Source organism: Streptomyces sp. HUAS MS02, from assembly GCF_055702265.1.
On sequence record NZ_CM146747.1, the window covers coordinates 1 to 112507 of the forward strand.

Here is a 112507-nt window from a genome sequence, read left to right on the forward strand (position 1 = left end):
GCCCGGTCCCGCACCCCTCGCAGCCCGGCGCGAGCCTACGCGGACCGACAGCCTCCGCAGACGCCCCACTCACGCACAAGCCGCCCGCAACCCCTGCCCCGCCCGCGCGGCAGCAACCACAAAACACGACACCGGAAGACACCCGAGGAACGGGACAGCCCGGCCACCGGCCCCAGCAGCACGCAGCCCACCATGCGGCCGTCCCGGTGGCACGGGGAACCCGCCCCGGCGCTCGCACAGCCGATGTTGAAGGCGGCATTGGACTTCTACGGCAGCCTGACTTCGGCCTTGCGCACCGACCCCAGCAGCAGCGTCAGCATGTCCTCGAACGCGTTGCGCAGCTCGATGACGTTCTCATAGAGCACGGCACCGGCCACCATCGGCCAGCGGCCCCGCTCCAACCGGTTCAGGAAGTCCTTGAGCAGCTTCATGTCGATGTCACCGGCGTACCGGGGCTTCGGCTCCACCCGGGCAAGCAGCTTCCTCCAGCGACGCCCTCCTGCCACAACGACCGGCTCAGCTCCCTGAACCAGCCCTCCTGGCTGCGCAGTGAGTACACGCCGCAGCCCACCAGGATCTGGTAGAGGATTTTGGCGCGCAGCGGACAGACCCTCCTGACGGATGTCAGGGTGGCCGCTCGCGCTCTGTGCGGACGGTCGGTTCCCGGCCCGCGGGCTCACCCCGACAGCAGACCGACCAGTGCACCGCCCGAGTTCGTGCGTCGCGCGACCACGTGCTGTCCTCGGCGTTCCCGGGTGAGGAGGCCGGCCGCCTCCAGCTGACCGCAGTGGTAGGTCACGGTCGCCGGCGTGCAGTTGAGCGTGGACGCCAGCGACCCCATGGTGCACGGGCGGACCAGCTCGCGCAGGATCCCCGCCCGCAGGGGGCCCACCACCAGCTTGAGCCGATCCGTTCCGAAGGTGGCGTCCTGGCCGGTCCACAGCGAGTTCAGGCCGGGCGCGGGATAGCCGAACCACACGGCGTCGGAGCGGTCGAAGCTGAAGACCGAGGCACCGTTGCCCGACACGATGGGTACCAGCACCACGCGGCGGGCGCCCCGCTCGAACTTCTCGGGGTGCGGATCGGGCACGTACAACGTCTGCCCGGAAAAGCGAATCTTGGGTCCGAGTCCACTCATGACGAGGGGCAGGGCGTTGCTGACGGCCGCCACTCCCACCCGTTCCATCTCCCGGTCCAGCAGGGCGCCGGCCCGTGACCAGACCGGCCCGAAGGCTTCCCACACGGCGCTGAGAATGGTCGCGTAGGCGTGGATGAAGGCTTTCGGCCGGTCGACGACCGACTGCCACTGCCGTGGGACCGTCCCCCCGAAGTCCGTCTCCAGCTCGCCCAGCAGCAGATGCGGCGGGACCTCCGCCAGACGGTCGAGCTGGACCGAGAGATCGGTCTCCCACAGCGGGGCCGTGGGGGTGAGGCAGTCCGGGACCATCGAGTATTCAGGGGCGAACAGCGGCCGTAGCACTCGCTCGGCCCCCTCGGGCACCGCGGAACGTATCGCGCGCCGCCAGGTCGGGTGCAGGCCCTGGGAACGGCCCCCCAGCGCATCCGCGACGAGCGACATCAGGGTCACACCGGGCTGCGCCACGACGGACACCGGCACCGTCTCCAGGGGTCCCAGACACAACTCGGAGAATCGGGCCATGAACACTCCCCCGTCGACGTACTGACATCTCTTGAGACGAACGGGTTTTGGTAAAAGTTTCGAACAGCCTGGGCAAAGGTGCCGACGAGGACACGTTTTGAAGCTGCTCGAAATGCTGGGTCACGGCACCGCCTGTGAACAGACTGTGTCCGACCACGGGGGACGGTGGCGGCTGACCGACCGCGCCCATCGCTGTGCCTCCGCGCAGAAGACACACGAGAAACGGGGGGGCGGATCGGCCGCGCAGCCGATCCGACCGTGCCCTGCCAGATACGCGGACCGTACATGCCGCTCTTCGCCCCACCCTTCGACTTGAGGAACTGACGTGACGTTGAACAACCACCGACGTCTGGCCGCCGGTGCCACCCTGATCGCCGCACTCGCCGCCGGTGTCGTCCCCGTCACCGCCGCGCACGCCGCCCCTGCCGTCCCGGCCGCCACCGAGGTGACCACACCCGCACCCGACATGGAGGGCGTGGTCGCCGCGCTGGACGCCGCGATGGCCGAAGGCGCACCGGGGGCGATGGCCCGGTTCACCGGCCCCGAGGGCGTCCGGGCCCGGACCGTGGGGGTGCGCGACCGGGAGTCCGGCGTCCCCATGGACGTCCGCGCACGTTTCCGCATCGGAAGCGTCAGCAAGACCTTCTCCAGCGTGGTGCTGCTCCAACTCGTCCAGGAGGGGCGGCTGGAGCTCGACGCCCCGGTGAACCGTCATCTTCCCGGCCTGCTGCCCGACGACCGGATCACGGTGCGCCACCTCCTCACCCACCGCAGCGGGCTCGCGGACTACACCAACGCGATGTTCGAGCAGACCGTGCCCGGCTTCGAGGCCGTACGCAACCGGGTGTTCAGCTACCAGGAACTCGTCGACCTTTCGCTCAGCGAGCCCCGCACCACCGAGCCCGGCGTCTCCTACCGGTACTCCAACACCAACTTCGTGGTGGCCGGCATGCTCATCGAGCAGATCACCGGCAAGCCGGTCGCCAAGGAGTACCAGCGACGCATCATCAAGCCGCTGGGGCTGCGCAACACCTCGTACGTGCACCCCGACGTCCGTATCGCGGGCCTGCACGTGAACGGCTATCTGCACCCCGACGAAGCCGGCGCGCCGCTGGTGGACTCCACCGAGCAGACGGTCTCCTGGGCACAGTCGGCCGGAGCGGTCATCTCCAGCCCGGCGGACCTGAACACCTTCGTCACCGCGCTGATGAGGGGAAGGCTGCTGTCGCCGCAGATGCTGAAGGCGATGACCACCGTCACGCCGACCGACACCACCAACACCCGCTTCTACGGCCTCGGTCTGCGCCGCTACGACCTGTCCTGCGGTACGCAGGTCTACGGGCACACCGGCACCGTGCAGGGCTACTACACCTACGCCTTCGCGACCGGCGACGGCAAGCGCAGCCTTTCCGCGATGGCCAACACCTCGAACAAGGGGTCCGCCAACACCGCGCTCGGCGGCACCCTCGAAGCCGCGTTCTGCGGCAAGAAGCCGACCACGAAGGCTTCGTCGCACACGCGGCCCGAGCTGTCCGTCCTCCCGGCCGAATCGGACCTGCCCGAACGCCGCTGACGCTCCTGGACGATGACCCCGTCCCCCCAGCTCCCGCACTGAGTAGGTGCTTTCCTTCCTGGCGCTTGGGGTGACTGTGCTCTGGCCGTTGAGGCCACCGTGCGATCGGCGAGACCGGTGGGCGACACGGAATACTCCCTGGAGACCCACCAGGCGCGGGTGCGCTCCCGCATGAGCCGCAACTCCCCTACAAGCCAGACCTCTGTTTCACACATCTGAATCAGTGACCGCCTCGAGCGGTACCGCATACCGACAATCAGGAGGAGAAAGTGCGTAAAGCCGTACTCGACCTGTTCGTGGTATTGGCAGCGGCGCTCGCCGTAACACCCCTCGCCGACGCTGACCAGACCGACACCGTCGCCTGCTGCGGCGGCACGCCCGGCTTCCCGTAAAGGGCACCCGTTCGCAATGAGTGCTGCATGAGGGCTCGTCAGTTCACTGGCGGGCCCTTCGCTCCTGGTCCGGACAGGCGGTCAGACGGCAGCCCCGCCCCGCACGATGCGGGCTGCTCGTCTTCAGCGATGTGCTCCGCGACCGCCGACGTACAAGCGGGCCGGGCTGTCATCTGACAGTCGGCGCGAGTGCTCGTAGTCGGCCTGCTGTTACTCACTTTCGGGTGACGGCCCGAACCCCGGCAGGGTGGCGCACCGTGGCGGAGAGACACCGTGCCTCAACCCCTGCAAGACCTCCCCCGACCTGTGGGTACGTCAACACGGCTAAATGCGGCATAAGCGGGCGTTGCATCCGGGAGTCATGGAAATATGATCAGCAGGTAACAGAGGTCATGTTCTGCCTGTGAGTGCGCGGTGGTGTGGACAAGGTGTGTGTGCGGCCGGCCGGTCGCCGACGCACATCACACCGGATCCCGGGGCCTGCACTGGCTGTCAGGGGAGGGTGTCTGCACCCTGAGGGGGACTTATGTCCACTTCCGCTTCTGTCACCGCTCGCAGTCTCGTCGCCGCCGCGCTCGCCGCCAGCGCGGTGGTCTCCATGGTCACGCTGCCGGCGTCGGCCGCCGACCACTCCGCCCTGAGCGGTCGAGGTTGACGATCTCGGACGTCCAGTAACTCCCCCGGCCACGACGACCGTTCCAACCGTTCCCTGAACCGGGAATGGGTGGAGATCACCAACATCGCCCGCCGCAGCGTCAATCTCGACGGCTGGACCCTGAAGGACGAGGACGGCCACACCTACACCTTCGAGGACTACCGCCTGGAGGGCCGCGCCACCGTCCGTATCCACGCCGGACGCGGACGCGACACCGACAGCGACCTGTACCAGGACAGCCGCCGCTACGTCGGGGACAACCGCTCCGACACCGCCACCCTCAGCAACGACCGCCGCCGCTACATCGACAGCGACTCCTGGGGCCACCACCACGGCGGCGGCCACCACAACAACGGCGGCGGCCGCCACTGACCCGACACCGCACGCACACCCCACCACCGACAGGGACGCGCCCGACCACCCACGGCCGGGCGCGTCCCTGTCGGTGCCGCCGAGATGGCCCTCCTTGTCATGTGTCGCTGGGGAAGGCTGGGGCCCGCCTCGGACTGCCCGGGCGTTGCCATCAGGTCCGCCGGGCTGAGTCATGCCGCCGTTGCCGGGTCCGTGCAGGTGCTGTACGTCCTGCGGGTGACGGAGTCGTCGTTCTCCCACTCGCCGGTGACGGCCGGACCGCCCTCGGTGGACCGCAGGATCGCCCGGTACAGCGTCACCGCCCAGCCTCGTCGTCCCCGGCAGCCGCGCCGGTCTCCCCGGCGAACGGGCTTGGCGAGTGCGCCATGGCGTCCGGCAGCAGGGTGGGGGCGATCTCCGCCAGGTCGGAGCGGGTGGCGGCGACGTCGCGCAGCAGTTTGGGGAAGGTGACCCGGTCCAGTCCGCGTCCGGTACGGGAAAGCAGCAGCGGCCCGTGCTCGGGGCCGGAGTGCGGGGTGCGGGGTGCGCACGGGTAGGTACTCGTCGAGCGCCCACACCACGGGCCGGGGCACGGGCGTCAGTGTGGCGACGGCGGAGGAGCTGTTGTTCTTCGCCGGCAGGCACCTGGCGGGGCCCGCCTCGTTGTCGCGCTGGAGGTGGACTCGCGGGTGGACGTCCTCGCGGATGAGCGCACGGCCCCATGAGCCGTACTCGGGTGTGCCGGCGCTCTGCCGTACCCGGTTGACGGCCGACTCTCAATCGTGGCGGTCTGTCGTCCGGTCACTGCTCTTTGAGAGGGATCGAAATGCTGGTCCATGCGCTCGGGGGTGCGTGAGTATCGAGGTGCTGGATGCGGGTTTCGCTGTTGGAGGGCGGTGTGTGACGGCGGTTCAGGAGCGGCCGCAGTTGGCCCTTGCCTGAAGTCCCGGGAAACAAGGGGCGCGTGGAAGTGCCGCGGGGCGGACAGCAGAGATCGCACGGCACATGTAACTGAACTAGGAGAAGATCGCCATGCAGCGCACGACTTCACGTTTGATGACGAAACTCACGACCGCAGCGGCGGCAGCGATCGTAGTGGCGGTTGGCGCGGCCGCTCCCGCTGCCGCAGCGGCCCACTCGGCGGAGCAGCCCGCCCGGACTGCGAGCGTTCAGGCCCAGACCGTCACCACCTGGATCAACGGCAATGTGCGGATCGGGCCTTCGACGGGTTACCGCATCGCCTACACCGTCGCCGCGAACCAGAACCTGAGCGCCGAGTGCTGGCTGGTAGGCGGCTTTGTCAACGCCAACGGCATCTACCACGACAAGTGGGTGCTCCTGTCCGACGGCAACTACATCTGGGGCGGCCTACTCAAGGGCAATGAGGTGGGCAACGTCTCCACGCCCTGCTTCTGACACACGCAAGGGTGCCGCGGCAGACCCTCGGGGCATCAAGCCTGTAGCGGGTTGGTTGGCTCACAGCCCGGTGGGTAGCAGGGCTTGGGCGAGTTCCGGGGTCGGGCGGTTGGTCGGGCCGTGACCGGTTGGGGTGCATAGCAGAGCAGGCACGGGCTTCGTGATCATTGGGGTGTCGAAGCTCAACGATCATGAGGTGGCCCGTGCCTGCCGCTGCATCTTCTCTCATCCCGCCGGTGCTGGTGAAGCTGGGTCCGCTGGATGCCAGTCAAGTCGCTGGCCTGCGGCCCTTTCTGGAGCGGGTGCCCGACCCGCGGGCGAGGCGGGGCCGTTGGTACTCGCTGACCGCGATCCTCCTCGCCATGATCAAGCGGAATCAGTCGACCGCCCACCGGCAGCTCGCCGCCCTGCCTTGGCCGGGCATCGCCGTCCAGCACACCGCTTCCTCTGCCGGACACGGCCGCCGGGAGTCCCGCTCGATCAAGACCTGCGGCATCGCCGACGAACTCGGCGGGATCGCCTTCCCCCACGGCCGCCTCGCCCTCCGCGTCCACCGACGCCGCAAACAGACCGGCGAGCACGAAAGCCGCTAGACCATCTACGCCGTCACCAGCCTCGACGCCCACCAGACCACCCCGGCCGGACTCGCCGCCGCCGTCCGCGGCCACTGGGCCGTCGAGGCCCTGCACCACGTGAGAGACGTGACCTACGCCGAGGACGCCTCCACCCTCCACACCGGCACCGCACCCCGCGCCATGGCGACCTTCCGCAACCTCGCCATCGGCCTGCTCGAAACCCTCGGAGCCGTCAACATCGCCAAGACCACCCGCGCAATCCGCGACCAGCCCGAACGAGCCCTCCCACTCCTGGGCATCACCAACAACCCGGACGCTCAGGGAACTTGATCAAGCCCTGTCTGCCCACCGGCCTACTCAGCCGGCGGAACTCGAACGAAGCCCTCGGCCCAATGGTCCTCATCGAGCTCGAAGGCGTCGAAGTGGAAGCATTCCGGTTCATCACGGAAGCCTGGCAGCAGTCGAGCCTGACGCATACGCTCTTCAACCCGTTCGAGGGTTGAGTAGATACCGAGCAGCTTTACGTCGTCGCCGTCCTCCTCGTCGCAGAACACGCCGCTCTCATCGACGTGCACTGTCGAGCCGTCGTCGCCGGCTTCGTTCTGGTGGCCGACATGCCACAGCGGATACACGATCACGGACGCGAAGCTATCAGCACACGAGTTCGTGGGGCCTGCGACGTTCGGCGCCCCTCACCTCCTGGGACCTCGCGAACACAAACCGGGCGTCACACGACTGGCGAGGCGACCACACCACCGCGGCAAACATCCTCGACTACGCCCTGACCCGCGCCCAAAACCCCGCCGCCCGCTCTCTGCTCCAGCTACGCCTCGCCCGCACCCTCGCCGCACAGGGCGACCGGAGCGAGCGGCGAGCCGTGCTGCGCGCCCTTGCCGCGGCGGAGAAACACCTGGGCGACGCCGGCACCGATCGGCCCGCCTGGTGCGCCTGAGTATCCGAAGCCGATCTCGCCGTGGACTCCGGCCAGGCCCTCCTGGACCTCGGCGACACCGGCCAGGCTCACCGGCTGATCACTGAAGGCGAAGGCCTGCTGCCCACGGCCCGGGACAAGACCCGCGGGGTGTTCCTCGCCTACCGTGCCGCGAGCTACCTCGACCTGAAGGAACCCGAGCCCGCCGCGGCCGCCGCCACCCAGTCACTGCCCCTGGCCCGTCGCATCGGAGCACCCCGCTGCGTGCAGCTAGTCGACGACCTCCTCCCCCGCTTCCAGCACTACCAGGACGCCCAGGGCGTTCCAGAACTCCTCCAACTCGCTGCCGCATAGCAGGAAGGGCGACGGGTGGTGAGAAGTTGAGTCAGAACCGGTGATCTGTGACGTTCCGTAATAGATGAGCTGTAGTGGCATTCCATGGGGTGATCCGCGGCCGCCTGGCTCTGGTCCCAGTCGACACCCCGATTGCCTCAACCCACAACTCCACATGCCCTACGGGCGCGTTCGGTAATGGCGACGGGACTGACTTCACCCCATGAAGCCCCAGCGCGTTCGCGCCTGAAAGGCCCCAACAGAAGTTGTTGATCATGAAACTACTGACGTCGACCAACAGGTCACTCGCGACGGCGGTCCACGTAAGATCACCACTCGAGGGGTGGTGGCATGGCCATGAGGAACTACCGGTGGTGCGTGGCGTTCGCAGCGGCACTGCTGGCCGGCTGCGGCGGTGGCGCGGAGAGCGACAGCTGGAACGGCAAGGCGGTGGCGCTCACGAAGGAACAGGTACGGGAGACGTTGCCGGATGGCGGGGCCATGAAGCGCTGGAAGGAGTCGGCTCGGCCCACGACCGTTGAGATGGACAAGCTCAACTACCGTTCGGAGGCCTGCCCCATCAAGGGCAACGCGGGCTGCGAGAACTCCCGCTTCTTCGGCGCCTCGACTTTCCGGCGCAACGACAACGCCGCCACTGTCACCTTTCTGATCATCGCCTACGACAGCGAACAGGCCGCCCGTAAGGCGTACGACGTGCTCTGGGACGGCTACTACGGCAAGAAGGCGGGACAGCGGGCCAAGACGTTCAGCCTCGGCCCGATCGGAGACGAGCGCGACGCCCGGTTCGGTTCCTCCGGCCACTTCGGTGAGCCCGGCGCCGTGACCCAGACCCGGGTCGGCACGACGCTGCTGTGGACGCTGGCGGGTTCCATGGACAAAGACACGGATGGCGTCAACGAGGACAGTGTCCGGGACCTGGCCACGGTGCTCGCCAAGCGGGCCCGACAGGCCCAGAACGGGGACGCGCCTTCCGCCGCGCTCGAGGGCTGACCGGGGCGGCCACGCCGGGACTCGCCCCGCTGCTGGAGAGCAGAGGAGCTAATCACCCGAACTTGGTCCCGCTGCACGAGCTCTTGAGCGGGTTCCGATCGGACCCGATCGTGGTGACCTTCCGCGTGGCTGAGTTGCTGGGGCCGTGGTCGGCCCTTGCACGCTCTTCGCTACCATCCGTGCGCATGACAATGCGGGGGTGGCGACTGGGTGTCGTGGCGGTGCTGGCGGCGCTCTGTGCTTCCGGTCCAGGACAGCCGGAGGTCATCCGTACGGCGTCGGACCTCGGCCCCCTGCCGGCCGACCGCTACGACTACACGCCGCAGGACTACCAGCGATCGCAGCAAGCATCAGCGTTGCTGGTCCGGCAGTGCATGGCAGAGCACGGCCACCCGGACTTCCCGCTCGACCCCCGCTACCCCAGCGATCCCATCGTCGCCACCGCGGTCAGCACCGACTACGGTGCCCTGGATCTCGCCGCCGCACGCCGCTGGGGCTACGGCTGGGACCCGGCAAAGTCCCGGGCTGTGAGACCGAAGGGCCGCCGGATGACTAACGCCGAGTATGCGGACTTCCCCGCCTGCAACGCGGAGTCGAGCCGGCGGCTGATGCGCGGCATCGACGTCAAGCGGGACTGGCTCTACGCAAGTACACGGGCGATCGAGATCGACGAGGCCGTCAAGCGCGACCCGCGCCTCCGTGCGGCGTGGGATGAGTGGTCCCACTGTGTAGCAGAACAGGGATTCACGCGCTATCCCGACCCCGTGGCGGCATACACGGACACCGCCTGGCAGCGGGGCAGCGACGGCAACACCCGGCATACGCTGCGGGAGCGGGCCACCGCCGCTGCGGACGTCACCTGCAAGCGCCGCCACCATACGGCCGAGCTCTGGCATGCTGTCCGGGCGCGGAGCAGGCCGTGGACATCTCCAGGCACCGTGACCGCTACGCCGCCGGGCTGCAGGCGCTGCGGACATACCGGGACACCATCGCCGAGGTGCTGCGGAAACTCGGCTAGTAGCATTTCGTTACGTTGAGTGATCACAGCTGGTCGTGGGCAGCTTCTTGGAGTGAGGTTGGGAGAGGTGGAACGGCTCCGTGGTGAGTGAGGGGCGGAGTTCGGTGCCGATGTGTTCGGGTCGCTGCCGCAGCGGGATCAGCGGCGGTAGGGCGAGTGTTAGCTGCGGGGCGTGATGCTCGACGGCCGGCGCAAGTCGATCCAGCCGATGGCCGAGCGTCTGCCGGACGGGAACATGCAGGCCCTGCCGCAGTTCGTGAACCGTGGGATCCACTGCCGGTCCGACAGCGGGTCGCCGAGCGACTGTCCCAGGTGATCACACCTGAGGTGCGAGGGATTGACGCCGTGTCGTTCCCCAAGTGCGGCAGGGCCTCGGTCGGGGTGGCTCGCCAGTGCTGCGGAGCGGTCGGGGAACGGGTGAACTGTCAGGTCGCGGTCAGTGTGCATGCCGCCACCGACACCGCCTCGTGCCCGTTGAACTGGGAGTTGTATCTGCCGCGCGAGTGGACGGAGGAGCTGGCCCGATGCCATAGGGCGGGAGTCTCCGGCGACGTGGTGCACCAGGAGAAGTGGCGTCTCCCGCTCGACCTGCTCGAAGTCGCCCACCGGCGGGCTGGGCCCGCCGGCCCTTCCCCGTTCCGCACCCCGCGCGAGCTGTCTCAGTGCTCGTGGTCGACGCCGGTGCGGAGGGATTCGCCGAAGTGACCAGGAGGCAGGGCGGCAAAGGCGCGATGACCTCACGGTTCGCGGTGCTGACAGTGCGGCCCGCAGGCAAGCAGTCGCTGGCCGCAGCTCAGGAGGCGGACGGCGGCCGCAACCGATGGGACGGCGCCCTGCCCACCCGAACACTCCTGGTCGAGTGGCCGGACGTCCACGACGCTCCGACGGACTACTGGATATCGAACCTGCCCGCCGCCGCCCCGGTTGCTGACCTGGTGCGGTGGGCCAAGATGCGCTGGCGGATCGAGCACGATTACCGCGAGCTCAAACATGGCGTGGGACTGGACCACTTCGAGGGCCGCACCTGGCGCGGCTGGCACCACCACGTCACGCTCGTCACTGCCGCCCAAGCATTCCTCACCCTCCGGCGGCTCGATCCAAAACCCCGGATGCCGGCCTGACTCTCTACCAGGTCCTCGACACGCTCCAGGACCTGTTGAGGTGCTGGACCGGCGCCTGCACCACCTGCGGCCGCCCCTCACCACACGCAGAAACAGACCCAGAGCCTAACGAAGCACTACTAGTCAGCACGAAGCCCGCCCCATGCGCCATCGGCACACAGCACCCGAGCCAGCGTTCCCCGTCTCCAGGAGCCTGGGGTTCAGGAGGCGTGGGAGCCCAGGAGCACGCCGGCCAGCGTCCCGACGAGCAGGAACGGGCCGAACGGGATCCTGCTCGTACGGTCGGCCCGGCCCGCGAGCATCAGATGTAGTTGAGGAGTTCGGCCGTGACGCGCTCCGAGTCGCTCGGGTCGCTGGCGAGCAGCTGGTCGGCGGCGCGGGCGACGTCGACGGCAGGGGTGGACAGGTCTTCCGGGGCGAGGGCGTTGCCGCGGTCGACGTCCAGGACCAAGAGGTGGCGCACCGGGTTGCGGGACTGGATGGTGATGGTGTCCTCGCGCGGCGAGTCCGCATCGGCGATGACGAAGCCGGGGTGGTTGAGAATCGCCGCAGCGATGGCCTCGCGGTGAGCCGCGTGCGATGCCGCGCTCGACCGGGGCCCGCGCCCTCGACAGCGCGCGGTTGACGGTCTGTTGGGTGAGCGTCAGTTCGCCTCCCGCAGGCCGTCTGGCCGGTGTGGTCACCCACGCGTCGGCACCGGTGTAGGCGCGATCGGCGAGGATCGGCACTCCTTGGCGCTCGCAGATCCTGATGATCCGGTGGGCGTGGGCCGCGGTGAGGTCGTGGCAGCGCCCCGGCAGGGCCGGAGACAGCCACAGCACCTCGCCGTGGAGGTCGGTGACCACCTGCACGTTCACCCCGTGCCGACGGTGCTTGGCCGAGTAGTCGGCCCGGCCGTCACCGAGGCGGTCGCACTCGGCCAGGGCGCCGTCCAGCCGAACTGCAGGACCGGCTCACACGCGATGCGCGAACGGCTCCCCGAGATCGAGCGGATCACCGACCGCACCGTCACCAGGAAGGCCGAGATCGCCGAACGTCAGGCCACGGAACACCGTAGCGAGGCGCGCAAGCAAGCCACGGCGGCGGACAAGTTGCAGGAGGAAAAGGCGCTGCGCTCGCGCATGGCGACCAAGTCCCCCACCCAGCACGCTCGCGAGGCACAGCCGCGCCATGTACATCAAGCAGGCCCGCAGGGGACCGCCGAGCAGAGTCGTGAGAACGCCGGGCAGCGGGTAGCGAACGAGTCCCGGTACCAGCCGCTGGCCCCGGGACGCTTCGGTCCTCGGCAAGGATGCTGAACCACCCCGTGCCAGCGTCCCGCTGACACTCCCTTCGGTGCCCCCGGACCGCCCGGTCCGGGGGCACTCCCCTGTGCGCGGCCGCGACCAGGTGCACCGCGACGTCGACCGCCAGGCGGTGGACGACTCCTGTCGGCGATCACGTCCTGGACTCCGCGACCCTGCCCGTCGCCATCGGCCACGGAATGATCGTCTGGCTCCAGGACAGCGGCGAACTCCTGGAGAAGCCCTGGGAAGCCAGCAAGTACATGTACAAGGCCGTCACGGGTGAGAAGCTCCTTCGGCGATGGCCTCGTCATCGCCCGCGACAGCAGGGACGCCCGCCGCGTCAGCCACATCCTCGCCCGCGAGACCGCGCTTCTCAAACAGATCAACCCCATCGACGCCTTCCTCGAAGATGAAGACGACAACGACATGTTCGGCTACGAGGAGTACAAATGATCCCTCACCAACGCGCACCCGCCCCTGCCCGGACCCGGCCGGCACACTCCGGCCGCCCCAGGACAGCGCACATGAACAACCTCACCCTCGTCCCCGACCTCCAGGGTGACGCACCGCAGACCAGCCCCGGTTGGCGCTCCAGCGTGATCCCGCCCAAAGACGTCCGGGCCCGCTGGTACACCAGCATCAAGTCCGTCCGCCGCCCGGCAGGAACCCTTACGCTGCCCGCGATAGCCACCACCGCCCCCCTGCACTGCACCCATGTGCTCCACGACAGCGACACCGTCGTGGCACTCGGCCTGACCGCCCTCACCGTCGGATACGATGCCGTCATCGCCGTCTGCCGTACCTGTCACAAGACCAGTCCCGGTGGCCAGCGAACCGTCCAGCAGGACTCCCCCGACCGTCGCACAGCGGCCTGAACTGGCCCGCACCAAACCGGGTGCTCCGACCAGGTCGGGGCACCCTTTCCTATGCCGCAACCCGCTTCGTATCCGTCGTAATCAAGACGGAAGTGCGGGCCAGCCCCGGGAGGGGAACGAGTTGCGTCCCGCCAGGGCCTGTTGATGGTCTACGTGAATTCGGTCGGGAGCACGGCACCAGTGGCGTAGGGTGGTCCTACCGACGCGGGGTGGAGCAGCTCGGTAGCTCGCTGGGCTCATAACCCAGAGGTCGCAGGTTCAAATCCTGTCCCCGCTACCAACACGACAGCCCTCTCAACTACCAGGTCGAGGGGGCTGTTTACTGTATGGGACTCGGGCACTGCACGCGAGAGTGACACCGTGCCCGCTCGCAGCGGAGTGCGCAAAATCAGGCAACCTTCTCATGAAGCCCCCGGTTCGCAATCCAGCCCACGTTCTGCCAGCACGTGTGAGCTTGTCGGCTACCGGACTGACTCCGTGGGATTCTCGCCGTACTGCGCTTGCTCGATGCGCTTGACGACCATCTTCGTAAGCGAGATCAGCGCGTCCGGCTCGACGGAAGCCTCCGTCGCCCACGTGTACTGGATCTTGGCGACGACGGCCCCCTTCCGCACGTTGATCCCTCGACCAGCCGGCACTGTGCTGCCGTCGGGCTCTTCGATCTCGAAGCCGTCGATCTCGTCTCCTGGAGGGTTCTTGCCGACCTCGTCGACGGTCCCCTCTCCCTTGAATGCAGCTGCTGCCGTCTTCACATCGGGGAAGGAGATCATCTGTACAGCGAGCTCTCGATCTTCCATGTCCGTGAATGCGGACAGTCCGATGGAAACGGCCTTGGCGCACCAGTCGCTTGGCCACTGTTCGGACAGGCAGATCTCGGTATCGGAGGCCTCACACGCCTTGCGCATACGCGGCTGCGCCACGTCCGGATAGACGCTGAACTGATCTGGCAAAGCCGCCTCCAGTGCATTCCTGTCCAAAATGGACGCGCTGGCTGACGCGCTCGGTGATACAGACTCCGGAGCCTTCGCGGCGCCTTCCGAGGCATCTGACGCGCCGCAGGCAGAACTCAAGCCAACGGCAACGGCCAGCGCGAGAACCCCTGCTGCAGCTGGCACGCGGTTCGACTGACGACTGGTCATCTTCGCGTCTTCCCCTGCCTGACGGTGAGTGTGATCACTTCACAATATGGCACGCACTCACTGTGAACTGACCGTGCTCTGCGACCAGTTCGTCCCACGCAGCGGTGGTGGAGCTGGAGGCCCGAGCAGCCCTTTCCCGCAGCGCTGACCCCTTTCGCCAGCGACCCGGAGGCGACCGAGTCGGCCGGGGAGTCCACCGAGGACACCTTCCCGGAGGGGCCTCAGCCCAGTCGGTGACGAGGACATCGCGGACCACTCACTCGCCGCCGCCCCCCGCAGGCTCGCGAAGTGCTGCTCGCACAGGCATGGATCGAGATCCTAGAACGCCGTCTCCGTCTCACCCACCGCGGCCGGGTCGAGATCTGCCCCTCCGGCTGCGCCCCGTCCTCAGGACCGGGCGGACGAACATGTGCCGTGAGCAGGGCAGCACCATCACGAACGCCCAGACGCGGTGCCGTTTGCCGGTACGGGGGTTGGTCCACTGGCCCAAGAAGCCGTAGTCGATCTGGGCCTCCTCGCCCGGCTCGATCTCATCGCGCATGACGGTGACCTGCGCATGGCTCACCTCGTCGGGCAGCGTGGCATGCACCCAGCGGCGGAACGAGGAGATCGACACCTTCAGTTTGTGCTCGTCCCGCAGTCGCTGGTGGATCGTGGAGACCGTCACCGTCGAATCTCGCACCCCGATAGTAGCTACCGAGGCTTTTGCCCGTTTTAGGTGGTGCCGGATGGTGATCCCTGTGGTGAGCGGCTGAAGCCGGGTGCCCGACCCGGGTGACCCCTGTCCAACATCCGGAGTCAAGGCCCTCTCCGTCAGCCTCCTCCCATCAGCCTGAGATCGCCCGCAGGATCGGCTGGCCGAGTGCGCCGAGCCAGCCCGCGAGCGCTCCAAGCGGCCCGATCAAACTCGTGCCGGCCGTGGCCAGCGCACCCGCCGAGGACAGCAGCCGGGTGATGCGGCCGAGTCGGCCCGCCACCGCCTTTCGGTCTGGCTCCGGCCGGGCGACCTCCTCGTCCAGCGAGTCCAGCTCGGCCCGCACCTCGGGCTCGATGGCCGGCGGCAGTGCCGTCTGCTCGATGGACGCCCGTAGTTCGCGGACCAGGCCGCGTACCTCCTGTCCGCCCGCCGTGAAGACGGCCGACTGGCCATCGTGAACGGTCTGGTTCCCGGCGACGTTGTTGACCACGCCGCCCTGCTGGTTGCCGATGTTGAAGGCCATGGCTCCCCATCTCCTCACCGCTGCCGCCAGAACGCCTGCCGCTCGGCATCCTCGAAACGGCGGCGTCGGGACGTCGCCACGACGTGCAGAACAATCCCGATGACCATCAGGACCGTCCCGACAGCCGCCATCGCGAACCCGACCGCCCCTACCGGCACCCCGGCCACCTTCGGCCCGAGCAGTTCCGGGGAAGAGTCGAAGTTCGAACTCCCCGACGAGATGTCGTCGTCGGCGCCGGAAATGAATCGAATGATCACCCAGCCGTAGATCCCGGCCCCGACCAGGAAGAGCAGGAAGCCGAGCAGGATCAGGTGTCGTGCCCTGGTACGGGTCGCGGCGATCTCCTTGAAGAAGCTCTCGCGTTGCGCCTGCTGAACGTAGTTGTACTGGTCCCCGGCGATGTTGCTCAGCCGGTCGGCCTGCTGTCCTCCGATGTCGAACCGCCGCTCGCCGCCGGGCGGCGTACGGTGGGCCTCGCGCGGTGCCGGGCGGCCCGGCGGGCCGGGGGGTGGCGGCCCTGCGGTGGGAGCGCCGTGAGGCGTGGGCCCGGGCGCATGGGCGGGGCCCCATCCCGGCATGGTGTCCTCGGTACCGCCCGGGGTGCCGCTGACTCCCGGCTTCGGGGTCTGAACGGTCCGGTCGGCGGAGCGCCGCTCTTCGTAATGCACCTCCAGGGGCCCGAAATCCAGCACGTCGCCCGAGTGCAGCACCTGCTGCCCGAGCACCGGGTGCCCGTTCACCATGGTGCCGTTGGTGGAGGCGAGATCCTCGACCGTGGTCCGGCCCGAGGCCCGCCACACCACCGCGTGCCGTCGGCTGACACCCGGATCGCCCACCTGGATCTGGCAGTCGGAGTCCCGCCCGACCAGCATCGGCTGGTTGTCGATGACGAAGACCCGGCCGCGCATCCGGTCCGGTCGGTCGACCACGAGTTGCGGCAAGCTGCGCCCTCGCTGAGGCTGGTCCATGGCACGACCTCCTGCCGTGGCGAAGCACCCGGCGGCGGACGAAATGATTTGGCCGCCTGTACCGGTGATCCTCTCCTTCCAGTAAAGGCCGGTCGGCCCCGTCCTGCCACAGAAACCGGACGGCCGGATCTCGGCATCACGTTCGGCCGCCGTCCCCTCGGCCCGCAGCCCTCCGGGTTGTCTCCGCGAGGGCGTGCAGGGGCAGACTGTCTGGTGCGGTCATCGTGCTGATCTCCTTCGAGACTTCGACACTCGCGGAGACCAGCCCGTCGGGGTCGCCGCGGCAAGTCCGGATCTGCTGCGGGCGATGGTCAAGACGTTCGCCGACGCGCTCATGTCCGCCGAGGCCGACGCCTTCTGCAATGCCGAATACGGGCAGGTCAGCGACGCACGCATCAACCACCGCCTACCTGCTCGGCGTCAGCACCCGTCGGGTGGAGAACATCGCCGAGTCCGTCCGCGAGGGCGGCTGCATCATCAACATCCACGCGCTGATCGCGGTCGGCGTCAACGCTGACGGGCACCGTGAAATCCTCGGACTCGACTTCGCCACCGCCGAGGACGGCACTGGCTGGCTCGCCTTCCTGCGCTCCCTGATTGCCTGCGGCATGTCCGGTGTCCAGCTGGTCATCTCCGACTCACACACCGGCCTGGTGAACGCGCTCGGCGCGACCTTGCCGGACGCCTCGTGGCAGAGATGCCGCACCCACTACGCCCGAAATTTACTGAGCCAGGTCCCCAAGTCCGCCCAGCCCTGGGTCGCGACCCTGCTGAGGACGGTCTTCGAACAACCCGACACCGACGCGGTCCACGCCCAGATGACGCACGTGATGGACGCCCTGGAGGCCAAGTTCCCCAAGGCCGCAGCCCACTTGGACGCGGCCAGGGCGGACTTGTTGGCTTTCACCGCTTTCCCCCGCGAGATCCGGCGGCAGATTGGTCGAACAACCCGCAGCAACGGCTGAACAAGGAGATCCGTCGCCGCACCGACGTCGTCGGGATCTTCCCCGACCGCACCGCCGTGATCCGCCTGGGCGGCGCCGTCCTGGCCGAGCAGAACGACGAACGGACCGAAGTCCGCCACTACATGGGCCGCGAACTTCTCGCCATGGCCCGTCTCCACCCGATCGATGGAGAAAGCGACGATCTCACCCTGCCGAGTGAACTCACTGCATAGCCTGAAATTGGATCACCGAGTGGCCGTCAATACACCACTCCCGCGGACGTGACTCCGGGTCTCCCCGGTCGGGCAGCAGACGGAGTCGTCGGGCTTCGCATAGTGCACGCTCGCCGTCACTGGGGTGACGCGCGCTGTTTCTCCTGACTCCCCTGCAGCAGAGCTGAGAACCGCGAGCGGCCCGCCGTACCAGCGTTCCTGGTACGGCGGGCCGTTCCCTGTTCGGGTGGCCGGCCCTGGGTCGGCCTCACCCAAGGAGAACCCGGAAGGGGTTCAGACCCCGTCAGTGGGGGTCATCCGGTGGCGAGGGTGGTCCACTTCTGGTTGGAGCCGCCGTTGCAGTCCCACAGCACGAGCTGTGTGCCGTTCGTCGCGGAGGCGCCCGGAACGTCGAGGCAGCGGCCGGAGGCGGGGTTGCGGTAGCCGCCGTTGTGGGGCTGCCAAACCTGGTTGGCGCCGCCGTGGCAGGCCCAGATCTGCACCTTGGTGCCGTTGGCGGTGCTCCCGCCGGCGGCGTCGAGGCATTTGCCCATGGAGCGCAGGGTGCCGTCGGTGTAGGCGGACCAGTACTGGTTGGCACTGTCGCCGCAGCTCCACGTCTGGACAGCGGTCCCGTCGGCGGTGCCGGCACCGTTGACGTCCATGCACTTGCCGGCGATGCCGGACTGCACGCGTGCGGGGGCAGGGGCGGGGTTCCTCAGCCACCCTGCGCTGTCTGCAGCCTGCACGCCGCGGTGGAAGGCATCGGCCATCTTCTGGTAGCCCGCGTCGTTGGGATGCAGCGCATCGGCCAGGTCGGCCGTGGTCAGGCCGCTCATGTCGACGTAGGCGACGCGCTTGCCTGCGGACTGTGCGTCCCTCACGATCTGCGGGATCGCCTGGTTGTACGCGCCCCGGTACTGCTCCTCCGAGCCGCTGGTGGACACGACCAGGGAGGCCACCAGGACGGTCGCGTCGGGGGCGGCGACGGTGATCTGGTCGACCAGCGACCTCAGCCGGGCGGTGGCGGTGGAGACCTGGTAGCTCTCGTTGAGGTCGTTGGTGCCGATGTGCAGCGTCACGACGTTGGGCCGGTAGCGGGTCAGCGAGGCGTCGGTGAGTGCGGCGACCTGGTGGATCTTGTATCCGGAGTGGCCTTCGTTGTCGGGGTCGGACATCGGGCCGCTCCGTCCCGTGCCTACGAAGTCCAGCGGATGTCCGTCCGCCGCAAGCCTGTTCCACAACGGCTCGCGGTAGCCGTTGCCGGTGCTGCTGCCCACGCCCCAGGTGATCGAGTCACCCAACGGCATGACCCGCAAAGGGGTGTCGGAGGCGGCGGAGGCAGGGGCCACACCCGCCGCCGTCATCCCGAGCACGGCGGCGACAAGCGTGACCAGGGGAAAGATCCAGGGCTTTCTCATACAGGCGTCCTCTTCTGCGAGTGATGGTGAATCAGCGGGTGGGGGGATCGCCGTTGGTGCCAGCCACTCGGCACCTGTTCTGCCACCGATCCGGGCCGGACGACTCCGCCCTCACTGAGCGTCCCGGCGGCTCACACCGCGAGGATCGGCCAGTCCTGGTTGGAGCCGCCGGTGGAGGGCCACTGGGTGACCTTGGCACCGTCCGCGGGGGGGCATCCTTGACGTCGGCGCACCAGCCGTTGCGGACGTCGACGAACTGGTAGTAGCCATTGATCGAAGGCACCAGCCTCCACGACTGGTTGTCGCCACCGTCGTCGGTTCTCTGGTTGAGTCCGTCGCCCTGGCCGGAACCGCCCGGGCTCTACTGGTTCGCTCCACGGCCACTGGATGACCGCACCGCCGTCGGCGGTCGAGGCGCCATTGACGTCCATCACCTTGCCGCTCTCGCGGGTTCACCAGCCGGACGGTCCCGACGTCCGCGCTGAAGGGACGGTCGTAGCTGACTGTCCTCCGTGAGCAGCGTGCCCGAGCGCGGGGGCGAAGCGGCTGCGGCAACCGTCATAGCGGCCACGCCCGGGCAGCACGACGCGGCGACTGATCGGTCGGCCAACGTTCCTCCCCTGACTCTTCCCAGAACAACACGGACGGTGTGAGCTTCTGGTTCGGAGCAACGTGTGGAGGGCCGTCGCGGTGGTGGACCGCATACCAAGGCATACGCGGGTGCATCGGATGCATGAGGGGCTTTACAAGTGGGTGCGTGACAGCGGGTGAGGCGACGCGCCTGGCCGGTGGCATGATCCGGCTGTGGCGATCATGGTCAATCGGGCGGTACTGGCGCATCGATTGTTCACGGGGATCTCTCGACGTCATCTCGCCCGCAGAGGACCCGAGTACCGTCCCGGTCACCGTGGGCCTTGCAGGCCGCAGCCCACCACGCGTCGTGGACGGGAGCGAACTTCCCTGCGACTTTGGCCTGTTCGAGGGCGGTCGCCCCGGGCAGGGCGCCGGGCTTGCGCACCAGGGCTTCCAGGTAGTGGTCCAGAACCAGCCGTTCTCCGCCTTTGGCGATCAGCCGTTCGTGCCGGGCGATCTCCGTGCTGCCGTCGTAGACGACCAGATCGTTGGCGTGCAGCACGGCCCGCAGAGCAATGCTCATGACTTGTGGATCGGCCTCGGGTTGGACGCGAAGGGCGTACCTTCCCGAGTGATCGATTTCTGGTCATCGGGTAGGCCGACGTTGCACCGTCGGCCGGGAAGGCACGCCCGTGCTGAGCGAAGTGAATGCCGATGGAACAACGGAAACCGGCTTCCTGATCGATGACATCGTCCGTGAGGGCGCGCGGCGCACGCTCGCCGCCGCCCTGGAGGCCGAAGTCAACGCCTACATAGCCGAGTTGGCCGACCAGCGTGATGAGACCGGGCGTCGCCTGGTCGTGCCGTAATAGCTGTCACCAGCCGAGGAAGGTCACGACCGCGGCCGGGGTGATCGAGGTGAAGGCCCCGCGCATGAACGACAAGCGCGTCGATGAGGCCACGGGCGAGCGCAAGCGGTTCTCTTCGGCGATTCTGCCGCCCTGGTGCCGCAAGTCCCCGAAGATCACCGAGGTGTTGCCACTGCTCTGTCTCCACGGCCTGTCTTCCGGCGACTTCGTGCCCGCGCTGGAGCAGTTCCTCGGCTCGGCGGCCGGGCTGTCGCCAGCGACGGTCACCCGGCTCACCCAACAGTGGCAGCAAGATCACGCCGCTCGGCGAGCGTGATCTGTCCGCCAGCGACTACGTCTACGTGTGGGCCGACGGCATCCACCTGCGCATACGCCTGCGGGAGGCGAAGTCGTGCGTGCTGGTGCTGATGGGCGTGCGCGCGGACGGCACGAAAGAGCTGATCGCCATGAGCGACGGCTACCGTGAATCAGCCGAATCCTGGGCCGACCTGCTGCGCGACTGTCAGCGGCGCGGGATGCGGGCTCCGGAGCTCGCAGTTGGCGACGGGGCACTCGGCTTGTGGAAGGCCCTGGCCGAGGTGTTCCCCGAGACCCGGCACCAGAGGTGCTGGGTTCACAAGATCGCCAAAGTTGCGAACGCCCTGCCGAAATCCGCGCAGCCCGGCGCGAAGAAGGCCCTCCAAGACATCTACAACGCCGAAGACCGCGACCACGCGCTCAAAGCCGTCGCGGCGTTCGAGAAGATCTACGGCGCGAAGTTCCCCAAGGTCGTCAAGAAGATCACCGACGACGTGGACGAAATGCTGGCATTCTATGATTTCCCCGCCGAGCACTGGATCCACTTGCGCACCACGAATCCGATCGAGTCGCCCTTCGCCACCGTCCGCCTGCGCACCAAGGTCACCAAAGGCGCCGGCAGCGCGGCGGCCGCACTGGCGATGGTCTTCAAGCTCGTCGAGTCCGCCCAGGTCCGCTGGCGCGCGGTGAATGCACCCCACCTCGTCGCCCTCGTCCGCGCCGGAGCCCGCTTCGAACGCGGCCGGCTCGTTGAACGGCCACAGACGACCGCGGCATGAATAGGGTGGCGGACCTGCCTCGAAGTTCGAGATCATCCGCTCATGCCGGATGACGCGCCAGGACAGGACCTTCCGTTCGGCTTCAGGTTCCGGCCGTATCGCGGCGACGAAGACCACGGCCCCATGGCCGCAGTGCGGCTGGGGTGTGCCGAACGGGACCGGGTCGATGCCCATTCGGTTGTGGAAGGGCTCCCGACAGCGGCCGAGATCGCCGAAGCCTCTGCCAAGCTGGAGGAGCCGTCCAAGAACCAGATCCTGGTGGTGCGCGACGGGAGCGTCGTCGGCTACTCGACGATCCGGTGGTGGCAAGAGCGGGACGATACGTGGCTGTACCTGCACCGCGGCTACCTCTTGCCCGAGCATCGCCGCCAGGGCATCGGCTCAGCCATGCTGAGCTGGGCTGAAGAGCGGATCCGCCAGCTCGTCAAACAGCATGGAACGGCGCGAACGGCAGTGATCGGCGCGAATGCCATGGCCTCCGAGGAGGACGCCACGGGGCTGCTGCTCGCAGCCGGCTACCGACGCGTCTTCCGCCTCGTCGAGCTGGAGCTGGGCGATCTGCAGCAGTTGCCCGAGCGGGGCAGCGAGCTGCCGGCAGGGATACGGACGGGGCCGATCGGAACAAGCCACTACCGTGCAGCCTGGAGGACGGTCGTCGATTCGTACGCGGACACCGGTTTCACTCAGAAATGGCCTTTCCAGGACTTCGTCGACACCGCCGACCCGGCATGCTGGAGGGGTGCATGGAACGGGCAGGACATGGTCGGCGTCGCCCTCTGCTCCATCCGCCGTCACGACCACACCGTGGGCGAGGTCGAAGAGTTGAGTGTCCGGACGGACCAGCAACGCCTCGGAATCGGCCGGGCCCTGCTGTTGGACGGGCTGCGCAGCCTTCGCGAGCAGGGTGCAACGACCGCCCGGCTGTTCACGGGCACGGCAAATCCGCACCGGTCCCACGATCTTTACGAGAGTGTGGGGTTCCGGCGGCAGAACGAGTACGTCCGTTACCGCAAGCCGCTTGCTTGACCGACCGGTCATTGGGCTGTCCGGTCAATCCACAGGATTTGACAATGCCTCCTTCCCCAGTGACGGCCGGTGCGAGAACGACAGCGGCGGGGCCGCCCGGAGTTACCGGGTGCGCTACACGCTCGCCACGAAGCTGGAGAACGAGCTCGTCGAGGCTGCCGACGAGAAACAGCTGAACAAGACGATCGCCCGCTAGGGCCGCGCGTCGACCCGCGCTGACGACATGACACGGGTCGGCGACGGAACGGCTCGACTTGTTCCAGATGGAGCTCCATCAGCCAGCAGGGCCCGACCCGGCTCGGCGGTCATGCCGGGCGCAGGGGCTCGAGCAGAGTGAGCGCCGAATGAGCCGGTTTTCCCTCCGCCGGGGGCATGGCGCTGAGGCTGCGCAGTCGTTCGTTGCGCTGCTCCAGGGCCTGGGCGGTGGTGGGGAAGAGGGTGGCGCCGCCCTGGCTGACCAGCCCCTGGTTCGCGGTCACGAACTGCCGGGTGTCGCGTTCGTAGGCGGCGAAGCCCGCGCCGTGACCCCGGTCCGCGAGGCAGCCGGCGAGCATGTACGCGCCGACGAGCGCGAGGCTGGTGCCCTGTCCGGTGAGGAACGAGGGCGCGTACGCGGCGTCGCCGACCAGCGCGACCCTGCCGCTGGACCAGCGGGGCATGCGGATCTGGCTGACCCCGTCGAAGAACAGGTCCTCCGCCTCGCGCAGGGCGGCCAGCATGCCCGGGACCTCCCATCCCGCGTCGGCGAAGACCTTGGCGACCAGGTCGCGTTGGGCCTGCGGGCCCCGGAACGCGTCCATGGGCGGCTCCGGCCGGGCGAAGTTCAGGAAGGCGTGCACCTCGTCGTCGTCCCCCACGGCGTAGAGTGCCGCGGCCCTGCCCGGGGCGTTCCACATCACGGTCTCGTGGGAGAGCCCGAAGGTGTTGCGCATGGTGAACACAGCGAAGCAGTAGCCGAGGTAGCGGTGGAACTGCTCTTCGGGGCCGAACAGCATCTCCCGGGTGCGCGAGTGCATGCCGTCCGCACCGAACACCATGTCGAACGTACGGCTGCCGCCCCCGTGGAAGGTGACGTCGACCCCGTGGTCGCTCTGGTCGAGGGTGTCGATGGAGTCGTTGAACAGGAACTCCACGTCGTCACGGACCGCCGTGTACAGCGCTTCCGTCAGATCCCCGCGCCGTACCTCCAGGTCCCGTCCCGCGACGCCGCCGGTGACGGCATGCGGGTGAAGGGAGGTCACCTCGCTGCCGTCCGAATCGAGGAAGGTCAGCCGCCGCAGGTCGATGTGCGCGTCCCGCAGCCGCGGCAGGATCCCCATCCTCCGAACGACTTCCAGTGCGGTGCCGCGCACGTCGATGGGATAGCCGCCCCCACGCAGGGTGGGCGCCTTCTCCACGACCGTGACCGCGTATCCGTAGCGGTTCAGCCAGAACGCGAGGGCGGGCCCCGCGATGCTGGCCCCGGATATCAGGACCCTGCGCCTCGGCGTGCTACGGACATCCGTCGGCTGATCGGTGAGGGTCATTCCTTGACTCCTTTGGGCATGGTGCGAGTGACGAACAGGGCCAGCGACGTGACGACGCCGGCTATGACGAAGCCGGTGACGTAGGCCGATTCGGCCGAGACCTCCGACCCGGAAGGGGTTGCGGCGGTGAGGAGCGCACCACCGAGCTGCCCGCCCACGGCGTAGCCGAGTACGCGGCTCACCAGGATCAGGCTGGTGGCGATGCCGGTGTCCTTGGCATCGACGGCCGTGGCGGTGCTGGTCATCATCGCCGTGACGCACAGGCCGTTGGCCAGCGCGATCAGCGCCTTGCCGACGACGACGTGCCAGACCTCGGTGTGCACGGACGCCAGGACGACCAGGGAGACGGCCATCATGACGACCCCGGTGTTGACCACGGCACGCGAGCCGAAACGCCGGTCCCCGATACCGCCGAGCGGCCCGGCCAGCGTCGCGGCGACGGCGCCGGGCAGCAGGAAGAAGCCGATCTCGGTGGCGCTGGCGCTGAATCCGTACCCGTCGCCGCGCTCGTCGAGCAGCTGCGGAACGAGATAGGCCGCCATCGAGGTGCCGAGGCAGATCACGAATGTCAGCGCACACGCCTTCCAGATCGCGGGCCGTGCCAGCATGTGCAGATCGATCATCGGAGAGGCCGCACGCCGTTCGACGGACACCCAACCGGTGACGAAGACGGCCAGAATCACGACGAGGGCGCCGAGCACGAGTGGTTGCGAGGCCGCTTCGGGCGCCAGCGCGAGTACGAGCATGAGCGTGACCAGTATCCCGCTCAGGAGCAGCAGGCCGGGCCAGTCGATGTCGGCGTCGTCCGACCCGCCCGGCTGGTCGGACGGCATGAGCCTGTTCACGAGCAGGGTGGCCCCGATGACCGCGATCGTGGGCAGCGCGAACATCCAGTGCCGGGAGAGCTCTTCCGCCACCGGCCCGGCCGACAGCATGCCGACCATCCCTCCCCCGACGAAGAGTCCGCTGACCACCCCGATGGCAACCTTCGACTCTCCCGGGGGCAGGTTCTTGCGCACGACGATGAACGACAGGGGAAGCGCGCCCACCATCGCCCCTTGCAGCACCTGCCCGAGCAGCAGCACGGGCAGGTTCGGGGCCAGGGCGGACACCGTGCCGCCGACCGCGACGACCGCCATCAGCCGGATCAGGACCCGTTTCCCGCCGTAGCGGTCGCCGAACTTGCCTGCCAACGGCGTGATGAGTGCCCCGGTGATGAGGAGCACGATGCTGAGCAGCGCCCCTTCGGACTGGCTCATGTCCAGTTCGCGTTCCAGGAGCGGGATCGTCGGTGACACCACCGACTCCAGAGCTCCGGTGGACAGTGCCAGTAACCCGAGGGCTCCGACAGCGGCCTTCCCGATGGGGACCGGGGGAGCCAGGGTTGTGGTCATGAGTGTCCTTTCCGTCATTGCCCGGGTGAGGAAGGGGGCAGAGGGGGGGCGCGCACGGCATGTGGCGCTGCCGCCCCGCGGCTCGTGCCGGACGCGGGCAAGGGTCGCCGCGGCACGGTGTGCGCTGCTCCGCGGCCCGAGAGACGGGAGCCGATACGGGGTGGGAGCCGGGTACGGGGGCCGATGCGATGCCGGCTGCCGCCCCGGATGGGCTAGGACCAGCGGCGCAGCATGGCCCGGGCCGGCAGCGTGACCGCCAGCAGGGCCAGGCCACCGACGGCGACCGCGAAGCATCCGTACACCAGCGGGGGCACGTACGGCATGTCACCGGTCACGCCGCTCATCATCGGGATCAGCGTGGCCGCGGCGATCGCGGAGCCGAGGACCACGCCCACCACAGCGACCAGCAGGCCCTCCCAGCGGAGCATCGTCATCACCTGACGCCGGGTGGAGCCGACGAGGCGCAGCATGCCCAGCTCGCGGCGGCGGTCCAGGACCGTCATCACCAGGGTGTTGACCGCGGCGACGGCGGCGAACCCACCGAGGACCGCGGCCATGGTGTTGTTCATCCAGGCGCCCAGCTTCGCGTCGCGGTTCTGCTCGGTGGCGTAGCCGGAGGCGTCGGTGACCTCGCCCAGGGCGGTGAGCGACTTCTCCGAGCCGCCCCGTACCAGGAGCGTGCTGTCGAAGCCCGAGGTGACGTGCCCGGCCAGGGACGCCCGGTCCATGGTCACCGTGGCCAGGCCGAGGCCGCGGCCGTAGACCGCGACGATCTCGGGGCTGACCTCCGTCCCGTCGGGGAGGTAGAGCGGGAGCCGGTCGCCGACACCGGCGTCCGCCGAGGTCGCCAGGGTCTTGTCGATGGCGATACGCCCCTCGCCGAGCCGGTCGAGGCTGCCGTCGCGTACGTCCAGGTCCTGCACCTTCGCCAGCTCGGCGCCAGAGCCGGTGACGCCCTGGGTGGCCGCGCCCTGGAGCGACTTGAACTCGCCGGAGCCGGTCGGCACCAGCACCTGCGTGTTCAGCAGCCCGACGGCCGCCTCCACGCCCGGCGCGCGGGCGGCGCGTGCCGCCGCGTCCACCGGGAGCCCGGCCGGGTCCGTCACCACGTGGTCCGCGGTGATGCCCGCGCGCAGCTGCTTGTCGGCGGCGTGGGTCTCGCTCGTGTGCATGAACACGAGGGTCGAGGAGAAGGCCACGGCGAGCACGATCGGGGTGATCGCGGAGGCGAGGCGGCGGGCGTTGGTACGGGAGTTGGCGGCCGCGAGCTCGGCGGACGGGCCCGCGCCGCGCAGCGGGAGGCCGAACAGGCCGGCGCACAGCCGTGCCACCAGCGGGCCGAGCAGCCCGACGGCGAGCATGAAGAGCATGACGACGCCGAGGGCGGCGCCGGCCGCGTCGTCCCCGGCGGAGCGGGCGGACACGCCGGTGAGGATCGCGCCTCCGACGAGGGCGCCGACGCCGAGGAGGGTACGGACCAGACCGGGCCGCAGCCGCTCCACCGACGCGTCCGACAGCGCCTGTCCGGGCTTGATCTTCGCGGGCCGGCGCCCGGCCATCCAGCCTGCGGCGAGCGCGGTGAGCAGCCCCATGACGACGGCGGCGAGCAGCGGAAGCCCGGAGACGTGCAGGTCCACGGCGCGCGGGATGGCGCCCCGGTCCTGGAGCTGCCCGAACCACCAGTGGGCGAGCCCGATGCCGGGCAGGCAGCCGATGATCCCGGCGAGCGGCGCGACGAGCAGTGCTTCGGAGGCGACCGCGCGGCGGACCTGCCGCGGGGTGGCGCCGACGGCGCGCAGCAGGGCGAACTCGCGGGCCCGCTGACCAACCGAGAGCGCGACGGTTCCGGCGGCCGTGAAGACCGCGACGATGGCGGCGATGCCGCCGAAGGAGCCGCCGATTCCGAAGAGCGTCACCTTGGCGTACCCGAGGCCCGGGTCCTCGACGGCACCGCGGTCGTCGCCGGTGTGGACCTGGACGCCGGAGCCGGCCAGGGCCTGCTTCACGGCGCCGGCGAGGGCGTCGGCGTCGGTGCCGTCCTCCGCCGGCACGACGACGGCGTCGGCCTTGCCGGGATGCCCGGCGAGCATGGGGGCCTGGGTGTCGGCGAACCACGTCAGGGCACCCGCGTCGCCGGAGTCGCGGGCGGTCTCCGCGGGGCCGGCCTCGGCGACGCCGGCGACGCGGAAGTCCTGCCGGCCGGCGGCGGTCTCCAGTACGACGGTGTCGCCGACCGCGGCGTGGGCGGCGCGGGCCGTTCCCGCGTCGAGGACGACTTCCCCCTCGCGGGGTGCGGAGCCGGTGGTCAGCGAGGTGCCGGTGAACGTGTGCGAGCCCCATCCGTGCGCGGTGAGCACACCGCCCGGAACAGTCAGTGCACGGGCGCCGGCGTCCGTCGCGCGCACCGGGAAGGTGAAGTCCGCGACGGCGGTGGCCGCACCCGGCGCCCCGGCGGCCTTCGCCGCCAGCCCGGCGTCCATCCGTGCCGTGTCCGGCAGGGGCGTCGCCTCCTTCTCACGGTCCTCGCCGTTGCCGGTGACGACGTACTTGTTCTGGTCCGCCGCCGCGACGACCAGCGCGTTCGCGTACCGTTCCGGCGGCACGGAGGCGCGCAGGCTGGTCTCGAGCAGGATTCCGCAGGCCGAGACGATCAGTGCGGACATCAGCAGCGCGAGGAAGGTCCCCGCGAAGGACGCGGGTTTGAAGCGCACGGCCTCACGGGCGAGTCCGTTGGGGCGTGTCATGCCGCCACCCCCGCCATCGCACCGGAGTGGGAGGCGCGCGAGGTGAGCACGGCCATCCGTGCCGCGATCTGCTCCGCCGAACCGCGCTCGAGGTGGTCGGCGAAGGCGCCGTCGGCGAGGAACAGCACACGGTCGGCCCAGGCGGCCGCGGCCGGGTCGTGGGTGACCATGACAACGGTGGCGCCCAGAGCGTCCACCGCGTTGCGCAGCAGGCCGAGGACCTCGGCGGCGGTGCCGGTGTCGAGGGAGCCGGTGGGTTCGTCCGCGAAGATCACGTCGGGGCTGGTGACCAGGGCGCGGGCGACGGCCACGCGTTGCTGCTGACCGCCGGAGAGCTCTCCGGGCCGGCGCTTCACCTTGTCGGCGAGTCCGACCTGGGCGAGCACCGCCTGCGCCTGGCGCCGGTCCTGGCGCTGCCCGGCCAGGCGCATGGGCAGCAGCACGTTCTGCTCCACGGTCAGCGACGGCAGCAGGTTGAACGCCTGGAAGACGAAGCCGAGGCGGCTGCGGCGCAGCTCGGTGAGCTCGTTCTCGCTCATGCCGGTGATCTCCGTGCCGCCGAGGCGCACGGATCCCGCCGTCGGCCGGTCGAGCCCGGCGGCGCACTGCAGGAAGGTGGACTTGCCGGACCCGGACGGGCCCATGACCGCGGTGAACGTGCCGCGCGGCAGGGCGAGGTCGATGCCCGCGAGGGCGTGCACCGTGCCCGCCCCGCGGCCGTACTGCCGCCGGACGTCGCGCAGTTCGACGGCGAGACCGGGCGTGGCGGCCGGGACCTCGGGCCCGTTGTCCGCCTTCTGCCGCTTGCCCCTGCGTAGCCTCATGTCCCGTCTCCCTCTCACGTGCACTTTCTGTGACGGGTGAAGAGTGCGGGGACGGCCTTGCGCCGGGCGTCATACCGGGGAGCCAATGTGGGGGTGCTACCGCGGTAGGGGGTGGAGGAGGGGCGGGGGCGGTCCTACCCGCCTGGAGCGACCAGCCCCGACTCGTAGGCGAAGACCACCGCCTGGGCGCGGTCGCGCAGGTCTAGCTTGGTCAGGACGCGGCTGACGTGCGTCTTCACCGTCTGCTCAGCCAGCACCAGCGTCTGCGCGATCTCCCCGTTCGACTGCCCGCGCGCCACCAGCATGAGGACCTCGGTCTCGCGTTCCGTCAGGCCATTGAGCCGCAGCGCGGGCTTGCCCCGGACGGCGGGACGCTGCTTGGCGAAGTCCGCGATGAGGCGGCGCGTCACGGAAGGGGCGAGCAGCGCGTCGCCCGAGGCCACGACGCGGACCGCCGCGATGAGGTCGGCCGGCGGCGCATCCTTGAGGAGGAAGCCGCTCGCGCCCGCCCGGAGCGCCTCGTAGACGTAGTCGTCGACGTCGAAGGTGGTGAGCATCAGGACGCGCGGCCGGTGTGTCACACCGGGTGCCGGCTCCAGGAGGCGGCGTGCGGCCTCCAGCCCGTCCATCTCGGGCATCCGCACGTCCATCAGCACGACGTCCGGGTGGGTACGCCGGCTCAGCTCGACGCCCTGCGCGCCGTCGGGGGCCTCGCCCACCACGTCGATGTCGCTCTGGGCGGCCAGCAGGGCGGCGAAGCCGGCCCGCACCATGGCCTGGTCGTCGACGACGATGACGCGCGTTGTCACGTGAAGTCCTTTTCAGTCAAGGAAGTTCAGGGGAAGTTGGGCGGCGACCCGGAAGCCGCCGTCCGGCAGCGGCCCCGTGTCCAGGCTGCCGCCGACGAGCCGCACCCGCTCGCGCATGCCGACGAGGCCGTGCCCGGTGCCGCCCACCTCGAGCGGCCCGTCGGGCGGCTGGGGCGGCGGTCCGTTGACGACCAGGACGGTGAGCCGCGCACCGTCCTGCGGATCGGACTCCGTCACCGACAGCGACACCTGCGTGCGGGCACCCGGCGCGTGTCGCACGACGTTCGAGAGAGCCTCCTGGACGATCCGGTACGCGGACAGGCCGACCGCCTCGGGCACCTCGACGTCGCAGGGGGTGAACTCCACCGGCCCGCGGGCCCTCGCCGTCGCTTCCACCAGCTGCCCGATCTGCGCCAGGCCCGGCTGGGGCACGAGCTCGCCGTGCGCCTCCTCGTTGCGCAGCACGCCGAGGAGCCGTCGCATTTCGCCGAGCGACTCGCGCGCGGTCGCCGCGATGGACGTGAACTCCTCCCGCGCGTCCGGCGGCAGCCTGTCGAGGCGGTACTCCGCGGTGTCCGCCTGCACCGTGATGACGGACATGTGGTGTGCCACCACGTCGTGCAGCTCGCGGGCGATCCGGGCGCGCTCCTCCAGCAGCGTCCGCCGGCCACGTTCGGCCTCGCTGATCGTCTCCTGCTCGACCAGCCTGCGCCGCGCCTCGGACCGCTCGCGCAGCGCACCGCCCAGCAGGAGCGCGACGCCCCCGAGGATGGTGAACAGCAGGCCCATGGCGCCGAAGCCATGGGGCGCGACGAACCCCAGGGCCACGTTCGCGGCGGCCGTGGCCAGCCACACCAGCAGCAGTGTCCGGCGCCGCTCGCGCAGCCCCAGGGCGAGGCAGAGGCCGACGTACCCGACGATCTCCATGGGCGGGAACGGCCACAGCAGCCGCTCCTGGAAGTCGACGGTGAGCAGGGCGAGCGCCCCGGCGACGTCCGCGACGAAGACCACGTACCAGGCCTGCAGCGGCCGTACGACGGCGAGCAGCAGCGGCGCGGCCTGCGCGACGGCCAACCCGCCGGCGACGCCTCCGGTCAGGCCGTAGTCGGCGGTGAGGACCACGATGGTCGTGGGCAGCAGGGCGACGCACAGCACGAACGCCACGGCCCACGGCAGCAGCCGCACCCATCGCCGCGAAGCCCCCGCGAGCAGTGCGCGCGGGCGTTCCTCCTCCACTGAGGTCATGCGCACCAGCCTATGTGCACCGCGACGGCGTCCGGAGTGGCGCAAGGCGTCGGCTCCTCATATGTCGGCACGCAGCGGTTCTCCCACATGTGCCGCAGGGATTGACGGTAGGAGTCGACGAGGTCGGTCTCCGCGTAGGGGATGCCGAGGTCGCGGCAGCGGGCCTTCACCATGGACTGGGCGAGCCTCAGGTGCGGGCGGGGCATGCTGGGGAACAGGTGGTTCTCGATCTGGTAGTTGAGGCCCCCGAGGAACCAGTCGGTGAGGAAGCTGCCCCTGACGTTGCGGGACGTGAGGACCTGGAGCCGCAGGTGTCCCCACTTCTCGCCGTCGAGGTCGGGCATGTCCATCCCCTTGTGGTTGGGCGCGAAGGCCATGCCCAGGTGCAGCCCGAACAGGGCCTGGTGGAGCGCCGCGAAGACGAGTGCGTGCGTGAGCGGCATGGTCGTCAGGAGGAGGGTGACGTACCCGGCGACGTGGGCGACGAGGAGCGTGCCCTCCATGCCCGATACGGCGGTTGCTGGCGCGGTTGCCGCTGATCTGGGCATGGCCCGCGTCGTGGCCGATGAACGCCGTGCGGGCACACCGAACGGCGAGCACAGAGGCCAGCGCGACGACCCACCAACCGCCGATGGGCGCCGTGCCGGTGACGATGGCGGCAAGCGCGTTGGTCGCGATGGTGCGCGTACCAGCCGGGGCGCCGGTCGAGCAGCCCCTGTCCCTTGACGTCACGCAGCAGCGGCGTGAACTCGCTGCCCGCGTCCGGTGGGGCTTGTCGCGCGGTGGCGTTCTCGGGGTGCGGCGGAGGCGAGCTTCGCCGTGTGCTGCCGGCACGCGTGGTCACTACGGCGGTGGTCGGCAACGTCCCGAAGCGGCGCATCCATTCGTCTCCCTCTGTCTCGTCCGTGGGAAGACGAGAAGGTAGAGACGCGGTGGGCGCCGGGGCGTCACGCCAGGGAGCCAGGACGCGGTGATACCCGGGTAGGGGGTGGGCCAGGTCCGGTCACTGCGCGGCACGGGCCGCACCGCCCCCGGTGGGTCCTCCGCGAGCAAGGACTTTCCGAAACGACCGCCCTCCCCTACGCCACGATCTCCCCCGCGGCCGCGACGGGCCCCGGCGCCCTGCTCTCCCGCTGCTCGAACTGTGTCCGGTACAGCTCGGTGTAGCGGCCGTCGGCCGCCAGGAGCTCGTCGTGGGTGCCGCGGGCTACGATCCGGCCGCTCTCGATCACCAGGATCAGGTCGGCCGCGCGGATGGTGGACAGGCGGTGGGCGATGACGAGGGCGGTGCGGTCGACCAGGCCCTCGGCCTCAGTCAGGGCCTCCTGAACGGCGGGCTCCGAGGTGTTGTCGAGGTGGGCGGTGGCCTCGTCGAGGATGACCACGCGCTGGCGGGCCAGCAGCAGCCGGGCATGGTCATGCGCTGGCGCTCGCCGCCGGAGAGGCGGTAGCCGCGTTCGCACGACCACCCCGTCTCCAGGCCGTCCGGCAGGGACCGTACGAGGGTGTCGCCTGCCGCGCAGGGCGAACCAGCCGCCGAGGCCGTAGACCAGCGCGAGGGCGAGGGACGCGAGGAGGCTGCCCCGATCACCCCCAACCGGCCCCGCACACACGACCGAAGGCGCTGCCGAGGTCGGGCGCAGCCGCCCCTTCCTGCTGGGGGCCGTCTTCAGGTGCGATCAAGCCCGGGGTGGGGTGTAGGTCCGAACAGGACTGTGATGTGACGCATGCGCAACTTACCGACGGTGAGTGGGAGTTCATCGGGCCGTTCCTGCCTGTCGGCAGATTCGGCCCGTACCCCGGGCGACTGCGTGAGCAGTTCGAGGGGGTGATCTGACGGTTCCGCACGGGCAGCCAGTGGCGGGAGATGCCTGAACGGTTCGGCGCCTGGCAGACGGTCTACAACCGCTTCATGCGGTGGCGGGACGCCGGCGTCTTCCAGGCCCTGCCGGAAGAGGCGATCGCCGAGGCCGATCGCCGGGACCTGGGCGGAGCAGTCCGCGCTCCCGGGCGACAAGAAGCGGTGGAAGTACAGCAAGGGAGAAGTCGCCCAGAACATGACCCTGGCGCAGAAGAACTCCGACTCGTGCGTCATCGGCGGGGCCCTCCAAAGGCCCCGTCTACACCGTGAAGTCCACGGCTACGTCTACACGAAGGGCATGATCGCGGGCTCGGAATGCGCCTCTGTCTCCGGCGACGGCGACGGCAGCGAGTCCTGGGATGGTAAGTGCAAGGTACTCTTCACCGACCGTCTTCCTGGTGGAGAAGGCGCTTCCCGGAGAGGTGAAGAAGTGGTGACCACGGCACGGCACGCACGCGTGCTAGGCGGTGTCGCCGCCCTCCTCGCGGGTCTGTCCGGCTGTGTCGACTCGTCAATCTGCGCCGGGGTCGATGTGGTGTCCCAGGTCGGCGTTTACGTGGTGCAAGACGGCCACAGCCATCTCACGGGCGCCACCTACGAGTTGTGCACTCGCGGCGAGTGCGCCAAGGGCCAGTTGAGGCAGAAGGGCATCGCCAATGTGTCCGTCAGGCTGCCGGACGACGTCGACCCCGACACCGCCCCGGTCCGCCTCCGTGTCACCCGCGCGGGTGCGGCCAAGCCCTTCATCGACGAGTCCGTGGACGTGAAGCTCGCCCACCAGTCCGATGGCTGCGGCGGCGGTGGTTACTCGAAGGGGCTGGCGTACACCAAGGAGGATGGTCTGCTGCCGAACGCCACGAAGGAGATCTGGAAGGCCTGGCTCCAGCAGCGCAATGCCGAGGCCACTGCGGATCCCAGCCCCACGGCATCCTCCTGATCCTCGGCAACCCCGTGCCGGGCCCCTCCACAGAGGGGCCCGGCACGGGGTTGTGTTCGGTGGCTGGTGTCCCATCAGGCAACAGTCGCCCTTTGGCCGTCGGCCTGCAGCGATCGTCGGTACACCCAGGTGGCATCGCGACACCGATGAACACCAAGATGCCGCCTCGAACACCTCCCGCTCGGCAGCCCGCAGCCCGCAGCCGCAACTGCCACCGCACCCGCCCCACCCGCCCCGCGTCAAAGCCAGCAACTCCCCCAGCCGAAAACGATGTTGTCCCACCCACCGGTCCGTCGCCCCCGGCGACCTCCCCCACCCTCCCACCCTGACCAGTAACGACCCCACACCACCGAACCCGGCCTTCCAGGTAGCGGGTCATCCTGTGGATGGCAATCGGTGGGCCGATGAGCTCCCGGAGGGTCAACCTGCGGGCGGATGCAGCCCGAGTGGGGCGCGTGACAGCGTTCCGATCGTGCTCATGGACCGCCCGGTTGGGCTTCGTGACGCGTCCGAGGAGCAGGATCACCCTGGGAGGGGCCGTGACCAGCATGCCATTCACACGCCGAGACGGAATGACACGCCGCCGCATGCTGGGAGGCGTGCTCGTTGCGGGGCTCGCCGCGCCGCTCGCCTCCGCGGCTCCCGCCTGGGCCGGCCCGGGCCCGTCCGACCAGGAGAGCGATCCGGCCCCGCCCGGCCTGGCCCCGGCGCAGCTCACACTGCCGGAGCCCACCGGCCCGTACCGGGTGGGCACGGCCGAGTTGCACCTCGTCGACACCTCTCGCCCCGATCCCGAAGCCGGCCCCGGCCAGTACCGGCAGCTGATGGCCGGCGTCTGGTATCCCGCCCGTCGCGACGCCGATCGGTACCCGCGCGTGCCGTGGATGCCCGCAGGCGCGTTGCGGGCGTTGCTCGCCTCCGCGGGCTTCCCGCCCGACGCTGCTCAGGCCCCGCTGACGGCCGGCCACAAGGGCGCGCCGGCGCACCGCACGGGACGGGGCCTGCCGGTGGTCGTGTACTCGCACGGCGCAGGCAGCCACCGCTCCGACCACACCGTCATCGTGCAGGAACTCGCCAGCCACGGCTACGTCGTGGTGACGGTGGACCACGTCAACGACGCTTACAGCCAGCTGCCCGACGGCCGGGTCGTGACCCCGATCAGGGACGGACAGCACAGGTTGTACGCAGTGGACTACGCCACGGACGTCCGGTTCGTTCTCGACTGCGTCGAGCAGCTCGCCGCCGGCCACAACCCCGACGCCGGGCACCGCCCGCTGCCGACCGGGTTGTGCGAGGCCCTCGATGTGTCGCGCATCGGCATGTTCGGCTGGTCGAAGGGCGGCACGGCCACCGCCTGCGTCATGCTCGCGGACCGGCGCGTACGGGCCGGGCTGAGCCTGGACGGACCGATGCAGCCCGGGCCGACGCAGCCCACGGTCACCACCGAACTGGACCGGCCGTTCATGATGATGACCGCCGACTTCACCCGCGCTGATGACCCCAACGTAGCTGTGTTCTGGTCCCACCTGAAGGACTGGCGACTCAGCCTCCAGGCCGACGGCGCGACGCATCAGTCGTACGGCGACACCCAGGTGCTCATGCCCCAGTTGGCGAGGCTGGTCGGCATGAGCGACGAAGACCTGCGGGGCTGGATCGGCACCCTTTCCCCGGCCAGGGCCGTGAAGATCCAGCAGGCCTACCCCCGCGCCTTCTTCGACCAGCACCTGCGCCACAACCAAGGCCACCTGCTCGACGGCCCGTCGCGGACCTTCCCCGAGGTGCGCTACCTGCCGTAGTGGCGCGCACGGACCGGCGGGACCAGCAGGACACTGGGCTCCCACCTGAGGGCGAGGCCGGTGGGGCGGCCGCGCTGGAGACCGGCGGGTCCGTCATCCGGTGCGCGAGGGAGTCCGTGTCGGAGCCACCGGCATCTCTACCCCCTGCCAGCCCGGAGGCCGACCGTCATCGCTCACAGGGGTGCCGACACGGCCGGCCAACCGCTCGGCGGGGGACGTGGAACCGGGTGGGGCTGTCAGGCCTGTTCGCCGAAGCCTTCGAGGAGGAGCTCGGCGGTCTTCTCCGCGCCGTCGGTGCGGATGGTGGTCGCCAGCTCCCTTGCCGCGGCGGTGGTCCGAGGCGCCAAGGCCGTTGCCAGAGCGGCCGACAGGGACTCCACGGTCGGGGCCGGGCCGTCGTGGGCCGCGCCGATGCCCAGGGTGGCCACCCGGCCTGCCCAGTACGGCTGGTCCACGAGTTGGGGAACCACCACCTGGGGCACACCCGCCCTCGCCGCCGTCGTGGTCGTGCCGGCGCCTCCGTGGTGGACGACGGCGGCCACGCGCGGGAACAGCGCCTGGTGGTTCGTCTCCCCCACGGCCAGGCAGTCGTCCTGCTCGTCGATCAGCGCCAGGTCGGCCCAGCCCCGGGAGACGAGCACCCGGCGGCCCTGGGCGCGTACCGCCTCGATGGCCACCCGGGCGGCGTCGGACGAACCCTGCATGGCCATGCTGCCGAACCCCACGTACACCGGTGCTTCGCCGGCATGGAGGAAGGTCTCGACGTCGGCGGGGAGGGGGCGTTCGTCCGGCTGGACCCAGACGCCGGTCTGTACGACGTCGAGATCCGCCGGCTCCTGCCACGGTCCGAGCACCGGGTCCGCGGCCAGCAAAGGCCGACCGGTGATCGCGTAATCGCGGACACTGTCCAGGGGCGGCAGCCCCACCTCCTTCCTGAAGGCAGCGAGTCCGGGGCCGTAGACCGCGTTCTGGCCCTCGACGTCCAGGTCCCACAGCGTCCGGTTGTCGGTGACGCCCTCGGGGAGGGGACGGCCGGGCAGCGCGTACGGCGGGTGGTGCGGCGACGGCAGCATGCCGGGGAAGTAGGACACGTACGCGAACCGCAGTCCCAGCTTCTCGGCCGCCGTCCTGGCCCCGGCCACGGCCGGGAACAGACCGGTCGCGACCACCGTGTCCGCCCCACCGGCGGCCTTGGTCACCGCCTCGTACTGCGCGGTGGCCAGCGTCGTCACCCGCTCGGTCATGGAGGGCGCGGCCGTGGACCTCGCTCCCGCCGCCAGCGCGCGGATCGACAGACGGACCGGCACCATCTCCACCCCGACGCCGGCCAACCGCTCGGCGAACTCCTCGTCCTCGGGCGCACACACCCGCACCTCGGCTCCGATTCCCCGCAGCGCGATCGCCAGCGCCGCCATCGGCTCGACGTCCCCGCGTGATCCGTAGGACGACAACACCACTCGCATGTGACGGTTCCCCTTCGTCCGATCAAGCAACAGTCGCCGATTCTGCGCCATCCCCAGGGAATCGGCGCAAGGCCCCGGAGATGGCGGCGAGTTCGCGTGCCGCGTCGGCGACGGCTCGGAAGTCCTTGCGCAGGATCTTGGAGTGATTGCTCGCGACCTTTCTGCTGATGCGGATGTTCGGGTTGCGGGCGACGACCGGGTCGAGGTTGGCGCGAAGCTGTTCCATCGTCTTCGCGTCGGCGCCCAGGTTTCCACCCGTGGCGATCACGTATCGGGTCGGTGCGGCCACCTGGTCGAGGACCGGTTCAAGGGCAGCGGGTGCACACAGCTCGTTGGCCTCGAGGTTGATCTCGGCGTGCTGAAGGGCGCTCATCCGCGCGGCCAGGCCGAGCCGTCGGGCGATCGGGAACAGCGGGCTCAGCCGGCGGAACAGCGCGCGGACCTGATCCCGGGTGGCTTCGTCGAGCCATTCGCTCGGCAGCGCGCCGTCCACGGGTACCACCGCGTGGACGCGGTCGGGGTTGCGGGCGGCCCAGTGCACCGCGATCAGCGCTCCGTAGGACCAGCCGACCAGGATCGGCCGCTCCACGCCCCGCGCGGTGAGGACGGCGTCGAGGTCACGGATGCACGCCTCGAACGAGTAGTCCGCCGATTGCTTCGACTTGCCGCGGGCGCGCTCGTCGTAGGTGATGTGCCGGAAGTCGCTGCCGAGGTCGGCGATGACGCGTCGCCAGGGCGTCCGGTCGGCGTAGGAGCCGTTGAGGTAGACGACGGGACGACCGCTCCCGCCGGTGTCGGTGACGGCCAGGGCGGTGTCGTCGACCGGGACCATGCCGGTCCAGGCGGAGGGCTCGATGGTCATGGCTGTGCCTCTTTTCCGGGGCGGGGTGGATCAGGAGCGGTGGACGGCCGAGAGCGGTCCGGGGTCGCGGATCAGTTCGTGGCCAGGTCGAGCTGGAACTCACGCGTACGCCGGTAGGCGCGGAAGCCCAGCTCCCGGTTGACGGCCAGCATGTGGACGTTGTCCTCGGCGTTGTCGGTCTCGACTTCGGTGACACCGGGGTGTTCGGCGCACAGCCGGCGCACCATCGCGGCCTTCAGCCACAGCCCCAGACCGTGCCCGCGGTGTGCGGGCACGACCGCGGTGTCGTACTGCTGGGCCCGCGGCGACGCGCCGTGGGGGAGGACGACTTCGGTGTAGCCAGCCATGGTGCCGTCGTCGTGGAGGGCGGCGACGGTCAGGAGCGTGTCCCCGCGGTCCGCGACCACGCGGGCCATCTCGCGGACGCGGGCGGCATCCCACTCGACGTGCCCGTAGTCCACGTCGCCCATGGGCATGTCGTTCATCGCGTTCTTGGCGGAGGCGAAGGCTGCCGCGAGATCGTCGGGGACCGTGCCGGTCCAGCCCGTGAGCCGGTAGCCGGCGTGTTCGGCGTCGGCGACGCCCTGGATCACGTCCTGGTCCAGCCGGTCGAGTTCCAGGATCAGGTGGTCGAGGGTCAGGACCGGCTTGAAGTGCCACCGCTCGGCGAACGCCTCGCCCGGGCCGTCGGCGCCGGTCGCGACGACCAGGCTGCGACGGTTCTCCTTACGGCAGGCGTCGACGACGGTCGACAGCAGGCGGGATCCGGTGCCCCGGCGGCGGTGTTCGGGGGCGACGTGCAGTTCCAGCTCGGCCAGGTGCGCCTGTCCGGGCTGGGTGAACAGCCGCAGGCCGGCGACGGCGACGGCGGTGCCGTCCTCGTCCGTCGCCATCCAGGTCAGCCGCTGGCTGCCCAGGGCGGGCTTGGTGAGCTGGGCGTGGATCTGCCCGGGGCCGGGTGGCGGAACTCCCGGCAGATCGTGGGCAGTCGAGGCGGCGACTATCTGGTGCCAGGCGGTGGTCTCGGTGACGGTGATGCGGTGGAGCGGGGTGATGTGCGCGTGTGCGGCCAAGACGGCGACTCCTTTGACGAGCGGGATCGAGGTCATCGAGGTTTTCGACGTGGTCATCGAGGTTGTCGAGACGGTCATCGAGGTTGTCGAGGTGTTCAACCCCACTGAAGGTAGGGGCGGTTGACTGACCGCCGCATCGGTCGGCGTGACGTAACGCGAGGCGCGGGAAGCTCGTGAACGTCGGGTAGGTTGACCGCATGTTGTACGGGCGGGGGGCAGAACAGGACCGGATCGATCAGTTGCTCGTACGTGCCCGGAAGGGCGAGAGCGGCGCGCTGGTGATCCACGGCGAGGCCGGCATCGGCAAGACGGCTCTGCTGGCGTATGCGCATGCGTACGTCTCCACGACCGCCGGCTCCGCCCGCGTACTGCGGACCGTGGGCATCGAGTCGGAGATGGAGCTGCCGTTCGGCGGCCTGCACCAGCTGCTGTGGCCCGTGACCGATCGGCTCGACCGGCTCCCGGACACACAGGCCGCCGCACTCAAGGCGGCCCTGGGACTCGGAGGCGAGTCGGTGAGCGACCGCTTCGCCGTGGGAACGGCGGTGCTGGCGACCCTCACCGAGGCCGTCGTCGGCGACGAGCCGCTCCTGTGTCTGATCGACGACGCCCAATGGCTGGACCAGGCATCGTTGGACGCCCTGACCTTCGCGGCGCGCCGGCTGCGCACCGGCAGTGTGGTGATGCTGTTCGCCGTCCGTGACGGTGTTCAGGGTGGCCGGATCACGGGCCTGCCGACTCTGCGGCTGAGCGGACTCGACGCCGGGGCCGTCGACGCCCTTCTCGCCGACCGGGCCGCCGACCTGCCGCCGTACGTGCGCGACCGGATCGTCGAGCAGGCACAGGGCAATCCCCTGGCGCTGCTCGAACTGCCCGCGGCGCTCACCGCGGAGCAGCGCGCGGGCCAGCTGAACCCGGTCACCCTGCCCGCCGGGCTGTCCTCTCCCGCCAGCCGCATCCAGGACTCCTTCCAGGACCACATCCGCCAGCTGCCCGAGGCCACCCGGGCGATGCTGCTGGTGGCGGCCGCCGACGACACGGGCGACCTCGACCTCGTCCTGCGGGCCTCGGCCGGCTTCGGTGCGACGCTGGAGGACCTGGAGCCGGCCGAACGCGCCACGCTCGTCCTGCTGACCGAGCACACCCTGTCCTTCCGCCACCCTCTCATCAGGTCGGCCACATACCAGGACGCCGCCCTGGCACGCCGACTCGCCGCCCACCGGTCACTGGCCGACGCGCTGGAGGGCGGGTCCGGCGGCCACCGGCAGGCCGACCGCCGGGCCTGGCACCTGGCCGCGGCCACCACCGGGACGGACGAGCGAGTGGCGGACGAGATGGTGGCCGCCGCGCGGCGGGCCGGCGGCCGGCAGGGTACAGCCGCGGCCTCGGCCGCGTACGAGCGCGCCGCCCAGCTCACGGCGGACCCCGCCAGGCGCGCCCGGCTGCTGGCCGCGGCGGCCTTCACTTCGGCGGAGGCCGGGGGGTTCGCCCGTACGGCAGCCCTGACCGACCGGATCAACGCGCTCGCGCTCGACCCGGAGACGCTCGCCGACTTCGCCCGGGTCCGGGCCATCGTCGAGCTGGACCGCGGATCACCGGCCGAGGCCACCCGCATACTCCTCGCCTGCGCGGACCGGATCGGCACCAGCGCCGACCTCTCCGGTCTTCTCGCCGAGGCCGTCCAGGCAGCGTACTCCGCCAGCGACCTGCACCTCCTCGCCGAAGTGGCGGCCCGAATTCCCGACGCGCCGGAGTACGCGGTGATGCGCGCGATGACGGTGCTGCCCGCTGCCGAAGCGCCGGAGTCCCACGACATCGCGCGTGCCGCACCAGGCGCCGCACTCCGGACGGAGGATGCCCCGGACGTGGCACGCGGCGTGAGCGCGGCTGATGCTCGGGGCGTGGCGGGTGTGCGGGGCGCGGCTGATGCTCGGGGCGTGGCGGGTGTGCGGGGCGCGGCTGATGCTCGGAGCGCGGCGGGCGTGCGGGGCGCGGCCGATGCTCGGAGCGCGGCGGGCGTGCGGGGCGCGGCTGATACTCAGGGTGCCGCGGGCGCTCAGGGCACGGCGGGCGTTCGGGACGCCGCAGGCGCTCCGGCCTCAGCAGGCGTGCCCATCGCGACGGACGGCCCGGCGGCCATGGCGGTCCCGACGGCCCCCGCCCCCGACTTCGCCGAGCGGATCACCGCCGGGGTGCACGCCCAGCTGCTCGCCGACCACGGCACCGCGTACGAGATAGCCTCCGCGTGCGTAAGGGACTGCCGCGCCCAGGACGTGTTCGGCTGGCTCCACACCGCGCTGCACCTGCTCGCCGAGGCCCAACTGGCCCTGGGACGCTACGCCGAGGCGCAGGCCACCGCCGAGGAAGGCCTCGCGATCGCCGAGGAGTACGGCCGCGACCACCGGGGCGCATACCTGCGGGCGACCCTGGCGACGCTGGCCGCCCTGCGCGGCGACCAGGACCGGTGCGCCGATCTCGCCGGGACGGCTTTGGAGCACGCCGAAGCCCACGGCATCGCGCTGGCCGCCGCCCACGCTCACCGGGCCCTCGGTCTGCTCGACCTCGGGCTCGGCGCTGCCGAGAGCGCGCTTGCCCACCTGGAGGCAGCGCGCGTCCGGGTGGGCCATCCTGCGCTGTCGGCCTGGCTGTTGCCCGATCTCGTCGAGGCAGCGGTACGCGCCGGGCACCCGGACCAGGCCGCCGAGTCGATCGCTCGCCTCACCGAATGGGTGAGGGCCTCGAACCACCCGGCGGCGCTCGCACTGCTCCACCGCTGTCGTGCTCTGACCGGCTCCTTCGAGCAACCCGGCGATGCCGAGAGGCACTTCGAGGAAGCCCTGCACCAGTACGACGAGTGCTGCCACGACGTCAGCCGGAACGACGAGGGCCGTCCCTTCGAACGGGCCCGTACCGAGCTGCTGTACGGCGAGTGGCTGCGCCGCGAACGTCGTCGCACCGACGCCCGACGCCACCTCCGTGCCGCCCTCGAAGCCTTCGAGACCCTGGACGCCCGGCCCTGGGCCACTCGCGCCCGCACCGAACTCCAGGCCACCGGCGAGCAGATCGGTCCGGAAGACCGGGCGGACACCCCGCTGGCCCGGCTCAGCCCCCAGGAACGCGAGGTCGTCCGGCTGGCCGCCACCGGCGCCACCAACCGCGAGATCGCCACCCAGCTCTTCCTGAGCCCGCGCACAGTCGGCCACCACCTCTACCGGGCCTTCCCCAAGCTCGGCATCACCTCCCGTACCGAACTCCCCCAGCGGCTGAGCCAAGACTCCGAAGCCGACCCCGGCCTTTGACCTGGCTCGGTCACCGGATCCACGGAATCGGCCACGGCCGCAAGGAACCCTTCGACGGCCTCTGGCTGCGCGCGCCTTCGTCCTGCCACACGGAGGTTCTGGAGGACACCGGGCTCGTCGACGCCTCGACCTTCCAGGAAAGCGAGGCTTCAACACGGCGGTTGAGAGCCATACTTGATCGTACGGGGACCATCCCGTGGTGGTCTGATGCGGGAGAGGCAGTAATTCGGTGCGCAGCGAGAGCCAGGGAGTGGGTAAGGCCGAGGTGCGGCTGAAGTGGGATCCGAGTCCCTGGAATCAGCCGCCTCATCATCTCGACATCATCGCCGCGACCTACGCGGCGGACGCCCCCTACGGGCGACCCGTGTACGTCGTCCACTTCGACAGCCGCTCGCCGGACGGCACCATCAACATGAGCCGACACAGCCAAACCGGTCAGGGTTTCGGCTATGTCGAGGCGATGACTCTGGAATTCGACCGCATGGCGTCCTCCCTCGCACGCGTGGTCGTGGGCGTGGCGATCCACCAGAACAGCGGTCCCAAGACCTTCGGTGACATAACGAACGCCGGGGTGCTGGTGGTCCACGGGTACGAGGAGCTGCTGAAGGACGACTTCGCACGGGTCGCCGGGGCCAGCGCCACCACCGTCGCGGAGTTCACCCGGGCCGCCTCCTCGGCTTGGGAGTTCCACGAGATGGTCCGAGGATTCGACTGCGACCCCGTGGTCTTCGCTGCTGAAATGGGCAATGCTCCGTAGCACCTCTGTCACGCCCTCCCGCTTCAGGCGAACCCGCCGCGCCCCTCGGCCGGCGATGCACAGCAGGCAGGGGAAGAGGACAATCGGAGCATGAGGCGTCGACTCGCCGACGTGAGCCGTCCCGCCCGGCTGGCCTCGTCAGGTGAGGGCCTCGGGCAGGACGAGTTGGCGCTGGCCGCCCGCAACCACGGCCTGCCGCTGGAGGCCATGCGCCACGACGTCACCCCACCCGGCCTGCACTACGTGCTGACGCACTACGACATCCCCCATGTACCGGATGACGCCTCCTGGCGGCTGACGGTGAGCGGACGCGTACGGCACGTCCTCGACCTCTCCCTCGCGCGGCTGCGCGCCTACCCCGCGGTTACCACGCGCGTGACGTTGGAGTGCGCCGGAAACGGCCGGGCGTTGCTGGCGCCACGGCCGGTGAGCCAGCCGTGGCTGGTCGAGGCCGTCGGCACGGCGGACTGGACGGGAGTGCCCTTGCGTCTGCTGCTCGACGACGCCGGAGTCGAGTCGGGCGCGGTCGATGTCGTGTTCACCGCCGTGGACCACGGCGTGGAGCGGGGTGTCGAGCAGGACTACCGACGCGGCCTCCCTCTCGACGTGGCCACCGGGGACGACCCGGAGGTCCTGGTGGCCTACTCGATGAACGGCGCACCTCTGCCGCCCCAGCACGGCAGCCCGCTGCGTCTCGTGGTGCCCGGCTGGTACGGGATGGCCCAGGTGAAGTGGCTGCGTGACATCACGGTCGTCGACACACCGTTCACGGGCTTCCAGCAATCCGTGGCCTACAGGATCCGACAGGCACCCGAGGAGGCGGGCGAGCCGGTCACCCGCATCGCTCCCAGGGCCCTGCTGATCCCGCCGGGCTTTCCCGACTTCATGTCCCGGACGCGGGTGGTGGCGCCGGGTCCGGTTCTGCTGGAGGGACGGGCCTGGTCGGGACGCGCCCCGGTGACCTCGGTGGAGGTGAGCACCGACGGCGGCCAGACGTGGCAGAGGGCCCGGCTCGAACCGGATCACGGGCACCGGTGGGCCTGGCGCCGATGGTCCTCCATGTGGTCCGCCTTCCCGGGCGAGCATGTCCTGAGCGCCCGTGCCCACGACGCGGCGGGCAACAGCCAGCCACTGGAGCAGCCCTGGAACCGAGGGGGGTTCGCCAACAACCTCGTCCAGCGGGTGCCGGTCTTCTGCCCCGATCCCGCCGACACGGCATGACCGCACGGCCCCGGCCTACGCCGCCCCCGCGCTGCGAGGGCCCTGGCCCCCTCAGCGGTGCTCGGGGTTGTCCGCGCCCGGTCGGCAACCGGCGTCCCACTCCGTGCGCTGGTTGCCGTGGGGCGGAACCCCGCCGGCCCGTTTGAGCATGGCGGCCAGGTGCATCAGGTTCCAGGTCATGAAGTTGGTGTTGCGGTTGGTGAAGTCGTTCTCCGGGCCGCCCGAGCCGGGGTCCAGGTAGGAGGGGCCAGGACCCGCGGCGCCGATCCAGCCGGCGTCCGCCTGCGGCGGGATGGTGTAGCCGAGGTGCTGCAGGCTGTAGAGGACGTTCATGGCGCAGTGCTTGACGCCGTCCTCGTTGCCGGTGATCAGACACCCTCCGACCCGTCCGTAATAGGCGTACTGCCCTTGGGGATTGAGCAAACTGGAGCAGCTGTACAGGCGCTCGATGACCTGCTTGGTGACGGAGCTGTTGTCGCCCAGCCAGATGGGCCCGGCGATGACCAGGATGTCCGCGGCCATCACCCGCTCGTACAGCGCGGGCCAGGCGTCCGTGGCGAACCCGTGCTCGGTCATGTCGGGGTAGACGCCGGTCGCGATGTCATGGTCGATCGCGCGGACGAGTTCCGTGGTCACTCCCTGTGCGTCCATGAGTGCCCGGCTCTTGTCGATGAGCCCCTGCGTGTGGCTGCGTTGGGGCGAGGGCTTGAGCGTGCAATTGATGAAGAGCGCACGCAGGTCGTCGAAACGGTAACCGTCCTCAGCGGACGGGACCGACGGTGCTGCCATGGGGGCCTCCGGGAGAGAGCGGACAGGGGCGGCGGGGGGTGGGGGGCAGGGCTGGGGGCTGAGGTGCCGACGGCAGCGTCTCGCGGAAATCACGCGCTGTCCCGTCACGACGCACCGAAACACGGCGGGTTCCTCACCGGCACACGATGGGTTCCGGGGTGCCCGGCCGCTCGTCGTGCGCCGCTCGTCGCTCGTCGCTCGCGGCTCGTCGTGCGCCGACCTCCCGCCTCCCGGATCCTGGAGGCACCGGCCGGGCCCTGCATCCCGGCTGACCGGCTGACCGGCTGATGAGAAGACCAAGGACAAGGCACGAACACCATGACGATCGATGTGTCCGCGGAGCGCGTAATCCTGCTCCCTCCCGCACGGGTGGCGGAGTACGCCATGGACTGGCGCCACGACCACGAGTGGACCCAGGGCATCCGCATCGCGCAGCTGACTCGCGAGGCGGACGAGGGCGGCTTCGGCCTGGGCGCCGAGGTCACCCGGACTGCGTACTTCCTGGGTCGTCGCATCGATTACGTCATGCGCGTGGCAGGGTACGAGCCGCCCCGCCTGCTGGACATGGTCTCCGTGGCCGGTCCGATGCCCATGCACGTCACGTACACCTTCGATCCGGACCCGCGTGGCACCCTCGCCCGCATCCGCGTTCGAGGCGGTGAGGGCGGCTTCTACCGGCTGGCCGCGCCGCTCTTGGCCCGCCAGGTCCGTTCGTCCATCGGCAAGGACCTTCGCCACCTTGAGCACCGGCTCGGCAGACGGGAAGGGGAAGCTCTGTGACATACGACGAGGACTGGCGGAGCGGATCAGACGACGACTGGGCCCTGACCAGGACGTCGTCGAGAGGCGGTTGTGCGGTGGGATCGCCTTCCCGCATCGCGGCAACATGCCCGTGGGCGTGAGCGGCGACGACCGCACGGTGTGGGTCGGCCCCGACAGAACCGACGCGACCCTGGCCCGGTCCGCCCCGGCGTCCGCGTCTTCGACATGACTCACCGCCTGGTGCGCCGGTGAATCCCTCTCGCCGGAGCGGCCTGCCGCGGGCGGGGCGGCGATAGCCCTACGAGGCCATAGCGGGTGTCTGTGACTTTTGAGCCAAAAGTCATGAGCGGGTGCGCAACTTATTGACCCCCGGCAAATCACCCCATAGACATGGCCATGACCAAGGCTGGGCCTCGCCGGAGTCGACGTGCCAAGGGGGACAAGGGCAGGACCGGCCTGCAGAACCAGGCAAGGGGGAACGAATGAAGAAAGTGAGCTCGATCTTATTCGCCACCGCGATCGCGGCGACCGGCATCCTGCTCACGGGACCGGCGTCGACGGCGGCCACCTCAGAGTCGTCGATGGGCGGCGCCGTCGCCGCCCTCGGACAGCAGAAGATCAACCTGAAGCAGGACGGGTGGGGCTCCGCCGAGAGCTGCGTGGTGTACTCCACGACATCGGTGCGCTGCTTCAAGACCCACGAGGAAGCCGACCGGGTGCTGGGCTACTCCCGCGCCACCGACCCCCTGATGAAGGGCAAGAACGCGGCGCAGATCCGTGCCACACCGGCCTGCGCGAGCGGCTGGCTGTGCCTGTACGAGCACGCCAACGGGGGCGGACGCCGGCTGATCTTCAGCGACTACTACTGGCACAACCTCAACGAGTACGGCTTCAACGACCAGACGTCCTCGTGGCGCAACAACCAGGGTTCCAGCCAGTGGGGTTGGCTGGCCCGTGACGAGGGGGGCAACGGTGGGCAGATCTCCATCAGCCCCAACACCTACAGCTCCAACCTCGGCGCCTACAACGACTGGGCGAGTTCTGTAGCCGCCTGACGGCCGAGGCCCGAGTTACGCACGTGTGGGGCGGCACCTTCCGAAGGTGCCGCCCCTTCACGCACGCGTCGTCCGTGGCGGCGTCAGGGGTTCAGTGGGCGGATGTACTTCGTCGGCTTGGTGGCGGCGTTGAGGACGTACTCCAGGGGGCCGCGGCGGAAGAAGCGGGACCAGATCGCGGCGAACACGATCGCCCCGAGGACGAACAGGAGCAGGGGTACCCAGGACTGCTGGGTGCTGCTTCCGGCAGGCATGGACAGCATGGGCTGTATGACGAAGTGGCCGACGTAGGCGGTCAGGGACATCGTGCCCACGGCGATGACCGGTTTCGCCAGGCGGCGCAGTCGCGGCAGGCGCTCCATTGCCACCGTGGCGCCCACGATGACGAGGATCGCGACTCCGATGCTGCCGACGATGTCGAACGTGGTGCCGCTGTGCGGCCCGGCTGTCAGGAGCAACGACGCCGGCATGTCGGGCAGGGACCCGTTGTCGAGGGACATCGATCCGGGGCCTCCGGAGGACGGCCCGTCTTCTGCGAGGCTGCGCAACGCGCCCTTGCCGGCCAGCAGCAAGGACATGCCGTACGCGAGCACCGCCAGGGCGGCTCCGAGCGCGGCCAAGCGCCGCTGGACGGTGCGGGAGGACAGGTCGAGGCGGCCCAGGGCCATGCCCGCGATCACGAACGACATCCAGGTGAGCGCCGGGTAGAAGCCGGTGAGCAGCAGATCGAGCACTCCCACCTCGCTGAGGCGGCGGAGCGGGTCGAAGGCGTTGATGCTCTGTCGGACCGAAGGGGTCAGCAGCGAGGTCAGGGCGAACGCCAACTGCGGTGTGACGAGGGCGAACACGGCCGCGATGATCGCGAGGGTCCTGGCACGCAGTCGCACCAGGGGCAGGGCGAGGAGGAAGTAGACCCCGTAGAAGCCGAGGATGATCACTCCCCCGAACTCCATCGCCATCACCGTTCCCAAGGCCAGCAGGACCAGGGCGCGGATCGCGATGCGGGCCTTCGCCTGCCGGCCGGCCAGGCCGGTCTTCGGTTCGCGACGGCCGGCCAGCAGCATCAGGGAGAACCCGGCGAGAGTGGCGAACAGGACCGACGAGTGACCGTCCGACATGTACCGGACCCAGCTGCCGACGCCCGTGGTGGCCGACAGCGGAGGGCCGATGTGCACGACGTACATGCCGAACACCGCCAGCGCACGGGCCAGATCCACCCCGACCAGGCGCCCCATCGAGGGACCGGGCGAGGCCGGCACGGCGGACTCGGGGGAGGTTCGGGGTGGCGGAGGCGCGTTCTCCTGCGGAGCTGACGTCTCCTGAGGCGGCTGTGTCTGTGTCATACGAAGAACCTCGCGGGGCCGCCAGGGGGCGGACCATCCCACAGCCTTCGGTGACACCCCCGCCTGTCGGCGGGTACCGCCCTGCCGACCGGCGGTGTCTCCGTACCGACCAACGGAGTCTCCGTCCCGACCGGCCGGTCCGGTGCGACCGGACGGCAGTCACCCCCGGCCGGGTTCTGAACCGACTGGCGACGACTGACCAGCCCACGGCATCGCTCTCCAGAACGCGCAGCCGCCGCCAGCAGATGGGGGCACATGATGGGGGCGGACACACTTCGTGGATGTCGTCGCGCGTCTCCCGACGGATCCACAGACCGCCGAACCTGACGGGCAGCGGCGATGACCTTCCGCGGCCACCCCGCTCTCGCGGCGAACCACGGGCCACCTCATCACCTTGTCGAGAGGGTGGGGTACGACTCGAGCGCATAGCGGCGGGCGAGGGCGCAGCTGACGGGATTGGGCACCACTTGGTACGGGGCTTGACCGCCAGGCGAACCGGCCCGGGCCCGTCCGGTGGACGCTCCAGGCGTCGCTACCGGCGTCCTCCGTAGCAGTCGGCTGCTGTTTCTCGTCGGCGGCCTCGACCAGCTCATTGACGAGCTTGGTCACCAAGAATGGTGCCCGGCGAGCTGGTCAGTGGCTTGTCCAACCGGTCAGGGATTTCCAGGTGGAGCTGCGTACGGAGCCGACAGGCACCTGCCGCGGTACGTAATCCGCGCAGCGCGGGTTGTGGCAGGGCCCTGCGATCCAGGTCGGTACGTAGACACCCATGTTCCTGTGACGCTGCACCACAGCGTCGACCGGCTGCTGGCACGCGCCGCAGACGTAGGTGGGCGGTCGGGCTTCCTGTGAGTTGCGCTTATCTTCCATAAACTGCATTTTACTACCATTTTTATATTCTTTTAGGCTCTCCTGGGCGGTCGGCTCAGGTGGGCTCGTGGTGCTCTGGGGGGCCTGACGGCGGGCCCGGCCCTCCGGGGTGGTCGGTTGGGTGGCGCAGCACGCTGAGTGCGATGGAGATGGTCAGGATGGTGGCGATGACGGCCAGGCTGAGCAGGGAGGGAACTTCGGGGACCCCGGTGCTGATGGTCTTGTGGGTTGCCTGGAGGATGAGTTTGACGCCGATGAAGGCGAGGATGATCGCCAGGCCCGTGCTGAGGTAATGGAACCGGTCGAGCAGGCCGGCCAGCATGAAGTAGAGGGCTCGCAAGCCCAGAATGGCGAAGGCGTTGCTGGTGTAGACGATGAAGGTGTCACTGCTGACGGCCAGGACGGCGGGCACGCTGTCGACTGCGAAGACGAGGTCCGCGGCCTCGATCGCGGCGACCACGGCGAGCAGCGGTGTAGCGACGCGTTTGCCCGCCTCCTTGACGAAGAAGTGGGTTCCCGCGTACTCGTCCCGCACGGGCATGATCTTGCGCAGCAGCTTGACCGCGATGCTCTTGCCGGGGTCGAAGCTGTCGTCCTCCTCCTTGAAGATCTTGTAGGCGCTGTAGAAGAGGATGGCCGCGAAGACGAACAAGACAGCCGTGAAGCGGCTGACCACCGCCACACCGGCGGCCAGGAAGATCCCGCGGAAGACCAGAGCGCCCAGGACGCCGAGGAACAGCACCCGGTGCTGGTAGGCACGCGGCACCCTGAAGTAGCCGAAGATCAGCGCGAAGACGAAGAGGTTGTCGACCGAGAGGCTCTTCTCCAGTAGCCACGCGGTGGTGTACTCCACACCGGCACTCGTACCGACCACGAGGAAGACCACGACGCCGAAGACGATCGCCAGGCCCACCCACACCCCGCTCCAGGCAGCGGCTTCCCGGAACCCGATGACATGCGCCTGCCGGTGGGCCACCAGATCAACCGTCAGGGACACCAACACGGTGATGACGAACACCATCCACAGCCACAGCGGCACATCGTGCACGGGTCCGCCCCCTTACGTGATCGACGGGCAGCCCTCCTTCGAGTTTGAGACATCTTCCGGTAGCTGTCTCCTCAAGCCGTTCTCGAGCCGCAGGACGACTGCGCGCTCGGCGACCTACGGGCTTCCCGGTCGGAGGACACGGTAAGGCCCCGCGACGCCGCGGAGTCTGCCCACCATCCGTCTTCGTCGACGACCAGCTGGAGAACCCGTTCGCGATGCGGTACAGCCGCCGAAGCGGCCTGGACGCAGCAGAGGGAGTGCCGGCAGCCAGGCACGATGTCATCGATGTGATGACGGGTGGCGCTGGGCGGCATCGGCCAGGTCCGCAGCGGACGGAAGCGAGCGAGTCAGTCTCGGCGGAAGCAGCCGCCGCCCGGAGGGCACCGGGTGAGGATGGCCCCGCATCGGCCACATTCCCGGCGCCCGCACTTGGGTCCACGGCCCGGCAGGGCCGAGGAGTCCAAGTCATGGACAGCCTTCGTCCCGTCCTTTTCGCCAGCTGCAGGGGGTCGGAGCCCACGGCTTCGAAGACCCCGACTGACTGATGGCGTCAGTTCTGGCCGCCGTGCCCCTCAGAACCCACCCTTGAACCGGTCCTCCGGGCCTCCCGAAGCAATGCCGCTGGGCTGACCTGATCGGATGCAGCGCCACGGGTTTTCTCGTCGTTTCACAGCGCGGCCGATGAGTTTGCGGCTCCCAGCCGGTCCAAGCTCGTGACAGCCCAGGAAAGGACACCGCCATGTCGGAGCTTCTCGTCGATTTCATCACCTCCCTCGACGGCTACGCATCGGGAGAGGGATGGCCCGGATTCTGGGGCCTCGAAGGACCGGAGTACCTCGCATGGCTCGGCGAGCAGCCCGAGGCCACCTACCTGATGGGAGCGAACACCTACCGCCTGATGTCGGGCTTCGCCGCGGGCGAGGTCCCGGAGGGCCAGGACGAGTTCAGGCCCGAAGAAGAGGCGTCCGTCGACCAACTCACGCAAGCGTCCAAGGTGGTGTTCTCCTCCTCCCTCGAAGAGCCACTGACGTGGGCCAACTCCACGCTGGTCCGCGACGACGCCGTCGAGGCGGTCCGTGCCATGAAGGCGAACGGCACGGGGCTCCTCAGCACGATCGGCAGCCTCAGCCTGTGCCGGTCCCTGCTGCGAGCCGGACTCGTCGACCGCTTCCGGGTCGTGATGTTCCCGGTGATCACCGGGGCCACGGGCGCAGAACGCATCTACGACGGCTACCCGGACGTCGCCCTGGAGATGATCGAGCACCGCACCTTCGACGGCCGCACCCAACTGGTCGAGTACAAGCCCCGCGTGCTCGAGCATCCGCCGCTCGGCGCCCCTGCGTGACGTCGGGTCCGGGTCGGGGGGATGGCGACAGGGTTCCTCTCGCATCCGGAGGCGATCCGCGGCCTCAGCCGACACGGCCGAGGTCGGGTGGCGCACGGTCGGCGGTGACTTCGGGGTGCGTCACCCCGAGACGGGAGAGGACTCCGGGTACGGCACCCCTGTCGTGCGTGCCGGCAGGGGTGCGATCGCGGGCGCGGTCCTGGCGGACGCCATGTTCGGCAAGCAACTGGTGCAGCCGGCAGGATCCAGATCCTTCACGATGCTTGGGCAGCAGAGGGACAGGCCTGCTCTGTGCACGCCAGGCACCACCGCCACCGCCACCGCCACCGCCACCGGGCCCGTCGGGCTGCGGTGGCCGTTCCGAGGAGCGATGGCGGCCCGCGAGGTGAAGGAATTCCTTCAGTTCAGGATCGCGGTGGCTTCGATCTCCACCAGGTGGTCGGGTATGTCCAACGCCGCAACGCCCAACAGCGTGGCCGGCGGGGCCGGGGTGACGCCCAGCTTCGCGGACGCGCGATCGATCCCCTCCAGGAGCTGGGGCATCTTGTCGGGGGTCCAGTCGACGACGTGGACATTCAGTTTCGCCACATCGTCGAAGGAACCGCCGACCTCGGCCAAGGCGGTGGCGATGTTGAGATAACACTGCTCGACCTGGGCGGCGAGATCGCCCTCGCCTACCGTGGCTCCTTCGGCGTCCCAGGCGACCTGCCCGGCGATGAAGACCAGTTTCGTTCCCGTCGCGACCGCCACCTGCCGGTAGACGTCGATCTTGGGCAATCCGTCGGGGTTCACCAGTGTGATGGCCATGCTGTCTGCCTCCTCATAGAGGGAGCCCGTGGGCTCTCCGCCACCGGACCAAGGGCGCCTCGGTCTCTTGTGGTTACTCAGGAACCGTAGGAGAGTGGCTGCTGACGTGGAAGTACGCACTTTTCAGTGACTGGAGAACCTCACGGTGACCAAGCAGTTCACAGGCTCGCCCGACGAAGCGGATCTTCGGCGCGCGGACTCTCTGGCACGGGAGATCTTTTCGGACGTTGCCAACAAATGGGCACTTTTGATCATCGAGGCCTTGGGAGAGCACACCCTGCGCTTCGGCGAACTGCGGAACGAGATCGAGGGCATCAGCCACAAGATGCTCACCCAGAACCTGCGCATGCTCGAGCGCAACGGTCTGGTCGAGCGGACGGTGCACCCCGTCGTGCCGCCCAGGGTCGAGTACGCCCTCACCGAGCCGGGCCAGGCCCTGCGGGTGACGATCGACGGACTGTGCGACTGGACCCACCGATACCTCGGCCACATCGAGACCTCCCGGCACCGCTTCGACGCCTGAGACGGACGGCTGCGTCGCTCGAAGAGCAGGCGGGTGGCGCGGCAGGCGCCGCTTCGCGTCAGGCCCTGGTGGGTTGCTGTGCCTGGGAGCCGTCGGCCGCGAGCGGAAGGCCGCGCAGCGACAGCGCGCTTCGGAGGGGTGGAAGTCGGCTCGCATTGCAGTTCGCAGACCGTCTCGGCCAGCCGCCGGAGGCCCTGCCACGGGTCGGGTTCCCGCTCGCAGAGACAGCGACGGCACACCGGGCGCTGGAGGCGGGCGGGGTGCGGGGCGAGTACGTGGTCCGGGTCGAGTAGGACTCGTCGGGAAGGCGCTGGTCACAGCCACTCGTTGAGGACAGCGGCCAACCGGCCGCTCCCGGCAGCGCCCGGGAGTACGGCGCTTTCTCTCGCCGGGTAGCTTGGGCCGCACGCGCGAACTGGCCACACTCCGCCCCGACTTCCGCAGGCAATGGGCCGCGCACGACGTCGGCATTTGCCACGGCGGCATCAAACGACTCCGGCACCCCGACGTCGGACAGCTGGAACTGTCCAACCAGTCCGCCCGGAGCCGCGGAGCAGGCCGCTCGGCTGAGTCGGTCGGTGAGTTCCGCTGCCCGGGAGGGACCCGGCTGGCGGTCTCCGATCCGACCACCATCGACACCACGCCGGCCACTTGGGCTGGGTGACAGGGGTCAACGCGACGAAGGCTGCTCGATCTTCCCGCCCCGATGATGTGTGGGGATGTGGCCCTTCGCCCCTGGTGGCAGAGCGTCAAGGCACTCCTGGGAACAGGCGTTGACCAGGAGTGGCAGGACGTCGGTCGCCACCAGCCGGGAGAGCCATGCCTGGTGTGGGCCCGTCGTGGGAATGGGCCCGGCACAGACACTGCAGGTGCGGACCGCGCTGCTGCCCCAGCGGGACGGCGCCAGGCTTTCGAGGGACAGGTCCGTGTCGCCGGGCGCGCGGAGCGGCGGGAACGGCGGCCGGTACTTGTAGTTGCCGTAGATCGAGCGCGTGCTCACCGTGCTGTTCACCAGCCGAGCGCACCGTGTGATTTCGTACGGGAACCAGTGCAGCCGTCGCGAGGTGTACGGGCTGAACTCCTCCAGGCTCGTCATGTCTCCGATCTCCGGAGGTATCCGCACCAGGTTGCTCCCGTACAGCACGAGGGTCCGCACCGCCGTCAGGCGCCCGATCGACGCCGGCAGCGTCACGATCTGCCGCCGCTCCTCCGGACTCAGCTCCGGCAGCGGGCGGAACTCCTCTCGCCCATCCGCCGCCGCCTCCTCGATCAGCTCCAGCAGCCGGAGCCAGCCGGGAGCGCGGGTGTCCTGGATGTCACCGTGGAAGGACGTCCCCGCGCCGGGCGGACTCACCCGGCCCTGGCTGAAGCAGTGGCAGCGGTCCTGCGGCACCCCGGGCCGGGAGTCCACCGCCTCGGGAAAGCGGTTCGGGAAGACCTGTGGGGGCAGTTGTTCGTCCGTCATGGCGCAACGATACGGACGTGGTGGCCGACGTGGTGGCCAGTACGGCACCAACTGGTCTCCCTGGCAGGTGACATGACCGCCCGCCCTCCCCCACTCCTCGGTGATGCCACCTGTCGGCGAGGGCGGCCACCACACGGCCCGCCGAAGGTACGCGCCGTCGTCGTCCATGCAGGGCAGGATTTCCCTGATGGCCTCGGTGTTGAGGCCTGCTGCAAGCCGGATCCGGATGCGGCGGACTGTCTCGGCGTGCTCATCGGTGTAGACGCGGTATCAGGCGGCCGTCCGGGCGCTGGGGATGCTGTGGAGCCTGGCGATGCCGTTGTCACGGCTACATCCTCGGCCGACGCCGGCTCATCGGCGGCCTCACCGCCGGCTTCGGCAAGTGAACGGCCGGTTCCATGCGCCGCGGCAGCCGCTCAGAGGTGGCCGTCCAGCAGTTGCCGTACCTCGGCGGTGGTCATGGGCCCCGTGCCGTGGGCCACCACCTCTCCCTCCTTCAGCAGGACGCAGGACGGGGCTCCGGTGATCCCGTATCGCTCGGTCGCGGCCGGACAACGCGTGATGTCGGCGCGGACGACCGTCAGACGGCCCGCGCAGTCGTCGGCGACGGCGCCCACGACGAGGTCCATCACCCGGCAGGGCTCGATCGCCTTGGGCCATGTCCCGGTGAAGTATGCGAGGACCGGCACTCCGCTCATTCCGAGGATGAAATCGAACTCCGCGTCCTCGCGGGGGCGGTGGACCCGCTTCGTCATGGAAGCTCCTGACCTCACGTTCCGTCTTTCCGTCCCCATCATCCCTCGCGCGGGGTGCCGGTCCGGGGCGCATGGTCCACCGGATCCGGTCGAGCCGCGTCAGTCGGTCCGCAGACCGACCGCCAGCGTCAGTTCCAGGACCCGGTCCGGCGATGCCAGGTCCGGAAACAGCTCCCTCAGCTGGGACATCCGGTAGCGGACGGTCTGGGGATGGACGAACAGCGCCGCCGCGACCTCGTCCCGCCTGCCCTGGTGCAGCAGCCACGCCCGCAACGTCTCCTCCAGCCGCCGGCCGGTCGCGGCAGGCAAGGCCCGCAAAGGGGCGAGGGCTCGGGCACGCAGGTCCGCGAAGGCGTCCGCGTCGGCGCTCAGCACCAGCTCGGGCAGGTGGTCCTCGGTGTCGCGAATGTCAGCGGAGAGGGAGCGCGCGCGTACGGCGCGCGCGTACGAGGCCGACGCGCGCGCCCACGGCCGGGCCGGGCCGACCACGGCGCTGCGGTCGGTCAGCTGCCGCAGGAGATGTGACCGGTCGGCATCGGGGACGAGCAGCACGCCGGCGGCGTCCGGCAGATCGTCGAGGACAAGGGTGTTCGGGTCGAGCACGCGGTAGGCGGGCCGGGCCTGGGCGGCGGGCAGCAGGACCGCGGTCAGCGAAACCGGAGGCTGCCACCCGGCCCGTTGCGCGGAGGCCATCAGCACGTCCGAGCTCGCGTCGGCGAGGAGGTCGCGGGCCAGGTGCTCCAGGTGGCGCTCGTGGGCCCTGCCCCGGGCGGCCAGCTCGTCGGCGTGGCCCGCGGCGCTCGCGGCGGAGAGCTCGTCGATGTAGGCGAAGGTCAGCTCGGCGAACTTGGCGACCTCGGCGGCGGGCAGCCCCGCGGGGACGGCACCCGCCGCCAGACATCGCCAGGCCACGCGGGCGCCGACGCGGTAGGCACTGAGCAGTGCGTCCATCGAACGGCCGTCGCGGACCTCGCCGCGGCCCAGCTCGTAGGCCGCGTCCCCGGCGTCGCCGCCGGTGGCGTTCCCGCTCGCGAGGTCCAGGTAGTGCCCCAGGGCGGTGCGGACGGCGCGGCGGATGGTGGCGCCCATGTGGCCCGACAGGGCGCCTGCGTAGGGAGGGACCTCGTCGATGATCGCCTGGACGACCTCGTCGGCAGTGGTCCTCAGCGCGGCCCGAAGTGCGGTGACCGTCGTCTCATCCAGGGCCAGCTCGCTGACCCTGCGGATCGCGTGACTCATGTTTCTATTCCCTGCGAACAATTCAGCCGACCAGATTCACATCCTGCGGTCAGGACTTTACGCCCTGAGGCACAGCAAGCTGGACTCATGACGAGTACAGCCCTCCGCAGCAGGGCGTGGAAACTGCTGGAGATGGTCACGACGCCGCTGCTGCCGTCGGACTACCTCGACCTGGTCAGCCCGCTGCGTGCGGGCGCCGACCTGCGAGGGCGCATCGAGGCCGTGCACCCCGAGACGGGTGACGCCGCGACGATCGTGATCAGACCGGGACGGGGCTGGCGCGGCCACACGGCCGGTCAGTACGTGCGGATCGGGGTCGACGTCGACGGGGTGCGCCTGTGGCGTGCCTACTCGGTGACGTCGCCGACGAACCGCCAGGACGGCCGCGTCACGATCACCGTGAAGGCGATCCCGGACGGCAAGGTCAGCAACCACCTGGTCCGCAGGGCGAAGCCGGGCACGCTGATCCAGCTCGACCACGCGACCGGTGACTTCGTGCTGCCGCGGGCCAAGCCCGCCAAGGTGCTCTACCTGACGGCCGGCAGCGGCATCACCCCGGTGATGGGCATGCTGCGCGACACCGAGTTCGACGACGTCGTCATGGTCCACTGCGCGCCGCGGCCGCAGGACGTGATCTTCCGCGACGAGCTGCACACCCTGGTCGCGGACAAGAAGCTGCGGCTCACCGAGGTGCACACCGACACCGACGGCATGCTCGACATCGCCCGTCTCGACGAACTCGTGCCCGACTGGGCCGAGCGCGAGACCTGGGCCTGCGGGCCCGCGGGCCTGCTCGACGCCGCCGAGAAGCACTGGAGCGACCACGGCGTCCCGGAGCGTCTGCACACCGAGCGCTTCCGCCCGAGCATCGTCGTCGCCGGCGACGGCGGCGAGGTCACCTTCAGCACCACCGGCAAGACCGTCGACGCGGACGGCGCCACGCCGCTTCTTGACGTCGGCGAGGAGGCCGGTGTGCTCATGCCCTCCGGGTGCCGCATGGGCATCTGCTTCGGCTGCGTCACGCCGCTCAAGGCGGGCGCCGTCCGCGACCTGCGCACCGGCGAGATCACCGAGGCCGAGCCGGGCGTCCTCATCCAGACCTGTGTGTCCGCCGCCGCGGGCCCCTGCGACATCGAACGGTAGGAGCACCTTGACCGCCATCGACCCCACCGCCCATCTGACCGCGGAGCAGATCGAGGAGCTCGGCCGCGAGCTGGACGCGATCCGCGACGAGGTGATCGCGAGCCGCGGCGAGAAGGACGCCGCCTACATCCGCAAGGTCATCTCGGCGCAGCGCAAGCTGGAGCTGGTCAGCCGGGGCGTGCTGCTGTTCTCGTTCTTCCCGCCCGCGTGGATCATCGGCACCGCGGGTCTGTCCGTGGCCAAGATCATGGACAACATGGAGATCGGCCACAACATCCTGCACGGTCAGTGGGACTGGATGCGGGACCCGAAGATCCACTCCACCACCTGGGAATGGGACCACGTCTCCCCCGCCGACCAGTGGAAGCACTCCCACAACGAACTCCACCACACGTACACCAACGTGATCGGCAAGGACAACGACCTCGGCTACGGCATCATGCGCGTCGACGAGGACCAGAAGTGGCACCCCTTCCACCTCGGCCAGCCGCTGTGGAACTTCATCAACGCCTGCTTCTTCGAGTACGGCATCGCCGCCTACGACCTGGAACTCGGCAAGAACCTGCACAAGCGCCGCCGCAACAACCCCGAGTTCCGCGCGCGGGCCAGGGCCGTGGGCCGCAAGATCCGCAAGCAGGTGCTCAAGGACTATGTGATCCACCCGCTGCTGTCGGGCCCGTCGTTCCTCACCACGCTCGCCGCCACGTTCACCGCGAACCTGGTCCGCAACATCTGGTCCCACTCGGTGATCATGTGCGGGCACTTCCCCGAGGGTGTGCAGGTCTTCGAGCGCCGGTCGATCAAGGGCGAGACGCGCGGCCAGTGGTACCTGCGCCAGATGATGGGCTCGGCGAACATCAGCGGCAGCAAGGCCATGCACTTCATGACCGGCAACCTCTCCCACCAGATCGAGCACCACCTGTTCCCCGACCTGCCGAGCAACCGGTACGCCGAGGTCGCGGTGAAGGTGCGCGCGCTGTTCGAGAAGTACGAGCTGGAGTACGTCACCGGGCCGCTGCCCAAGCAGGTCTTCTCGGCGTGGCACAAGGTGGTCCGGCTCTCGCTCCCGAACAAGAAGCCCAAGGTCAAGACCCCGGACCGCGAACAGGAACTCCTCGCGGCCTGAACCCGGGCAATGGTTCAGGCCCACCGACCGAGCCCGGCGGTACCGCCGGGTTCGGTGAGATCCGTCGGGGACGGCGGACGGCCGCGACATCAGTCCGAGCACTGGCCAGGCCCTGGCAAGCCCTCGCGAGGTGTCGCAGCGCGGCTACCTGCCACGGTCGGGCCCGGTGCTCGGGAGCGTGCGCGCTCTCGGTTTCTCTCATGACCCGTTGGGGCACGGCCACCACGCTCGTCGACTGTCCCACCTGAGCGAGGAAACGGAGGGGGAAGGGGAAGGGGACCAGGTTGACCCTCGACATGGTCGAGGCACCAGAGTCCTGGGTGTGGAGAGCGAGATGCGCAGCATTGGAGAAATGGCCCGGGACAGCGGGCTCGGGGTGAGTGCCCTGAGGTTCTACGACCGTGCCGGCGTGCTGGTCCCCGCCTGGGTGGACCCGGTGAGCGGGTACCGCTGGTACGCGCCCGAACAGCTCGAAGAGGCCCGGCTGCTGGGCCGGTTGCGTCGGGCGGGCATGCCGCTGGCCGACATCCGGCTCATCCTGGCCGGCTGGGGCGGCGCGGACACGGAACTGGTGCGCGGTCTGCTGCAGGCGCACCTGCGCCGTCTCGAGTCGGGGCTGTCCGATGCCCGCAGCGAGTTCTCCACACTCCGAGCCTTACTCGACCGCAGGGAGACAGCCTCCATGACCTCGCTTCACACCACCGCCGCCGCCCGGTTCTCCGTGCCCGCGCCGGAGGTGGCCGCCGCGTTGGACGCGGTCCGTTTCGCGGCCGGTACCGACGCGGAGCTGCCGATGCTCGGCGGGATCCTGTTCGACATCGAGGGAGAACTGCTCCACCTCGTGGCCACCGATCGCTACCGCATGGCGGTCGCGCGAACACGTACGACCGGGCACGGCGGGCCCCGCACGCAGGTGGTGGTGCCTCTGCCGCTCGCCGACGCGATGCGGGCCCTGCTGACCGGCGAGGAGCCCGCCGAACTCATCGTGGACGGTGACCGGGTGACGCTCGAGACCGGGGACCGGCAGGCGGCAGGGCAGAGTCTCGGGGGTGAGTTCCCCGACTACCGCCGCCTCGGCCACCTCCCCGCCGGGCGCCGGGCCCGCGTCGGGACGGCGGCCTTCCGCCAGGCCCTGGAGACCGGCCCGGTCCGCGAGGGCGAGACGCGGGAGCAGGACAGCGAGCCGTACGACCTGAGCGTGCTCCGGGTCGCGGAGAACGGGACCGTGATCGTCTGCGCCGACGGTGACGACGACCCGGACAACGTTGCCGTCAACCGCGAGTTCCTGCTGGACGGGCTCACCGCCGGGGCCCGGGACGAGCTGATCCTCGAACTGGGCGCGCCCACGGCCCCGCTCGCGATCCGTCGGCCCGACGACGAGCACGCCTTCTCGCTGCTGATGCCGGTCCGTCTGGAGGACCAGATGGCGGCGTGACGGGCCACGGTCCTGGACATCGACGGAGACTGCGCTCAGTCGTCGTGGCCGGCCTCGGCGGGAGTTCGTCTGGAGCCCGGTACGGCTCCTGGGCGCCGCTCAGCCTGCAACTGGCGTGCATACTGGGAGCGGCCCTGCCGCACGTCCTGATGCGTATCGGGACGGGTTCCACGGACGCAAGGCTCGTAGGTCGGCCGGATGGGCAGCCTGCCTCCTCATTGTCAAGCATGTACGGCGGCCTGCTCGTGGCCGTGGTGCTGACGACGCTGTCCCCGGCGGTCTCGGGCATGGCGACCGCTCTGCCGCCCGACGCCGACTTCGCGGTGTTCCCCCAGCGAAACCCCAGCCTCCTCTCCATTCCTGAGCCCCGCACGCAGACCCGTTGACCGGCCCGCGCACTCGCGCCGGCCGGTCGTCCGGGCCTGGGCGGAGGCCATGCGAATTCACATGACAGTGGGAGAGCGGCTCAGCGATCATCGGCCGATGACCACGGGACCGGACCTGTCTGCGCACCGCGTGCCCTCCACCCGCAGGGTGGTCGCGGCCAACGTGCTCCGGCCATTCCACCGAGCGGCGGCCGTCAGGGGCTGTCGCCGCCCCAGTCCCAGCGGGACGGGTCGCCCGGGCGCGGGTCGTACAGGGCCCGGCCGCCAGGGCCGAACTGTCCCAGCTCCGTGGCCAGGGCGACACCGTCGTCGATCTTCTGCGGGCTCCAGCCGGTGATGTCGAGCAGCAATCCGTCCAGCGGCCCGCCCACCAGTTCGGCGTAGCTATGGCCCGGCTTCGGGCCCGGGTGGTCGTGGTCCGCGCCGTAGATGCGGCCGCGCATCAGCTGCTCATCCTCACTGTCCATACGGTTCAGCTTCTCAGCCGCCACCGACAACGAGGCCGGTGCAGTTGTGCAGCGCACGGTCCCGAGACCGGGTTCTTTGGGCAGACTGGGCGCATGACAGCGACATCGATGGCCAAGGGCGGCAACCTTCCCGTCGCCGCCACGGCGGTACAGGTAGAGCTCGGCTGGTCCGGGGGCCACGGTGCGCCGGACGCCGACGCCTCGGCGCTGTTGCTCCGTGCCGACGGGCGGGTGAGGGACGACGGGGACTTCGTCTTCTACAACCAGCCCCAGCACGCCTCGGGTGCCGTGCGTCATCTGGGGAAACAGCGGACCGGTGGCGGTACGACGGACACCGTCGGGGTGGATCTGGGGGCCCTGGAGCCGGAGATCGAACGGGTCGTTCTCGGTGCCTCAGCGGACGGTGGCACCTTCGGCCAGTTGTCCGGTCTGCGGCTCCGGCTGCTCGACGCCGGGACGGGTGCGGAGCTGGCGCTGTTCGAGATGGAGGCCACGACAGAGACCGCGTTCATCGGCGGAGAACTGTATCGGCGGGCCGGTCAGTGGAAGTTCCGCGCGGTGGGACAGGGGTACGCGTCCGGACTCGCGGGGCTGGCCACCGACTTCGGGATCAGCGTGGACGACGAGGCGAGCGCCACCGCCTCGACGGCTTCCTCCGCCCCCACTCCCCCGTTCCCGTCCACCCCCGCTTCCTCCGCCGCGCCCACGCCCGTACCCGCCTTCCCGTCCGCACCCGCCGCCCCCACTCCCACACCTGCCGTCCCGAACGCCGGACCCCACGCCGGCCCTCCCACCCTGCCCCGGACCCCGGCGGCCCCCGCCCCGCGTCTGGTCAAGGGCGAGGAGCAGTTGCCGGTGGACATGCGCAAGCGGCTCTCCCTGCGCAAGGAGCAGATAGCCGTCAGCCTGCGCAAGCACGGGGCGGAGGGAGTGACCGCACGCGTCATCCTGGTCCTGGACGCCTCCGGGTCGATGTCGTTCCTGTACTCGAAGGGCGTCGTGGCCGATGTCGTGGAGCGGATGGCGGCCGTGGCCGCCCAGCTCGACGACGACGGTGAGATGCAGGCGTGGACGTTCGCGTCGAACCCGGCCCGGCTCCCGGACCTCGCCCTGGGTGACCTGCCGGAGTGGCTGCGGCGCCATGTCCGGGTCGGTGAACTGACCCTGTTCCGGCGCAAGAAGCCGCGGAAAGGTCTGCTGCCGGGCCAGGTGGACATGCGCGCGGTCGGCATCCAGAACGAGGAACAGAAGGTGATCGCCGAGGTGCGGGCGTACGTGCGCGAACACCCGGCGGCCGCCCCCACCCTGGTCCTCTTCTTCTCCGACGGAGGTGTCTACCGGAACAAGGAGATCGAGACCGAACTGCGGGCAGCCGTGGACGAACCGCTCTTCTGGCAGTTCGTCGGGCTGGGCCGCTCCAACTACGGCGTGCTGGAACGGTTCGACACCCTGCCCGGCCGACGCGTCGACAACGTGGGTTTCTTCGCCGTCGACGACATCAGCCGCGTACCGGATGCCGAGCTCTACGACCGGCTGCTGTCCGAGTTCCCGTCATGGATACGCGAGGCACGGCGGCTGAACATCATCTGAGTCGGCGCCCGGAAGACCGGTTCAGGTTGCTGTGAGGGCGGCGGCGCCGAAGGAGACGTCGAAGCGGTCGCACCAGACGGTGACGCTGGTGTACCGGGAGGGGTCGACATCGTCGGGCAGGGGGTAGTTCTGGCTGCCCTTGTTGCCCTTGAGCTTGCCGAGGCTGACGTACGCGCCGTCGTCGAAGACGTGCCAGCCGGCCCTGCCCTCCTTGACCGGGGCGTCGGTCAGCCACACGCGCAGGTCGGGGCCGTTGCTGGTGTCGAGCCGCTCCAGCCGGATCACGTGGGTGCCGTCGGCGAGCCGTACGAGCTTCACCGTGCCCGTGGTCGGGTGCTCGTGGCTGATCAGCCCGCCGCTCGCCACCGTCACGGGTCCGCTCGGCGCGGAGGAGGAGGGGGAGGACGACGCTCCCGCGTTCGCGTCCGGCTTCGTCCCGGGGGTCGAGGAGGCTTCCACGACCGCGCCGGGCAGGGACTCCGTCACCGTCCGGTCCTGCCAGAGCTTCCACGGCTGGAACCAGTACAGCCCGGCGGCCACGCCCACGCACATGACCGTCACCGCCGCCAGCCCGGCGATCAGTCGCCTTCTCGGCCTGCGCCGCCTCATGCCGATCCCGCTTCCTGTCTGATGTGTTGTCGTACGTGTCGTTCGTGTGGTCACGTTCCCCATCCAACGCCGTGCGCGGTCCTCCTGCCCCGGCTCCGCCGATGACGAAATCCTTACGTCTGCCTCGTCGGCGTCTTGTCGGCCTGCCGTCGCCTTACGGAAGCGTGACGTCCCGGGCGTGGCCCTGGGGCGCGGCGGGTGGCCGCTTCTAGCGTGGGCGGCATGCGAGTACTGGTCACCGGCGGTGCCGGATTCATCGGGTCCCATGTCGTCGACGCGCTGGCGGCACACGGGCACGAACCCGTCGTGTTCGACACGGCGGTGGACGCGGGCGCGGACGTCCGGGACGGGGAGGCCGTGGCCCGCGCGCTGGACGGCGTGGACGCGGTGTGTCATCAGGCGGCGATGGTCGGTCTCGGCACGGGCTTCGCCGATGCCCCGGAGTACGTCTCCCGCAACGACCTGGGGACGGCCGTCCTGCTCGCCGCCATGGCGGACGCGGGTGTGCGGCGGCTCGTGCTGGCGGGGTCGATGGTGGTGTACGGGGAGGGAAGCTACGAGTGCGAGCGGCACGGGGTGGTGCGGCCGGGTCCGCGGATCCGGGCCGATCTCGCGGCCGGACGCTTCGAGCCTCTGTGCCCCGAGTGCGGGGCCGAGTTGTCGCCGGGGCTGGTCGGGGAGAACGCGCCGGTCGACCCGCGCAACGTGTACGCGACGACGAAGCTCGCCCAGGAGCATCTGGCGACGGCCTGGGCCCGGACGACGGGCGGGGCTGCCGTGTCGCTGCGGTACCACAACGTCTACGGGCCCCGGATGCCACGCGACACTCCGTATGCGGGGGTCGCCTCGTTCTTCCGTTCCGCGCTCGCGCGCGGAGAGGCTCCCCGGGTCTTCGAGGACGGCCGTCAGCGGCGGGACTTCGTCCATGTCCGGGATGTGGCGGCGGCCAATGTGGCGGCGCTGGAGGCGGATACGGCCGAGGGCTCGCTGGTCGCGTACAACACCGGGAGCGGCGAGCCGCACACCGTCGGGGAGATGGCGCGGGCGCTGGCCGCCGCGTGCGGCGGACCCGAGCCGGTGGTCACCGGCGAGTATCGGCTGGGGGACGTGCGGCACATCACCGCCGACTCGCGACGGCTGCGGGCCGAGCTGGGATGGAAGCCGGAGGTCGGGTTCGCGGAGGGGATGCGGGAGTTCGCGCGGGCCGGGATGCGGGGTTCGTAGCCCCTTCTGGACCGGTGGTGCTGCCCGTGTTCAGGAAGCGGCCGCGGGCAGCACCACCTCGAAGCGGCAGCCGCCGGGAATGTTGTGTACGGAGGCGTGCCCTCGGTGGGCCTCCACGATCCCCCGGACGATGGCCAGGCCCAGGCCCGCTCCGGCCGGGGGTGTGCGGGAGTGGGTGCCGCGCCAGCCGGTGTCGAAGACGCGCGGCAGGTCCTCCTCGGCGATGCCGCCGCAGCCGTCGGAGACGGAGAGCACCACGCCGTCGGGGGACCGTTCGGCGGCCACCGCGACCGTGCCGTCGGTCGGGGTCCGGCGGATGGCGTTGACCAGCAGGTTGGCGAGGACGCGGCTCATCTCCCTGCCGTCGACCTCGACCGGCACGGGTTCGACGCGCGCGCCGACGAGCCGGACGCCGTGTTCCCGGGCGAGCGGGTCGGCGCCCGCCAGTGCGTCGCCGACGAGGTCGTACAGCGACATCCGGGAGAGGGAGAGCGTCAGGCTGCCCGCGTGGATGCGGGAGAGTTCGAAGAGGTCGCCGACCATGGCGTCGAGGCTTTCGACCTCCGTGCGGATCTGCCTGAGATAGCGGTGGGGGTCGGCTGCGACCCCGTCCTCCAGGGCCTCGGCCATCGCGCGCAGACCTGCCAGGGGGGTGCGCAGGTCGTGGGAGATCCAGGCGACGAGTTCACGTCGCGAGGATTCCAGGGCGCGTTCGCGTTCCCTGGACGCGGCGAGCTTGGCGCTCGTGGCGGCCAGCTCGGTGCTGAGTGCGGCGAGTTCGGCCGTGGCCGGGCCGTCGGGGGCCGTGAAGTCGCCGCCGTCGCCGAAGGACCGCGCGGCGATCTGGAGGGCGCGGCTGCGGGCGACGACCCAACGGCCGAGGAGCAGCGCGGTGGCCAGTGAGACGACGGCGGCCATGGCGACGACGGTGGTGACGACGCTCAGGTCGTGCGGGGAGAGGAACATGGCCCAGGCGACGGCGAGGGTGCCGGCGAGCATGGAGGCCACCGCGACGGCGGCCACCACGGTGAGCGACGCGGTGAGCGAGCGGCGGCGCAGCGGCCACAGCACGAGCGCGCCCAGCAGTCCGGCCGCGCAGGCACCCAGGAACGCGTACAGGGCGATGAGCACGTTGGCGGTCATCGTCAGTCCTTCCGGCTTTCGAAGGGGGCGTGCGGTCCGTCGCCGACGACGGGCGTGCGCGTGGGGTCGAAGCGGTAGCCGACGCCCCAGACCGTCTGGATCAGCCGGGGCCGCGCCGGATCGTCCTCGATCTTGCCGCGCAGTCGGCGGACGTGGACAGTGACCGTGGACAGGTCGCCGAAGTCCCAGCCCCATACCTCGCGCATCAGGTCCTCCCGGCTGTGGGCGCGGCCCGGGTTGCGGAGGAAGTAGGCGAGGAGGTCGAACTCCCTTAGTGTCAGGGCGAGTTCGTCACCGTCGCGGGTGGCGCGGCGGCCCGCCGGGTCCAGGGAGAGGCCGGCCGAGCTCAGGAGGCGGGTGTCCGGGGCGGGCCGTGCGCGGCGCAGTACGGACTCGACGCGCAGGACCAGTTCGCGCGGGCTGAACGGTTTGGTCACGTAGTCGTCGGCGCCGACCTCCAGGCCCAGGATGCGGTCGTCCTCGTCGCCGCGCGCGGTGAGCATGATGACGGGTACCGGGCCCCGGGTCCGCAGCAGACGGCACACCTCCAGGCCGTCCATGCCGGGCAGCATCAGGTCGAGCACGACCAGGTCGGGCCAGTGCGCCTCGGCGGCGGCCAGCGCGGCGGGACCGTCCTCGGCGCGGTCGACCGTGTACCCGGCGCGGTCGAGGTACCCGGTGACGACCTCGGCGACCGTGGGGTCGTCGTCCACGACCAGGACGCGCGCGGCCGCCGGCCCGCTCGGTTTCTGTTCCATGCGGCCAGCCTCGCACCTCGTCGGGCGTGCGGAGGGTGCGGACGGCGCGAAGGGCCGTCGACGTCCCCGTTTCGTAAGGACGCCACGTCCGATAAGGGAACTTTGTCCTCGTAGGCTGAAAGCCGTGACTACCTCCTCTCCCCCGCCTTCGGGCGTCGATGTCGTGCTGCCCTGCCTGGACGAGGCGGAGGCCCTGCCCTGGGTGCTGGCCCGGATTCCAGCCGGGTGGCGCGCTCTGGTCGTGGACAACGGTTCGACCGACGGGTCGGCGGACATCGCGCGAGGGCTGGGCGCGAGCGTGATCCACGAGGCGCGCCGCGGCTTCGGTGCCGCCTGCCACGCCGGGCTGACCGCCGCCACGGCCGACATCGTGTGCTTCTGCGACTGCGACGCCTCCCTCGATCCCTCGCTCCTCGTCCCCTTCGCCGACGAAGTGGCGGACGGGCGGGCCGACCTGGTGCTCGGCAGACGACGGCCGCAGGGCCGGGGAGCCTGGCCCGCGCACGCCCGGGCCGGCAATCTGGCGCTCGCCCGGATGCTGCGCCGCCGCACGGGACTGCGTCTGCGCGACCTGGGCCCACTGCGTGCCGCCCGCCGCGAACCGCTCCTCGCCCTCGGACTGACCGACCGGCGCAGCGGCTATCCGCTGCAGATGGTGGTGCGCGCCGCCGACGCGGGCTGGCGCGTCACGGAACACGACGTGCCGTACCTGCCGCGCTCGGGGGCTTCGAAGGTGACCGGTACCTGGCGTGGCACCTGGCAGGCCGTACGCGACATGAGCCGCGTCCTGAACGAAGCACCGGCGTCGGTCGAGGCGGGAGGGGTCCGCCGATGACCACGCTGCTCGTCATCGCCAAGGAACCGAGGCCGGGCCGGGTGAAGACCCGCCTCACTCCGCCCTTCACCCCGGAGGCTGCGGCGGCGCTGGCCGAGGCCGCGCTCATGGACACCCTGCGTGCGGTGGCCGCGGCTCCCGCGGACCGCCGTGTCCTGGTCCTGGCCGGAGAGCCGGGGCCCTGGCTGCCGCCCGGCTTCGACGTCGTACCGCAGCAGGACGGAGGGCTGGACGAGAGGCTCGCCGCCGCGTTCGCCGGCTGCGACGGCCCCGCCCTGCTCATCGGCATGGACACCCCGCAGGTCACGCCGGACCTGCTGACCGTGGAACTCGCCGGACGCGACGCGTACTTCGGTCCGGCCGAGGACGGCGGTTTCTGGGCGCTCGGGCTCGCCGAGCCGAACCCCGCTCTGCTGCGCGGGGTGCCCATGTCGACGCCCCTCACCGGGGCGGTCCAGCGCGCCCGACTGGTCTCCGCCGGTCTACGGGTCCACGACCTTCCGGTCCTGCGGGACGTCGACACGGCCGCCGACGCCGAAGCCGTCGCCGCGCTCGCGCCGCACAGCCGGTTCGCGGCGGAGCTGTCCCGGCTGCGAGCGGTCAGCGGCCGATGAGCGGGCCGGGGCAGAACACCATGCGACGGCCGGACTGGTCCTCGGATCCCTATGCCGACGCCCTGCGCTCCGGTCGCGGGCCGCTCTTCCTGCGTCGGGGCGACGGCTGGCTGCTGCCCCTGGAGGTGGAGCGGTGGTGCGCCCGCGCCGACGCGGTGGACCTCGAGGTCCTGGAACGGTGCGAGGGAGCCGTCCTCGACGTGGGGTGCGGCCCGGGGCGGCTGGTCGCCGAACTCGCCGCCCGGGGGCGGCCCGTGCTCGGCATCGACATCAGCCGGGCGGCCGTCGCCCACACCCGGCGGCTCGGCGGCCAGGCCCTCGCCCGCTCGGTGTTCGAGCCGCTGCCCGGCGAGGGCCGCTGGGACACCACACTGCTCCTCGACGGCAACCTCGGCATCGGCGGCGACCCGTCCGCCCTCCTGCGCCGGACGGCCGAACTCCTGTTCCCCGGAGGCCTGTTGATCGCCGAAACGGTGCCGATGGACGTGGACGAGCGGGCCGAGGTCCGCCTCGTGAGCGGCATCGAGACGGGCGGGGAAGGCGAGTCCCCGTTCCCCTGGGCCCGCCTCGGCACACCCGCGCTGCTGCGGTACGCCCGCCCGCACGGCTGGCGCCCCTGCGATCAGTGGTCGGCGGGCGGGCGCTCCTTCGTCGCCCTGCGCACCCGCAGCGCCAGCAACAGCGCCGAACCGCCGAAGAGCAGGGCTGTGATCAGCAACCAGCGGCCGAGGAAGCCGTCGGCCGGCCTCCCGGTCGCGGACGCGTAACGCTCCGTCACCCGCCCGCTGATCAGCGGGAACCACACCAGCAGGAGCAGTCCGGAGAGGGCCGCGGGCACACGCACGTACGCGGCCCTCCCCTGCCTCCCCGAGGGCGTGGGCGGCGTCCCCGCCCGGCGACCGGCAGCGGACGTCGCGCCGACGAGCGCGCGGTCCGCCGCCGCGTACAGCGGTGCCAGGACCAGGTCGTGGACGACCGCGAGCCCGACGAACCACAGCGCGACGCCGAACCAGTCGTCCGCCAGCAGTCGCACCCCGGCGTACCCGGCGAGCGTGAACGAGCAGGCCAGAAGCAGCAGTTGAAAAGGACTGCCCAGCGGCAGGCGGTACTTCCCCCCGCCCAGCGGCAGGCGGTACTTCCGGTACTTCCCCATCACAGGTCTCCGAACGTCATCCGGGCCACCCACTTGGTGTTGAGCACACCGGGCGCGGCGGGCACGATGACGCGCGCCGGATAGCCGTGGTCGGGGGACAGCGGCTCACCGTTGACGCCCAGGGCGAGCAGGGAGCGCGGGTCGCGGACCTGGTTGGCGCGCAGAGCGGCCCGGCGGAAGGCACCGCGCCGCTGGAGGGACTCCACCAGGACATCGGGGGCCGTCCCGGCCTCGTATCCGACGAGTGTGGCGAGGTCGCCCAGCCGTACGCCCCGCCACCACTGGTCGGAGGTGGACCAGCCCTCGACGCAGGCGATCGGCAGCGCCGCACTGTGCTGGGGCAGCTCCAGCAGCTCGGCGCGGCTCAGTCGGACGGTCCCCGAAGGCCCCGTGACGACCAGTCGCCACGCCTCCTCGCTCGTCTCGGCCGCGCTGATCCCCCTCGACGCGGCCGTCTTGTTGATCTGGAATCCGTTCGGCCCGCTGCCCGGCTCTGCGCCGCCGTGCGGGGCGAGGACGGCCGTACGCCGCAGCGGCCCGTCGAAGTTCTGTCCCACGGTGGTGGCGAGGAGCAGCAGCGAGCCGCCGCCGACCAGCCCGAGGGCACCGCGCCGCGACACGGTGGGCTCGGCCGGGTTCGGGGAGACCAGCGACGGCTCCTCCGACGACACCGGAGGCGGGGCGGCTTCCTCTTCGCCCGCCCGCATCCGGCGCAGGTTGCGAAGGGCGGCCGGCGCCCTCAGCACCACGTGCACCGTGAACGCCGCGAAGAACACCCACGCTCCGTAGAAGTGCAGCGGATAGAAGGAGCCGGGGAAGACGTAGTCGAGCTGGACGTTCAGCACTCCGGTCACGAACTCGAACAGCACGCCGCCGACCAGCATCAGCAGCGAGACCCGTTCCAGGGCATGGGCCCAGGACCGCGCCGGAGGCAGCTGGAACAGCCTCGGCAGCACGGACCACAGTTTGGCCAGGAGGACCGGGACCAGGGCGATCCCGAGCGTGACGTGGACGCCTTGCGTGAGCCGGTACAGCCAGTGCGGGTCCGTCGGCCAGGGGAACAGGTAGAAGCCGAGAACGCCCTTGGCCGGGGTCTTGTCGTTCACCGGCGACAGACCCGGGTTGTAGGCGGCGTACGACAGCAGCCCGGTCACGAACAGCACGGTGATCCCGGCGAGCAGGATCACGCCGAGGACGGAGGTGAACCAGGGGCCGCGCAGCGGGCTGCGCCAGAAGGCGGGCGAGGAAGGAGACCGTTCCATGCTCAGACGCTAGGCCCGGACCCCTCGGTGAGTGGGCGCGCGACTCATGACGAAACACTGACGTCCGTGCCTGTCGGGCGGATACCGGGTCCCCTCCGGCCTAACGTCTCGGGCGTGAACCGTGATCACCGCCGCGACCTGTACGCCGTCGTCGCCGCCGCCCTGCTCGTCGTGACGGCCGCTGTGGTCGGCATGGCCATCAAACGCGCCGAGGACGTCCTGCACGTGGGATGGCCACCCCTGTACGCCAACTGGCTGCCTCACACCGGCCCCGGCACCCCCGCCGCGATCGCCGTCGCCGTCGCCGTCGTGGCGTACGGCCCGACGCCGGCCGCCCGGCTGCCCTGGCGGCCCCTGCTGTGGACCGTGTGGGCCGCCGCCACGGCATGGACGTTCTCCCTCGCCCTCGTCGACGGCTGGCACCGCGGCATCGCCCGCCGCCTGACGACCAGGTACGAGTACCTCCAGGTCATCGACCGCTTCGACGACATCCACGCCGCCCTGCGGAGCTTCACCGACCACATCCTGCTCGGCACCGCGGACCACTGGCCCCCTCATGTCGCCGGGCACCCTCCCGGGGCCACCCTCACCTTCGTCCTCCTCGACCGGATCGGCCTGGGCGGCGGAGGCTGGGCCGGGGTCCTCGTCATCACCGCCTGGGCGACCGGCGCGGTCGCGGTCCTCGTCACCGTACGGGCGCTGGCGAGCGAGGCACTGGCACGCCGCGCCGCCCCCTTCCTCGTCCTGGCCCCGGCGGCGGTTTGGGCGGGCACCTCGGCCGACGGGTACTTCGCGGCGGTCGCCGCCTGGGCCGTGGCCTTCCTCGCCCTGGCGGTGACGGGGCACCGGCCACGCGCGACCGCCTTCGCCGCCGGGCTCCTCCTCGGTCTCACTCTCTACCTGTCGTACGGCCTCACCCTGTTCGCCGTGATGGCCGCCACCGTCCTGCTGCTCGGCTTCCGACGGCTGCCGATCCTCCCGTACGCGCTCGCCGGACTCGCCGTCGTCCCGCTCGTGTTCACCATGGCGGGCTTCAACTGGTGGGAGGCGTACCGCCTGTTGGTCGAGCGCTACCACCAGGGTGCGGGCGGCTTCCGCCCGTACGGCTACTGGGTGTGGGCCAATCTCGCCTGCACGGTCCTCGTCGTCGGCCCGGCCACCGTGGCGGGCCTGCGCCGCACGGGCGCCCTGCTCGCGCGGTGGCACGCCTCGCCCGTCGCCGAGCGCCGCCTCGGCCTGCTGCTGTGCGCGGCCCTGCTCATGCTGGTCGCCGCCGACCTGTCCGGGATGAGCAAGGCGGAGACGGAGCGGATCTGGCTGCCGTTCGCGCTGTGGCTGCCGGCCGCGTGCGCCGTCCTCGACCGCCCCCGGGCCTGGCTGACCGCGCAGGCGACGCTGGGCCTGCTCCTCAACCACCTGCTGCTGACGGGCTGGTGAGTCGGCACCGTCCCCGGCGCCGGAGAGCGGAGACGCCTTGCGCAGCGGCCGCGTACACGTCGTGACCGGGTGGTGGTCAGGCGGGCGTCCGATCGGCGGGCCCGGCGGCGCGCCGACAGCGGGTCAGGACCCGGCGGCCGAGGAGTACCGCGCCCAGCCCCAGCGGGAGGGCCACGACGGCGCCGACGAGTCCATTGCCGGTGCCGGGGCCTCCGTCGGCGGTGGCCAGGTGCAGCAGCGCGAGCACCGTGCCGAGCGTTCCCGCCGCGACGGCCGCCGCCCCGGCGGTGCGCGCGTTGCCCACTCCGCTCCGGCGGGCGGCGCGGGCCAGGGCCAGGGCCAGCCAGGCGACGGCCAGTCCGATCGCTCCCACCCCGAGGGCCAGGTTGGCCCCCGTCCGCCCGTCGCCGATGATCCCGCCCTCGGCGGCCGCCGTCAGTACCGCTGCAGTCCTCATACCGCTCTCCTCCTGTTTCCGCGTCGCCGCTCGCAACGTCGATGGCCCTGGAGAGCATGCGCGCCGGCCCTGCCGCCGGTCGTCCAGCAGACGCGGGCACTTCCCGGTGCCGCCGCCGCGGTATCCGGATACCGCGGCGGCGGCAGGCGGGGGTCGGCTACCGCACACGCGGTAGGCCACCGCTCCTCCCCCAGCCGGACCCGCCCACCGCCGCGTCCGGCTACGGTGCACGCATGGACAAAGGACGGTTCGCTGTCCCCGTCGCAGTCACCGACTGGGCGACCGCCCTGGGCGTGGCCGCACTGCTGCTGGGCACCGGGCTGTCCGGGCCGCATCCGTCCGGAGGGCGCGAGGTGCTCGGATCCGCGCTGCTGGCGGCCGGCGGGCTGGCGCTGGCCGCGCGCCGCCGGGCGCCGCTCGTGGTGCTGGGCTTCACCGGGCTGTGCGCGGTGGGCTACCTGGGGGCCGGGTTCGAGGCGCTCTCTGTCTCCTACCTGGTCGCGGTCTACGGCGCGGTGCGCGCCGGGCATCGTGCCGTCACGCTGGCTGTCTCCGTCGGCCTGCTGGTCGCGCTCCACCTCACGGCCCTGCTCCTGCACCACGGGCCGGTGCGCGAGGTCGTGGCGCTGGCCCGCAGCACCCTTGAACTCGCCTGGCTGATCGCCGCCTTCGCCGCCGGGGAGGCGGTGCGGCAGGCCGATCGGCGGGCGAACGAAGCCGAGCGCACCCGCGAGGAGACCGCGCGCCGCCGGGCGGACGAGGAGCGGCTGCGCATCGCACGGGAGCTGCACGACTCGCTCACCCACCAGATCTCGGTCATCAAGGTGCAGTCCGAGGTCGCCGTCCACGTGGCCCGGCGCCGCGGCGAGCAGGTGCCACAGGCCCTGCTCGCGATCCAGGAGGCCGGCCGGGAGGCGACCCGGGAGCTGCGCGCGACCCTGGAGGCGCTGCGCGACGACGACACCACCCCGCCACCCGGCCTCGACCATGTCCCCAACCTGGTGAAACAGTTCCAAGGCACCGGCCTGGAGACGACATTGACGATCGAGGGACATCCGCACGCCGTGCCGGCCCCGGTGAGCCGCACCGCCTACCGGATCGTTCAGGAGTCGCTCACCAACGTCACCCGGCACGCCGCCGCCACCGCCGCCTCGGTCCTCATCGACTACCGGCCGGACGCCCTCACCATCCGCGTCGACGACAACGGAAAGGCCTCCTCGGACCGCAGCCCGACGCCAGGACTCGGGATGCTCGGGATGCGTGAACGCGTCACGGCCCTGGGCGGCCGCCTGCGGACCGAGCCGCGCGACGCGGGCGGCTTCACCGTCCAGGCCGAACTCCCCACGAACGGAGCCTCGTGATCCGGGTCCTGCTGGTCGACGACCAACCGCTCATCCGCAGCGGCTTCCGCGCGCTGCTCGCCCTCGAGGACGACATCGAGGTGGTGGCCGAGGCCGCCGACGGTCGGGAAGGCCTCGCGCTCGTCGAGCGACTACGGCCCGACGTCGCGCTCATCGACATCCAGATGCCCCTCATGGACGGCATCGAGGCGACCCGACGCATCGCCGCGGACCCGGCCCTGGCCGACGTACACGTGGTCATGCTGACCAACTACGGCATGGACGAGTACGTCTACGACGCGCTGCGCGCCGGAGCCGCCGGGTTTCTGGTCAAGGACATCCTGCCCGAGGACTTCCTGCACGCCGTACGGGTAGCCGCCCGGGGCGACGCCCTCCTCGCGCCCGCCATCACCCGCAAACTCATCGACCGATACGTCACCCTGCCCCTGCCCGCCCGCACCGACAGCGGGCTGGAGGCACTGACCAGCCGCGAACGCGAGGCGGTCGCGCTGGCCGCACACGGCCTGTCCAACGACGAGATCGCCGACCGCCTGGTCATCAGCCCGGCGACCGCCAAGACCCACATCAACCGGGCCATGACCAAACTGCACGCCCGCGACCGCGCCCAACTCGTGGTCCTCGCCTACGAATCCGGCCTGGTCACCCCACGCGGCGCCTGACCCCGCACGCCATGTCAGCTACTCCAGTAGTCGCGGCGTGGCAGTTCGACCCACACATCGGGCGGCCCGACGACGGCGCGCCGGTCGGTCAGGCGCAGTCCCGCGAAGGCGCAGGCGTAGGCGACGGCGTTGTGCACGTAGAGGTACGAGGCCAGCACCTCCGCGGAGGAGTCGTCCTCGTCCGGTCCTCCGCCGGGGTGCAGGTCCGAGCCCTCGATCGTTCCGTCCCGGGCGATGCTGCCCTGGTTGCCGCTCTTGGGATTGGCGTAGAGGCCGTAGCAGACCGTGCCGACGGACAACCGGGTCAGCACGCCGGGCATCTGCGGCGCGTATCCCCAGGGCTGGGTGACGACGCAACCGCCCGGCACGGACGTCACGCCGATGATGCGCAGGCTCTCGTCCGTGGCGTAGGCGTAGGGCTCCTCCAGGAACTCGTCCAGCTCAGCGAGGAGTTCGCCGTTCACGGGCGTCGCCTGAAGACGGCGCACCGCCTCGTCCGCGTCGATACCGGCCACACAGGCCAGCCCCGTGCCGTCGTAGTAGAAGTCGCCCAGCGCCTTGGTGAGCCGATCGGCCTCCTGTGCTGCCGCCCGCTCGGTGTCGGTCAGAGCCATCCCTTCCGGTACCGGGAGCAACTCGGGCGTCGGTCCGGCCAGGCTCAGTCGCCCCGGGGACCAGCCGCCGAGGGACAGCCGCCAGGGATCGGCCCCGGCGGCGGCGAGCGCACGTGCGTTGTCCGCTTTCCTGGACAGTACCGCTTCCCACAGTGCCGTCACCCCGTCCTCCAGCGCGTCGACGTCCGCGACCCGGCGGGCCAGTTCCGCGACGGCCTCCGGGGAGCCGAACACCGCCGCCCGGTGCAGGGGCAGGCCCCCGCTCCATCTCTCCGGGTCGGCTCCTTCGTCGAGACGTCGGCGAATGTCGTCGGCATCCGACCAGTCCCAGTCCATGCCGACCCATCCCCCACTTTCCGCTGCCACCGCTCCCCCTCGAACACGTCGCACGTGTTCGCCGCGCTCTCCCCCGGGCACAGTACGAACGGCACGGGCGCGTGTCCGCTCGGGGCCCCGCACACCGTCCTGGCTCGCTGACCGGACTCTGCCGTCGGCGAAAGCGCCGAGGGCACGGCGACGGGCCTGCCCGGTTGGCGCTCGACGCCCGAACAAGCCGCTCCATGGAGCGGCATGACGGCGTGACAGCTACTGCGGAGCCGATCAGGGTGAGGATGCCTGCCAGTTGGGGGCGCCGCCCCTGTTGTCGGGAGACGGCAGGCCTCTCGGCGACAAGGGCGCGGTGCCGAAGTAGGAGCCCTGTTGTCCCTGACTCTGCGGGCGCTCGGGAACGGCTCTGTCGGGGAAGTGCGGTTCCAACAGGCGGTGCACACGGTCGGCTTCGTCGCGCGCCCGGGCAAGGATGTCGCCCCTCTCGGCGACAAGGCGACTGTAAATCGGCGTTTCCAGCGATATGACTGGCTGTGTTGACATGCCGAAACCCTACGGTGCGGCGCTGACATCGCGGTCCACCCCCCGTGCTTGACGGCGGTCCGCCTCTCGTGACCGGCGGTCAGGCACTACCGGTGACCCCTCCCCCTCGCCCTTTGGCGGCGGCGACGTGCCGACAGTGGCGGTATCGGTGTGGGTGTCAGTGTCAGTGATCGGTGCCCGGTGCCCGGTGCCAGTGCCGGTGCCGGTGACCTCGCACGGCCAAGGTGGTATCGCTGGTACCGTCGATACCATGTCCGACCCCAAAGCGATGAGTCTCCGCTTCCCCGACCCTGAGCAGCGGGCCGCCATCGCGGCAGCCGCGAAGCAGGCCGGGGTCAGCATGCAGGAGTTCATCCTCTCGGCGGCCTACGACCGTGCGACCGCCGTGGAGCGCCGGTTCCTGGAGGGCTTCAGCGCCTCCATGGCACGTAGCGGCGCGGCTTTCGCGGCCGACCCCGGCACCATGGATCCCAGTGCCGAGCAGCGGGCGGCCGAGCGGCAGGCGCAGCAGGGGCTCGATCAGCAGGAGCGAGGTCACACAGCGTGACCGAGCCGGGACCTGTGGCGCTCGACGTCACTTTCCTGCTGCACGCCGCCGAGCTTCTCGACGGTGACCCACAGGTCGACGACTACGGACCGCTCTACGCCGCGGTCGCCCGGGTCAACGCGCGGGCGCTGGAGCGGGACATCTACGGATCCCTGTATCTCAAGGCCGCCGCGCTGCTGCAGACCCTGGCGAAGCTGCCGCCCCTCGAACACTCCAACGAAGCCTTCGCCTGGCACGCGACCGAGGCCTACCTGACGCTCAACTCCCACGCACTCGACTACCCTCCCAAGGCGGCCGTCGTCCTTGTACGCGACGCGGCCGCCGGAACACTCGGCGTAGCCCGGATCGCCCGGCAGTTGCGCGACTGGCGCACCGCGGGTCATTACGGTGCGTGATCGTCCAGGCGGGTCCTTGCGGGCACTTTCGGCGAACACGCCACTGCCGGACGCTCCGCGCGACGCCGGGGACGCGGAGCCGACGTGAATATTCGTTTCACCTGACTCGATGACCGCTTTGTTGTAGTTACGATTCATTCGTGCCTACTTTGAGGCGACAGCGACACCGTCGCCCACGCGGTGACCGATGGGACGCTGTCCGGCTGTCACCGGTGATCCTCACCGTCCTCATCGCCGCGCTGGCGTTCGCGACGCCGAGGGACATCGCCGTCAGCCGCCTCCTGCCCGCCGCGCCCGCTCTGGCCGCCTCGATGTGGACCGTCCTCCCCACGATCCTCCTGGGCGCGTTCTGCGCGCTGATCATGCTCGGCCTGAATTTCTTCTACACCGACCTGGGGACTCCCTACACGGCGGCCGCGATCGCCGCCGTCACCCTGGCCGCCGCCTACGCGAGCCACGTCCGCATCCGGCGGGAGGAGGCCCTGCTCCAGATCCGGCTCGTCGCCGACGCCGCCCAGCAGGTCTTGCTGCGACCGTTGCCGAGCCGCCTCGGCGGCATCGAGATCGAATCGCTGTACGTCGCGGCGCAGGCCCAGGCCCGGATCGGCGGCGACTTCTACGAGGCGGCGGAAACACCTCACGGCGTCCGCCTCCTCCTGGGAGACGTGCGCGGCAAAGGCCTGTCCGCGGTGGGGGCCGCCTCCGCTCTGATCAGCTGCTTCCGAGAGGCCGCACACGACGAGCCCGACCTGACGGGCGTCATCCGGCGCCTGGAGACCAGCATCGGCCGCCACAGCGCAGCCCACCCCTCCCAGGACCTCCCGGAGCGCTTCGCCACCGCTCTGCTCGCGGAGATCCCACGCGACGGCAGCCACGTCAAACTCCTCAACTGCGGGCACCCACCTCCGCTGCTCGTACACCGAGGCGAGACGTACGTCCTGGAGCCCAGTGAGCCCTCGCCGCCTCTCAACCTCGCGGCACTCGTCAAGGACGACTACCACGCCGACACCGTGCCCTTCACCCCGGGCGACCAACTCCTGCTCTATACCGACGGCGTGACGGAGACCCGGGATCACGACGGCGCGTTCTTCCCGCTGCATCACTGGATGCGACAGCAGAAGCCGGTCTCACCCCATCAGCTGCTCGACCGGCTCCACGAGGACCTGATCCGCTTCAGCGACGGAAGACTCGACGACGACATCGCGGCCCTCTCCGTGCGATACCCGAAGTCCAGCCCTCTCGACGCGAGCGACGGCCCCTGATCTCACGGTCGCTCAACACGCGCGGGGGTGGGGAGGTGCGAGTGCGCCTCGCAACAAGGTGGCGGATGGATCCGCCACCCTCGGCTGCGAGCGGTGCGTGGGTCAGGCGCCCGGTCTCAGTCGGCGCGCCCGACGCCGCGATCAGGTGCGCTCATGTCCCCCGTGGCAGGTGTGCCGTCGGCGAGTCCGTAACGCAGGTACACGGTGCCCTTGGGGCTGGCCGCCGGCGGTTCGAGAAGCGTGAGGTTCGTGGGCACCTCACCGCCGTCGAACACCTTCTTGCCCACTCCGAGCACGATCGGGTGCACCCAGAGGTCGAGACGGTCGAAGAGCTTCTCCCGCAGGAGACTCTGCACCAGGTCCAGGCTCCCGACGACCTTCACGTGCTCGTGCCGGTCACGGATCTCCCGTACCGCGGCGGCCAGATCCGGGCCGAGCTGCGTAGAGCCGGCCCACGACAGGTCAGGCTTGCCACGGGAGGCCACGTACTTCGGGACACGGTTGAACAGGTCGGCGATCTCGCCGTCCTCGCCGCCCTTCTGGTGCGGCCAGTAGGCGGCGAAGATGTCGTACGTCCGCCGACCGAGCAGAAGGGCGTCCGTGCCCTCGTACGCGGCGCCGATCGGCGCCCCGGCGACCTCGTCCAGCAGGGGTGCCTGCCAGCCGCCGAACGGGAACCCGGCCGGGTCCTCGTCGGGGCCGCCGGGCGCCTGCCCGACGAGATCGAGAGTCGCGAACAGTTCGATGTGGATGAGGCCCATGGCTTGCTCCCGATGAGATGGTCGTCCCGGTCAAAAGGTAGACCTGTGGGAACCGGCGAACTCATCGCCGCGCGGGCCCATGCCGATCGGGCCCCTGCCGGCAGGTTGTCCTGCCGGCGCCGACGGCCCCGTTCGGCCGACGGACACGCGCAGCTGCGGACGGGTTCGGCATTGCCGGGTAGCGGACGGTGTCGGCGAGTGTGCGGTCCGCTCCGCAGGGGCCCTCGCCGACGATGCCGGCCAGGGCCCCCTGTCACCTCAGGCACCTCGTGTTCATCACCACCGCGGTGGCCTCGTGGCGGACGCCCCGCCGTTGCCGGGGTCGAACGGTGTGCGGGCCAGCAGACTTTCCGGGCGCCTGCCGAACAGGCCCAGTTCGGGAGTCTGGTTCGGGCCCATCTGCGCGACGATCGCGCGGTGGAAGGCGTCGTAGGAGCCGGTGAACCCGTTGTCTGCCCAGATGCGATGCAGGGCGGTGGTGAAGACTCCCGCGCCGTTGACCTCCTGTGAGAGCTGGTTGTCCTGGCAGGCGCTCAGAGCCACGCCACTGGCCGTGATCGGAGAGCGCGAGCGGACCCTGTTCCGGATGCTCCGGTAGAACCGTGCGTCGGCCAGAACGACCTCGGCGTTGACGTCCAGCGGAATCTCGCGCGTCACGACACGCAACACGACACGCTGTTCGTCCCGCGAGCCGTCCCCCGGTTCGTCCCTCGAGGCGCCCCGCAGGCCGTCCCGCCGGTCGGTGAGCAGGTGCGGGACGGTGCCGGCGACGCTCAGCGGATCCCGCCCCACACCGAGGCTCTCGTAGAACGAGCGCTTCACCGCCGCGTACTCGCTCTCCGCATCGCCGGAGACCTCGGGACCGCGACGGTAGAGGGTGCCGCTGTGGCAGCTGTCCGAGACCAGGACGAGGTTCACGCCTTCGCGGAAGGCCGCGAACGCGGCGCTCAACTCGTCGTCGATGAGCATCCGGTCGTAGAGCACCCAGGTCTCGTTCTTCCGGTCGGGCTCGCCCTCCTCGTCGGTGGCGGCGATCTGCCCGCCGTGTCCGGCGTACGTGAGCAGGAAGAAGCCCCCAGGGCGGAGTCGGCGTGCCGCGTCGGCGATCGCGTCGAGCACGTTGGGGACGGTCGCCTCCTCGGTGAGCAGCCGGTGCGTGGTGAAGCCCTCCGTCCTGGCGATCCGAGTCATCGTGTGGGCATCCTGCTCGGCGCCGCCGAGCCGTCCGGACCAACCGCCGTAGGCGGCTTTGTTCACGCTGTTGAGCCCGATGTGCAGGGACAGCGCGCCGGCTCCCGCGGGCGGTGACTGCGGCGCGCCGTCCTGCGGGACCGGGAGCTGCGGGACCGGGAACTGCTGGCCCGGCGAGGCGGGTTCCCCGGGGCCGAGAGCGGCCAGTGTCGTCGGTCCTGCGACACCGTCGGCGATCAGCCCGCGAGCGCGCTGGAACGCCACCACGGCGCTCCTGGTCCGGGCCGTGAACCGTCCGTCGACAGCACCGTCGTAGAACCGCAGTGCCTGAAGCGACTGTTGCAGTGCGGCGACGTCATCGCCGCTGTCTCCCCATCGGAGCGTTCGCATCGGTGCACGCTCCCCTCAGTCCGCCGACCAGTAGAACGTCGCCCGCCGACCGCGCAGTTGCTGGTTACCGCCGGTCTGCAGGCGGTACATGCCGGTCATGACGCCGAACATCTTGGCCTTCTTGAAGAGCAGGTAGCCGTTGGCGTCGACGACGGTACGGGCGTCCACGCGCACGACGTCGACCTTCTTGCCGTCCCGCACCGAGACCTCGGCGACGAACCCACCGCTGTCGTCCTGGATCTCGATGGCCTTCCCCCAGGTCTTGTGCCACGCCAGTTCGAGCGCGATCTCCACGGCGTTCGGATCGTCGATCGGCTCCGTCCGCACCTGGATCATGTCGTTGTCCCACAGGCGGTGCCTGTCCGCGAAGTCGGCCCAGTTGACGCTCATGTCACGCGGCACAGGTTCACCCTGGCCGGTGATCAGGGAGAAGAGCAGGGGGAGGCTCTCGACGACGGCGGGCACGAGGGCTTGGAGGATCGGGCCGAGGAAACGGCTCGACACCTCGCTGTCGATGAGGCTGGGCAGGGGCGGTTCACCGTCACGGGCACCGCCGAACAGGCCCCCGATCAGCCCGCTCAGCCCGCCGACACCCTGCAGAGCCGGCGGAAGTGCTTCGACGAGAACCGGCACGAGTGCGCCGAGCAGCGGCGCGAGGAACCGCTCCAGGGCCTCGTCGTCGACGGTATCCGCTCCCCCGGCGGCCCGCCGCGCGCCGAAGTCGTGGATCTGCTCGATCAGTACGGGCAGCACCTCCGACAGCAGCGGGGCGACGAGCGAGAGCAACTCCGCGAAGGCGCGGTCCAGTTCCTGGTCGGACAGCGCCGCTTCCGCGATACGTGAGTCGTTCTCGACGCGGAACGCCGCGAAGATCTGCGGGAGCGCGTTGGTGACGGCGGGCAGGAGGATCTCGAAGCAGCCGGGGAAGAAGCGCTCCAGCGACGCCGGCTGGGCCGCGAGTGCAGCTGTCGGGACCATCCCGTTCGATTCGTGCTCCGCCTGCTCGCCGGCGGGTACGGGAGCGATCTCCGGCGGCTGTGCGCTCCGGGACCTGGTGAACTCCGGGGTCCGCGCACGGGTCTGTGGTACGGGCATGATCTGTGCCTCTCTTGTTCCGATGGGCTTCCGTGGCCTACCGGTGGGCTTCCGGTGGGCTTCCGGTGGGGCCGTTGCGTCGCAGCGGCCCTTCACATCCGCATCGTCCGCGCCCGGGCCAGGACTCACCTGAGGCGCGTGTCCCTGTGCGCATGGGCAGTTCGCCCGGACCTCCCGGGAACGGTGCGCTCGGGGTACGCCGGGACCCGCGTGCGGGGATCTACTGACCCCCTTCCAAGGGGAGTTGAGCCGTCACGGTGTTACCGGTGGTGGCGTCCGCTGTGATCCGAAACGTGCCACCGAGTTCCTCGGCCCGCCTGCGCATGGACACCAGGCCGACGCCGTCGCTTCCACGACGTGGCGAGACCAGGCCGCGTCCGTTGTCATGCACCTCGACGATCAACGCAGTGCCGGTACTGGTGCCGGTACTGGTGCTGGTGGACAGGCGGACGAGGCAGTGTGTGGCCTGTGCGTGCCGCACCACGTTGGTGAGGGCCTCGTCGACGATCAGGTAGGCCGCGGTCTCGGCGAGGGGCGGGAGCCGTGGGAAGGGGGCGGTCGCCTCCACGGTGACGGTCAGGCGCCGAGCCGTCCGGTCGGTGATGGACGTGGCGCGCTCGCGAAGCGCGGACACCAGGTCCTGACGCTCGAGGGCTGCAGGGCGCAGGGCGTCGATGATGCGCCGTACGTCCTCCACCGCGCGGCCCACCTCGGCCCGCAATCGACTGACCAGTTCCTCGATTTCCTCGATCCGGCGAATGCCTGCCGCCGCGTACCCCGGGGGATCGTCGCCGTCCGACACGGACGTCCGTACCGACCGAACCGTCCCCACCGACCGCACCGTGTCCAGGACGGCTTCCAGGCCCAGCGCGACGCCCGACAGCGAGGGCCCGAGCCCGTCATGCAGGTCATGGCGGATCCGGTCCCGCTCGGCCAGGGCCGCGCCCACGGCCCGTTCACGTGCGACCACCAACTCCGCGTTGAGGCGCTGGGCGTGAAGGATCAGCGCGACCGGGACGGTCAACGCGTCGACGATCTGTCCGTCGGCCGCCGACAGACCGTCCTCGTCGGCGGGGCGGACGACGAGGTCGGCGAGGTGGGTCCCGGCGATGGTGAGCGGACGGACCACGGCCGGGGCTCCGGCGGTGCCGGTCGCCGCCAGAGTGGTGCCCTCAGCTGTGACGACGGCCGCGTAAGGAGCTCGTACAGCGGCGGCGACGGCGGCCACGACGGTCGGAAGGACGTCCGCGGATGCCTCCGACACCGCGGTTACTTCGGTCCCCAGGCGGTGGAAGGGGCGGAGGGGGTCGTTCCTGGCCCCGTACACCGCCCGGTCGACGAGTCGTTGGAAACGGTCCCGGGCGGGGGCGAGCAGTGTGGCCACGACCGCGGCCGCGGCGACGGTGGGCACGGGGCTGGTGGGAATGGCCGCGGAGACGGCGGCGGTCACCCCCGCGTACAGGCACAGGACCAGTGCGGTGAGCCCGCCGAAGAGCAGGGTCCGGCGAACGATCAGTTCGATGCCGAGCAGTCGGTACCAGAGGACACCTACCGCGACAGCGCACGGGATCAAGCCCAAGCCGATGGGGAACAGCCAGTCCCACGCCGGCACGAAGGACACCGAGAGCAGCAGGGTCACACTCACCAGCAGCCACAGCAGTTGCTGACGCTCCGGCGCCCGGCCGCGCCATGTACGGACCAGCCCTCCGCCCAGCACGAGCACGGCCGCACCGGCCAGGGGCAGGGCTCCGCCGAGGGCCAACCCCGTCGCCCAGGGTGCCGGGAGTTCCAGTACGGCTCCCTCGCCCCAGATGCGGTCCCGTGGCTGCTGCGGGGTCATGGCGAGCGCGACGGTGACCAGCGCTGTGCTCCAGACCGTCGTCCGGGTGACCCAGCGCCACCAGGGGGCCGGCAGTCGGCCGCTCGGATAGTAGACCAGCAGCAGGATCAACTGACCGAAGGCAGGCACCCAGAGGGAGGCCCCCAGGGAGTAGGCGAATGAGGCACCCGGCAACGGCCCCTCGGGGGTGGCCACCGCACGCACCGCGTAGACGGAGGCGGCGTCCTGAGCCGTGCCGAACACGGCGAACGTCAGCAGCAGCCAGCCGAGGGGGTTGCGGGGACGAGCGAGGAGCAGGACGGCACCGGCGGGGATGGCCATCGTGACGCCGGCCAGTTCGCCGTACGGCACCGGCTGCGCCCCGACGGACGGGGGAAAGGCGAGTCCACGTCCGAGAAGGATCGTCAGGGCGACCAGAGTCGCGGCGATGGCGGCCAACATCAGTCCGGTGGAGCGCAGTGCGACGTCGGAGGGGCGCGGCTCGGCGGGCACGGCCCCAGTGTCGGGCGGATGCGAGGCGATGTCAGCCCTGCGCCAAGTCCGGGGCAAATGTGGGAGGTTCGGCCAGCGAGGCAGGGGGGACACCGGTACGGTTGCCGACCTCACGGTCGGCTGGCACGGTGAAGCGCGTGGCTGTGTCGGAGGTCCGCGTGACCGGTTGGGCGGGCCGCACGGTGACAGTCGCCGTGGCCGTGGCTGTCGCGGCCACGGTGTGCGGCAGCGTGTTGCTGATCGTGGCGGACGGTGTCCCCGATGCCTTCGGTTGGGCGCTCGCGGGCAGTTGTGTCCATCCTCTGGTGCTGGTGGCGGCCGGCGGTCTGCTCGCGCGCAGATCCTCCGCGGCGGTCATCGGCCGGATCCTGCTGGGTGCCGGTGGGGCACTCGGGGCCGGTTCGCTGTGTGAGGGGTACGCGACCGCGGCCATGGCGTGGGGGTGGCCGGGGGCGGTCTGGGCTGCGTGGCCGACGGGGTGGCTGTGGGCCCTGTGCCTGATGCCGCTGCTGACCATGCTTCCCGCGCTGTTCCCCGACGGACGGCCGGCCCGACCGAAGTGACGGTTCGTCGTGACCGTGTCATGGGCGGCGACGGCAGCCGTGGCCGTCACCGCGGCCCTGCGACCAGGCCCTCTGGTGGAACACCCCCGGACACCCCAGGTCGCGTTGCGCAATCCCCTGGCGCTGTCTCCCGCCGTCGCCGATCCGCTGGTGACGGCGGCGGGCGTGTTCGCGGTCGGTGCCGTGTGCGCCGCCTTCGCGTCCTTGTTCGTGCGCTGGCGGCGAGCCCGGGTCGAGGAACGCCGGCAACTGAAGTGGCTGGTCTTCGCGGTTGTGTCGGCGATGTGTGTCGAGGCCCTGAACGGCCTGTTGCCCCACCATGTGGCGCAGGCGGGGTTCTTCCTGATTCCCGTGATGCTCACTGGCGCGATCAGTGTGGCCGTGCTGCGCCTGCGTCTGTACGACATCGACGTGATCATCCACCGGACCCGGGTGTCGCTGGCGCTCACGGCCGTGGTGTACACCGGGTACCTGGCGATGGCCGCCGCTTCCGGGCTGCTCGTGGGCGGCAGTCCGTCGCCCCTGGGCGCCCTCGCGGCAGCGGCGGTGATCGCCTGCGTTGCCGACCCGGCCCGCAGACACCTGCAGCGTGCGGCGAGCAGGCTGGTCTACGGCCGTCGCGACGAACCGTTGCGGGCCCTCCAGGAACTGCGCGGGCGTCTGCACACGGCGGTGACTCCCGCCCAAGTGGCCGCGGTGGCTGTGGACGTGGCGGCCCGCAGCGTCCGCGCCCCCGGCGCGGACGTTCATCTGTACGAGCACGGGCCGCAGTCGGATACGCCCGCCCCGCAGGTGGCGTCCCGAGTGGATCTGCCGCTGGTCCACCGTACGGAGCTGCTGGGCCACCTGAGCGTACGGCTGCGCAGCCCCGGCGAGGCATACCGTCCGAAGGACCTCGCGCTGCTCGCCGAGATCACCCACCTCGTCGCCACCGCCGTCCACAACGCACGGCTTCGGGAGGATCTCGTCCGGGCGCACGACCGCCTCGTGCGTGCCGAGGCCACCGACCGGGAACGCCTGCGCCGTGACCTCCACGATGGTCTGGGCCCCTTGTTGTCGGGAACCGGCCTCCTCCTGGAAGGCGCCGCCGCGACCCTGGACTCCGACGACGTGGTGGCGCGCAGCCTTGCCTCGGCCGGCGCGCAACTGCACCGCGCCACACGTGAAGTCCGGCGCGTCATCGATTCGTTGGGGCCGGGGTCGCTGGCCGAGTTGGGCCTGTGCGAGGGGATTCGGGACCATCTGCGGCGTCTCTCCGCCTCCCCCGCTGCCCCCAGGATGGAACTGCGCTGTCAGGACGTGCCCGAGGAGCTGCCGCCCGCGGTGGCCGAAGCCGCCTATCTCGTCGTGCTGGAAGCGGTCACGAACGCGGTGCGTCATGCCCATGCCCGCACACTGCGGGTCTCTCTCAGCGGGTCGGCCGGTGTGGATGGTGGGGGCCGTGCGGCGCGTCTGACTCGCTCGGCGATTTCGCGCACCGCCGCCTGTCTGTGCGTCGACGTCCGCGACGACGGGCTGGGTTTCGGCGAGCACTATGTGGCGGGAGTGGGCATCGCTTCGATGCGGATGCGGGCCACCGAACTCGGTGGCGAGTTCGCCGTCCTGCCCGGCGACGGTGGGGGAACCCATGTGCGGGCCCGTTTTCCCCTCACCGCGCGGGACGACTCCGGGTAATGCCGCCGCTAACGCTGTGCGTCGAGGGCGGGCCGCCGCAGAATGGAGTGTGGCTGTGCGCGGGGGCGTGTGGGCGGTGCCGTTGTCGGGCGTGGTGGCGGTGGCGTTCGCGGGGTGGGTGGCGGTGTCGGCCGGTGGGGTGCCGGGGGTCGACCAGAGCGGTCTCCAGGTGGTTCTAGGGGGGACTGTGCTGGTGTCATGGGCCGTGACCGGGGCCGTGCTGGTCTCTTTGCGGCCGCGGAATCCTCTGGGGTGGCTGTTCCTCGTCATCGGTGGCTCGGGGACCTGGCAGGTCGGTCTGGCGGCGTACGGCGGGCACGGTGTGGCGGTTGCCGAGCCGGACTGGCCGGGGGCGTCGGTCGCCGCTGCCGTGGCGGGCGGGGCGCACGTACCGTCCCTGTTCGCGCTGCCCACTCTCGTGCTGGCGCTCTATCCGCGGGGCCGACCGGGTGCGAGGTGGCTGTGGTGGCCGGTCGGCGCGGCGGGGGCGGCGATCGCGGTACTGACCGTGGGTACGGCGTTCGACGCGCAGGCGTACGACGACATCGTGCCCGGTGGCACCCCGCCGGCGTCCCTGCCGTCCGCAGTGATCGGCGCCATGGACGTGGTGTGCCTTCTCCTCATCGGCCTGAGCGCGCTCGTGGTCACCGTGGAGGCGGTCGTCCGCCTGGTCCGGTCCGAGCCTCCGGTGCGTCAGCAACTGGCGTGGATGATGTGCGTGCTGGCGGTCTTCCTGACCGCCCTCTTCTCCGCCGGACCGGTCGTCCACGCGAGTCTGGGCGTGCTCGTCCCGGTCGCGGTGGCCGTCGGGGTGCTGCGCTACCGGATGCTCGGCATCGAGACGGTGATGCGGCGCGGGCTGGTCTACGCGCTGCTGACGGCTGTCGTGATCATCGTGTACTTACTGGTGACGACAGCCGTGGGTACGGTGTGGGACCGCAGTGCCCTGCCGGGGGTGCTGTCGGCCGCCGTGGTCGCGGTGGGCCTCGCTCCGGCCCGCGAACGTCTGCAACGGGCCGTGGACTGGTGGATCTACGGCGGGCGCCGGGACCCGCTGCGGGCCCTGGCACGGCTCGGCAGCCGGATGGCCGACGCGGGTGAACACGACTTGCTGCCCGCCGCGTTGGACGCGGTCACGCAGGCCGTGCGCGCCCCGGGGATCCGGGTGACGGACGCCCGGGGTACGACGCTCGCGGCGCTCGGCCGGAACACGGCGGTCGGGTGCACCCTGGAACTGCGCCTGGCGGGGCGGACACTCGGCACCATGCAGGTGTCCGCCCGCACGCCGGACGAGGCGTACGGCAAGGACGACAAACGGCTGTTGGCGGCCTTGGCCCAGCAAGTCGCCGTAGTCGTAAGGGCGTTGGAACTGGCTGATGTCGTGGCCGTTCAGCGGGACCAGGTCGTCGAGGCCACCCGAGTCGAACGCGACCGGTTGCGGCATGACCTGCACGACGGTCTGGGGCCGTCGCTGGCCGGCATGGGGCTCGGGCTGCAGGCCGCCACGGACCAGTTGTCGCTGGGCAACACCGCCGTGGCCGGCACGCTGGTGAGCCGTACCCGGGAAGAGGTCGTCGCCGCGGTGGCGGAGATCCGGCGGATCATCGACGACCTGCGCCCCGACGTCCTGGACCGGCTGGGGCTCGCGGAGGCCGCGCGACGGCACGCCGAGGCCCTGGCGCCCGCCGTGCCCGTCAGCGTTCTGGTGGCACAACTGCCCACGCTCCCACCGGAGGTGGAGAGCACGGCCTATCGCATCATCACCGAAGCCACCACGAACATCGCCCGGCACGCCGGTGCGCGAGAGGCCACGGTCACCGTGGCGGCGCACGCGGGCCTCCTGACGATCACCGTCACCGACGACGGGCGCGGGATTCCCACCGGGACACCCACGGGCGTCGGCCTGGCGTCGATGCGCCGCCGTGCCGAGGCCCGCGGCGGCAGCCTCACCGTCGAGCCCGCGGCCCGCGGGACGATCATCACCGCCATCCTGCCGCTGGAGGGACCATGACCCGAGCAGTGCCCGTCCGGATCGTCATCGCGGACGACCACCCGATGTACCGCTTCGGTCTCACGGCCGCCCTGGCCGGGCACGACGACATCGAGATCGTCGGGGAGGCGGCCGACGGCGCGGAACTCGTGAAGGTGGTCGAGCGGACCGAGCCCGACGTCGTCCTCACCGATCTCGCCATGCCCAACCTCGGCGGCACCGAGGCGATCCGCGAGATCCACGCCCGCGACGACCGGATCGGGGTCCTGGTACTGACGATGCACGAGGACGACGAGGCCCTCATCGGAGCCCTGCGCGCGGGCGCCCGCGGTTACCTCCTGAAAGGCGCCGACCGGACCGAGATCGCCCGCGCGGTGCTCGCCGTAGCGTCGGGGAACGCGGTCTACGGCGAGGCGGTGGCTCGGCGCATCAACGCCTTCTTCACCCAGGCGCAGCGTGACTACGCCGCCCAGGTCTTCCCCGAACTCACCGAACGCGAACGCGAGATCCTGGAACTCGTCGCCCAGGGCCACAGCAACCACCAGATCGCCCGGCGTCTGTTCCTGGCGGAGAAAACCGTCCGCAACCATGTGTCGGCCGTGATGAACAAGATCGGAACGAACGACCGTGCCGCCACCGTCGCCCGGGCCAGGGACGCGGGCCTCGGCACCCCGTGAACCAGGCTCCCCGCGCACCGCCCCCTCCCCCGCGTCCGTCACCGGGGGACCAGTGGCACGGTCGCGGTCACGGTGGTGCCTTCGTACGGCACCGACGTGATGCGGAAGGTGCCTCCGAGCGTTTCCGCCCGCCGCCGCATGGACGCCAGTCCCACACCGCTCTCCACGCCGTCGGACCCGCGTCCGTCGTCGGCGACCGTGACCCGCAGCGACTCGCCCACCGCCAGCAACGTGACCCAGATGTGGCGTGCCTCCGCGTGCCGGACGGCGTTGGTGACCGCCTCCGTCACGATCCGGTGGACGGCGGTCTCCACGTCGGACGGCAGCGACGGCAGCGCACCCACCGTGATGCGCACGGGGACGGCGGCCGACACCATGGCCGCGTGCCCGCGCAGGGCCTCGACGAGATCCAGCCGGTCCAGGGCCCCAGGACGTGTCGCGTCGATGATGCGGCGGATCTCGCCGACCGTCCCGGCCACCTCGGTACGCATACGGGACAGCAGCGCGCGCTGCCCTGTGGCGTCCTGCCGGTCGAGCGCGTCACCGAGGGCCTCGAGCCCCAGGCCGATACCGGACAGCGAGGGCCCCAGGCCGTCGTGCAGATCGCGCCGGATACGGTCGCGCTCGGCGCGGGTGGCCACGAGGATGCGGTCGCGTTCCCGCTCCAGGGCGTCGGACAGTTCCACGGCCCGTACGATCACGGCCAGTTGGGACGCCAGCGTCGACAGCAGTCCGACGTCGTCTGCGTCGTAGGGCTCGTCCGGTCCGCGAGCGGCGACGGTGAGGGTGGCGATGTCACGCCCCGCGACACGCAGCGACACCGTCGAGCCGTCCGTGCCCGGGTCGGCTCCGAGCGACGCCAGGACATGCCCGTCGAGGGACGTCACGACGGCGCCGGGGGCGCGCAGGGCACGGGCCACGGTGTCGAGCGCGGCCGGGAGCAGGTCCGGTGCGCCTCGGGAGGCGATCTGTCTCCCGAGGTCGGTGACGGCACGGAGCGGATCGCGTCGGGCGCCGTACACCAGCCGGTCCACCGCTCTCTGGAGTCGGTCGCGCAGCGGTGTGAGCGCCACCGCCACGACCGCCGCCATGAGCACTCCGGGAAGGGGACGGCGGTACAGGGCGGAGCCGACCAGGGCGGTGGTGGTGAGGTAGGCGGCGAAGACCGCGGCGGTCAGGGCCGCGTACACCAGGCCCCTGCGCAGTACCGCTTCGATGCCGAACATGCGGTGGCGCAGGACGCCGACGGCCACCGCCACCGGAACGAGGTGGGCGACTCCGGCCGCGACAGGTGTCTCGAAGGACACCAGAGTGGTCAGGAAGGCCGCGTTCACACAGGCCATCCAGGCCAGTTGGGGTCGCAGGGGTGCCACGGCCCGCCGTAGTCGCAGCAGGGTGCCGACCGCGGCGACCACCGCCGCCAGTCCCACCGCCACCAGTCCCGCGACGAGCAGCGAGGCGAGGACGGCGTCGGGGAGTTGGAGCGGGGGTTCGCGGTCCGGAACGATCTCGCCGTACGCGCCGGGGTCGAAGGGAACGGTCAGGGCCAGCAGCGCCATCCCCGTGACGGCGGCACCGACGGGCCAGCGCCAGCGCGGCCCGGGCACGCGGCCGTCGGGATACACCGCGAGGAGGACGGTCGGCAGTGTGAACGTGGCCGGGGCGATCAGTGCGCAGGCCACGAACACGGCCACCGGGGCCAGCGGCCAGGACGGGCGGGCCACGGCGACGCCGTACCCGCCGTACGCCGCGAGGCCCAACTGCCAGGCCGAGCTCGCGCCGATCCCGAGCAGGAGCCGGCCCACCGTGTTCCCTGGGCGCAGCCGCGTCAGGGCCGCCCCGGTGAACGTCCAGGAGAGGGCGACGCCGCCGATCAGCACCACGTAGCCGATGTCGCCGTTCTCCGGCAGTCGGCCGGCCTGGGGCAACGAGAGCACCCATCCGGCGAACGCCACGGCGCACACGCCGGAGAACACCACGATCCACACGCTCACGCGGGCAGCCATCGCACCAGTCTGCTGTCGTCGGTTGCCGTCGGTTGCCGTCGGCGGCAGGAAAAGGCGGCCCGGTCGCACCGGCCGGGCCGCCCCTGTCCGTCAGGCCAGGTCGAGATAGCGATCGATGCGACGGTCGTCCTCGCCGGTCGACAGCCACCTCGAGCACGGGAACGCCCATTCCTCGTCGGCGTCCTCGTCGCGCACGGTGATGCGGTCCAGGAACCAGCCGGGCCAGGAACCCGAGTTGTCGTGCCGGATGCGAACCCGGTACAGGTCCCCGAGGTCCTTGAGCGTGTGCGTGAACGTGTCGGCCGCGTCGCGCTCGAAGTCGTCCCGGCCGCTGTCCAGTTGGATCTCGTCACTGCTGCCGTTGGTTCCGAAGATGGTCAGGTAGACGTTGGAGTCGGTCCCCGCGTCGTTCACGTTTCCCGTGTGGACGCTGATCCGGTAGTCAGGCATTTTCCACTCCCTCACACCACGGTGGTGGGTACGAAGACGCCCGGGGCGAACCAGCTCATGCTGATGTAGATGCCGTTGCCCCGGTCCAGGGCGCGGAGCAGCTGGTGCGCGCCGGCGACGAACTTGGCGACGAGGACGATCCACGGCTGGGCGGGGCTGGGGATGGCGCCGCCGATCGTGCCGACGAGGGTGTTCACCGTGTCGGCGGAGTCGAGCACCTGACCGAGCGTGGAGTGGTCGATCTCGACGTGGAAGCCCCACCAGAAGGCACGGACGGTGACGCCGGCGCCGCGGGATCCGTCCCGCGTGAGGACCGGGGACGGGGACTCGGGGAACGTGCTCGCCTCGATGGCGTGGATCAGCTCCGCGTCGGCCGGGTGGACGAGCGCGACGCGCTTGCCGAGTTCGGCCGCCACGTCGGTCCAGTTGTCGCGCGAGATCGGTTGTGCGGTGGTCATGGAGGGCCCCTTGGGTCAGTGGCGTATGCCGTCGGACGATGTGCGGTCAGCGTGCCGGGCCCGGTCTCCGCCGCGCATGGGGCACGGGTCCCGACCGCCGTGGGCGCTCGCGGTGCCGGCTCTACCGTCGTAGGGCTTCGGCGGGCTGGACGCGGAAGGCCCGCCAGGACGGGTAGATCGCCAGGACGCCGGTGACGAGGCCGATGAGGGGGCGCGGCGAACACGGTTCCGGGGTGGATGACGGCCGTCCAGTTCCGGTCGACCCTGGCGGGGACGCTCCGCGGGAAGACCACCTCTGCGGCGGGCGGCATGGGCCCGTCGGCCGCCTCCGGTTCGGCGCGTTCGGCCCCGGCCACGGCCAGGTCCTCGGCCGCGCGGGTCGGCCGAGGCGGGCGGGTGCCCGTCGGAGTGGGTGACGTCCGCGCCGTGTGCGCCGGGCTTCAGGTCACCACCGCGGCTACTCCCCCGAACGGCATGCACATGAGGGAAGGTGGACCGGAAACATCCCCGCGCCGGAGCGCTTGCGCCGCCGCACGAGGCCGGACAGTGGCGGAGGGCTTGCCCTTGTAGGTGGCACGTCGAGGTGGACATGATCACCTCATGGAACAGCACTCTGTGACCCTGTCCCAGATCACTTCGCAGGATGGGCCGGCCGTCCACTCATGGGCGTCTCTGGCGGAGGTCTGTCGCTATCAGGCGTGGGGGCCGAACACGGAGGACGAGACACGGGACTTCGTCGAGGCCGCGGTCAAGGCCTGGTCGGACGAACCCCAGCGCCGGTTTCCCTATGTGGCCCGCCTCGGCCGGGATGCGGTGGGGATGGGGGAACTGCATGTCCGGAGTGCCGTCCAGCGTCAGGGAGAGATCTCCTACAGCGTGCATCCGCGCGTCTGGGGCCAGGGCATCGGGACGGAGATCGGGAGGCAGCTCCTTGCCCGCGGCTTCGGCGAGTTGGGGCTCCATCGGATCTACGCCACCTGCGACCCGCGGAATCTGGGCTCCGCCCGGGTGCTGGCCAAGCTCGGCATGACGCACGAGGGACGACTGCGTCACACACAGTTGATCCGCGACGGCTGGCGGGACTCTTTGATCTTCAGCATCCTCGAAGAGGAGTGGCATCACGCCGCGCGGAGGACCGCGCCGGACGCGTACCGTGCTCCAGGACGTGGGTACGGCCGTTGAGGTCGCGGGTCTCCTGGGGCGGGGAGGCCACGGCAACCACCATGCCGTCGGCCGCGTACCGCCAAGGCAGACCGCCTTTCGCCACCTGGGTGCCCACCCCGGCCGGTGTGGAAGGCGGGGATGCCCGCGCCGTCGGCGCGCAGCCGCTCGGCGAGCGTGCCCTGCGGCACCAGCTCCACGTCCAACTCGCCCGACAGATACAGTTGTTCGACACGACCTCCGTGCCTGTCGCGCCTTGGGCATGCACGGCTTGGATGAGCACGTCGGGACTGCCGCTGAGGCCGAAGCCGCCGACGGCCAGGCAGGCTCCGTCGGGAATGTCGGCGACCGCCTCGTCGGCGCTTGGGCGGACCTTGTCCATGAGTGACAGGGCCTTCCGCTGGTTCGGGTGCCCCGGCGGCGCGGAGCGCGTGGTTCAGGTTTCCTGGCGCACAGCGGCGCCGAGCCGGGCTCGGCGCCGCTGTGCGCGGTGAGGCCGCCGTCGATCGGGGTCTCCGGGGTGTTCACACAGATCGTGCGGGGCCTGTGTGCACGGCCCGCCGCCCGGCGACCAGCAGCCCGAGCGCGATCGCCGCGGTGGCCAGGCCCAGCAGGCCCACGGCACCGGCCAGAGTGCCGACCACCGACTCGACGGCGAGCAGCACCAGCGGGCACACGAAACAGCCGCCGAAGTAGGCAGATGTCCACAGCCCCGTGCCCCGGCCGCGGTCCTCGTACTTCAGCCGGGACATGGCACTGGTGAGGACCGCCGGCAACAGCATTCCGGTACCCAGGCAGTTGATCACCGCACCGACGACCATCAGCGGGACGCTGTCGGCGAGGAACATCACGCCGAAACCGGCCGCGCAGACGGCGAGGACGGCGGGCAGCATAGGGTCGGGAGAGCGCTTCAGCCGGGCGAAGGTGATCGCTCCGGCCACCGTGGCGGCGCTCGCGCCCGCGGTTGCCAGACCGATGACACCGGTGCTCTCCACGCCGAGGTCATCGAGCAGGTACGACATCTCCGCGGGAACGGTGTAGAAGACCATCGCCCCGAAGAAGGTCAGGGCGCAGATGCCCGTCATCTGCCGCCAAGGGAACGGGCGATGGGCAGCCGGGAGACCTTCCACGGCTGTCTCCGTGACCTCGCGCACCGTCGGTCTGGGCAGAGCGAGCGCCAGCACCGGGGCGAGCAGCAGGCTCACCGCGTACACCCAGAACGGGACGCGCCAGCCTGCCGCACCGGCAGCGCCGCCGAGCACGAAAAACGCCGTGGCGGACGCGGAGGCGCACATGGTCTGCAGGGCGAGGTACTTCACCCGCCGGTGACCGGAGTAGTAGTCGCCGATCAGGGTGGTGCAGCAGGTCATGATGGCGGCCTCGGTGACGCCGACCAGGGCGCGGCTGGCGATGACGGCGCCCAGCGAGTCCAGCCAGAGCGGTGCGGTGCCGAACAGCGCGTACAGGACGGTCGCCACCAGGAGCAGACGCTTGCGGCCCACGCGGTCCACGAACACTCCGGCGAACGGTGCCAGCAGCGCAAGTGCCAGTGCCGGAACGGTCAGCGCGAGGGGGACGAGCGCCGTGGCGCCGGGGGTCGAGGCGAAGTGGTCCTGCATTTTCGGCAGCACAGGAGCGATCAGTACCGCGCCCAGCACGGGCAGACAGCTGCCGGCCATCAGCGCGCTCACCCGTAGCAGGTGCGCCGGGCCCGACACACTCACGGACGGCGGGGCGGACTCGTCGATCGCGGCGGAGGGCAAGGGCACGGAAGCAGTCATGGCAACTCCTGGGGACGGTGTGTGGAGTGGGCATGCCGTACAGCGCCAACGGCGTTCGGCATGCGGGGAGGACGTCACGCCGACGCGGAAGGGGGACGCGGCGTGCGGGTGGGACGACTGTGCGGCCTCGGGGGCCCGCCGCCCACCCTCCGGGCGATCGGTGTGCCGGATCCGGCACATCCGCGCGGCCGATGGGGTGTCGTGGCCTGAGCGGTGCGGGTTGTTCGGCCGAGTCCGGTCCGTTCAGGGACGGCTTCGGGGACGTCGGCGTCCGGTCGGGAGGGGTAGCGGCTCGGGGCCGGGGACGACGGTGTTGCGGACGGAGCCGAGGACGTCCGCGGTGAGGGTGACGGTGTCGCCCGGCTTCAGCGGCGGCGGGATCCGCTCGCCTCGGATACCCCACAGTTCGGCCAGGCAGCCGCCGTTGCCGCAGGTGCCCGAGCCGAGCACGTCGCCGGGGCGGACGACGGTACCGCGCGAGGCGTAGGCGACCATCTCCTCGAAGGTCCAGCTCATGTTGGACAGCAGGTCCTTGCCGACGACCTCGCCGTTGATCTCCGAGGTCAGGGCGAGGCGCAGGAAGCCGTCGGCGTCGCGGTACGGCTCCAGCTCGTCCGGGGTCACGAGGTGGGGGCCGAGGGTGGTGGCGGTGTCCTTGCCCTTGCAGGGGCCGAGTCCGACCTGCATTTCGCGGATCTGGAGGTCGCGGGCCGACCAGTCGTTGAACAGGGTGTATCCGGCGATGTGGTCGCGCGCCTGCTCGGGCGTCAGGTCGCGGCCCTCTCGGCCGACGACGACCGCGACCTCGAGTTCGAAGTCCAGCACCTTGCTGCCTGGCGGATACGGGACGTCGTCGTGCGCGCCGATCAGGGCTTGGGGGTTGGTGAAATAGAAGGTGGGCGCGTCGTACCACGCCTCGGGTACCCCGCGGTCCCCGGAGCGCCGTACGCCCTCGATGTGCTCCTCGAAGGTGTAGAAGTCGCGCACGGACGGCGGTTCCAGGGGCGGAAGCAGCCTTACGGCGTCCAGCGGGACCGGGTCCGAGGTGGGTGGGAGGTCCGCTGCCGCTCGCGGGAGGCCGGAGCAGATCAGGTCGAGCAGTGTCGTGCCGTCGGGGAAGGGACGTAGGGCGGCACCGTCCATCACGCCGCAGTGGCGGCGGCCCTGGTACTCGTACGTGGCGAAGCGCATGGGGGCTCCAAGGGGCTGGGCCGGGGCGCGGCGGGCACTCAGGGCCATCAGCCGGGCATGGCCGCGTCCCCGGAGTAGGGAGGTTCAGACCGGCGGGGCGATGAAGCAGCCGCGGTCGGGGTCGTTGAAGGACTCCTTGGCGACCAGTTCGTTCACGGGGTTGGCCGTGCCCCACTGGTCGGAGACCTCGTCGGTGGAGAAGTCGTAGACGTGGGGGTGCCAGGTGTCCTCGTCCAGCTGCTCCAGCTCGGTGGTGTACTCGACGGTGTTGCCGTGCGGGTCGTGGAAGTAGGAGAAGGTGTTGTCGCCCGCGTAGTGGCGGCCTGGGCCCCACACCTTGTGCACGCCGGCGCGCAGCAGTCGGCCGGTGCCGCGCATGTACTCGTCGATGCCGCGCATCTCGAAGGAGATGTGGTGCAGGGCGGTGTGCGGGCCCTGGGCGATGGCCATGGAATGGTGCTGGGAGCTGATCCGCATGAAGTGCATCGCCTCACCCATCTTCGGATGCCAGAGGGTGTCGGAGAGCCGGAAGCCGAGGTGGCGCTCGTACCACTCCTTGGTGGCGTTCAGATCGGGCGAGTTGATGACCACGTGCGACAGCTTGACCGGGATCGACTCCTTCTCCTCGATCCTGCGGTGCTGTCGTACGGCGACATCGGCGGAGACTTCGATGGTGCGGCCGTCGACGTCGAAGAAGCGGAAGCCGTAGCCGCCTCCGGGTGTGTCGATCTTGCCCGGCTGGGAGATCAACTGCACGCCGCCCGCGAGGAGTTGTTCGGCGAGGATGTCCACGTCCGCCGCGCTCGCGGCGCCGTAGGAGATGAGGTCGAGGCGCTTCTCGCCGGCCTTGCGCAGCCGCACTATGTACTGTTCGGGGCTGCCCTCGGCGGCGAGGAAGGAGATGCCGGAGTCCTCGGCGACCTTGGTCAGGCCCCAGATGCCGGCGTAGAAGTCGAGTTGTTTGTCGTAGTCGGGCACGGCGAGGTCGACATGCCTCAGGTGGGTGAGCAGACGCTCGGTCATGAGTGGGGCTCCTGTTCGGGTGGCCTCAGACGAGGCGCAACAGCGATGCCGCGTTGGCACCGCGAATGGCGTGGAAGTCGGGATCGGGCAGGTGAGCGGCGCTCAGGGCGGCCAGCGGGTCGTCGGCCCCCATGTCGAAGGGGAAGTCGGAACCGAGCAGCACCCGGTCGGCGCCCGCGATCCGGACCAGCTCGCGCAGGACGGACGGATCGTGGACGAGCGAGTCGAAGTACAGCCGCTTGAGGTAGCTGCTGGGCGGGTGGGCGCAGCCCCGGGCGTCGGGACGGACCCGCCAGGCGTGGTCGGAGCGGCCGATGTGGGTGGGCAGATAACCGCCCCCGTGCGCGGCGATCAGCTTCAGCTCCGGGTGCCGGTCCAGGACACCGGAGAAGATCAGGTGGGAGAGCGCGACGGCGTTCTCTGTGGGCTGGCCGACGGTGTTGGACAGGTACCACTGGTCCAGGCGTTCGTCGAGGGTGCAGCCGTAGGGGTGCAGGAACAGCAGAGCCCCGGTCTCCTCGGCGCGGCTCCAGAAGGGTTCGTATGCGGGGTCCGACAGTTCGCGGCCGGGTGCGTGCGAGGAGATCTCGACACCCGACAGGCCCTGTTCCAAGGCGTGTTCGAGAGCCTGGACGGCCAGGTGCGGGTGCTGGAGCGGGACCAGCCCGAGGCCGCGCAGCCGCTCCGGTGCCTGCGCGCAGTGTGCCGCGACACCGGTGTCGGCCAGCTCCCACACCGTGCGGGCCAGCTCCTCGTCCGCCCAGTAGTGGTAGTCGGGGACGGGAGAAACGAGCTGTATGTCGACACCGCAGGCGTCCATCGCGGCGAGGCGGGCTCTGGCGTCGGTCAGCATGGGGATGCGTTCACGGATCATGGGCGCACTGACGGCCTGGGCCTCCGGGCCGGTGCGGCGGGCCTCCAGAGCACGGGCGGCGGCACGTTCCGGCCACCCGGCGACGGCCTCCTCCAGCTCGGGGAGTACGACGTGGGCGTGGACGTCGACGGTCGGCGTTGTCACGGCAGTTCCGTCAGCACGGTCATCGTGCGGCCGATCAGACCGGGCACGTCGGCGTCGCGTACACCGTCCAGCTGCCACCGGCAGATCTGGACGGCGCCGTCCACGACCAGCCGGACCCGGGGGATGCGCCGCTCGTAGTAGGCCGTGAGCAGTTCGTCGTTCCAGTCGTCGTGGCCGGCGAGCAGCTCCGCCAGGACCAGAGCGTCCTCCAGGGACATCGCCGCGCCCTGGGCGAGAGTAGGTGGGCAGCTGTGTGCGGTGTCGCCGACGAGCACGACGCGGCCGCGGTGCCAGGAGCCCTCGACCAGATGCCGGGTGAACACCGTGTAGTTGACTTTCTTCGGATCGGTGATGGACGCGCGGATCTCGTCCCAGGCACCGCCGTACGGCTCGGCGAGACGGCGCATCTCCTCGGCGTAGGCATCGGGGACCAGGCTCGCGCGGTCCCGCAGGGGTTCCACCAGGTACGCGTAGAGGGAGTCCGGGCCGGTGGGACAGTAGCCGGCGATGTAACAGGGCCCGCCGTAAGCGAGGTCGGTGCGCTCGACGCTTGCGGGACGAGGGGCGCAGACGCGCCAGATCCCCATGCCGACGGCTTCCGGCCGCTCACTCATGCCGATCATGGCGCGGGTCGCGGAGTGCAGTCCGTCGGCGGCGACGACCAGGTCGTACCGGCCCGACGTGCCGTCGCTGAAGGTGACGTCGACACCTGCGGCGTCCTGTTCCAGCTGCCGGACGGTGGTGCCGAGCCGGACCCGGGCACCGGATCTTCGGACCGCGTCGATGAGGATGCGCTGGAGGGTCGCCCGCTGCATGCCGACAACCGCGGGCAGGTCCGGTCCGCCGGTGCGGTGATGTGCGTCGACGTGCAGCACCGTCCCGTCGGGAGCGGTGATGCCGAGCGCGTCGAACCCGAAGCCGTGCTTCTCGACCTCCTCCCACACGCCGATCTCGCGCAGGACGCGCAGGGCGTTGCCTTGAGTGGTGATTCCGGAGCCGTGGACGTTCCAGTCGGCCTTGGCTTCGACCAGGTCGACGTCGATGCCGGCTTTGCGGAGCAGGACGGTCAGGCCGTTTCCTGCGGTGCCGCCGCCGACGACGAGGACGATGGGGGTACCCCCGGCAGAAGGCTGGGGGCGGGTGTCGGTCATGGGGAACTCCCTTGTTCCTCTGGCTGTGCGATCCAGCCACTTCACGGCGATCGGGCCGATGCGCTATTTGACGGCGATGGGGTTGACGGGTGAGCCGACGGCTCCGGTGATGGGCAGGGGTGCGGCGGTGAGCCAGAACTCGTACACGCCGTCGTCCGCGCAGTCCGCGGCGAGCGCGTCGAGGTCCCACATCTCGCCGACCAGCAGGCCCATGTTGGGGATGACTACCTGGTGCAGCGGCTGGAAGGCGTTCTCGAACTCGTTGGGCCGGACCTCGAAACCCCAGGTGTCGGTGGCGATCGCGGCGATCTCTGTGCGGTGCAGCCACCCGGCGGTGGTGAAGGACAGGCCGGGTGCGTCACCGCCCGCGTAGTCGCCCCAGCCCTCGCGCCGGACCCGGGTCAGCTGCCCGGTGCGCACGAGGACGATGTCACCCCGGCCGACGATGACGCCGTGTGCCTCGGCCGTGGCGGTCAGGTGCTCCTCGGTGATGGCGAAGCCGTCGGGCAGCTCTCCCCCGCTCTCGGCTCCGCTCGAGCGGGAGGTGCCCCCACCGATGCCGATGACCCGTCCCACGTCGAGGAGGACGCCGCGCCCGGCGACGTGCGGGGCCATGTGCTCGATGCCGGTGACGAGGTCGCCGTCGGAGGTGACGACCTTGTCGGCCCGCCGCCCGTTCCAGGCGAAGCCGTGGTCGAAGACGTGGCCGAGTCCGTCCCACTGGGTGGAACACTGCAGCGGCATCGTGATGAGGTCGTCGGCGCCGCCGATGCCGTGCGGGGTGCCCTGGTTGCCGAGCGCCGCGTCGGTCCCGGTCATCAGCATGGTGTGGACGGGGTTGGTGCGCCTGCGCCAGCCCTTCTGCGGGCCGTTCATGTCGAACCGCTGTGCGAGCGAGAAACTCACCCCGCGTCGGCCCAGGGCCATGCCCTCGCGGCGTTTCGCTTCATCGAGGAAGTTGAGGGTGCCGAGAACGTCGTCCTCTCCCCAGCGTCCCCAGTTCGAGTACGCCTTCGCGGCCTCGGCGATCGCGCCCTCGGGGTCGCGCCGGTCCGGGCTCATGCCGGTGTCTCCGCCACACAGCGGGTGCGCTGCACACCGAGCCCGGTGATGGAGCCCTCCATGACGTCGCCGTCGCGCAGCAGCCGCCCCCAGTGCATGCCGTTGCCGGCCGGACTGCCCGTGAGCACCAGGTCACCGGGCAGGAGCCGGGAGGTCCGGGAGATGTACGACACCAGCCGGGCGATCCCGAAGAGCATGTCCTTGGTGGACTCGTCCTGCATGGTGTCGCCGTTGAGCTTCAGCGTGACCCGCAGGTCACCGGGGTCCGCGATCGACTCGGCGGGCACGATCCACGGGCCGAGCGGGGTGAAGCCGGGCGCGTTCTTGCTGTGCAGCCAGTCGGTGCCGATGCCGGGCATGTCCTGGCGGAAGACGGTGGCGCGGTCGGTGAGGTCGTTGGCGATCGTGTACCCGGCGACGTACTCCAGCGCCTCCTCCACGGAGACCCGGTGGGCGGGTTTGGCGATCACGGCCGCCAGCTCCAGTTCCCAGTCAGGCTGCGTGGCCCATGCGGGCAGGACGACGTCGTCGTACGGGCCGGTGATCGCGCTCGGCAGACCGATGAACACGTACGGCAGGTCCTCGCGCGCTCGCCGGTCCATGACCTCCGCGAACTCCGCCCGCGCCTCCTGGACCGTGCGGGGATCGTCGGGGGCGCGGTGCGCGACGGCCAGGTCGATCACGTGCTGCCGGTAGTTGGCGCCGGACTGGAAGACCTGCCGCGGCTCCACCGGGGCATGTACCCGAAGGCCGTCCAGCGGCAGCCAGTCACCGGCCGTGTCCGCGGCCAGAGCGCGCAGACGGGGCAGCACCTCGTCCCAGCCCTCCAGCAGCGTGCGCACGGTGAGCCCCGGCGCGCTCAGAGCGGCACGCAGGTCCAGCACGCGGCGGCCCGGCACGATCAGAGCGGGGAACGGATCCCGGCCTGGTGCGCTGACGGTGCCGAGGGCGAAGGGGCCCGAGAAGGGCGGTGAATCAACATCACGTTTCACGGATGTGTCCTCTCGGTGGCGGTGCGACTAATCTGGCCGCACCACGGCCGATTGGGGAAATCGATTCGCCGGATGAAGCTCATTGGTCGCACCGATGAGCCTCTTGTCTCGTCTGTCGTCTCTCGACGGGCGACCAGCCCTCGGGAGCGCCATGCATCTGGCCAGCCTTGACCTGAATCTCCTGGTGGCTCTGCGCGCTCTGCTGGAAGAACGCAACGTCACCAAGGCCGGACAGCGCATCGGGCTCAGCCAGCCCGCGATGAGCGGCGCCCTCGCGCGACTGCGCCGGCATTTCGACGACGAGCTCCTGTTCAGGACAGGCAACAGCTACGAGCTGACCGCCCTCGGCCAGGCGCTGCTGGAGCGGACGGCCAGGGCGTGCGACATGGCGGAACGGGTCTTCAGCAGCCAGGCCGAGTTCGACCCGGTCGAGGACCGCCACGAGTTCAAGATCATCATTTCGGACTACGCGGTGACGGTCTTCGGCACCGAACTGACCCGCACCGTTCACGCGGAGGCGCCCGGGGTCCGGCTCCATTTCGAGCTGACTCCCGCCACGGTCACCGAGGAGACGGCCGCGCTGCTGAGCACCACCGACGGGATGCTGCTGCCGCACGGCTTCATCAGCGGTTACCCGGCGGTGGAGGTCTTCCAGGACCGCTGGGTCTTCGTGGTCTCACAGGACAATGCGGAGGTGGGCGACGAGCTCACGCCGGACGACCTGAGCCGGCTGCCCTGGGTGACGTACCGGCGGCTGTACGACACACCGTCCACGCGGCAGCTGAGCATGCTCGGCATCGAGCCCCGCTCGGAGGTCTCCGCCGACACCTTCCAGGCGCTGTGCTTCCTCGTCGCCGGAACCCGCAGGATCGCCCTGGTCCAGGCCCGGCTCGCCGAGCGGCTGCGGGACGCCGCAGGCATTCGGATCATGGAGCCGCCGTACGGCACGATGCCCCTCCACGAAGCTCTCTGGTGGCACCCCGTCCACACCCACGACGCGGCGCACACGTGGCTTCGCGAGACCGTCGCGCGGGTCGCGAAACGGATGGCGGAGCGCTCGCCGGAAGGGTGACCGAGCTGCCCTCAGGGCGCCGACGGCCTCGGCTCGCCTTCCTCACCTGCGAAAACGCGGAGCTGCAGGGCGAGCGTGGAGTAGTAGCCCACCAGGGTCGTCAGCTCGAACAGGCCGCGCTCGCCGATCGCCGACACGGCCGCGCCGTACTCGTCGTCGCCCAGGGTGCCGCAGCGCAGCAGGGCGGCCGTGGTCCGCAGCGCTATGGTCTCGTCGGGATCGGTGAGGGCCGGCAGCGCACCGGAGCGCAGGGAGCCGAGTTCCTCCTCGGTCAGACCGCAGGCACGCCCCACGGCCTCGTGCGCCTCTCGTTCGAATGCGCTGCCCCAGTGTGCGGCGACGAGGAGGACGGCCATCTCCCGGACGCGGTCGCTCAGAGAGGACCGATAGCGCACGGCCGCACCCACGGTCTGCAGCGCGGCTCCGACCGGAGGGCTGAGAAGCATCGCGTTGAACGGTCCCCGCAGCCGTCCTTCGTCGTCGGCGAGGGCGAAGAGCTGGGGACCGGCGGCGCGTGGGCCTCCGGAGATGGCCTGGTAGACCGCGGCCTGTTCCTCGGTCAGACCGCCGGGGAGAAATCCTGCGAGGCGCGCGACCATGGTGGCTCCCTTCGTTCGACGACGGGGAACTATAGCCCGCTGCATCCCGCACGCCTCCCGCAGCGACTGCCGTCAGCCCGCGCGGCGCAGAGCGGCCGGCGTCGTACCGAGGTGGGAGCGGATCACTCGGGTCAGGTGCTCCTGATGGGAGAAGCCGCACGTGGCCGCCACCTGCGCGATGGGCATGGATCCCGCGCGCAGCAGGCGGGCGGCCTGCTCCACGCGCAGGCGCACGAGGTACCGGTGGGGAGGGCATCCGATGCGGGCCTTGAAACGCCGGGCGAACTGGCTGACTCCGAGGCCCGTGGCCGAGGCGAGGTCCTCCAGCGACAGCGGCTCGGACAGCCGGGCGTCGATGAGTTCCCGAACGGCCGCGAACTGCCGGTCGGTGAGCCCCACTTGCCGCTCCGCCCGCTCGCCGACCGGTTGCCGCACGCTGTGGCGACGCGCCAGCTGGGCCGCGGTCATGAGCGCGAGTTGATCCGCGTAGGTGCCGGCACTGGGCTCCCAGCGCCGTACGACCCCGTCGAGGGCCAGAACCAGCTGCTCCAGGAGCGGATCCGTGGTGCCGAACTCCTCCTCCAGCCGTACCGGCCGGCCACCCTCCGCGGTCGCTTGCAGGGCCGCGTCCGACAGGTAGACATGCACGGTGTTCAGGTAGCCGCCGAGTTCCACGTCCAGCTCCGTCTCGGCCGGATGCAGGAACAGACCACCGGGCGGCACCTGCCGCGCGGCCGTCAGCCCCCGGCGCCCCCTGCGGACGGTGACGGGCCCGTCCAGATGCAGGATCACCAGGTGGCTGCCGGCTCCCTGAAAGGCATCCCGGTACGGCAGCTCCCGCTGCGTCGACACATACAGCCTCTCCCAGCCGAGACCCGCACTCGTGCGGACGGGACGCACCCCTGGCCGAACCAGTATTCCGTGGGTGTCACCGAGTCCCATCTCGCTCATGCGGCCCTCCTTCACGGCACAGTCTTGCTGCCTTCCGTACGGGCGGGCAAGCACGGACCAGGCGGCCGACGCCGTTTCTGTGCAAAGCGATGCCGACATTGTGCAGGAACGCCGGTGCACGGCCTCGAATACTGCGAAAGACCCCTGACCCCCGCAGCACGGAGAGCAGCTTCATGAGGAGTTTTGTGCACACGGCCAGCCCGAGCCGGGTGGTCTTCGGCGCGGGAACACTCCCGCAGGTCCGCGATGAGGCCGAACGGCTCGGCGGGTCCCGGGTACTGCTCCTCTCCGACGGATCACCGGCCCTGCGCAAGGACACCGAACGGCTCCGTAAGGTCCTGGGTGACCTGGTGGTGGCCGACTTCGACGGCGCGGCCATGCACACCCCCGTCGAGGTGACCGAGCAGGCCCTGCGTCTCCTGCGCGACCAGCGGGTGGACTGCCTGGTGGCCATCGGCGGCGGCTCGACGACCGGCCTCGCGAAGGCGCTGGCGGTCCGCACGGACCTGCCCCAGATCATCGTGCCGACCACCTATGCCGGTTCCGAGGTCACCCCCGTCCTCGGCGAGACGGTGGACGGCCGCAAGGTCACCCGGTCCTCCCCCGCGATCCTGCCGGAAACGGTCGTCTACGACGTCGAGCTCACCCTCGCTCTCCCCATCGCCATGTCCGTGACCAGTGGCATCAACGCCCTGGCCCACGCCGTGGAAGCCCTCTACTCGCCGGACGCCGATCCCGTCACCGACGCCATGGCCCTGGAAGCGGTCGCCGCCATCGGCCGAGCCCTCCCCGCCCTCCACGACAATCCCTCGGACGTGGCGGCACGGGCGGAGTTGCTGCAGGCGGCATGGCTGTCCGGCAGCTGCCTCGGCGCCGTCGGCATGGGACTCCACCACAAGCTCTGTCACACGCTGGGCGGAACCTTCGGCCTGCCGCACGCCGAGACACACACGGTGATCCTCCCGCACGCCATGGCGTACAACGCGCCCGCCGCCGAGCAGACGATGGAACGCATCGCGCGCGCCCTGGGCGTGCCCGACGCCCCCACCGGCGTCTTCGACCTGATCCGCCGGGTCGGCGGACCGACGTCGCTGCGCGATCTCGGCATGGCCGAGGCCGACCTGGACAGGGCGGCGGAACTGGCCACCGCACAGCCCTATCCGAACCCTCGCGAACTGACCCGCACCGGCCTCGCCGGCCTGTTGCGGGACGCCTGGCAAGGCCACCGCCCGCAGGCGGCGGCCGGGTCCGTTCCCGACCTTCGCCCGCTGACCGACGAGGTCGTGGCCAGCTTCGACGGCTGCACCAACCCGCGTCTCAGGCAGCTGCTCACCGATCTCGCCCGCACCCTGCACGCCTACACGATCCGCAACGACCTGACCCCCAGGGAGTGGCAGCGGGCCATCGACTTCCTCACCGAGGCCGGCCACATCACCACCGACACGCGGCAGGAGTTCATCCTCCTCTCCGACACCCTCGGTGTGTCCAGCGTCGTCGATGCCCTCGCCAACTCCCGTACGCCCGACACCACTTCCTCCGCGATCCTCGGACCCTTCTACGTCGCCGGGCCGCCCGCCGCCGAACACGGCAGCGACATCGCGGGAGACTTCAGGGGCACGCCGATGTGGGCGGACATCACGGTGACCGACCAGGAGGGGGAACCGGTCGCCGGTGCCGTCGTGGACGTCTGGCAGTCCAACGAGGACGGCTTCTACGACGTCCAACTCCCTGATCTGGACGGGCCGGTGCTGCGTGCCCGGTTCACCACCGGCGCCGACGGGCGGTTCACGTTCTGGTCGATCCTGCCGTCCGAATACCCGATCCCGGACGACGGTCCGGTCGGCAAGATGCTCTACACCGTCGGACGCCACCCCTACCGTGCACCGCACGTGCACTTCCTGATCAACGCCCCCGGACACCAGCCGCTGATCACCCAGCTGTTCGTCCGGGGCGGGGCCTACCTCGACGGAGCCCCGGGCCGACGCGACGCGGTCTTCGGCGTCAAGGACGACCTGGTCACGGACTTCGTCCGGCGCACCGGCCCCACGCCCGACGGCCGGCCTGTCGACGGCGAGTGGCGCCAACTCGATTTCACCTTCCGCATCGCGCGTCTCGGGCATTGAGCGCCCGTTGCCCGTTCCCTGACGGTTTTCCACAGAGCTTCACGGAGACAGCATGAGCACGCCTGAAAGCTACGACACCGACGTCCTCGTCGTCGGCAGCGGACCCGCCGGCGGAACCGCCGCCCTGCTGCTGGCCACCTACGGTGTGCGCACCCACCTGGTCACCAAGTACGGATGGCTCGCCGACACCCCGCGGGCCCACATCACCAACCAGCGCGCCATGGAGGTCTTCCGCGACCTCGGCATCGAGCAGGAGGCGCTGGCCAAGGGCACACCGAGCCATCTGATGGGCGACACCGTGTTCGCCACCTCACTCCTCGGCGACGAGATCGGCCGCATCCGCACCTGGGGCACCGGCGACGAGAGCCTGACCGAGTACGCCTCCCAGAGTCCCTGCGGGATGATCGACCTCCCGCAGACCTACCTGGAGCCCATCCTCCTGGCCAACGCCGCCAAGCGCGGCGCCGTGGTCCGGCTGAACACGGAACTCGTCGACTTCGAGCAGGACGCGGACGGCGTGACCGCGCGCCTGCGCGACCGGCCCAGCGGAACCGAGCACACGGTCCGTGCCCGCTACATGATCGGCGCCGACGGCGGCCGCAGCATCGTCGCGGAGAAGCTCGGGCTGCCCATGGAAGGGCAGATGGGCAAGGCCGGAAGCATGAACATCGTCTTCAGGGCCGACCTCACGCAGTACGTCGAACACCGTCCCAGCGTCCTGTACTGGATCATGCGCCCGGGCGCCGACGTCGGCGGCATCGGCATGGGCCTGCTGCGCATGGTCCGGCCCTGGAACGAGTGGCTCATCGTCTGGGGCTACGACATCGACAACCCCCCGCCAGCGCTCACCGACGAAGCCGCGGCAGCGATCGTCCGCGACCTCGTCGGCGACGACGAACTCGACGTGCAGATCGACAGCGCCTCCCTGTGGACCGTCAACCACGCCTATGCCACCCGGCTGCACGTCGGCCGCGTCTTCTGTGCCGGGGACGCCGTCCACCGGCATCCGCCGTCCAACGGCCTCGGCTCCAACACCTCCGTCCAGGACTCCTACAACCTGGCGTGGAAGCTGGCGGCCGTCCTCAAGGGACACGCCGGGCCCGAGCTGCTGGACACCTACTCCGACGAACGAGCCCCCGTCGCCCAGCAGATCGTCGAACGCGCCAATCTCTCCCGGGACCAGTTCCTGCCCCTGTTCGAGGCCCTCGGCGTCGTCGGCGGCGACGAGGAAGGCATCTCCAAGGCGCTGCACGCGGCCCGGCAGCCGGACGTCGACGGGGCGAAGAAGCGGCGGGCCATCCGCGAGGCGATCGAACTGAAGCACTACGAGTTCAACGCCCACGGCGTCGAGCACAACCAGCGCTACAAGTCGGCCGCCGTCATCCCCGACGGCACCGTCGAAACGATCTCCCGCGACGACGAACTCTTCGGACGCCCGACCTCCCGCCCCGGTGCGAAGCTGCCGCACGCCTGGCTCGTGGACGACAAGGGCGGGCGCGTCTCGACGCTGGACCTGGTCGGGAAGGGCAGGTTTTCCGTCGTCACCGGCCTGGCCGGAGCCACGTGGGCCGACGCCGCCGAAACCCTGGTCCGGGAACTCGGTCTCGACCTGCGCACCGTCGTCATCGACCGCGACGCGCACGACGCGTACGGCGAGTGGAGCCGCCGCGCGGAGATCGACGAGGAGGGTGTGCTGCTCGTCCGCCCCGACGGGTACGTGGCCTGGCGCCGACCGGGCGGCGCCGTCGACATCACCGAGGCGACCCGTCTGCTGCGGGAGGCGCTGACCATGGTGATCTGCCGACCCGCATGACGTGCGGCACACGCCGCATGATCTTCGCCCACTCGGCGGCGTCTGCTCCTGACCCGCCGAGTCGGCCTGCACGCACGTGACCGCGGCCTGAGTCTGGTCAGGCCGTGCGGGGGCGGTCTCGGAGCGACCGTGGTGCGGTGCGTCCCCGGCTCCGGGGGCTGTCCCAGGTCCTGGAGGGGCCGGGGCCGTTGCGGGCGCTCACCACTCGGCATCACCGGCATCACTCCGCATCACTCGGCAGCGGCTCAACGCCGCACCACCCGCAGGGTCTCGACCGACGGGTCGGCCGCGTCCGGGATCAGGACGCCGTGCTCGACGCCGCTGCGCAGGTAGTCGAGGATCTCGTCGGTGATCACCTCGCCGGGCGCGATCACGGGTACACCGGGCGGGTACGGGCTGATCATCTCCGCCGCTATCCGGCCCGCCGCCCGTTCGGCGGGCACATGGTCGACCTCGGCGAAGAACGCCTGCCTCGGTGACATCGCCTGCTCCAGCTCCAGGGCGTGGGGTTCGGGCAGGCGGACCGGTGGCTGCCGCTCGATGGAGTCGGCGCCCTCGGTGAGGGCACGCAGGGCGTCCAGCAGGGTCTTCTCGGTCTCGTCGTCGTCGGCGTACGTGATCGACGCGCTGATACGGCAGGTGTCGGAACCCCCGGTGTCCACCTGCCGGTTGGTCCTGAGCCACTCGGCGGCCTGCATGCCGCTGATACCGAGGTCCCGAACGTCGATGACGATCTTCAGGGGGTCGTAGGAGGCGGCGAGGCCCTCCTCGACGACCTCGCCGCCCATCGGACGCAGGCCGGGCAGCTCGCCGACGGTCGCGCGGATCCGTTCGGCGCGGTGCAGCGCGGTGTCCAGGAGGTCGTGCCCCTGCTCGACCATCTGGCGGCGCCAGCCGTCGAGCGTCGCGTACACCAGGGAGGAGGCGCTGGTGGTGCCGAGCAGGTCCTCCCGCTGTTTGAGGACCTCCGCCGACACCCGGTCGTACTGGAGGTGGAAGACGGAACTCTGCTCGATGGCCCCACCCGTCTTGTGGACGCTGGTGACGACCAGGTCTGCCTCGGCGTCCATGCCCCACGGCGGCAGCCCGGGGTGGAACGGGAAGACCGCCCCCCACGCCTCGTCGACGATCAGGGGCACGTCGTGTTCGTGGCAGGCCCGTGCCACGCCTCGGACGTCGGCGCAGGTGCCCCAGTCCGTGGGTGTGATCAGCAGCATGCCCTTGGCGTCCGGATGCTCGCGCAGCTGCCTGCGCACGTCGTCGGGCTCCGGCGGATGGGCGATGTGCCGTTCGGTGTCGAACTTCGGGTGGACCCAGACCGGCTCGACGCCACCCACGATGACGGCCGCGATCACCGATTTGTGGGCGTTGCGGGAGAGCAGCAGTTTCTCGCCGGGTCCCGCCACCGACAGCATGGCGGTCTTGACCGACAGGGAGCTGCCGCAGGTGGAGAAGAACGCCTGTTCGGCGCCGACCGCGTCCGCCATCAGGTCCTGCGCCCGGCTCAGCACGCCCTGGGACTGGCGCCGGTCGTCCAGGCCGTTGAGGGAGAGGACGTCCGAGCGGAACACGTCGAGGCCGACGATCTCCACCACCCGGGGATCCGCTCCGCGGCCCTGCTTGTGCCCCGGCGGGCCGTAGGCGATGTCCCCACGGCGTCGGAAGTCCTGCAACGCCTCCAGTACGGGTACCCGCGAATGATCCATGGTTCCTCCCAGCAGGCCCCCGGAAACAGCGGCGCACGTCCGGCACGGCGTCGTACCTACTCGACGGGTGCACCACGGGTGGCCTTCGAAACGCGGCGGTTGGAGTCGGGCCGGGGAGGAACCCGACCCCGGCAGTGAAGACGAGCGAAGACGAGCGCCGACCCGGTGGGAGATCCGACGTGTCCAGCCCGCAGCCCGCGTCGTACCCAGGACTCCGCGAGGAGGTGGCCCGGCGCGCCGACGGCCTGTGGGACGTGGCGTGCGCGCTGCACGCGGATCCTGAGACTGCCTTCGCCGAGCACCGGGCGGCGGAACGGCTCACAGGTGAGCTGGAACGCGCGGGTTTCGAGGTACGTCGGAACGTGGCGGGTCTGCCCACGGCCTTCACGGCGGTCTCGGGCCGCGGTCGGCCCGCCGTGGCGCTCCTGCTGGAGTACGACGCCCTGCCCGGGCTCGGGCACGCCTGCGGCCACAATCTGATCGCGGCCGCCGGCCTCGGCGCAGCGCTCGTCGTGGACGCCCTGCGGCACGGCAGCGAGGGCTCGGTGATGGCGGTGGGAACGCCTGCCGAGGAGGGCGGCGGCGGCAAGGCACTCGAAGTACAGGCCGGTGTGTTCGACGACGTCGACGCCGCCCTGATGTTCCACCCCGGCGTGTACGACTGGGTACGGGCGCCGCTGACCGCGCAGGAGCAGTACCGGGTCGCGTTCCGGGGCCGGGCCGCCCACCCCACGGGGGACCCCACCGAGGGCATCGACGCCCTCGCGGCGCTGATCGAGCTGTTCAACGTCCTGTCGTCGCTCGGCCGGAGGCTGCCGCAGGGGTCGCACGTCCAGGGGATCGTCACGCACGGCGGCACCGCGACCAACATCGTGCCCGACCTCGCCGAGGGCCGCTTCGGACTGCGGGCGGAGACCACCGCCGCCCTGGACGACCTGGCCGCGCGCCTGCACACCGCGGCGGAGGGCGTCGCCCTGGCCACCGGCACGTCCTTCGAGGTCGAGCGGGCGAGCGTCCGCTACGAACACTTCCGGGACAGCCGGGTGCTGTCCGACCGCTTCGCCGGCCATCTGAGCCGGGCGGGGATCACCCTCGCCTCGCCCGAACCCGGTATCTACCTGGGCTCCTCGGACATCGGCAACGTCAGCGGCCGGGTGCCCGCCATCCACCCCTTCGTCGCGATCATGGACTCCGGCGGCAGCGACCACACCCCCGAGTTCGCCGCGGCCGCAGCGTCCGAACCCGCCCGTGAGGTTCTCATGGCCGTGGTGGAGGCCCTGGCCGGCACGGCCCTGGACGTCCTACGGGAGGCGGATCTGCGCACCCACGCCTGGGCCGGGCACGCTGCCGCCGACGGAGCTTGAACGGGTGGCACGGAGACCTCGGTCCGTATGTGTGGACGTTCTCGTATTTCCCCAGGGCTGAGTTCACGTAATTCCCCAGCCCCGGGCGCCGATGTCGTCTACTTGACCGGCGGTTTGGCGGGCTTGTCGGTGGGGTTCTTGGGGCGCTTGTTCGGGCGGTAGCTGGGGCCGTTCATGATGACCTGGTGGCTGGTGTTGATGAGCCGGTCGAGGAGGGACTCGGCGACGACGGGGTTGGGGAAGAGGGGATACCAGTCGCTGGGCGCCCGGTTGCTGGTGATGATCAGGGACCGGCCCAGTCGCTCGGAGACGAGTTCGTAGAGGTCGTCGGCGTGGGCTGCGGAGAGCTGGCGCATGGCGAAGTCGTCGAGGATGAGCACGTCGGGCCGTACCAGTTCGCGGATCCGTTTCTCCCAGGTGCGGTCCGCGTGGCCGCCGGCGAGTTCGGCGAGGATGCGGTTGGTCTTGGCGAAGCGGACGTGGGCGCCCTGGCGGACGGCGAGGTGTCCCAGCGCCTGGGCGATATGCGCCTTTCCGACTCCGGCCGGGCCGAACAGAATGACGGACTCGCCGGCGTGGAGCCAGCGCAGGGCTCCGAGGTCGCGGATCTGGGCGGCGGGGAGCTTCGAGGAGGCGGTGAAGTCGAACTCCTCCAGGGTGACCTGCTGCTCGAACTTCGCCCGCTGGAGCCTGCGTTGGAAGGCGACGGTCTCGCGGCGGGTGATCTCGTCCTGGCAGAGGACCTGCAGGAAGTCGAGGTGTCCGAGTTCGCCGCCGTGGGCCTGGGCGAGGCGGACGTCGAGGGTCTCCAGCATCCCGGACAGCCGCAGGGACTTGAGCGACTCGCGCAGGGCGGTGTCCATCACGCTCATCGCGTTGCCACCTCGTCTTCGCCGTGGACCTGGTCGTCGCGGTCGTCCTCCGGTGTGTCCGGGGGTGTGACGGAGCCGAACAGTCCTTGCGGGCCGTGGAGGAAGTCTGCGGCGCCCGCGTCTCCGCTGGTCTCGGGCTCGGGATCGGTTTCGGTGCCGGCGATGAGGATGCCCTTGATGGTGCGGTAGGACGGGTCGCCGACTGTGATCGCTCTCGCGCAGGCCGCTTCCAGGCGCGTGTCGCCGTACTTCTTCCGCAGTCCGAGAACCCCCTGGGCGGCGCGGAGCCGGTAGAGCGCGTTGACCTCCAGCAGTTGGTCGACGACCTCGCGGCAGGCGTCGCCGACCTCGGACGCCTGGGTGCGGCACCAGATGGGCGTCTTCATCTGGAAGGCGATCTTCTCCGGCGGGTAGTCGCTCTTGTCGGTGCGTTTTCCCTGCTCAAGTGCCGCGTGGGTCTTGACCGGATCGCCGTTGAGGAAGAACTGCACCATGGTGGCGGTGGAGCGGACGTCGACCTTGCGGCCGATCAGTTTCCAGGGCACGGAGTAGAGGGTGCGGCCGACCTTGATGTGGATGTCCGGGCCAACGGTGGCCGTCGACCAGCGGGCCAGGGTGAACGGAGTGGGCGGCAGCGGCAGCAGGGCGGCCGCCTCGACCGCGCCGAACACGGCCATCGGGGCCGCCCCGCCCAGCGGCCGGCACTGCCGGCGTCCGGCGACCTGCTGAGCCCAGGTGATCGCCTCGGTCTGCATGTGCTCGATCGAGGTGAACTCCCGCCCGCGCCAGAACGAGTCGCGGACATAAGGCATGGGCCGCTCCACCCTGGGCTTGTCTTTCGGCTTCGAAGCCCTCGCCGGGTCCACCAACGCGCCGTAATGGGTGGCGAGTTCGGCATACGCCTTGTTGATTTTCGGGTCGTAGAGGTCGGGCTTGTCGACGCCGGTCTTCAGGTTGTCGGGCACCAGCCGGCGCGGGACGCCGTCGAAGTAGCGGAAGGCCGCGACGTGCGCCTCGGGTCCAGGCGTGCTGGTCCAGGTGCAGGACCGGGCGGACGAACATGTGCCGTGAGCAGGGCAACACCATCACGAACGCCCAGACGCGGTGCCGTTTGCCGGTGCGGGGGTTGGTCCACTGGCCCAGGAACCCGTAGTCGATCTGGGCCTCCTCGCCCGGCTCAACCTCGTCACGCAGGACGGTGACCTGCGACCGGCTCACCTCGTCGGGCAGCGTGGCG

103 protein-coding genes, 1 tRNA gene and 11 pseudogenes (1 of these 115 cut by a window edge) are annotated in these 112507 nt (G+C 70.5%); 55 read left to right on the plus strand and 60 right to left on the minus strand.

Going from position 1 to position 112507, the window contains the following annotated elements; all coding sequences use genetic code 11:
• Positions 1-35: 35 nt before the first annotated feature.
• The 3 genes from ACZ9QC_RS00005 to ACZ9QC_RS00015 all read right to left on the minus strand — a co-directional run bounded on the left by ACZ9QC_RS00005 (position 36) and on the right by ACZ9QC_RS00015 (position 1660).
• Entirely contained in the window at positions 36-194 is a 159-nt protein-coding gene (locus tag ACZ9QC_RS00005) for a hypothetical protein (protein ID WP_472918129.1), read from the minus strand.
• A gap of 72 nt (positions 195-266) precedes the next feature.
• Positions 267-467, minus strand: coding sequence for a hypothetical protein (locus ACZ9QC_RS00010; RefSeq protein ID WP_472918130.1), 201 nt, complete (start codon positions 465-467; stop codon positions 267-269).
• A gap of 209 nt (positions 468-676) precedes the next feature.
• Complete coding sequence (locus ACZ9QC_RS00015; RefSeq protein WP_472918131.1) at positions 677-1660, minus strand: ArsR/SmtB family transcription factor; 984 nt, start codon at positions 1658-1660, stop codon at positions 677-679.
• A gap of 325 nt (positions 1661-1985) precedes the next feature.
• Here ACZ9QC_RS00015 and ACZ9QC_RS00020 point away from each other — a divergent pair, with 325 nt between their 5' ends.
• The 3 genes and pseudogenes from ACZ9QC_RS00020 (at position 1986) to ACZ9QC_RS00030 (ending at position 4652) form a co-directional block, all read left to right on the plus strand.
• Complete coding sequence (locus tag ACZ9QC_RS00020) at positions 1986-3233, plus strand: serine hydrolase domain-containing protein (RefSeq protein WP_472918132.1); 1248 nt, start codon at positions 1986-1988, stop codon at positions 3231-3233.
• A gap of 269 nt (positions 3234-3502) precedes the next feature.
• Positions 3503-3625, plus strand: a complete 123-nt coding sequence (locus ACZ9QC_RS00025; RefSeq protein WP_472918133.1) for a hypothetical protein — start codon at positions 3503-3505, stop codon at positions 3623-3625.
• A 526-nt stretch (positions 3626-4151) separates the two neighbouring features.
• Positions 4152-4652, plus strand: a pseudogene (locus ACZ9QC_RS00030) (lamin tail domain-containing protein).
• A 170-nt stretch (positions 4653-4822) separates the two neighbouring features.
• Here ACZ9QC_RS00030 and ACZ9QC_RS00035 read toward each other — a convergent pair.
• Positions 4823-4951, minus strand: coding sequence for a hypothetical protein (locus ACZ9QC_RS00035; RefSeq protein ID WP_472918134.1), 129 nt, complete (start codon positions 4949-4951; stop codon positions 4823-4825).
• Between the two features lie 712 nt (positions 4952-5663).
• On the opposite strand from ACZ9QC_RS00035, the gene ACZ9QC_RS00040 reads away from it, so the two are divergent.
• From ACZ9QC_RS00040 to ACZ9QC_RS00050, 3 genes are all read left to right on the plus strand, one after another.
• Complete coding sequence (locus ACZ9QC_RS00040) at positions 5664-6047, plus strand: hypothetical protein (protein ID WP_472918135.1); 384 nt, start codon at positions 5664-5666, stop codon at positions 6045-6047.
• A gap of 362 nt (positions 6048-6409) precedes the next feature.
• Positions 6410-6640: a hypothetical protein gene (locus ACZ9QC_RS00045; protein ID WP_472918136.1), complete on the plus strand. Its 231-nt coding sequence runs from the start codon at positions 6410-6412 to the stop codon at positions 6638-6640.
• Between the two features lie 99 nt (positions 6641-6739).
• Positions 6740-6952: a hypothetical protein gene (locus tag ACZ9QC_RS00050; RefSeq protein ID WP_472918137.1), complete on the plus strand. Its 213-nt coding sequence runs from the start codon at positions 6740-6742 to the stop codon at positions 6950-6952.
• Positions 6953-6975: 23 nt separating this feature from the next.
• Here ACZ9QC_RS00050 and ACZ9QC_RS00055 read toward each other — a convergent pair whose 3' ends face one another.
• Entirely contained in the window at positions 6976-7260 is a 285-nt protein-coding gene (locus ACZ9QC_RS00055) for a DUF7336 domain-containing protein (RefSeq protein WP_472918138.1), read from the minus strand.
• Positions 7261-7595: 335 nt separating this feature from the next.
• Here ACZ9QC_RS00055 and ACZ9QC_RS00060 point away from each other — a divergent pair, with 335 nt between their 5' ends.
• The 4 genes and pseudogenes from ACZ9QC_RS00060 to ACZ9QC_RS00075 all read left to right on the plus strand — a co-directional run bounded on the left by ACZ9QC_RS00060 (position 7596) and on the right by ACZ9QC_RS00075 (position 11036).
• Complete coding sequence (locus ACZ9QC_RS00060; RefSeq protein ID WP_472918139.1) at positions 7596-7907, plus strand: hypothetical protein; 312 nt, start codon at positions 7596-7598, stop codon at positions 7905-7907.
• A 330-nt stretch (positions 7908-8237) separates the two neighbouring features.
• Positions 8238-8897, plus strand: coding sequence for a hypothetical protein (locus tag ACZ9QC_RS00065; RefSeq protein ID WP_472918140.1), 660 nt, complete (start codon positions 8238-8240; stop codon positions 8895-8897).
• 215 nt (positions 8898-9112) lie between these two features.
• Positions 9113-9934 carry a hypothetical protein gene (locus tag ACZ9QC_RS00070; protein ID WP_472918141.1) on the plus strand — a complete coding sequence of 274 codons (822 nt, stop codon included), beginning with the start codon at positions 9113-9115 and terminating at the stop codon, positions 9932-9934.
• Positions 9935-10027: 93 nt separating this feature from the next.
• A pseudogene (locus ACZ9QC_RS00075) lies at positions 10028-11036 on the plus strand (IS701 family transposase).
• 301 nt (positions 11037-11337) lie between these two features.
• Here ACZ9QC_RS00075 and ACZ9QC_RS00080 read toward each other — a convergent pair.
• The gene (locus ACZ9QC_RS00080; RefSeq protein ID WP_472918142.1) at positions 11338-11499 is read right to left on the minus strand and encodes a hypothetical protein; all 162 of its coding nucleotides are present in this window, start codon (positions 11497-11499) and stop codon (positions 11338-11340) included.
• Between the two features lie 109 nt (positions 11500-11608).
• A pseudogene (locus ACZ9QC_RS00085) lies at positions 11609-11977 on the minus strand (transposase family protein); the annotation flags it as partial.
• On the opposite strand from ACZ9QC_RS00085, the gene ACZ9QC_RS00090 reads away from it, so the two are divergent.
• Positions 11864-12334 (plus strand): hypothetical protein, encoded by a 471-nt coding sequence (locus ACZ9QC_RS00090; RefSeq protein ID WP_472918143.1) that lies wholly within the window; start codon positions 11864-11866, stop codon positions 12332-12334. The pseudogene ACZ9QC_RS00085 and the gene ACZ9QC_RS00090 overlap by 114 nt on opposite strands.
• A 139-nt stretch (positions 12335-12473) precedes the next feature.
• Here ACZ9QC_RS00090 and ACZ9QC_RS00095 read toward each other — a convergent pair whose 3' ends face one another.
• Positions 12474-12599, minus strand: coding sequence for a hypothetical protein (locus ACZ9QC_RS00095; protein WP_472918144.1), 126 nt, complete (start codon positions 12597-12599; stop codon positions 12474-12476).
• A 2-nt stretch (positions 12600-12601) separates the two neighbouring features.
• On the opposite strand from ACZ9QC_RS00095, the gene ACZ9QC_RS00100 reads away from it, so the two are divergent.
• The 3 genes from ACZ9QC_RS00100 (at position 12602) to ACZ9QC_RS00110 (ending at position 13477) form a co-directional block, all read left to right on the plus strand.
• The gene (locus tag ACZ9QC_RS00100; RefSeq protein WP_472918145.1) at positions 12602-12775 is read left to right on the plus strand and encodes a hypothetical protein; all 174 of its coding nucleotides are present in this window, start codon (positions 12602-12604) and stop codon (positions 12773-12775) included.
• A gap of 71 nt (positions 12776-12846) precedes the next feature.
• Positions 12847-13197 (plus strand): hypothetical protein, encoded by a 351-nt coding sequence (locus tag ACZ9QC_RS00105; protein ID WP_472918146.1) that lies wholly within the window; start codon positions 12847-12849, stop codon positions 13195-13197.
• Between the two features lie 203 nt (positions 13198-13400).
• Positions 13401-13477: transfer RNA gene (locus tag ACZ9QC_RS00110), tRNA-Met, on the plus strand.
• A gap of 181 nt (positions 13478-13658) precedes the next feature.
• Here ACZ9QC_RS00110 and ACZ9QC_RS00115 read toward each other — a convergent pair.
• The 4 genes from ACZ9QC_RS00115 to ACZ9QC_RS00130 all read right to left on the minus strand — a co-directional run bounded on the left by ACZ9QC_RS00115 (position 13659) and on the right by ACZ9QC_RS00130 (position 16524).
• The gene (locus ACZ9QC_RS00115) at positions 13659-14336 is read right to left on the minus strand and encodes a hypothetical protein (protein ID WP_472918147.1); all 678 of its coding nucleotides are present in this window, start codon (positions 14334-14336) and stop codon (positions 13659-13661) included.
• A gap of 337 nt (positions 14337-14673) precedes the next feature.
• A complete protein-coding gene (locus tag ACZ9QC_RS00120; RefSeq protein WP_472918148.1) occupies positions 14674-15018 on the minus strand; it encodes a hypothetical protein in 345 nt (114 codons plus the stop codon).
• Between the two features lie 145 nt (positions 15019-15163).
• Positions 15164-15556, minus strand: a complete 393-nt coding sequence (locus tag ACZ9QC_RS00125; protein WP_230223819.1) for a hypothetical protein — start codon at positions 15554-15556, stop codon at positions 15164-15166.
• Positions 15557-15570: 14 nt separating this feature from the next.
• The gene (locus tag ACZ9QC_RS00130; RefSeq protein ID WP_472918149.1) at positions 15571-16524 is read right to left on the minus strand and encodes an FHA domain-containing protein; all 954 of its coding nucleotides are present in this window, start codon (positions 16522-16524) and stop codon (positions 15571-15573) included.
• Between the two features lie 362 nt (positions 16525-16886).
• Between ACZ9QC_RS00130 and ACZ9QC_RS00135 the strand changes: the two are divergent.
• Together ACZ9QC_RS00135 and ACZ9QC_RS00140 are read left to right on the plus strand one after the other, a co-directional pair.
• A pseudogene (locus ACZ9QC_RS00135) lies at positions 16887-17530 on the plus strand (IS256 family transposase); the annotation flags it as partial.
• A 15-nt stretch (positions 17531-17545) separates the two neighbouring features.
• Entirely contained in the window at positions 17546-17701 is a 156-nt protein-coding gene (locus ACZ9QC_RS00140; RefSeq protein ID WP_472921972.1) for a hypothetical protein, read from the plus strand.
• 293 nt (positions 17702-17994) lie between these two features.
• On the opposite strand, the gene ACZ9QC_RS00145 is transcribed toward ACZ9QC_RS00140, so the two are convergent.
• From ACZ9QC_RS00145 to ACZ9QC_RS00155, 3 genes and pseudogenes are all read right to left on the minus strand, one after another.
• Positions 17995-19101 carry a ricin-type beta-trefoil lectin domain protein gene (locus tag ACZ9QC_RS00145; protein WP_472918150.1) on the minus strand — a complete coding sequence of 369 codons (1107 nt, stop codon included), beginning with the start codon at positions 19099-19101 and terminating at the stop codon, positions 17995-17997.
• Positions 19102-19132: 31 nt separating this feature from the next.
• Positions 19133-19396 (minus strand): annotated as a pseudogene (locus ACZ9QC_RS00150) (RICIN domain-containing protein); the annotation flags it as partial.
• Between the two features lie 552 nt (positions 19397-19948).
• Positions 19949-20257, minus strand: a complete 309-nt coding sequence (locus tag ACZ9QC_RS00155) for a hypothetical protein (RefSeq protein WP_472918151.1) — start codon at positions 20255-20257, stop codon at positions 19949-19951.
• A gap of 109 nt (positions 20258-20366) precedes the next feature.
• On the opposite strand from ACZ9QC_RS00155, the pseudogene ACZ9QC_RS00160 reads away from it, so the two are divergent.
• The 3 genes and pseudogenes from ACZ9QC_RS00160 to ACZ9QC_RS00170 form a co-directional block, all read left to right on the plus strand.
• Positions 20367-21619, plus strand: a pseudogene (locus tag ACZ9QC_RS00160) (IS256 family transposase).
• A gap of 42 nt (positions 21620-21661) precedes the next feature.
• On the plus strand, positions 21662-22645 hold the full coding sequence (locus ACZ9QC_RS00165; RefSeq protein ID WP_472918152.1) for a GNAT family N-acetyltransferase: 984 nt from the start codon (positions 21662-21664) through the stop codon (positions 22643-22645).
• A 91-nt stretch (positions 22646-22736) separates the two neighbouring features.
• Positions 22737-22838 (plus strand): annotated as a pseudogene (locus ACZ9QC_RS00170) (IS21-like element helper ATPase IstB); the annotation flags it as partial.
• A gap of 112 nt (positions 22839-22950) precedes the next feature.
• Here ACZ9QC_RS00170 and ACZ9QC_RS00175 read toward each other — a convergent pair.
• The 8 genes and pseudogenes from ACZ9QC_RS00175 to ACZ9QC_RS00210 all read right to left on the minus strand — a co-directional run.
• Positions 22951-24171, minus strand: coding sequence for an FAD-dependent monooxygenase (locus tag ACZ9QC_RS00175; protein WP_472918153.1), 1221 nt, complete (start codon positions 24169-24171; stop codon positions 22951-22953).
• Complete coding sequence (locus ACZ9QC_RS00180) at positions 24168-25565, minus strand: MFS transporter (RefSeq protein ID WP_472918154.1); 1398 nt, start codon at positions 25563-25565, stop codon at positions 24168-24170. The genes ACZ9QC_RS00175 and ACZ9QC_RS00180 overlap by 4 nt, the downstream gene beginning before the upstream one ends.
• A gap of 212 nt (positions 25566-25777) precedes the next feature.
• On the minus strand, positions 25778-28309 hold the full coding sequence (locus ACZ9QC_RS00185) for an FtsX-like permease family protein (protein WP_472918155.1): 2532 nt from the start codon (positions 28307-28309) through the stop codon (positions 25778-25780).
• Positions 28306-29133: an ABC transporter ATP-binding protein gene (locus ACZ9QC_RS00190; RefSeq protein ID WP_472918156.1), complete on the minus strand. Its 828-nt coding sequence runs from the start codon at positions 29131-29133 to the stop codon at positions 28306-28308. Before ACZ9QC_RS00190 ends, ACZ9QC_RS00185 begins: the two co-directional genes overlap by 4 nt.
• Before the next feature lie 134 nt (positions 29134-29267).
• Positions 29268-29942: a response regulator gene (locus tag ACZ9QC_RS00195; protein ID WP_472918157.1), complete on the minus strand. Its 675-nt coding sequence runs from the start codon at positions 29940-29942 to the stop codon at positions 29268-29270.
• A gap of 12 nt (positions 29943-29954) precedes the next feature.
• Positions 29955-31187 (minus strand): sensor histidine kinase, encoded by a 1233-nt coding sequence (locus tag ACZ9QC_RS00200; RefSeq protein WP_472918158.1) that lies wholly within the window; start codon positions 31185-31187, stop codon positions 29955-29957.
• Positions 31184-32067 (minus strand): annotated as a pseudogene (locus tag ACZ9QC_RS00205) (fatty acid desaturase family protein). Before ACZ9QC_RS00205 ends, ACZ9QC_RS00200 begins: the two are co-directional and overlap by 4 nt.
• Before the next feature lie 199 nt (positions 32068-32266).
• A pseudogene (locus ACZ9QC_RS00210) lies at positions 32267-32697 on the minus strand (ATP-binding cassette domain-containing protein); the annotation flags it as partial.
• A gap of 357 nt (positions 32698-33054) precedes the next feature.
• Here ACZ9QC_RS00210 and ACZ9QC_RS00215 point away from each other — a divergent pair.
• From ACZ9QC_RS00215 to ACZ9QC_RS00225, 3 genes are all read left to right on the plus strand, one after another.
• Positions 33055-33318, plus strand: coding sequence for a transposase (locus ACZ9QC_RS00215; RefSeq protein ID WP_472918159.1), 264 nt, complete (start codon positions 33055-33057; stop codon positions 33316-33318).
• A 163-nt stretch (positions 33319-33481) separates the two neighbouring features.
• Positions 33482-33985, plus strand: coding sequence for a hypothetical protein (locus ACZ9QC_RS00220; protein ID WP_472918160.1), 504 nt, complete (start codon positions 33482-33484; stop codon positions 33983-33985).
• Positions 33986-34584: 599 nt separating this feature from the next.
• Complete coding sequence (locus ACZ9QC_RS00225; protein ID WP_472918161.1) at positions 34585-35781, plus strand: alpha/beta hydrolase family protein; 1197 nt, start codon at positions 34585-34587, stop codon at positions 35779-35781.
• A gap of 236 nt (positions 35782-36017) precedes the next feature.
• Here ACZ9QC_RS00225 and ACZ9QC_RS00230 read toward each other — a convergent pair whose 3' ends face one another.
• The 3 genes from ACZ9QC_RS00230 to ACZ9QC_RS00240 all read right to left on the minus strand — a co-directional run bounded on the left by ACZ9QC_RS00230 (position 36018) and on the right by ACZ9QC_RS00240 (position 39179).
• Complete coding sequence (locus tag ACZ9QC_RS00230; RefSeq protein ID WP_472918162.1) at positions 36018-37244, minus strand: glycosyltransferase; 1227 nt, start codon at positions 37242-37244, stop codon at positions 36018-36020.
• Between the two features lie 22 nt (positions 37245-37266).
• Positions 37267-38106: an alpha/beta fold hydrolase gene (locus ACZ9QC_RS00235; RefSeq protein ID WP_472918163.1), complete on the minus strand. Its 840-nt coding sequence runs from the start codon at positions 38104-38106 to the stop codon at positions 37267-37269.
• 71 nt (positions 38107-38177) lie between these two features.
• On the minus strand, positions 38178-39179 hold the full coding sequence (locus tag ACZ9QC_RS00240; protein ID WP_472918164.1) for a GNAT family N-acetyltransferase: 1002 nt from the start codon (positions 39177-39179) through the stop codon (positions 38178-38180).
• A 197-nt stretch (positions 39180-39376) separates the two neighbouring features.
• On the opposite strand from ACZ9QC_RS00240, the gene ACZ9QC_RS00245 reads away from it, so the two are divergent.
• The 3 genes from ACZ9QC_RS00245 (at position 39377) to ACZ9QC_RS00255 (ending at position 44456) form a co-directional block, all read left to right on the plus strand.
• Positions 39377-42478: a helix-turn-helix transcriptional regulator gene (locus tag ACZ9QC_RS00245; RefSeq protein WP_472918165.1), complete on the plus strand. Its 3102-nt coding sequence runs from the start codon at positions 39377-39379 to the stop codon at positions 42476-42478.
• 229 nt (positions 42479-42707) lie between these two features.
• Positions 42708-43235 (plus strand): TerD family protein, encoded by a 528-nt coding sequence (locus ACZ9QC_RS00250; RefSeq protein WP_472918166.1) that lies wholly within the window; start codon positions 42708-42710, stop codon positions 43233-43235.
• 90 nt (positions 43236-43325) lie between these two features.
• Positions 43326-44456 (plus strand): sulfite oxidase, encoded by a 1131-nt coding sequence (locus tag ACZ9QC_RS00255; RefSeq protein WP_472918167.1) that lies wholly within the window; start codon positions 43326-43328, stop codon positions 44454-44456.
• Positions 44457-44507: 51 nt separating this feature from the next.
• On the opposite strand, the gene ACZ9QC_RS00260 is transcribed toward ACZ9QC_RS00255, so the two are convergent.
• On the minus strand, positions 44508-45245 hold the full coding sequence (locus tag ACZ9QC_RS00260; protein WP_472918168.1) for a flavodoxin family protein: 738 nt from the start codon (positions 45243-45245) through the stop codon (positions 44508-44510).
• A gap of 318 nt (positions 45246-45563) precedes the next feature.
• On the opposite strand from ACZ9QC_RS00260, the gene ACZ9QC_RS00265 reads away from it, so the two are divergent.
• Entirely contained in the window at positions 45564-46025 is a 462-nt protein-coding gene (locus tag ACZ9QC_RS00265) for an SRPBCC family protein (protein ID WP_472918169.1), read from the plus strand.
• A gap of 464 nt (positions 46026-46489) precedes the next feature.
• Positions 46490-47062 (plus strand): peptidase inhibitor family I36 protein, encoded by a 573-nt coding sequence (locus ACZ9QC_RS00270; protein ID WP_472918170.1) that lies wholly within the window; start codon positions 46490-46492, stop codon positions 47060-47062.
• An 83-nt stretch (positions 47063-47145) separates the two neighbouring features.
• Here the strand turns inward: ACZ9QC_RS00270 and ACZ9QC_RS00275 are convergent, their stop codons facing one another.
• Together ACZ9QC_RS00275 and ACZ9QC_RS00280 are read right to left on the minus strand one after the other, a co-directional pair.
• Entirely contained in the window at positions 47146-48405 is a 1260-nt protein-coding gene (locus ACZ9QC_RS00275; protein WP_472918171.1) for a DUF418 domain-containing protein, read from the minus strand.
• 925 nt (positions 48406-49330) lie between these two features.
• Positions 49331-50323 (minus strand): TerC family protein, encoded by a 993-nt coding sequence (locus ACZ9QC_RS00280; protein ID WP_472918172.1) that lies wholly within the window; start codon positions 50321-50323, stop codon positions 49331-49333.
• A gap of 739 nt (positions 50324-51062) precedes the next feature.
• On the opposite strand from ACZ9QC_RS00280, the gene ACZ9QC_RS00285 reads away from it, so the two are divergent.
• Positions 51063-51668 (plus strand): dihydrofolate reductase family protein, encoded by a 606-nt coding sequence (locus ACZ9QC_RS00285; protein ID WP_472918173.1) that lies wholly within the window; start codon positions 51063-51065, stop codon positions 51666-51668.
• A 399-nt stretch (positions 51669-52067) separates the two neighbouring features.
• Here ACZ9QC_RS00285 and ACZ9QC_RS00290 read toward each other — a convergent pair whose 3' ends face one another.
• Positions 52068-52475 (minus strand): RidA family protein, encoded by a 408-nt coding sequence (locus tag ACZ9QC_RS00290; protein WP_472918174.1) that lies wholly within the window; start codon positions 52473-52475, stop codon positions 52068-52070.
• Between the two features lie 145 nt (positions 52476-52620).
• Between ACZ9QC_RS00290 and ACZ9QC_RS00295 the strand changes: the two genes are divergently transcribed.
• The 3 genes from ACZ9QC_RS00295 (at position 52621) to ACZ9QC_RS00305 (ending at position 53662) form a co-directional block, all read left to right on the plus strand.
• The gene (locus ACZ9QC_RS00295; RefSeq protein WP_230223749.1) at positions 52621-52998 is read left to right on the plus strand and encodes a winged helix-turn-helix transcriptional regulator; all 378 of its coding nucleotides are present in this window, start codon (positions 52621-52623) and stop codon (positions 52996-52998) included.
• 155 nt (positions 52999-53153) lie between these two features.
• Positions 53154-53291 carry a hypothetical protein gene (locus tag ACZ9QC_RS00300; RefSeq protein WP_472922001.1) on the plus strand — a complete coding sequence of 46 codons (138 nt, stop codon included), beginning with the start codon at positions 53154-53156 and terminating at the stop codon, positions 53289-53291.
• A gap of 104 nt (positions 53292-53395) precedes the next feature.
• A complete protein-coding gene (locus ACZ9QC_RS00305; protein WP_472918175.1) occupies positions 53396-53662 on the plus strand; it encodes an MmyB family transcriptional regulator in 267 nt (88 codons plus the stop codon).
• 6 nt (positions 53663-53668) lie between these two features.
• Here the strand turns inward: ACZ9QC_RS00305 and ACZ9QC_RS00310 are convergent, their stop codons facing one another.
• The 3 genes from ACZ9QC_RS00310 to ACZ9QC_RS00320 form a co-directional block, all read right to left on the minus strand.
• Entirely contained in the window at positions 53669-54463 is a 795-nt protein-coding gene (locus ACZ9QC_RS00310) for a leucine-rich repeat domain-containing protein (RefSeq protein ID WP_472918176.1), read from the minus strand.
• A 416-nt stretch (positions 54464-54879) separates the two neighbouring features.
• On the minus strand, positions 54880-55218 hold the full coding sequence (locus tag ACZ9QC_RS00315; RefSeq protein ID WP_472918177.1) for a thioredoxin family protein: 339 nt from the start codon (positions 55216-55218) through the stop codon (positions 54880-54882).
• Between the two features lie 99 nt (positions 55219-55317).
• Complete coding sequence (locus ACZ9QC_RS00320) at positions 55318-56457, minus strand: PucR family transcriptional regulator (RefSeq protein ID WP_472918178.1); 1140 nt, start codon at positions 56455-56457, stop codon at positions 55318-55320.
• Positions 56458-56544: 87 nt separating this feature from the next.
• Between ACZ9QC_RS00320 and ACZ9QC_RS00325 the strand changes: the two genes are divergently transcribed.
• From ACZ9QC_RS00325 to ACZ9QC_RS00340, 4 genes are all read left to right on the plus strand, one after another.
• Complete coding sequence (locus ACZ9QC_RS00325) at positions 56545-57600, plus strand: ferredoxin reductase (protein WP_472918179.1); 1056 nt, start codon at positions 56545-56547, stop codon at positions 57598-57600.
• Between the two features lie 7 nt (positions 57601-57607).
• Complete coding sequence (locus ACZ9QC_RS00330) at positions 57608-58726, plus strand: fatty acid desaturase family protein (protein WP_472918180.1); 1119 nt, start codon at positions 57608-57610, stop codon at positions 58724-58726.
• Positions 58727-59060: 334 nt separating this feature from the next.
• Positions 59061-60161 carry a DNA polymerase III subunit beta family protein gene (locus tag ACZ9QC_RS00335; protein ID WP_472918181.1) on the plus strand — a complete coding sequence of 367 codons (1101 nt, stop codon included), beginning with the start codon at positions 59061-59063 and terminating at the stop codon, positions 60159-60161.
• A 218-nt stretch (positions 60162-60379) separates the two neighbouring features.
• Positions 60380-60547 carry a hypothetical protein gene (locus ACZ9QC_RS00340; RefSeq protein ID WP_472918182.1) on the plus strand — a complete coding sequence of 56 codons (168 nt, stop codon included), beginning with the start codon at positions 60380-60382 and terminating at the stop codon, positions 60545-60547.
• 194 nt (positions 60548-60741) lie between these two features.
• Here the strand turns inward: ACZ9QC_RS00340 and ACZ9QC_RS00345 are convergent, their stop codons facing one another.
• Positions 60742-61014 carry a hypothetical protein gene (locus ACZ9QC_RS00345; RefSeq protein WP_472918183.1) on the minus strand — a complete coding sequence of 91 codons (273 nt, stop codon included), beginning with the start codon at positions 61012-61014 and terminating at the stop codon, positions 60742-60744.
• A gap of 93 nt (positions 61015-61107) precedes the next feature.
• Between ACZ9QC_RS00345 and ACZ9QC_RS00350 the strand changes: the two genes are divergently transcribed.
• Complete coding sequence (locus ACZ9QC_RS00350) at positions 61108-62604, plus strand: VWA domain-containing protein (protein ID WP_472918184.1); 1497 nt, start codon at positions 61108-61110, stop codon at positions 62602-62604.
• Between the two features lie 21 nt (positions 62605-62625).
• On the opposite strand, the gene ACZ9QC_RS00355 is transcribed toward ACZ9QC_RS00350, so the two are convergent.
• Positions 62626-63213: a DM13 domain-containing protein gene (locus tag ACZ9QC_RS00355; RefSeq protein WP_472918185.1), complete on the minus strand. Its 588-nt coding sequence runs from the start codon at positions 63211-63213 to the stop codon at positions 62626-62628.
• A 222-nt stretch (positions 63214-63435) separates the two neighbouring features.
• Here ACZ9QC_RS00355 and ACZ9QC_RS00360 point away from each other — a divergent pair, with 222 nt between their 5' ends.
• The gene (locus ACZ9QC_RS00360; protein WP_472918186.1) at positions 63436-64437 is read left to right on the plus strand and encodes an NAD-dependent epimerase/dehydratase family protein; all 1002 of its coding nucleotides are present in this window, start codon (positions 63436-63438) and stop codon (positions 64435-64437) included.
• 30 nt (positions 64438-64467) lie between these two features.
• Here ACZ9QC_RS00360 and ACZ9QC_RS00365 read toward each other — a convergent pair whose 3' ends face one another.
• Both ACZ9QC_RS00365 and ACZ9QC_RS00370 read right to left on the minus strand, forming a co-directional pair.
• The gene (locus ACZ9QC_RS00365) at positions 64468-65580 is read right to left on the minus strand and encodes a sensor histidine kinase (RefSeq protein WP_472918187.1); all 1113 of its coding nucleotides are present in this window, start codon (positions 65578-65580) and stop codon (positions 64468-64470) included.
• Between the two features lie 2 nt (positions 65581-65582).
• Positions 65583-66338, minus strand: a complete 756-nt coding sequence (locus tag ACZ9QC_RS00370; protein ID WP_472918188.1) for a response regulator transcription factor — start codon at positions 66336-66338, stop codon at positions 65583-65585.
• Between the two features lie 115 nt (positions 66339-66453).
• On the opposite strand from ACZ9QC_RS00370, the gene ACZ9QC_RS00375 reads away from it, so the two are divergent.
• From ACZ9QC_RS00375 to ACZ9QC_RS00385, 3 genes are read left to right on the plus strand one after another with little or no spacing between them, the layout of a single operon-like run.
• On the plus strand, positions 66454-67173 hold the full coding sequence (locus ACZ9QC_RS00375; protein WP_472921973.1) for a glycosyltransferase family 2 protein: 720 nt from the start codon (positions 66454-66456) through the stop codon (positions 67171-67173).
• Complete coding sequence (locus tag ACZ9QC_RS00380; RefSeq protein WP_472918189.1) at positions 67170-67787, plus strand: TIGR04282 family arsenosugar biosynthesis glycosyltransferase; 618 nt, start codon at positions 67170-67172, stop codon at positions 67785-67787. Before ACZ9QC_RS00375 ends, ACZ9QC_RS00380 begins: the two co-directional genes overlap by 4 nt.
• Entirely contained in the window at positions 67784-68554 is a 771-nt protein-coding gene (locus ACZ9QC_RS00385; protein WP_472918190.1) for a class I SAM-dependent methyltransferase, read from the plus strand. The genes ACZ9QC_RS00380 and ACZ9QC_RS00385 overlap by 4 nt, the downstream gene beginning before the upstream one ends.
• A gap of 385 nt (positions 68555-68939) precedes the next feature.
• Here ACZ9QC_RS00385 and ACZ9QC_RS00390 read toward each other — a convergent pair whose 3' ends face one another.
• Positions 68940-70202 (minus strand): molybdopterin-dependent oxidoreductase, encoded by a 1263-nt coding sequence (locus ACZ9QC_RS00390; protein WP_472918191.1) that lies wholly within the window; start codon positions 70200-70202, stop codon positions 68940-68942.
• A gap of 114 nt (positions 70203-70316) precedes the next feature.
• Between ACZ9QC_RS00390 and ACZ9QC_RS00395 the strand changes: the two genes are divergently transcribed.
• On the plus strand, positions 70317-71639 hold the full coding sequence (locus ACZ9QC_RS00395) for a hypothetical protein (protein ID WP_472918192.1): 1323 nt from the start codon (positions 70317-70319) through the stop codon (positions 71637-71639).
• 76 nt (positions 71640-71715) lie between these two features.
• Here ACZ9QC_RS00395 and ACZ9QC_RS00400 read toward each other — a convergent pair whose 3' ends face one another.
• Positions 71716-72096, minus strand: coding sequence for a DUF6223 family protein (locus ACZ9QC_RS00400; protein WP_472918193.1), 381 nt, complete (start codon positions 72094-72096; stop codon positions 71716-71718).
• A 233-nt stretch (positions 72097-72329) separates the two neighbouring features.
• On the opposite strand from ACZ9QC_RS00400, the gene ACZ9QC_RS00405 reads away from it, so the two are divergent.
• Together ACZ9QC_RS00405 and ACZ9QC_RS00410 are read left to right on the plus strand one after the other, a co-directional pair.
• Positions 72330-73457 (plus strand): sensor histidine kinase, encoded by a 1128-nt coding sequence (locus tag ACZ9QC_RS00405; protein ID WP_472918194.1) that lies wholly within the window; start codon positions 72330-72332, stop codon positions 73455-73457.
• Positions 73454-74116 (plus strand): response regulator, encoded by a 663-nt coding sequence (locus ACZ9QC_RS00410; protein ID WP_472918195.1) that lies wholly within the window; start codon positions 73454-73456, stop codon positions 74114-74116. The genes ACZ9QC_RS00405 and ACZ9QC_RS00410 overlap by 4 nt, the downstream gene beginning before the upstream one ends.
• Positions 74117-74130: 14 nt before the next feature.
• Here the strand turns inward: ACZ9QC_RS00410 and ACZ9QC_RS00415 are convergent, their stop codons facing one another.
• Positions 74131-75096 (minus strand): ankyrin repeat domain-containing protein, encoded by a 966-nt coding sequence (locus ACZ9QC_RS00415; RefSeq protein WP_472918196.1) that lies wholly within the window; start codon positions 75094-75096, stop codon positions 74131-74133.
• A 754-nt stretch (positions 75097-75850) separates the two neighbouring features.
• On the opposite strand from ACZ9QC_RS00415, the gene ACZ9QC_RS00420 reads away from it, so the two are divergent.
• From ACZ9QC_RS00420 to ACZ9QC_RS00430, 3 genes are all read left to right on the plus strand, one after another.
• Complete coding sequence (locus ACZ9QC_RS00420) at positions 75851-76147, plus strand: type II toxin -antitoxin system TacA 1-like antitoxin (protein WP_472918197.1); 297 nt, start codon at positions 75851-75853, stop codon at positions 76145-76147.
• Positions 76144-76542: a fic family toxin-antitoxin system, toxin component gene (locus ACZ9QC_RS00425; protein WP_472918198.1), complete on the plus strand. Its 399-nt coding sequence runs from the start codon at positions 76144-76146 to the stop codon at positions 76540-76542. The genes ACZ9QC_RS00420 and ACZ9QC_RS00425 overlap by 4 nt, the downstream gene beginning before the upstream one ends.
• 212 nt (positions 76543-76754) lie before the next feature.
• Positions 76755-77804: a PP2C family protein-serine/threonine phosphatase gene (locus ACZ9QC_RS00430; RefSeq protein ID WP_472918199.1), complete on the plus strand. Its 1050-nt coding sequence runs from the start codon at positions 76755-76757 to the stop codon at positions 77802-77804.
• Positions 77805-77920: 116 nt separating this feature from the next.
• Here ACZ9QC_RS00430 and ACZ9QC_RS00435 read toward each other — a convergent pair whose 3' ends face one another.
• From ACZ9QC_RS00435 to ACZ9QC_RS00450, 4 genes are all read right to left on the minus strand, one after another.
• Positions 77921-78565: a dihydrofolate reductase family protein gene (locus ACZ9QC_RS00435; protein WP_472918200.1), complete on the minus strand. Its 645-nt coding sequence runs from the start codon at positions 78563-78565 to the stop codon at positions 77921-77923.
• 276 nt (positions 78566-78841) lie between these two features.
• Positions 78842-80146 carry a peptidoglycan-binding protein gene (locus ACZ9QC_RS00440; protein ID WP_472918201.1) on the minus strand — a complete coding sequence of 435 codons (1305 nt, stop codon included), beginning with the start codon at positions 80144-80146 and terminating at the stop codon, positions 78842-78844.
• 15 nt (positions 80147-80161) lie between these two features.
• Positions 80162-81241: a hypothetical protein gene (locus ACZ9QC_RS00445; RefSeq protein WP_472918202.1), complete on the minus strand. Its 1080-nt coding sequence runs from the start codon at positions 81239-81241 to the stop codon at positions 80162-80164.
• 220 nt (positions 81242-81461) lie between these two features.
• A complete protein-coding gene (locus ACZ9QC_RS00450) occupies positions 81462-83573 on the minus strand; it encodes a sensor histidine kinase (RefSeq protein ID WP_472918203.1) in 2112 nt (703 codons plus the stop codon).
• Positions 83574-83710: 137 nt separating this feature from the next.
• Here ACZ9QC_RS00450 and ACZ9QC_RS00455 point away from each other — a divergent pair, with 137 nt between their 5' ends.
• The 4 genes from ACZ9QC_RS00455 to ACZ9QC_RS00470 are packed head-to-tail and all read left to right on the plus strand — an operon-like array spanning position 83711 to position 88477.
• On the plus strand, positions 83711-84136 hold the full coding sequence (locus ACZ9QC_RS00455; RefSeq protein ID WP_472918204.1) for a hypothetical protein: 426 nt from the start codon (positions 83711-83713) through the stop codon (positions 84134-84136).
• A gap of 9 nt (positions 84137-84145) precedes the next feature.
• Positions 84146-85810 (plus strand): sensor histidine kinase, encoded by a 1665-nt coding sequence (locus tag ACZ9QC_RS00460; RefSeq protein ID WP_472918205.1) that lies wholly within the window; start codon positions 84146-84148, stop codon positions 85808-85810.
• A 55-nt stretch (positions 85811-85865) separates the two neighbouring features.
• The gene (locus ACZ9QC_RS00465) at positions 85866-87821 is read left to right on the plus strand and encodes a sensor histidine kinase (RefSeq protein WP_472918206.1); all 1956 of its coding nucleotides are present in this window, start codon (positions 85866-85868) and stop codon (positions 87819-87821) included.
• Positions 87818-88477 carry a response regulator gene (locus ACZ9QC_RS00470; protein WP_472918207.1) on the plus strand — a complete coding sequence of 220 codons (660 nt, stop codon included), beginning with the start codon at positions 87818-87820 and terminating at the stop codon, positions 88475-88477. The genes ACZ9QC_RS00465 and ACZ9QC_RS00470 overlap by 4 nt, the downstream gene beginning before the upstream one ends.
• Before the next feature lie 38 nt (positions 88478-88515).
• Here ACZ9QC_RS00470 and ACZ9QC_RS00475 read toward each other — a convergent pair whose 3' ends face one another.
• The 3 genes from ACZ9QC_RS00475 to ACZ9QC_RS00485 form a co-directional block, all read right to left on the minus strand.
• Complete coding sequence (locus ACZ9QC_RS00475; protein WP_472918208.1) at positions 88516-90483, minus strand: sensor histidine kinase; 1968 nt, start codon at positions 90481-90483, stop codon at positions 88516-88518.
• Positions 90484-90573: 90 nt separating this feature from the next.
• Positions 90574-90933, minus strand: coding sequence for a PLAT/LH2 domain-containing protein (locus tag ACZ9QC_RS00480; RefSeq protein ID WP_472918209.1), 360 nt, complete (start codon positions 90931-90933; stop codon positions 90574-90576).
• Between the two features lie 11 nt (positions 90934-90944).
• On the minus strand, positions 90945-91391 hold the full coding sequence (locus tag ACZ9QC_RS00485; protein WP_472918210.1) for a hypothetical protein: 447 nt from the start codon (positions 91389-91391) through the stop codon (positions 90945-90947).
• 600 nt (positions 91392-91991) lie between these two features.
• Here ACZ9QC_RS00485 and ACZ9QC_RS00490 point away from each other — a divergent pair.
• Positions 91992-92573: a GNAT family N-acetyltransferase gene (locus tag ACZ9QC_RS00490; protein ID WP_472918211.1), complete on the plus strand. Its 582-nt coding sequence runs from the start codon at positions 91992-91994 to the stop codon at positions 92571-92573.
• Here the strand turns inward: ACZ9QC_RS00490 and ACZ9QC_RS00495 are convergent.
• From ACZ9QC_RS00495 to ACZ9QC_RS00530, 8 genes and pseudogenes are all read right to left on the minus strand, one after another.
• Positions 92548-92934 (minus strand): annotated as a pseudogene (locus ACZ9QC_RS00495) (CoA transferase subunit A); the annotation flags it as partial. The gene ACZ9QC_RS00490 and the pseudogene ACZ9QC_RS00495 overlap by 26 nt on opposite strands.
• Before the next feature lie 142 nt (positions 92935-93076).
• Positions 93077-94333: an MFS transporter gene (locus tag ACZ9QC_RS00500; RefSeq protein ID WP_472918212.1), complete on the minus strand. Its 1257-nt coding sequence runs from the start codon at positions 94331-94333 to the stop codon at positions 93077-93079.
• A 243-nt stretch (positions 94334-94576) separates the two neighbouring features.
• Positions 94577-95524: a fumarylacetoacetate hydrolase family protein gene (locus ACZ9QC_RS00505; RefSeq protein WP_472918213.1), complete on the minus strand. Its 948-nt coding sequence runs from the start codon at positions 95522-95524 to the stop codon at positions 94577-94579.
• Between the two features lie 84 nt (positions 95525-95608).
• Positions 95609-96547 (minus strand): VOC family protein, encoded by a 939-nt coding sequence (locus ACZ9QC_RS00510; RefSeq protein ID WP_472918214.1) that lies wholly within the window; start codon positions 96545-96547, stop codon positions 95609-95611.
• Positions 96548-96572: 25 nt separating this feature from the next.
• On the minus strand, positions 96573-97565 hold the full coding sequence (locus ACZ9QC_RS00515; RefSeq protein WP_472918215.1) for an amidohydrolase family protein: 993 nt from the start codon (positions 97563-97565) through the stop codon (positions 96573-96575).
• Positions 97562-98716 (minus strand): FAD-dependent oxidoreductase, encoded by a 1155-nt coding sequence (locus tag ACZ9QC_RS00520; protein ID WP_472918216.1) that lies wholly within the window; start codon positions 98714-98716, stop codon positions 97562-97564. Before ACZ9QC_RS00520 ends, ACZ9QC_RS00515 begins: the two co-directional genes overlap by 4 nt.
• A gap of 63 nt (positions 98717-98779) precedes the next feature.
• On the minus strand, positions 98780-99778 hold the full coding sequence (locus ACZ9QC_RS00525; RefSeq protein ID WP_472918217.1) for a cyclase family protein: 999 nt from the start codon (positions 99776-99778) through the stop codon (positions 98780-98782).
• Positions 99775-100770, minus strand: a complete 996-nt coding sequence (locus tag ACZ9QC_RS00530; RefSeq protein ID WP_472918218.1) for a fumarylacetoacetate hydrolase family protein — start codon at positions 100768-100770, stop codon at positions 99775-99777. The genes ACZ9QC_RS00525 and ACZ9QC_RS00530 overlap by 4 nt, the downstream gene beginning before the upstream one ends.
• Positions 100771-100921: 151 nt before the next feature.
• On the opposite strand from ACZ9QC_RS00530, the gene ACZ9QC_RS00535 reads away from it, so the two are divergent.
• On the plus strand, positions 100922-101842 hold the full coding sequence (locus ACZ9QC_RS00535; protein ID WP_472918219.1) for a LysR family transcriptional regulator: 921 nt from the start codon (positions 100922-100924) through the stop codon (positions 101840-101842).
• Between the two features lie 11 nt (positions 101843-101853).
• On the opposite strand, the gene ACZ9QC_RS00540 is transcribed toward ACZ9QC_RS00535, so the two are convergent.
• A complete protein-coding gene (locus ACZ9QC_RS00540; protein ID WP_472918220.1) occupies positions 101854-102441 on the minus strand; it encodes a carboxymuconolactone decarboxylase family protein in 588 nt (195 codons plus the stop codon).
• Positions 102442-102513: 72 nt separating this feature from the next.
• Entirely contained in the window at positions 102514-103392 is an 879-nt protein-coding gene (locus tag ACZ9QC_RS00545; RefSeq protein WP_472918221.1) for a helix-turn-helix domain-containing protein, read from the minus strand.
• Positions 103393-103565: 173 nt separating this feature from the next.
• On the opposite strand from ACZ9QC_RS00545, the gene ACZ9QC_RS00550 reads away from it, so the two are divergent.
• Both ACZ9QC_RS00550 and ACZ9QC_RS00555 read left to right on the plus strand, forming a co-directional pair.
• A complete protein-coding gene (locus ACZ9QC_RS00550; RefSeq protein WP_472918222.1) occupies positions 103566-105515 on the plus strand; it encodes a maleylacetate reductase and hydroxyquinol 1,2-dioxygenase domain-containing protein in 1950 nt (649 codons plus the stop codon).
• Between the two features lie 52 nt (positions 105516-105567).
• On the plus strand, positions 105568-107328 hold the full coding sequence (locus tag ACZ9QC_RS00555) for an FAD-dependent oxidoreductase (RefSeq protein WP_472918223.1): 1761 nt from the start codon (positions 105568-105570) through the stop codon (positions 107326-107328).
• 245 nt (positions 107329-107573) lie between these two features.
• Here ACZ9QC_RS00555 and ACZ9QC_RS00560 read toward each other — a convergent pair whose 3' ends face one another.
• Positions 107574-109034: an aminotransferase class I/II-fold pyridoxal phosphate-dependent enzyme gene (locus ACZ9QC_RS00560; RefSeq protein WP_472918224.1), complete on the minus strand. Its 1461-nt coding sequence runs from the start codon at positions 109032-109034 to the stop codon at positions 107574-107576.
• Positions 109035-109213: 179 nt separating this feature from the next.
• On the opposite strand from ACZ9QC_RS00560, the gene ACZ9QC_RS00565 reads away from it, so the two are divergent.
• Complete coding sequence (locus ACZ9QC_RS00565) at positions 109214-110398, plus strand: amidohydrolase (RefSeq protein WP_472918225.1); 1185 nt, start codon at positions 109214-109216, stop codon at positions 110396-110398.
• 98 nt (positions 110399-110496) lie between these two features.
• On the opposite strand, the gene istB is transcribed toward ACZ9QC_RS00565, so the two are convergent.
• Both istB and istA read right to left on the minus strand, forming a co-directional pair.
• Complete coding sequence (gene istB, locus ACZ9QC_RS00570; RefSeq protein WP_472918226.1) at positions 110497-111270, minus strand: IS21-like element helper ATPase IstB; 774 nt, start codon at positions 111268-111270, stop codon at positions 110497-110499.
• Positions 111267-112507, minus strand: a pseudogene (gene istA / locus ACZ9QC_RS00575) (IS21 family transposase) (it continues 360 nt past the right edge of the window). Before istA ends, istB begins: the two are co-directional and overlap by 4 nt.

Bases quoted from the DNA above. Each gene is read 5' to 3' on its own strand.
- ACZ9QC_RS00350 (WP_472918184.1), top strand. From the start codon at position 61,108: ATGACAGCGACATCGATGGCCAAGGGCGGCAACCTTCCCGTCGCCGCC.
- ACZ9QC_RS00510 (WP_472918214.1), bottom strand. From the start codon at position 96,547: ATGACCGAGCGTCTGCTCACCCACCTGAGGCATGTCGACCTCGCCGTG.
- ACZ9QC_RS00365 (WP_472918187.1), bottom strand. From the start codon at position 65,580: ATGACCGCCAACGTGCTCATCGCCCTGTACGCGTTCCTGGGTGCCTGC.
- ACZ9QC_RS00130 (WP_472918149.1), bottom strand. From the start codon at position 16,524: ATGGACCAGCCTCAGCGAGGGCGCAGCTTGCCGCAACTCGTGGTCGAC.
- ACZ9QC_RS00115 (WP_472918147.1), bottom strand. From the start codon at position 14,336: ATGACCAGTCGTCAGTCGAACCGCGTGCCAGCTGCAGCAGGGGTTCTC.
- ACZ9QC_RS00400 (WP_472918193.1), bottom strand. From the start codon at position 72,096: ATGAGGACTGCAGCGGTACTGACGGCGGCCGCCGAGGGCGGGATCATC.
- istB (WP_472918226.1), bottom strand. From the start codon at position 111,270: ATGAGCGTGATGGACACCGCCCTGCGCGAGTCGCTCAAGTCCCTGCGG.
- ACZ9QC_RS00385 (WP_472918190.1), top strand. From the start codon at position 67,784: ATGAGCGGGCCGGGGCAGAACACCATGCGACGGCCGGACTGGTCCTCG.
- ACZ9QC_RS00345 (WP_472918183.1), bottom strand. From the start codon at position 61,014: ATGGACAGTGAGGATGAGCAGCTGATGCGCGGCCGCATCTACGGCGCG.
- ACZ9QC_RS00520 (WP_472918216.1), bottom strand. From the start codon at position 98,716: ATGACCGACACCCGCCCCCAGCCTTCTGCCGGGGGTACCCCCATCGTC.
- ACZ9QC_RS00285 (WP_472918173.1), top strand. From the start codon at position 51,063: ATGTCGGAGCTTCTCGTCGATTTCATCACCTCCCTCGACGGCTACGCA.
- ACZ9QC_RS00235 (WP_472918163.1), bottom strand. From the start codon at position 38,106: ATGACCATCGAGCCCTCCGCCTGGACCGGCATGGTCCCGGTCGACGAC.
- ACZ9QC_RS00505 (WP_472918213.1), bottom strand. From the start codon at position 95,524: ATGCGCTTCGCCACGTACGAGTACCAGGGCCGCCGCCACTGCGGCGTG.
- ACZ9QC_RS00380 (WP_472918189.1), top strand. From the start codon at position 67,170: ATGACCACGCTGCTCGTCATCGCCAAGGAACCGAGGCCGGGCCGGGTG.
- ACZ9QC_RS00155 (WP_472918151.1), bottom strand. From the start codon at position 20,257: ATGAGCATTGCTCTGCGGGCCGTGCTGCACGCCAACGATCTGGTCGTC.
- ACZ9QC_RS00480 (WP_472918209.1), bottom strand. From the start codon at position 90,933: ATGCCTGACTACCGGATCAGCGTCCACACGGGAAACGTGAACGACGCG.
- ACZ9QC_RS00265 (WP_472918169.1), top strand. From the start codon at position 45,564: ATGACGATCGATGTGTCCGCGGAGCGCGTAATCCTGCTCCCTCCCGCA.
- ACZ9QC_RS00535 (WP_472918219.1), top strand. From the start codon at position 100,922: ATGCATCTGGCCAGCCTTGACCTGAATCTCCTGGTGGCTCTGCGCGCT.
- ACZ9QC_RS00490 (WP_472918211.1), top strand. From the start codon at position 91,992: ATGGAACAGCACTCTGTGACCCTGTCCCAGATCACTTCGCAGGATGGG.
- ACZ9QC_RS00440 (WP_472918201.1), bottom strand. From the start codon at position 80,146: ATGCGAACGCTCCGATGGGGAGACAGCGGCGATGACGTCGCCGCACTG.
- ACZ9QC_RS00310 (WP_472918176.1), bottom strand. From the start codon at position 54,463: ATGACGGACGAACAACTGCCCCCACAGGTCTTCCCGAACCGCTTTCCC.
- ACZ9QC_RS00175 (WP_472918153.1), bottom strand. From the start codon at position 24,171: ATGACCCTCACCGATCAGCCGACGGATGTCCGTAGCACGCCGAGGCGC.
- ACZ9QC_RS00420 (WP_472918197.1), top strand. From the start codon at position 75,851: ATGTCCGACCCCAAAGCGATGAGTCTCCGCTTCCCCGACCCTGAGCAG.
- ACZ9QC_RS00485 (WP_472918210.1), bottom strand. From the start codon at position 91,391: ATGACCACCGCACAACCGATCTCGCGCGACAACTGGACCGACGTGGCG.
- ACZ9QC_RS00180 (WP_472918154.1), bottom strand. From the start codon at position 25,565: ATGACCACAACCCTGGCTCCCCCGGTCCCCATCGGGAAGGCCGCTGTC.
- ACZ9QC_RS00315 (WP_472918177.1), bottom strand. From the start codon at position 55,218: ATGACGAAGCGGGTCCACCGCCCCCGCGAGGACGCGGAGTTCGATTTC.
- ACZ9QC_RS00435 (WP_472918200.1), bottom strand. From the start codon at position 78,565: ATGGGCCTCATCCACATCGAACTGTTCGCGACTCTCGATCTCGTCGGG.
- ACZ9QC_RS00260 (WP_472918168.1), bottom strand. From the start codon at position 45,245: ATGGCAGCACCGTCGGTCCCGTCCGCTGAGGACGGTTACCGTTTCGAC.
- ACZ9QC_RS00500 (WP_472918212.1), bottom strand. From the start codon at position 94,333: ATGACTGCTTCCGTGCCCTTGCCCTCCGCCGCGATCGACGAGTCCGCC.
- ACZ9QC_RS00560 (WP_472918224.1), bottom strand. From the start codon at position 109,034: ATGGATCATTCGCGGGTACCCGTACTGGAGGCGTTGCAGGACTTCCGA.
- ACZ9QC_RS00015 (WP_472918131.1), bottom strand. From the start codon at position 1,660: ATGGCCCGATTCTCCGAGTTGTGTCTGGGACCCCTGGAGACGGTGCCG.
- ACZ9QC_RS00525 (WP_472918217.1), bottom strand. From the start codon at position 99,778: ATGAGCCCGGACCGGCGCGACCCCGAGGGCGCGATCGCCGAGGCCGCG.
- ACZ9QC_RS00320 (WP_472918178.1), bottom strand. From the start codon at position 56,457: ATGAGTCACGCGATCCGCAGGGTCAGCGAGCTGGCCCTGGATGAGACG.
- ACZ9QC_RS00355 (WP_472918185.1), bottom strand. From the start codon at position 63,213: ATGAGGCGGCGCAGGCCGAGAAGGCGACTGATCGCCGGGCTGGCGGCG.
- ACZ9QC_RS00445 (WP_472918202.1), bottom strand. From the start codon at position 81,241: ATGCCCGTACCACAGACCCGTGCGCGGACCCCGGAGTTCACCAGGTCC.
- ACZ9QC_RS00230 (WP_472918162.1), bottom strand. From the start codon at position 37,244: ATGCGAGTGGTGTTGTCGTCCTACGGATCACGCGGGGACGTCGAGCCG.
- ACZ9QC_RS00270 (WP_472918170.1), top strand. From the start codon at position 46,490: ATGAAGAAAGTGAGCTCGATCTTATTCGCCACCGCGATCGCGGCGACC.
- ACZ9QC_RS00335 (WP_472918181.1), top strand. From the start codon at position 59,061: ATGCGCAGCATTGGAGAAATGGCCCGGGACAGCGGGCTCGGGGTGAGT.
- ACZ9QC_RS00215 (WP_472918159.1), top strand. From the start codon at position 33,055: ATGCCTGAACGGTTCGGCGCCTGGCAGACGGTCTACAACCGCTTCATG.
- ACZ9QC_RS00290 (WP_472918174.1), bottom strand. From the start codon at position 52,475: ATGGCCATCACACTGGTGAACCCCGACGGATTGCCCAAGATCGACGTC.
- ACZ9QC_RS00325 (WP_472918179.1), top strand. From the start codon at position 56,545: ATGACGAGTACAGCCCTCCGCAGCAGGGCGTGGAAACTGCTGGAGATG.
- ACZ9QC_RS00540 (WP_472918220.1), bottom strand. From the start codon at position 102,441: ATGGTCGCGCGCCTCGCAGGATTTCTCCCCGGCGGTCTGACCGAGGAA.
- ACZ9QC_RS00390 (WP_472918191.1), bottom strand. From the start codon at position 70,202: ATGGAACGGTCTCCTTCCTCGCCCGCCTTCTGGCGCAGCCCGCTGCGC.
- ACZ9QC_RS00190 (WP_472918156.1), bottom strand. From the start codon at position 29,133: ATGAGGCTACGCAGGGGCAAGCGGCAGAAGGCGGACAACGGGCCCGAG.
- ACZ9QC_RS00045 (WP_472918136.1), top strand. From the start codon at position 6,410: ATGATCAAGCGGAATCAGTCGACCGCCCACCGGCAGCTCGCCGCCCTG.
- ACZ9QC_RS00255 (WP_472918167.1), top strand. From the start codon at position 43,326: ATGAGGCGTCGACTCGCCGACGTGAGCCGTCCCGCCCGGCTGGCCTCG.
- ACZ9QC_RS00005 (WP_472918129.1), bottom strand. From the start codon at position 194: ATGGTGGGCTGCGTGCTGCTGGGGCCGGTGGCCGGGCTGTCCCGTTCC.
- ACZ9QC_RS00275 (WP_472918171.1), bottom strand. From the start codon at position 48,405: ATGACACAGACACAGCCGCCTCAGGAGACGTCAGCTCCGCAGGAGAAC.
- ACZ9QC_RS00470 (WP_472918207.1), top strand. From the start codon at position 87,818: ATGACCCGAGCAGTGCCCGTCCGGATCGTCATCGCGGACGACCACCCG.
- ACZ9QC_RS00370 (WP_472918188.1), bottom strand. From the start codon at position 66,338: ATGGAACAGAAACCGAGCGGGCCGGCGGCCGCGCGCGTCCTGGTCGTG.
- ACZ9QC_RS00245 (WP_472918165.1), top strand. From the start codon at position 39,377: ATGTTGTACGGGCGGGGGGCAGAACAGGACCGGATCGATCAGTTGCTC.
- ACZ9QC_RS00550 (WP_472918222.1), top strand. From the start codon at position 103,566: ATGAGGAGTTTTGTGCACACGGCCAGCCCGAGCCGGGTGGTCTTCGGC.
- ACZ9QC_RS00555 (WP_472918223.1), top strand. From the start codon at position 105,568: ATGAGCACGCCTGAAAGCTACGACACCGACGTCCTCGTCGTCGGCAGC.
- ACZ9QC_RS00200 (WP_472918158.1), bottom strand. From the start codon at position 31,187: ATGACCTCAGTGGAGGAGGAACGCCCGCGCGCACTGCTCGCGGGGGCT.
- ACZ9QC_RS00065 (WP_472918140.1), top strand. From the start codon at position 8,238: ATGGCCATGAGGAACTACCGGTGGTGCGTGGCGTTCGCAGCGGCACTG.
- ACZ9QC_RS00105 (WP_472918146.1), top strand. From the start codon at position 12,847: ATGAACAACCTCACCCTCGTCCCCGACCTCCAGGGTGACGCACCGCAG.
- ACZ9QC_RS00545 (WP_472918221.1), bottom strand. From the start codon at position 103,392: ATGAGCGAGATGGGACTCGGTGACACCCACGGAATACTGGTTCGGCCA.
- ACZ9QC_RS00475 (WP_472918208.1), bottom strand. From the start codon at position 90,483: ATGGCTGCCCGCGTGAGCGTGTGGATCGTGGTGTTCTCCGGCGTGTGC.
- ACZ9QC_RS00145 (WP_472918150.1), bottom strand. From the start codon at position 19,101: ATGAGAAAGCCCTGGATCTTTCCCCTGGTCACGCTTGTCGCCGCCGTG.
- ACZ9QC_RS00165 (WP_472918152.1), top strand. From the start codon at position 21,662: ATGCCGGATGACGCGCCAGGACAGGACCTTCCGTTCGGCTTCAGGTTC.
- ACZ9QC_RS00405 (WP_472918194.1), top strand. From the start codon at position 72,330: ATGGACAAAGGACGGTTCGCTGTCCCCGTCGCAGTCACCGACTGGGCG.
- ACZ9QC_RS00040 (WP_472918135.1), top strand. From the start codon at position 5,664: ATGCAGCGCACGACTTCACGTTTGATGACGAAACTCACGACCGCAGCG.
- ACZ9QC_RS00360 (WP_472918186.1), top strand. From the start codon at position 63,436: ATGCGAGTACTGGTCACCGGCGGTGCCGGATTCATCGGGTCCCATGTC.
- ACZ9QC_RS00125 (WP_230223819.1), bottom strand. From the start codon at position 15,556: ATGGCCTTCAACATCGGCAACCAGCAGGGCGGCGTGGTCAACAACGTC.
- ACZ9QC_RS00185 (WP_472918155.1), bottom strand. From the start codon at position 28,309: ATGACACGCCCCAACGGACTCGCCCGTGAGGCCGTGCGCTTCAAACCC.